This is a genomic window from Novosphingobium mangrovisedimenti (assembly GCF_025153475.1).
Classification (GTDB): Bacteria; Pseudomonadota; Alphaproteobacteria; order Sphingomonadales; family Sphingomonadaceae; genus Novosphingobium; species Novosphingobium mangrovi_A.
On record NZ_JANZXA010000004.1, the window covers coordinates 110,553 to 223,052 of the forward strand.

At 65.2% G+C, this 112,500-nt stretch carries 105 protein-coding genes, 1 tRNA gene and 1 pseudogene (2 of these 107 running past the window's edge); 63 read left to right on the forward strand and 44 right to left on the reverse strand.

Annotated features, from left to right (window positions below; translation table 11 throughout):
• Both atpA and NZK81_RS07750 read right to left on the reverse strand, forming a co-directional pair.
• Window positions 1-1,134: the 5' portion of a F0F1 ATP synthase subunit alpha gene (gene atpA, locus NZK81_RS07745; protein ID WP_260045544.1), read on the reverse strand. It extends 396 nt beyond the left edge of the window; only the first 1,134 of its 1,530 coding nucleotides appear in the window; its start codon is at window positions 1,132-1,134; its stop codon lies beyond the left edge, outside the window.
• A 14-nt stretch (window positions 1,135-1,148) separates the two neighbouring features.
• Window positions 1,149-1,703 carry a F0F1 ATP synthase subunit delta gene (locus tag NZK81_RS07750; protein WP_260045545.1) on the reverse strand — a complete coding sequence of 185 codons (555 nt, stop codon included), beginning with the start codon at window positions 1,701-1,703 and terminating at the stop codon, window positions 1,149-1,151.
• A gap of 228 nt (window positions 1,704-1,931) precedes the next feature.
• Here NZK81_RS07750 and NZK81_RS07755 point away from each other — a divergent pair, with 228 nt between their 5' ends.
• Both NZK81_RS07755 and ada read left to right on the forward strand, forming a co-directional pair.
• Complete coding sequence (locus tag NZK81_RS07755; protein WP_260045546.1) at window positions 1,932-2,417, forward strand: DUF1203 domain-containing protein; 486 nt, start codon at window positions 1,932-1,934, stop codon at window positions 2,415-2,417.
• The gene (ada, locus tag NZK81_RS07760; RefSeq protein ID WP_260045547.1) at window positions 2,417-3,457 is read left to right on the forward strand and encodes a bifunctional DNA-binding transcriptional regulator/O6-methylguanine-DNA methyltransferase Ada; all 1,041 of its coding nucleotides are present in this window, start codon (window positions 2,417-2,419) and stop codon (window positions 3,455-3,457) included. Before NZK81_RS07755 ends, ada begins: the two co-directional genes overlap by 1 nt.
• On the opposite strand, the gene NZK81_RS07765 is transcribed toward ada, so the two are convergent.
• Window positions 3,442-5,607 (reverse strand): primosomal protein N', encoded by a 2,166-nt coding sequence (locus NZK81_RS07765; protein ID WP_260045548.1) that lies wholly within the window; start codon window positions 5,605-5,607, stop codon window positions 3,442-3,444. The two genes, ada and NZK81_RS07765, sit on opposite strands and share 16 nt — an antisense overlap.
• 257 nt (window positions 5,608-5,864) lie before the next feature.
• On the opposite strand from NZK81_RS07765, the gene NZK81_RS07770 reads away from it, so the two are divergent.
• The 7 genes from NZK81_RS07770 to NZK81_RS07800 all read left to right on the forward strand — a co-directional run bounded on the left by NZK81_RS07770 (window position 5,865) and on the right by NZK81_RS07800 (window position 13,856).
• On the forward strand, window positions 5,865-6,491 hold the full coding sequence (locus tag NZK81_RS07770; protein ID WP_260045549.1) for a twin-arginine translocation pathway signal protein: 627 nt from the start codon (window positions 5,865-5,867) through the stop codon (window positions 6,489-6,491).
• Window positions 6,492-6,620: 129 nt separating this feature from the next.
• Window positions 6,621-7,271 (forward strand): fructose-6-phosphate aldolase, encoded by a 651-nt coding sequence (gene fsa / locus NZK81_RS07775; RefSeq protein WP_260045550.1) that lies wholly within the window; start codon window positions 6,621-6,623, stop codon window positions 7,269-7,271.
• 89 nt (window positions 7,272-7,360) lie between these two features.
• Entirely contained in the window at window positions 7,361-9,181 is a 1,821-nt protein-coding gene (gene cobT / locus NZK81_RS07780) for a cobaltochelatase subunit CobT (protein WP_260045551.1), read from the forward strand.
• Window positions 9,182-9,209: 28 nt separating this feature from the next.
• Entirely contained in the window at window positions 9,210-10,118 is a 909-nt protein-coding gene (locus NZK81_RS07785) for an EamA family transporter (RefSeq protein ID WP_260045552.1), read from the forward strand.
• Between the two features lie 33 nt (window positions 10,119-10,151).
• Window positions 10,152-11,603, forward strand: coding sequence for a cysteine--tRNA ligase (gene cysS / locus NZK81_RS07790; RefSeq protein ID WP_260045553.1), 1,452 nt, complete (start codon window positions 10,152-10,154; stop codon window positions 11,601-11,603).
• Window positions 11,600-12,061: an RES family NAD+ phosphorylase gene (locus NZK81_RS07795; protein ID WP_260045554.1), complete on the forward strand. Its 462-nt coding sequence runs from the start codon at window positions 11,600-11,602 to the stop codon at window positions 12,059-12,061. The genes cysS and NZK81_RS07795 overlap by 4 nt, the downstream gene beginning before the upstream one ends.
• A gap of 121 nt (window positions 12,062-12,182) precedes the next feature.
• Window positions 12,183-13,856 (forward strand): acetolactate synthase large subunit, encoded by a 1,674-nt coding sequence (locus NZK81_RS07800; protein WP_260045555.1) that lies wholly within the window; start codon window positions 12,183-12,185, stop codon window positions 13,854-13,856.
• Here NZK81_RS07800 and NZK81_RS07805 read toward each other — a convergent pair.
• Entirely contained in the window at window positions 13,853-14,224 is a 372-nt protein-coding gene (locus NZK81_RS07805) for a hypothetical protein (protein WP_260045556.1), read from the reverse strand. The genes NZK81_RS07800 and NZK81_RS07805 overlap by 4 nt on opposite strands.
• On the reverse strand, window positions 14,214-14,414 hold the full coding sequence (locus tag NZK81_RS07810; protein WP_260045557.1) for a hypothetical protein: 201 nt from the start codon (window positions 14,412-14,414) through the stop codon (window positions 14,214-14,216). The genes NZK81_RS07805 and NZK81_RS07810 overlap by 11 nt, the downstream gene beginning before the upstream one ends.
• A gap of 98 nt (window positions 14,415-14,512) precedes the next feature.
• Between NZK81_RS07810 and NZK81_RS07815 the strand changes: the two genes are divergently transcribed.
• Window positions 14,513-15,163 (forward strand): S24 family peptidase, encoded by a 651-nt coding sequence (locus tag NZK81_RS07815; RefSeq protein ID WP_260045558.1) that lies wholly within the window; start codon window positions 14,513-14,515, stop codon window positions 15,161-15,163.
• 74 nt (window positions 15,164-15,237) lie between these two features.
• Entirely contained in the window at window positions 15,238-15,915 is a 678-nt protein-coding gene (locus NZK81_RS07820; protein ID WP_311202074.1) for an MBL fold metallo-hydrolase, read from the forward strand.
• Here NZK81_RS07820 and NZK81_RS07825 read toward each other — a convergent pair.
• Window positions 15,912-16,304 (reverse strand): MAPEG family protein, encoded by a 393-nt coding sequence (locus NZK81_RS07825; RefSeq protein ID WP_260045559.1) that lies wholly within the window; start codon window positions 16,302-16,304, stop codon window positions 15,912-15,914. The genes NZK81_RS07820 and NZK81_RS07825 overlap by 4 nt on opposite strands.
• A gap of 161 nt (window positions 16,305-16,465) precedes the next feature.
• Between NZK81_RS07825 and rpmF the strand changes: the two genes are divergently transcribed.
• The 5 genes from rpmF (at window position 16,466) to NZK81_RS07850 (ending at window position 19,540) form a co-directional block, all read left to right on the forward strand.
• Window positions 16,466-16,645, forward strand: coding sequence for a 50S ribosomal protein L32 (gene rpmF / locus NZK81_RS07830; RefSeq protein WP_039284222.1), 180 nt, complete (start codon window positions 16,466-16,468; stop codon window positions 16,643-16,645).
• A gap of 42 nt (window positions 16,646-16,687) precedes the next feature.
• Window positions 16,688-17,749, forward strand: coding sequence for a phosphate acyltransferase PlsX (plsX, locus tag NZK81_RS07835; RefSeq protein WP_260045560.1), 1,062 nt, complete (start codon window positions 16,688-16,690; stop codon window positions 17,747-17,749).
• Complete coding sequence (locus tag NZK81_RS07840; protein WP_311202075.1) at window positions 17,749-18,717, forward strand: beta-ketoacyl-ACP synthase III; 969 nt, start codon at window positions 17,749-17,751, stop codon at window positions 18,715-18,717. The genes plsX and NZK81_RS07840 overlap by 1 nt, the downstream gene beginning before the upstream one ends.
• Window positions 18,718-18,827: 110 nt before the next feature.
• Window positions 18,828-19,124 carry an integration host factor subunit alpha gene (locus tag NZK81_RS07845; protein WP_260045561.1) on the forward strand — a complete coding sequence of 99 codons (297 nt, stop codon included), beginning with the start codon at window positions 18,828-18,830 and terminating at the stop codon, window positions 19,122-19,124.
• Window positions 19,125-19,138: 14 nt separating this feature from the next.
• A complete protein-coding gene (locus tag NZK81_RS07850) occupies window positions 19,139-19,540 on the forward strand; it encodes a MerR family transcriptional regulator (protein WP_260045562.1) in 402 nt (133 codons plus the stop codon).
• A gap of 20 nt (window positions 19,541-19,560) precedes the next feature.
• Here the strand turns inward: NZK81_RS07850 and NZK81_RS07855 are convergent, their stop codons facing one another.
• Both NZK81_RS07855 and NZK81_RS07860 read right to left on the reverse strand, forming a co-directional pair.
• Window positions 19,561-20,106, reverse strand: coding sequence for a SixA phosphatase family protein (locus NZK81_RS07855; RefSeq protein ID WP_260045563.1), 546 nt, complete (start codon window positions 20,104-20,106; stop codon window positions 19,561-19,563).
• A gap of 41 nt (window positions 20,107-20,147) precedes the next feature.
• Complete coding sequence (locus NZK81_RS07860; RefSeq protein WP_260045564.1) at window positions 20,148-22,865, reverse strand: ATP-dependent DNA helicase; 2,718 nt, start codon at window positions 22,863-22,865, stop codon at window positions 20,148-20,150.
• A gap of 146 nt (window positions 22,866-23,011) precedes the next feature.
• Between NZK81_RS07860 and NZK81_RS07865 the strand changes: the two genes are divergently transcribed.
• Window positions 23,012-23,716, forward strand: coding sequence for a PadR family transcriptional regulator (locus NZK81_RS07865; RefSeq protein ID WP_260045565.1), 705 nt, complete (start codon window positions 23,012-23,014; stop codon window positions 23,714-23,716).
• On the forward strand, window positions 23,713-24,009 hold the full coding sequence (locus tag NZK81_RS07870; RefSeq protein WP_260045566.1) for a DUF2218 domain-containing protein: 297 nt from the start codon (window positions 23,713-23,715) through the stop codon (window positions 24,007-24,009). Before NZK81_RS07865 ends, NZK81_RS07870 begins: the two co-directional genes overlap by 4 nt.
• Window positions 24,010-24,408: 399 nt before the next feature.
• Here NZK81_RS07870 and NZK81_RS07875 read toward each other — a convergent pair whose 3' ends face one another.
• Window positions 24,409-25,266, reverse strand: a complete 858-nt coding sequence (locus tag NZK81_RS07875; protein ID WP_260045567.1) for a mechanosensitive ion channel family protein — start codon at window positions 25,264-25,266, stop codon at window positions 24,409-24,411.
• A gap of 109 nt (window positions 25,267-25,375) precedes the next feature.
• On the opposite strand from NZK81_RS07875, the gene NZK81_RS07880 reads away from it, so the two are divergent.
• On the forward strand, window positions 25,376-26,974 hold the full coding sequence (locus NZK81_RS07880) for a lysine--tRNA ligase (protein ID WP_260045568.1): 1,599 nt from the start codon (window positions 25,376-25,378) through the stop codon (window positions 26,972-26,974).
• A 7-nt stretch (window positions 26,975-26,981) separates the two neighbouring features.
• On the opposite strand, the gene NZK81_RS07885 is transcribed toward NZK81_RS07880, so the two are convergent.
• From NZK81_RS07885 to ettA, 3 genes are all read right to left on the reverse strand, one after another.
• Window positions 26,982-27,617: a 2OG-Fe(II) oxygenase gene (locus tag NZK81_RS07885; RefSeq protein WP_260045569.1), complete on the reverse strand. Its 636-nt coding sequence runs from the start codon at window positions 27,615-27,617 to the stop codon at window positions 26,982-26,984.
• 162 nt (window positions 27,618-27,779) lie between these two features.
• A complete protein-coding gene (locus NZK81_RS07890; protein WP_260045570.1) occupies window positions 27,780-28,676 on the reverse strand; it encodes an RcnB family protein in 897 nt (298 codons plus the stop codon).
• A 235-nt stretch (window positions 28,677-28,911) separates the two neighbouring features.
• Entirely contained in the window at window positions 28,912-30,591 is a 1,680-nt protein-coding gene (gene ettA, locus NZK81_RS07895) for an energy-dependent translational throttle protein EttA (protein WP_260045571.1), read from the reverse strand.
• Between the two features lie 443 nt (window positions 30,592-31,034).
• On the opposite strand from ettA, the gene NZK81_RS07900 reads away from it, so the two are divergent.
• Window positions 31,035-31,601 carry a c-type cytochrome gene (locus NZK81_RS07900; protein WP_260045572.1) on the forward strand — a complete coding sequence of 189 codons (567 nt, stop codon included), beginning with the start codon at window positions 31,035-31,037 and terminating at the stop codon, window positions 31,599-31,601.
• 132 nt (window positions 31,602-31,733) lie between these two features.
• Window positions 31,734-33,113: a M28 family peptidase gene (locus tag NZK81_RS07905; protein ID WP_260045715.1), complete on the forward strand. Its 1,380-nt coding sequence runs from the start codon at window positions 31,734-31,736 to the stop codon at window positions 33,111-33,113.
• Window positions 33,114-33,186: 73 nt separating this feature from the next.
• Here NZK81_RS07905 and NZK81_RS07910 read toward each other — a convergent pair whose 3' ends face one another.
• The 4 genes from NZK81_RS07910 to NZK81_RS07925 form a co-directional block, all read right to left on the reverse strand.
• The gene (locus NZK81_RS07910) at window positions 33,187-34,062 is read right to left on the reverse strand and encodes an HpcH/HpaI aldolase/citrate lyase family protein (protein WP_260045573.1); all 876 of its coding nucleotides are present in this window, start codon (window positions 34,060-34,062) and stop codon (window positions 33,187-33,189) included.
• An 86-nt stretch (window positions 34,063-34,148) separates the two neighbouring features.
• Entirely contained in the window at window positions 34,149-35,033 is an 885-nt protein-coding gene (locus NZK81_RS07915; protein ID WP_260045574.1) for an SDR family NAD(P)-dependent oxidoreductase, read from the reverse strand.
• Between the two features lie 21 nt (window positions 35,034-35,054).
• On the reverse strand, window positions 35,055-36,317 hold the full coding sequence (locus tag NZK81_RS07920) for an MFS transporter (RefSeq protein ID WP_260045575.1): 1,263 nt from the start codon (window positions 36,315-36,317) through the stop codon (window positions 35,055-35,057).
• Window positions 36,318-36,368: 51 nt separating this feature from the next.
• Window positions 36,369-37,043 (reverse strand): TetR/AcrR family transcriptional regulator, encoded by a 675-nt coding sequence (locus NZK81_RS07925; protein WP_260045576.1) that lies wholly within the window; start codon window positions 37,041-37,043, stop codon window positions 36,369-36,371.
• 132 nt (window positions 37,044-37,175) lie between these two features.
• On the opposite strand from NZK81_RS07925, the gene NZK81_RS07930 reads away from it, so the two are divergent.
• The 7 genes from NZK81_RS07930 (at window position 37,176) to NZK81_RS07960 (ending at window position 44,478) form a co-directional block, all read left to right on the forward strand.
• On the forward strand, window positions 37,176-38,525 hold the full coding sequence (locus tag NZK81_RS07930) for a hypothetical protein (RefSeq protein ID WP_260045577.1): 1,350 nt from the start codon (window positions 37,176-37,178) through the stop codon (window positions 38,523-38,525).
• A complete protein-coding gene (locus NZK81_RS07935) occupies window positions 38,522-39,943 on the forward strand; it encodes an acyl-CoA reductase (RefSeq protein ID WP_260045578.1) in 1,422 nt (473 codons plus the stop codon). The genes NZK81_RS07930 and NZK81_RS07935 overlap by 4 nt, the downstream gene beginning before the upstream one ends.
• A gap of 173 nt (window positions 39,944-40,116) precedes the next feature.
• Window positions 40,117-40,347 (forward strand): lipoyl domain-containing protein, encoded by a 231-nt coding sequence (locus tag NZK81_RS07940; RefSeq protein WP_260045579.1) that lies wholly within the window; start codon window positions 40,117-40,119, stop codon window positions 40,345-40,347.
• 64 nt (window positions 40,348-40,411) lie between these two features.
• Window positions 40,412-40,957, forward strand: a complete 546-nt coding sequence (locus NZK81_RS07945) for a peroxiredoxin (RefSeq protein ID WP_260045716.1) — start codon at window positions 40,412-40,414, stop codon at window positions 40,955-40,957.
• A gap of 115 nt (window positions 40,958-41,072) precedes the next feature.
• A complete protein-coding gene (prfB, locus tag NZK81_RS07950; RefSeq protein WP_260045580.1) occupies window positions 41,073-42,200 on the forward strand; it encodes a peptide chain release factor 2 in 1,128 nt (375 codons plus the stop codon).
• An 82-nt stretch (window positions 42,201-42,282) separates the two neighbouring features.
• Entirely contained in the window at window positions 42,283-43,026 is a 744-nt protein-coding gene (locus NZK81_RS07955) for a class I SAM-dependent methyltransferase (RefSeq protein WP_260045581.1), read from the forward strand.
• Between the two features lie 45 nt (window positions 43,027-43,071).
• Window positions 43,072-44,478 (forward strand): NAD(P)H-dependent flavin oxidoreductase, encoded by a 1,407-nt coding sequence (locus NZK81_RS07960; RefSeq protein WP_260045582.1) that lies wholly within the window; start codon window positions 43,072-43,074, stop codon window positions 44,476-44,478.
• A 21-nt stretch (window positions 44,479-44,499) separates the two neighbouring features.
• Here NZK81_RS07960 and NZK81_RS07965 read toward each other — a convergent pair whose 3' ends face one another.
• The 3 genes from NZK81_RS07965 to NZK81_RS07975 form a co-directional block, all read right to left on the reverse strand.
• A complete protein-coding gene (locus NZK81_RS07965; protein ID WP_260045583.1) occupies window positions 44,500-45,015 on the reverse strand; it encodes a DUF805 domain-containing protein in 516 nt (171 codons plus the stop codon).
• A 31-nt stretch (window positions 45,016-45,046) separates the two neighbouring features.
• Window positions 45,047-46,351: an ammonium transporter gene (locus NZK81_RS07970; protein ID WP_260045584.1), complete on the reverse strand. Its 1,305-nt coding sequence runs from the start codon at window positions 46,349-46,351 to the stop codon at window positions 45,047-45,049.
• 133 nt (window positions 46,352-46,484) lie between these two features.
• Window positions 46,485-47,504, reverse strand: a complete 1,020-nt coding sequence (locus NZK81_RS07975; protein WP_260045585.1) for a 2-hydroxyacid dehydrogenase — start codon at window positions 47,502-47,504, stop codon at window positions 46,485-46,487.
• Between the two features lie 79 nt (window positions 47,505-47,583).
• Here NZK81_RS07975 and NZK81_RS07980 point away from each other — a divergent pair, with 79 nt between their 5' ends.
• Entirely contained in the window at window positions 47,584-48,057 is a 474-nt protein-coding gene (locus NZK81_RS07980) for an SH3 domain-containing protein (protein WP_260045586.1), read from the forward strand.
• Window positions 48,058-48,081: 24 nt separating this feature from the next.
• On the opposite strand, the gene NZK81_RS07985 is transcribed toward NZK81_RS07980, so the two are convergent.
• Complete coding sequence (locus tag NZK81_RS07985) at window positions 48,082-49,278, reverse strand: MFS transporter (protein ID WP_260045587.1); 1,197 nt, start codon at window positions 49,276-49,278, stop codon at window positions 48,082-48,084.
• 107 nt (window positions 49,279-49,385) lie between these two features.
• A complete protein-coding gene (locus NZK81_RS07990; protein WP_260045588.1) occupies window positions 49,386-50,579 on the reverse strand; it encodes an acetyl-CoA C-acyltransferase in 1,194 nt (397 codons plus the stop codon).
• 478 nt (window positions 50,580-51,057) lie between these two features.
• Between NZK81_RS07990 and NZK81_RS07995 the strand changes: the two genes are divergently transcribed.
• The 21 genes and pseudogenes from NZK81_RS07995 (at window position 51,058) to NZK81_RS08095 (ending at window position 70,400) form a co-directional block, all read left to right on the forward strand.
• Window positions 51,058-51,432, forward strand: coding sequence for an NADH-quinone oxidoreductase subunit A (locus NZK81_RS07995; protein ID WP_260045589.1), 375 nt, complete (start codon window positions 51,058-51,060; stop codon window positions 51,430-51,432).
• Window positions 51,429-51,986: a NuoB/complex I 20 kDa subunit family protein gene (locus tag NZK81_RS08000; RefSeq protein WP_260045590.1), complete on the forward strand. Its 558-nt coding sequence runs from the start codon at window positions 51,429-51,431 to the stop codon at window positions 51,984-51,986. Before NZK81_RS07995 ends, NZK81_RS08000 begins: the two co-directional genes overlap by 4 nt.
• Window positions 51,987-51,992: 6 nt before the next feature.
• Window positions 51,993-52,604 (forward strand): annotated as a pseudogene (locus tag NZK81_RS08005) (NADH-quinone oxidoreductase subunit C); the annotation flags it as partial.
• A 14-nt stretch (window positions 52,605-52,618) separates the two neighbouring features.
• Complete coding sequence (locus NZK81_RS08010; RefSeq protein WP_260045592.1) at window positions 52,619-53,830, forward strand: NADH-quinone oxidoreductase subunit D; 1,212 nt, start codon at window positions 52,619-52,621, stop codon at window positions 53,828-53,830.
• On the forward strand, window positions 53,827-54,177 hold the full coding sequence (locus NZK81_RS08015; RefSeq protein WP_260045593.1) for a nuclear transport factor 2 family protein: 351 nt from the start codon (window positions 53,827-53,829) through the stop codon (window positions 54,175-54,177). The genes NZK81_RS08010 and NZK81_RS08015 overlap by 4 nt, the downstream gene beginning before the upstream one ends.
• Entirely contained in the window at window positions 54,174-54,374 is a 201-nt protein-coding gene (locus tag NZK81_RS08020) for a hypothetical protein (RefSeq protein ID WP_260045594.1), read from the forward strand. The genes NZK81_RS08015 and NZK81_RS08020 overlap by 4 nt, the downstream gene beginning before the upstream one ends.
• Entirely contained in the window at window positions 54,367-55,035 is a 669-nt protein-coding gene (locus tag NZK81_RS08025; protein ID WP_260045595.1) for a complex I 24 kDa subunit family protein, read from the forward strand. Before NZK81_RS08020 ends, NZK81_RS08025 begins: the two co-directional genes overlap by 8 nt.
• A gap of 3 nt (window positions 55,036-55,038) precedes the next feature.
• Entirely contained in the window at window positions 55,039-56,346 is a 1,308-nt protein-coding gene (gene nuoF / locus NZK81_RS08030; protein ID WP_260045596.1) for an NADH-quinone oxidoreductase subunit NuoF, read from the forward strand.
• Window positions 56,346-58,364, forward strand: coding sequence for an NADH-quinone oxidoreductase subunit NuoG (nuoG, locus tag NZK81_RS08035; protein ID WP_260045597.1), 2,019 nt, complete (start codon window positions 56,346-56,348; stop codon window positions 58,362-58,364). The genes nuoF and nuoG overlap by 1 nt, the downstream gene beginning before the upstream one ends.
• Window positions 58,365-58,479: 115 nt before the next feature.
• Window positions 58,480-59,526: an NADH-quinone oxidoreductase subunit NuoH gene (nuoH, locus tag NZK81_RS08040; RefSeq protein ID WP_260045598.1), complete on the forward strand. Its 1,047-nt coding sequence runs from the start codon at window positions 58,480-58,482 to the stop codon at window positions 59,524-59,526.
• A complete protein-coding gene (gene nuoI, locus NZK81_RS08045; protein WP_214200645.1) occupies window positions 59,523-60,008 on the forward strand; it encodes an NADH-quinone oxidoreductase subunit NuoI in 486 nt (161 codons plus the stop codon). Before nuoH ends, nuoI begins: the two co-directional genes overlap by 4 nt.
• A gap of 15 nt (window positions 60,009-60,023) precedes the next feature.
• Window positions 60,024-60,641, forward strand: a complete 618-nt coding sequence (locus NZK81_RS08050; protein ID WP_260045599.1) for an NADH-quinone oxidoreductase subunit J — start codon at window positions 60,024-60,026, stop codon at window positions 60,639-60,641.
• 46 nt (window positions 60,642-60,687) lie between these two features.
• On the forward strand, window positions 60,688-60,993 hold the full coding sequence (gene nuoK, locus NZK81_RS08055; RefSeq protein WP_243918437.1) for an NADH-quinone oxidoreductase subunit NuoK: 306 nt from the start codon (window positions 60,688-60,690) through the stop codon (window positions 60,991-60,993).
• 4 nt (window positions 60,994-60,997) lie between these two features.
• Entirely contained in the window at window positions 60,998-63,046 is a 2,049-nt protein-coding gene (gene nuoL, locus NZK81_RS08060; protein ID WP_260045600.1) for an NADH-quinone oxidoreductase subunit L, read from the forward strand.
• A gap of 4 nt (window positions 63,047-63,050) precedes the next feature.
• Window positions 63,051-64,595, forward strand: coding sequence for an NADH-quinone oxidoreductase subunit M (locus NZK81_RS08065; protein ID WP_260045601.1), 1,545 nt, complete (start codon window positions 63,051-63,053; stop codon window positions 64,593-64,595).
• A complete protein-coding gene (nuoN, locus tag NZK81_RS08070) occupies window positions 64,595-66,058 on the forward strand; it encodes an NADH-quinone oxidoreductase subunit NuoN (RefSeq protein ID WP_260045602.1) in 1,464 nt (487 codons plus the stop codon). Before NZK81_RS08065 ends, nuoN begins: the two co-directional genes overlap by 1 nt.
• Window positions 66,055-66,777: a biotin--[acetyl-CoA-carboxylase] ligase gene (locus tag NZK81_RS08075; RefSeq protein WP_260045603.1), complete on the forward strand. Its 723-nt coding sequence runs from the start codon at window positions 66,055-66,057 to the stop codon at window positions 66,775-66,777. The genes nuoN and NZK81_RS08075 overlap by 4 nt, the downstream gene beginning before the upstream one ends.
• Before the next feature lie 15 nt (window positions 66,778-66,792).
• Window positions 66,793-67,572, forward strand: coding sequence for a type III pantothenate kinase (locus NZK81_RS08080; RefSeq protein ID WP_260045604.1), 780 nt, complete (start codon window positions 66,793-66,795; stop codon window positions 67,570-67,572).
• Window positions 67,569-69,194 carry a ribonuclease J gene (locus NZK81_RS08085; RefSeq protein WP_260045605.1) on the forward strand — a complete coding sequence of 542 codons (1,626 nt, stop codon included), beginning with the start codon at window positions 67,569-67,571 and terminating at the stop codon, window positions 69,192-69,194. Before NZK81_RS08080 ends, NZK81_RS08085 begins: the two co-directional genes overlap by 4 nt.
• 11 nt (window positions 69,195-69,205) lie before the next feature.
• Window positions 69,206-69,493, forward strand: a complete 288-nt coding sequence (locus NZK81_RS08090) for a DUF1467 family protein (protein WP_260045717.1) — start codon at window positions 69,206-69,208, stop codon at window positions 69,491-69,493.
• Window positions 69,494-69,596: 103 nt separating this feature from the next.
• Window positions 69,597-70,400 carry an SDR family oxidoreductase gene (locus NZK81_RS08095; protein ID WP_260045606.1) on the forward strand — a complete coding sequence of 268 codons (804 nt, stop codon included), beginning with the start codon at window positions 69,597-69,599 and terminating at the stop codon, window positions 70,398-70,400.
• Window position 70,401: 1 nt separating this feature from the next.
• On the opposite strand, the gene NZK81_RS08100 is transcribed toward NZK81_RS08095, so the two are convergent.
• Window positions 70,402-73,494: a coiled-coil domain-containing protein gene (locus tag NZK81_RS08100; RefSeq protein WP_260045607.1), complete on the reverse strand. Its 3,093-nt coding sequence runs from the start codon at window positions 73,492-73,494 to the stop codon at window positions 70,402-70,404.
• A gap of 69 nt (window positions 73,495-73,563) precedes the next feature.
• Here NZK81_RS08100 and NZK81_RS08105 point away from each other — a divergent pair, with 69 nt between their 5' ends.
• The 4 genes from NZK81_RS08105 to NZK81_RS08120 all read left to right on the forward strand — a co-directional run bounded on the left by NZK81_RS08105 (window position 73,564) and on the right by NZK81_RS08120 (window position 77,536).
• The gene (locus tag NZK81_RS08105) at window positions 73,564-73,866 is read left to right on the forward strand and encodes an Hpt domain-containing protein (RefSeq protein WP_260045608.1); all 303 of its coding nucleotides are present in this window, start codon (window positions 73,564-73,566) and stop codon (window positions 73,864-73,866) included.
• A gap of 90 nt (window positions 73,867-73,956) precedes the next feature.
• The gene (locus tag NZK81_RS08110; RefSeq protein WP_260045609.1) at window positions 73,957-75,135 is read left to right on the forward strand and encodes a hypothetical protein; all 1,179 of its coding nucleotides are present in this window, start codon (window positions 73,957-73,959) and stop codon (window positions 75,133-75,135) included.
• A gap of 47 nt (window positions 75,136-75,182) precedes the next feature.
• Window positions 75,183-76,160: a hypothetical protein gene (locus NZK81_RS08115; RefSeq protein ID WP_260045610.1), complete on the forward strand. Its 978-nt coding sequence runs from the start codon at window positions 75,183-75,185 to the stop codon at window positions 76,158-76,160.
• Window positions 76,160-77,536, forward strand: coding sequence for a sensor histidine kinase (locus NZK81_RS08120; RefSeq protein WP_260045611.1), 1,377 nt, complete (start codon window positions 76,160-76,162; stop codon window positions 77,534-77,536). Before NZK81_RS08115 ends, NZK81_RS08120 begins: the two co-directional genes overlap by 1 nt.
• Before the next feature lie 4 nt (window positions 77,537-77,540).
• Here NZK81_RS08120 and NZK81_RS08125 read toward each other — a convergent pair whose 3' ends face one another.
• Complete coding sequence (locus NZK81_RS08125) at window positions 77,541-77,750, reverse strand: hypothetical protein (protein ID WP_260045612.1); 210 nt, start codon at window positions 77,748-77,750, stop codon at window positions 77,541-77,543.
• A 170-nt stretch (window positions 77,751-77,920) separates the two neighbouring features.
• On the opposite strand from NZK81_RS08125, the gene NZK81_RS08130 reads away from it, so the two are divergent.
• Window positions 77,921-80,014: a transglycosylase domain-containing protein gene (locus tag NZK81_RS08130; RefSeq protein ID WP_260045613.1), complete on the forward strand. Its 2,094-nt coding sequence runs from the start codon at window positions 77,921-77,923 to the stop codon at window positions 80,012-80,014.
• 126 nt (window positions 80,015-80,140) lie between these two features.
• Here the strand turns inward: NZK81_RS08130 and NZK81_RS08135 are convergent, their stop codons facing one another.
• Both NZK81_RS08135 and gltX read right to left on the reverse strand, forming a co-directional pair.
• On the reverse strand, window positions 80,141-81,424 hold the full coding sequence (locus NZK81_RS08135) for a citrate synthase (RefSeq protein ID WP_260045614.1): 1,284 nt from the start codon (window positions 81,422-81,424) through the stop codon (window positions 80,141-80,143).
• Between the two features lie 12 nt (window positions 81,425-81,436).
• Entirely contained in the window at window positions 81,437-82,879 is a 1,443-nt protein-coding gene (gltX, locus tag NZK81_RS08140; protein ID WP_260045615.1) for a glutamate--tRNA ligase, read from the reverse strand.
• Window positions 82,880-82,908: 29 nt separating this feature from the next.
• Here gltX and NZK81_RS08145 point away from each other — a divergent pair, with 29 nt between their 5' ends.
• A complete protein-coding gene (locus NZK81_RS08145) occupies window positions 82,909-85,089 on the forward strand; it encodes a ComEC/Rec2 family competence protein (RefSeq protein WP_419181663.1) in 2,181 nt (726 codons plus the stop codon).
• Between the two features lie 24 nt (window positions 85,090-85,113).
• Here the strand turns inward: NZK81_RS08145 and lexA are convergent, their stop codons facing one another.
• From lexA to NZK81_RS08190, 9 genes are all read right to left on the reverse strand, one after another.
• Window positions 85,114-85,797, reverse strand: coding sequence for a transcriptional repressor LexA (lexA, locus tag NZK81_RS08150; protein ID WP_260045617.1), 684 nt, complete (start codon window positions 85,795-85,797; stop codon window positions 85,114-85,116).
• Between the two features lie 84 nt (window positions 85,798-85,881).
• The gene (locus NZK81_RS08155) at window positions 85,882-87,102 is read right to left on the reverse strand and encodes a molybdopterin molybdotransferase MoeA (RefSeq protein WP_260045618.1); all 1,221 of its coding nucleotides are present in this window, start codon (window positions 87,100-87,102) and stop codon (window positions 85,882-85,884) included.
• Window positions 87,102-87,581, reverse strand: a complete 480-nt coding sequence (gene moaC / locus NZK81_RS08160; RefSeq protein ID WP_260045619.1) for a cyclic pyranopterin monophosphate synthase MoaC — start codon at window positions 87,579-87,581, stop codon at window positions 87,102-87,104. The genes NZK81_RS08155 and moaC overlap by 1 nt, the downstream gene beginning before the upstream one ends.
• Window position 87,582: 1 nt before the next feature.
• Complete coding sequence (gene trpC, locus NZK81_RS08165; protein ID WP_260045620.1) at window positions 87,583-88,371, reverse strand: indole-3-glycerol phosphate synthase TrpC; 789 nt, start codon at window positions 88,369-88,371, stop codon at window positions 87,583-87,585.
• Window positions 88,372-88,417: 46 nt separating this feature from the next.
• The gene (trpD, locus tag NZK81_RS08170; RefSeq protein ID WP_260045621.1) at window positions 88,418-89,410 is read right to left on the reverse strand and encodes an anthranilate phosphoribosyltransferase; all 993 of its coding nucleotides are present in this window, start codon (window positions 89,408-89,410) and stop codon (window positions 88,418-88,420) included.
• Window positions 89,411-89,420: 10 nt separating this feature from the next.
• Window positions 89,421-90,017 (reverse strand): anthranilate synthase component II, encoded by a 597-nt coding sequence (locus NZK81_RS08175; RefSeq protein WP_260045622.1) that lies wholly within the window; start codon window positions 90,015-90,017, stop codon window positions 89,421-89,423.
• A complete protein-coding gene (locus tag NZK81_RS08180) occupies window positions 90,014-90,811 on the reverse strand; it encodes a phosphodiester glycosidase family protein (protein ID WP_260045623.1) in 798 nt (265 codons plus the stop codon). The genes NZK81_RS08175 and NZK81_RS08180 overlap by 4 nt, the downstream gene beginning before the upstream one ends.
• A complete protein-coding gene (trpE, locus tag NZK81_RS08185) occupies window positions 90,808-92,319 on the reverse strand; it encodes an anthranilate synthase component I (RefSeq protein ID WP_260045624.1) in 1,512 nt (503 codons plus the stop codon). The genes NZK81_RS08180 and trpE overlap by 4 nt, the downstream gene beginning before the upstream one ends.
• An 18-nt stretch (window positions 92,320-92,337) precedes the next feature.
• On the reverse strand, window positions 92,338-94,287 hold the full coding sequence (locus NZK81_RS08190) for a peptidylprolyl isomerase (protein WP_260045625.1): 1,950 nt from the start codon (window positions 94,285-94,287) through the stop codon (window positions 92,338-92,340).
• Between the two features lie 388 nt (window positions 94,288-94,675).
• Here NZK81_RS08190 and tpiA point away from each other — a divergent pair, with 388 nt between their 5' ends.
• The 3 genes from tpiA to NZK81_RS08205 all read left to right on the forward strand — a co-directional run bounded on the left by tpiA (window position 94,676) and on the right by NZK81_RS08205 (window position 97,705).
• Window positions 94,676-95,434 carry a triose-phosphate isomerase gene (tpiA, locus tag NZK81_RS08195; protein ID WP_260045626.1) on the forward strand — a complete coding sequence of 253 codons (759 nt, stop codon included), beginning with the start codon at window positions 94,676-94,678 and terminating at the stop codon, window positions 95,432-95,434.
• Between the two features lie 129 nt (window positions 95,435-95,563).
• Window positions 95,564-95,944: a preprotein translocase subunit SecG gene (secG, locus tag NZK81_RS08200; RefSeq protein ID WP_260045627.1), complete on the forward strand. Its 381-nt coding sequence runs from the start codon at window positions 95,564-95,566 to the stop codon at window positions 95,942-95,944.
• A 132-nt stretch (window positions 95,945-96,076) separates the two neighbouring features.
• Window positions 96,077-97,705, forward strand: coding sequence for a CTP synthase (locus tag NZK81_RS08205; RefSeq protein ID WP_260045628.1), 1,629 nt, complete (start codon window positions 96,077-96,079; stop codon window positions 97,703-97,705).
• Window positions 97,706-97,798: 93 nt separating this feature from the next.
• On the opposite strand, the gene NZK81_RS08210 is transcribed toward NZK81_RS08205, so the two are convergent.
• From NZK81_RS08210 to NZK81_RS08220, 3 genes are all read right to left on the reverse strand, one after another.
• Complete coding sequence (locus NZK81_RS08210) at window positions 97,799-98,137, reverse strand: energy transducer TonB family protein (RefSeq protein WP_260045629.1); 339 nt, start codon at window positions 98,135-98,137, stop codon at window positions 97,799-97,801.
• Between the two features lie 69 nt (window positions 98,138-98,206).
• The gene (locus NZK81_RS08215; protein ID WP_260045630.1) at window positions 98,207-100,090 is read right to left on the reverse strand and encodes a methyl-accepting chemotaxis protein; all 1,884 of its coding nucleotides are present in this window, start codon (window positions 100,088-100,090) and stop codon (window positions 98,207-98,209) included.
• 233 nt (window positions 100,091-100,323) lie between these two features.
• Window positions 100,324-100,794: an Hsp20 family protein gene (locus NZK81_RS08220; protein WP_260045631.1), complete on the reverse strand. Its 471-nt coding sequence runs from the start codon at window positions 100,792-100,794 to the stop codon at window positions 100,324-100,326.
• A 160-nt stretch (window positions 100,795-100,954) separates the two neighbouring features.
• Between NZK81_RS08220 and grxC the strand changes: the two genes are divergently transcribed.
• The 4 genes from grxC to NZK81_RS08240 all read left to right on the forward strand — a co-directional run bounded on the left by grxC (window position 100,955) and on the right by NZK81_RS08240 (window position 102,744).
• Window positions 100,955-101,218 (forward strand): glutaredoxin 3, encoded by a 264-nt coding sequence (gene grxC, locus NZK81_RS08225; RefSeq protein ID WP_260045632.1) that lies wholly within the window; start codon window positions 100,955-100,957, stop codon window positions 101,216-101,218.
• A gap of 33 nt (window positions 101,219-101,251) precedes the next feature.
• Window positions 101,252-102,067 carry a carbon-nitrogen hydrolase family protein gene (locus tag NZK81_RS08230; RefSeq protein ID WP_260045633.1) on the forward strand — a complete coding sequence of 272 codons (816 nt, stop codon included), beginning with the start codon at window positions 101,252-101,254 and terminating at the stop codon, window positions 102,065-102,067.
• 8 nt (window positions 102,068-102,075) lie between these two features.
• Window positions 102,076-102,606, forward strand: a complete 531-nt coding sequence (locus NZK81_RS08235; protein WP_260045634.1) for a DUF1178 family protein — start codon at window positions 102,076-102,078, stop codon at window positions 102,604-102,606.
• A 61-nt stretch (window positions 102,607-102,667) separates the two neighbouring features.
• Window positions 102,668-102,744, forward strand: a tRNA-Arg gene (locus NZK81_RS08240).
• 154 nt (window positions 102,745-102,898) lie between these two features.
• Here NZK81_RS08240 and NZK81_RS08245 read toward each other — a convergent pair.
• The 7 genes from NZK81_RS08245 to NZK81_RS08275 form a co-directional block, all read right to left on the reverse strand.
• Window positions 102,899-103,975, reverse strand: coding sequence for a cytochrome-c peroxidase (locus NZK81_RS08245; RefSeq protein ID WP_260045635.1), 1,077 nt, complete (start codon window positions 103,973-103,975; stop codon window positions 102,899-102,901).
• 319 nt (window positions 103,976-104,294) lie between these two features.
• Entirely contained in the window at window positions 104,295-105,233 is a 939-nt protein-coding gene (locus NZK81_RS08250; protein WP_419181664.1) for a Vgb family protein, read from the reverse strand.
• Window positions 105,234-105,281: 48 nt separating this feature from the next.
• Complete coding sequence (atzF, locus tag NZK81_RS08255; RefSeq protein ID WP_260045636.1) at window positions 105,282-107,051, reverse strand: allophanate hydrolase; 1,770 nt, start codon at window positions 107,049-107,051, stop codon at window positions 105,282-105,284.
• The gene (gene uca, locus NZK81_RS08260; protein WP_260045637.1) at window positions 107,048-110,644 is read right to left on the reverse strand and encodes an urea carboxylase; all 3,597 of its coding nucleotides are present in this window, start codon (window positions 110,642-110,644) and stop codon (window positions 107,048-107,050) included. Before uca ends, atzF begins: the two co-directional genes overlap by 4 nt.
• Complete coding sequence (locus NZK81_RS08265) at window positions 110,641-111,276, reverse strand: urea amidolyase associated protein UAAP2 (protein ID WP_260045638.1); 636 nt, start codon at window positions 111,274-111,276, stop codon at window positions 110,641-110,643. The genes uca and NZK81_RS08265 overlap by 4 nt, the downstream gene beginning before the upstream one ends.
• A gap of 16 nt (window positions 111,277-111,292) precedes the next feature.
• A complete protein-coding gene (locus tag NZK81_RS08270) occupies window positions 111,293-112,117 on the reverse strand; it encodes an urea amidolyase associated protein UAAP1 (RefSeq protein ID WP_260045639.1) in 825 nt (274 codons plus the stop codon).
• Window positions 112,114-112,500 carry the 3' portion of a CopG family ribbon-helix-helix protein gene (locus NZK81_RS08275; RefSeq protein ID WP_260045640.1) on the reverse strand. Its footprint extends 93 nt past the window's final position, so 387 of the gene's 480 nt are visible here — the last part of the coding sequence; its start codon lies off the right edge, out of view — the gene reads right to left on this strand; the stop codon is at window positions 112,114-112,116. The genes NZK81_RS08270 and NZK81_RS08275 overlap by 4 nt, the downstream gene beginning before the upstream one ends.

Sequence of the window (112,500 nt, forward strand, 5' to 3'; positions counted from 1 at the left end):
GGCCGAACCGCCGACGCGGCTGACCGACAGACCGACGTTGATGGCCGGACGCACGCCCTGGTAGAACAGGCCGGTTTCAAGGAAGATCTGGCCGTCGGTGATCGAGATCACGTTGGTCGGAATGTAGGCCGAGACGTCGCCCGCCTGGGTTTCGATGATCGGCAGAGCCGTCAGCGAGCCCGAGCCCATCTCGTCGTTCATCTTCGCGGCGCGCTCGAGCAGGCGGCTGTGGAGATAGAACACGTCGCCCGGGTAAGCTTCACGGCCCGGCGGGCGGCGAAGCAGCAGCGACATCTGACGGTAGGCGACGGCCTGCTTGGAAAGGTCGTCGTAGACGATCACGGCGTGCATGCCGTTGTCGCGGAAGAATTCACCCATCGCGGCGCCGGTGTAGGGCGCGAGGTACTGCAGCGGGGCGGGCTCCGAAGCGGTCGCGGCGATGATGATGGAGTATTCCATCGCGCCGTTTTCTTCGAGCTGACGCACGATCTGCGCGACGGTCGAGCGTTTCTGGCCGACGGCGACGTAGATGCAGTAGAGCTTCTTGCCTTCGTCGTCGCTCGAGTTCGGGCCCTTCTGGTTGATGAAGGTGTCGATGGCGACGGCGGTCTTGCCGGTCTGGCGGTCACCGATGATCAGCTCGCGCTGGCCGCGGCCGACGGGCACGAGCGCGTCGATGGCCTTGAGGCCGGTCTGCACGGGCTCGTGCACCGACTTGCGCGGGATGATGCCGGGCGCCTTGGCTTCGACGCGGGCGCGCTTGTCGGCGACGATCGGGCCCTTGCCGTCGATCGGGTTGCCGAGAGCGTCGACCACGCGGCCGAGCAGGCCCTTGCCGACGGGAACGTCGACGATGGTGCCGGTGCGCTTGACGCTGTCGCCTTCCTTGATCTCGGCGTCCGAGCCGAAGATCACGACGCCGACGTTGTCGGCTTCGAGGTTGAGGGCCATGCCCTGAACGCCATTGGCGAATTCGACCATTTCACCGGCCTGGACGTTGTCGAGGCCGTGGATGCGGGCGATGCCGTCACCCACCGAAAGCACGGAGCCGACTTCCGAGACCTGTGCTTCGGAGCCGAAGCTGGCAATCTGGTCCTTGATGACCTTCGAGATTTCTGCGGCGCGGATATCCATTGTTTTGCCTTTCTTCAGCCCTTCATGGCCTGGGCGAGCGAATTGAGACGAGTGCGGATCGAGCTGTCGATACGTTTCGAACCGATGGTGACGACAAGGCCGCCAAGCAGTTCGGGATCGACGCTCGTCTTGATCTTGACGTTGCGGCCTTCGCGCACTTCCAGCTTCTGGCGCAGCTGTTCGACCTGCTCGTCGGTCAGCGCGTGGGCGGAAGTGACTTCGGCGGTCGCTTCACCGCGCTGGGCGGCAGCAATGGCCGCGAAGGCGCGGATGATGTCGGGCAGGGCGGACAGGCGGCGGTTGGCGGCCAGTACACCCAGGAAGTTCTTCGTCAGCGGCGAAAGGGCCAGCACGTCGGCCACAGCTTCCACGGCCTTGCCGGCTGCGTCGCGGCTGACTTGCGGGTTGCGAATCAGAGCGGCGAAGTCGACGCTCTCCTTTACGGCTTCACCGATCTTCTCGAGGTCGCTTTCGACCGCCGAGACGGTGCCGTTTTCACTTGCAAGATCGAATAGCGCCGAAGCGTAGCGCCCTTGCAAGCTAGCCTTGATACCGCCGGAATTCTCCACGCGTGTCCTATCCTTACATCGGGTGGGCTGAGGCACTATGGGGCGCAACACAACAGCGTGCCCCCCGGCCCGCAGACGGGGCGCGCATAGCGACGATATTGTTGCGATGCAAGGCAGTGCTTGACGCCTTCCGACAAAGGTCGCGTGTGCGGTTTGAAAGCAACAGCCGGGATGCGGGCTTTACCGGGAAGCGTAATACCTTCGGACAGCACCGAAAAGGAACTGTCCGTGACCTATAGAATCGCCGGCCTGCCGCGTGAGGCCTTCGAACATTATTTTGCCCTGAATTCTCGGGAGCTGGAGGGTGCAGGCGCCAGGCGCGTGATCGCGGATGCCGACCGCGGCTTTCCGTGCCGGGTCAGTCTGGAGGATGCGCGGCAGGGAGAGAGCCTGATCCTGCTCAATTTCACCAGCCACGATGTCCCCAATCCCTTCCGTACCGCGTATGCGATATATGTCCGCGAGCAGGCGGTGCAGCCCCGGCCGTGGATAGATAGGTTGCCGCCGGTCCTTGCCGGGCGTTCGCTTTCCTTGCGTGGCTTCGATGTGCAGGGAATGTTGATCGACGCACGGCTGACGGCGCCGGGCGAAGCGGAAGAGGGCATTTTCGACCTCTTCGGCAATGCCCGGATTTCTTGCATTCACGCGCACAATGCCGCCTATGGCTGTTTCGCCGCGCGGATCGAGCGCGATGGAGACGGGATGTGGAACTGATGTACGAGTCAGTCGACGACGAGCGGGCCTGGCAGGCTGTGCTCGCGCGCGACCGTGCCTTCGACGGGCGTTTCGTCACCGGCGTGCTCACCACGGGGATCTACTGCCGGCCGTCCTGTTCGGCGCGCCATCCGCGACGCGAGAACGTGCGATTCTTCGAAGCGCCGGAAGCGGCGGAGGCAGAGGGCCTGCGTCCATGTATGCGCTGCCGGCCCAACGAGGCGGCCCGGGACGAGGAAGCGGTGTCGCGGGCGCTCGAATTGTTGGCCGACGCGGAGGAAATGCCGCCGCTGGCGCAGCTGGCCGGGCAAGTGGGCTACAGCCCGACGCATTTCCAGCGTGTGTTCAAGCGGGCCGTGGGGCTGTCGCCGGCCCAATATGCCCGGGCACGCCGGGTCGCGCGAGCGGGCGATGCGCTGAGTGCGGGGGCGAGCGTGACAGAGGCCATCTACGAGGCCGGCTTCGGCGCGTCCTCGCGATTCTACGAGGCAAGCGAAGGGAGAATGGGCATGGCGCCTTCTGCGTGGCGCGATGGCGGTCGCGGCGTGACGATCCACTGGGCAGTGGTGCCGACCACGCTCGGCCAGATGCTGGTGGCGGCGACCGACAAGGGCGTTTGCCGCCTGTCCTTCGCGGAAGGGCGTGACGAACTGGCCGGGCGTTTCCCGCATGCCGAGCTTGTCGAGGACGGCGGGGCATTCGCTGCGCTTCTTGAGCAGGTCGTCTCCGCGGTCGAACAGCCTGGTGACAGCCGGGCGATCCCGCTCGACGTCCAGGGCACGGCCTTTCAGGAAGCAGTCTGGCGCGAACTCCAGCGAATCCCGCCGGGAGAGACGCGCACCTACGCGCAGATCGCCGCCGCCATCGGCAGGCCCGGCGCCGTGCGGGCGGCAGGATCGGCCAACGGCGCCAACAATGTCGCGGTGCTGATTCCGTGCCATCGGGTGATCCGGTCGGACGGGTCGGTCGGCGGTTATGCCTATGGCGAGGCGATCAAGCGCGAACTGCTCCGGCGCGAAGAGGCTCAGACGAAAGAGTAGGGGTCGATGTCGATGTTCACGCGCACGCCGCGCGGGAACTCCAGCGGCTCCAGCCATTCGCGCAGCGTCTTCTGCAGTTCGGCCGAGCGCCGTGCGTTTATCAGCAGGCGGAAGCGGTGGCGGCCGCGCAGCAGCGCAAGCGGCGCCGGGGCAGGGCCGAGCACGAGCATGTCGGGAAGGTTGGGCGCGGTGCCGCCGATGGCCCGCGCGGCGGAGAGCGCCTCTGCCTGGTCTTCCGAACTGACGATGATCGCCGCCCAGCGCCCGAACGGCGGCGCGCCGGCATCGCGGCGGGATTCGGTTTCCGCCGCGTAGAAGGCGTCGCGGTCGCCATTGGCCAGAGCGGAGATGACGGCGGCTTCGGGATGGCGGGTCTGGATCAGCACTTCGCCCGGCTTCTCGCCGCGCCCGGCGCGCCCCGCGACCTGCGCGATCTGCTGATAGGTGCGTTCGGCCGCGCGCAGGTCGCCGCCTTCCAGCCCGAGATCGGCATCGACCACGCCCACCAGCGTCAGTTCAGGAAAGTGATAGCCCTTGGTCACGAGCTGCGTGCCGATGATGACGTCGATCGCGCCGGCTTCGGCCTTGGCGACGAATTCGCCGATGGCCTCCGGGTTGTTCATCGTGTCCGAGGTGACGAGCGCCGTGCGTGCTTCGGGCAGCACTTCGGCCACTTCGTCGGCGATGCGCTCGACGCCGGGGCCGCAGGCGACGAGGCAATCGGCGGTGCCGCATTCGGGGCAGGCATCGGGCACCGGCACTTCGTGGCCGCAGTGATGGCACGCCAACCGCCTGGAAAACCGGTGCTCCACCAGCCATGCGGTGCAGTTCGGGCACTGGAAGCGATAGCCGCAATGGCGGCACAGCGTCAGCGGGGCATAGCCGCGCCGGTTGAGGAACAGCAGCGATTGCTCGCCGCGTGCAAGGCGTTCCTTCATCTCCGCGACCAGCCGCGGGGCGAGCCAGTGGCCGCGTTCGGGCGGTTCCTTGCGCAAGTCGAGGATCTCGATGTCGGGCAGCATGGCGCCGCCGAAGCGGTCGGGCAGCTCGATCTTGCGATAGACGCCGGCCTCGGCGAGCTGCATCGATTCGAGCGCCGGGGTGGCGCTGGCGAGCACGACCGGAATGCGCTCGAACTTCGCGCGGATCACGGCCACGTCGCGCGCGTTGTAGCGCACCCCGTCGTCCTGCTTGAACGAGATTTCGTGCGCCTCGTCGACGACGATCAGGCCGAGGCGGGCGTAAGGCAGGAACAGCGCCGAGCGCGCGCCAACGACGACTTGCGCTTCGCCCTGGACAATCGCCCGCCAGGCGCGCCGCCGCTCGCTCGACTTGAGCGAGGAGTGCCACAGGATCGGCGGCACCCCGAAGCGCTGCTCGAAGCGGCGCAGGAAGTTCTCGGTCAGCGCGATCTCGGGCAGGAGGACGAGCACCTGCTTGCCCAGCCGCAGCGCTTCGGCGACGGCTTCGAAATAGCACTCGGTCTTGCCCGAGCCGGTTACGCCATCGAGCAGGAAGGGGGCGAAGGCATGCTCGCGCACGGCTGCCACGAAAGTATCTGCCGCTGCCTGTTGGGCCTCGCTGAGCTGCGGCACGGCGAAATCGGGCCGGGCAGGGGGATAGGGGCGGTCGAGATCGACCGTCACTGGCTCCAGCACGCCCGCGCCGACCATGCCGCGCAGCACGCCTTCTGAAACCGAGGCCAGCTCCGCCAGTTCGCGGATCGAGGCCTGTTCGCCCTGCAGCGCATCGAGCGCGGCGGCGCGCTGCGGCGTCATGCGCGTGGGCTCGACGCCGGTCAGGCGGTATTCGGTGGTCGTGCCTCCACCGCGCAGCGCGGCCATGCTGCCCAGCGCCATGCGCGCGACCGAGGAAAGCGAGGCGCAGTAATAGTCGGAGGTCCATTCGATCAGCCGCCGCAACTGCTCTGGCAGGGGTGGGACGGGGAGTACTTCGAGCAGCGGTCGCAGCTTCGATTCCGGCACGTCCTGCGCGTTCAGGCGTTCGGGTTCCCAGACAATGCCGAGCACCTGCCGCGGGCCCAGCGGAGCAATGACGACCGAACCGTATTCGATCGCCATTCCCTCGGGCACGCGGTAGTCGAGAACGCCGAGCGCGGCATTGAAGACGAGGAGTCGGACGCGTTTCATCTGCGCTGCATATAGGCACTGCCCGGCGCTTGCGTGAAGGCGATGCGGGCGGCGAGCTGGGGATTGGCGGGTTTGGCCCGAGACGTGGCGCGGCGTTCATCGTTCAAAATGAAGCCAGCCGGTTGTTGCGCTTGCGGCACCGCAAGTTCGCTGCCTACAACCCAACCCCGAACAGGGTCGCTCCTCCGTAATTCTGCGCCAAGCCGTTTCGACGACGGACAGGCGGACTCTGCCCTCGGTTTGATGGAGTAAGCATGATGAAGTTGAGGATCGCACGCGCAGGTCTGGCGTTGACGTTGTTGGCAATGGCCGGTGCTCCGGCATTTGCGGATGCATCTTCAGAGCCCGAAGCGAAGGCGGAATCGGCTTCGAAGCCATCATTTGTCGCGGCGGATTTCGACGTTCCGACACTGGTCGAGGCAGAGGGTTTCAAGATCGTGCCGCTCGGGCCCGATTTGGCCAGGATCGACTTCGATGCCTACATGTCGTCGATCGAGCACTTGCAGAAGACCTTCAGCCGCAGCCCCTCGTGGCCGCACGAGGGTATCTCGGATGCCGATGCCATGCTGGATATGCAGACCGAGCAGGCCCGGTTCAGCAAGCGCACGTCGTTTGCCTATGCGGTCCTCACGCCGGACGGCCTGCGTGAGCGTGGCTGCGTCTATGTCTATCCCAGTACCGTCGACGGTTACGATGCCGTGGTCAGGATGTGGGTGACCAAGGCCGAGTACGACGCGGGTTTCGAAGCCGCACTCTACAACTGGGTCACCGAATGGATCGAGGCCGATTGGCCGTTCGAAAACGTCGCCTATCCCGGACGTTCAGTAGATTGGCAGACCTGGGACGCTCTCGTTGCCCAGAACAAGGCGCGGGACGCCCAATAAACGACTGAAAGCCTGATTGCGGCTTGAGCCGCCATGGGGGGGCACGCGCCCCGCATTTGTCACGCGGCCTAGCCGCGCAGGGCGCGCTTGCCTATAGGGCTCCCAAGAATCGCCATTCAGGATCGCATCATGAAGTTCTTCGCTGACACCGCTGAAATCGCCGACATCAAGGAGCTGGCCGAGACCGGTCTGCTCGACGGCGTCACCACCAACCCCTCGCTGATTCACAAGTCCGGCCGTGACTTCATGGAAGTCACCAAGGAAATTTGCGGCATCGTCGATGGCCCGGTCAGCGCCGAAGTCGTCGCGCTCGACCACGAAGGCATGATGCGCGAGGCCGAAGTGCTGCGCAAGATCGCCGACAACGTGTGCATCAAGGTGCCGCTGACGATCGAGGGTCTCAAGACCTGCAAGAAGCTGACCGGCGACGGCACCATGGTGAACGTCACCCTGTGCTTCTCGCCCAATCAGGCGCTGCTGGCGGCCAAGGCCGGCGCGACCTTCGTTTCGCCCTTCGTCGGCCGCCACGACGACAACGGCTTCGACGGCATGGACCTGATCCGCGACATTCGCCTGATCTACGACAACTATGCCTTCGAGACCGAGATCCTCGTCGCCTCTATCCGTCACGGCATGCACGTGCTCGAAGCCGCCCGGATCGGTGCCGACGTGATGACCGCGCCGCCGGCCGTCATCAAGGGGCTGGTCAAGCACGTGCTGACGGACAAGGGCCTCGAAGGCTTCCTTGCCGACTGGGCCAAGACCGGGCAGAGCATTTGAACGAAACCGCGCTGACGACGGTGCCGCGTCCCGTGAAGGGGTGCGGCGCGCTTGTCGAAGCGCACTTGCAGGCGCTAGCCTAGGCCGACATGTCCGACGAATCTCCAGCAGACCGCTTCAAGTCCGTTCTCGCAGGCGCCAGCCGCGCCATTGCCCACGAGAAGGAGATTGAAGTCAACTGGACGGCCGACGCCCCCAGCGCGTCGGGCGGCACGTTCCGCGTGCCCATGCCGGGCCGCAGCCTGCCGCGCGGGGCCGCGATGCAGGCGCGCGGATATGCGGATAGCTTCGCGCTGCGCCTGCGCCACCACGACGATGCCCTGCACATGCGACAGGCTCCTTCGGAACCGTCGGCGCGGGCCTGCTACGACGCCGTCGAGACCGTGCGCTACGAAGCGCTGGGCGCGAATGCCTATCCGGGCATGCGCGAGAACCTCGATGCGGCGACGATGGCGCGCATGGGATCGGACCCGATCGTCCGCGCCGAGACGCCCGATGCCGTGCCCGTCCAGTCCGCGCTGGCGCTGTTGCTGCGCGAGAAGCTGACCGGCCAGCCGATCCCCGAGACGGCGCGCGCCGGTGTCGACATGGTCCGCTTGTGGATCGAGGACAAGGCGGCAGCCGATTTCGAGGCGCTGGCGCATTCGATCGAGGACCAGAAGGCCTTCCAGACGCTGTCGCTGGACATGCTCCAGCACCTCGAACTCACGCGTCCCGAGGACGTGCAGCAGCAGCCGGACGAATCCGACGACATGGACGGCGACGAGGAGACCGAGGAAGAGCAGGAAGGCGACGAGTCCGGGCAGGAACAGCAGCCCACGGAAATGGCCGCCGAACCCACGCAGGGCGAGGAACAGGGCGACAACGAGGCCGAGGGCGAAGCCTCCGACGACATGGAGGAAGGTCAGGAAGGCGACGAGGGCGAAGAGGGCATGATGCCGGTGCGCCCGAACCGTCCCTGGACCGATATTCCGGACAGTTTCGACTACCAGATCTTCACCGAGGCGTTCGACGAGGTCGTCGGTGCGTCCGAGCTGTGCGACGAGGAAGAGCTGACGCGGCTGCGCGCCTACCTCGATGCCCAGCTCAAGGGGTTGCAGGGCGTGGTCACGCGGCTGGCCAACCGCCTGCAGCGCCGGCTGATGGCGCAGCAGAACCGCTCCTGGGACTTCGATCAGGAAGAAGGCCTGCTCGATGCCGCGCGGCTCGCGCGTGTGGTCGTCTCGCCAGGGCAGTCGCTGTCCTACAAGGTGGAGCGCGACGTCGAGTTCAAGGACACCGTGGTGACCTTGCTGCTCGATAATTCCGGCTCGATGCGCGGGCGCCCGATCTCGATCGCGGCGATCAGCGCGGACGTGCTGGCCCGCACGCTCGAACGCTGCGGCGTCAAGGTCGAGATCCTCGGCTTCACGACGCGCGCCTGGAAGGGCGGCATGAGCCGCGAGGCCTGGCTTTCCAGCGGGAAGCCCCAGAATCCCGGCCGCCTCAACGACTTGCGTCACATCGTCTACAAGCAGGCCGACGAGCCCTGGCGCCGCGCGCGCAAGAACCTCGGTCTGATGATGCGCGAGGGGCTGCTCAAGGAAAACATCGACGGCGAGGCGCTGATGTGGGCGCATAGCCGCCTGCTGGCACGGCCGGAAGACCGGCGCATCCTGATGGTCATTTCGGACGGCGCGCCGGTCGACGATTCGACGCTATCGGTTAATTCGGCCGGGTATCTCGAAGCGCACTTGCGCAAGGTGATCCAATGGATCGAGGCCAAGAGCCCCGTGCAGCTCGTTGCCATCGGTATCGGCCACGACGTGACGCGCTATTACCGCCGTGCCGTGACGATCATGGATGCCGAGCAACTCGGCGGTACGATGATCGAGCAACTGGCAGGACTCTTCGAGGAAGAGCCGAAATGACCCCGGCTCCGGGCCCGGTTGGAGAGGCGTGAGTCACGGCCTGCTCTGGGTACCGTTCACGCTTGCGGCCGCGTTCGCGCAGGTCCTGCGCAATGCCGCCCAGTCGCGGCTGACAGGGCGGATCGGCACCGTCGGCGGGACGCAGGTGCGCTTCGTCTACGGGCTGCCTTTCGCGGCGATCCTGCTGGCGATCTACCTTGCCGTCACGTCCCAGCAGCTTCCGGCCATCCCGGCCGAGACGCTGGCTTGGGCGGTTGTCGGTTCGGTGACGCAGATCGTGGCGACGGCCCTGATGCTGGTGGTCATGACCAAGCGCGACTTCGGCGTGGCCTATGCATACATCAAGACCGAGCCAGTGACGGTGGCACTGCTCGGGCTCGTGCTGATCGGCGACCGGCTGTCCTGGCTGGGCTGGGTGGCGGTCGTCATCGTGACGATCGGCGTCGTGCTCGCCTCGCTGCGAGTCGGAGACAAGGCCGCCAAGCTCACCGAGTGGAAACCGCTCGTTGTCGGCGTCGCCAGCGGCGCGCTTTTCGGCCTTTCCGCGATCTGTTTCCGCGCCTCGATCGACCTTGTGCCACAGGGCGGCTTCATGCTGCGCAGCCTGACGATGCTGGTGGTGTCGCTGGCGATCCAGTCGGCCACGCTGGCCATATGGTTCGTGACGAAGGACGCCTCGGGCTTCTTCGGCTCGCTGCGCGAATGGCGGTTGAGCGTGGTGGCGGGCGCGCTCGGCGCGATCGCGTCGGCAGGGTGGTTCATTTCATTCTCGCTGACGCTGGCTGCCAACGTGCGCACGCTGGCGCTGATCGAAATGCCGGTGGTGGCCGTGCTCTCGCGCTATGTCTCCGGCCGATGGCTCACGGCGCGCGAATGGGTGGGCTTCGTGCTCATCACCGTGGGCGTGGCCCTGCTGATGTTGGCGCACGCCGCTTGACTGGAACCGCGCGCCGCCTAATGCCGCGTGCCCATGACTGATGCGCAATCGCTTACGCTGTTCAACAGCCTTACTCGCCAGCTCGAGCCGTTCCAGCCCGTTCACGAAGGCGAGGCGCGCGTTTATACCTGCGGGCCGACGGTCTACAATTACCCGCATATCGGCAACATGCGCGCTTACGTCTTCGCGGACGTGCTCGGGCGCACGCTGAGCCACAAGGGCTACAAGCTCACCCACGTCATCAACATCACCGATGTCGGCCACCTCACCGACGATGCCGACGCGGGCGAGGACAAGATGGAGAAGATGGCGCGCCAGCAGCACCAGTCCATCTGGGACATCGCGAAGCACTACACCGAGGCCTACTGGGCGGACATCAGGGCGCTCAACATCCGCCAGCCGGCCAAGTGGTCGATCGCCACCGACTACGTGCCGCAGATGATCGAGTTCGCGAAGTCGATCGCGGACAAGCACTGCTACGAACTCGACTCCGGTCTTTACTTCGACGTCTCGACCGTCGCGGACTATGGCCGTCTCGCGCGCGCCGTGACCGAAGAAGGCGAAGGGCGCATCGAAGCGGTCGAGGGCAAGCGCAACGGTGCCGACTTCGCGATATGGCGCAAGACCCCGCCAGGCGAGAAGCGGCAGATGGAATGGGATTCGCCTTGGGGCAAGGGCGCGCCGGGCTGGCACCTCGAATGCTCGGTGATGTCGGGCGACCTGCTCGGCTTCCCGTTCGACATCCACACCGGCGGCATCGACCACCGAGAGATCCACCACCCCAACGAGATCGCGCAGAACCAGGCGTTCTGCTGCACCAATGGCCTGGACGTGCCCGCCAATTCGGGCGCGCGGGTGTGGATGCACAACAACTTCCTGGTCGAGCGTTCGGGCAAGATGAGCAAGTCCTCGGGCGAGTTCCTGCGGCTGCAACTGCTGATCGACAAGGGCTACCATCCGCTGGCCTACCGGATGATGTGCCTGCAGGCGCATTACCGCAGCGAGCTGGAATTCAGCTGGGAAGGGCTGGGCGCCGCGCTCACCCGCCTCAAGCGCATGATCATGGCCGCCGAGCGCCTCAAGGACGTGGCGCCGGGCGCCGCAAGCCATCCCAAGCTGGCGCCGATGATCGAGACATTCGAAAAGGCGATCGGAGAGGATCTCAACACGCCCGTGGCGCTGACCGCGCTGGAAGACGTGCTGTCGGCCAAGAAGGTCGATCCCGCCGCCAAGCGCGCCGTGGTCGAATCGATGGACGAAGTGCTGGGGCTTGGCCTGTTCCAGATCGCCCGCGGCGACCTGCGTCTGCGTCCCAAGGCCGCCGAGATCACCGAATCCGAGATCGAGGACGTGATCGCGCGCCGCAAGCAGGCGCGCGCGGACAAGGACTTCGCGACGTCCGATGTGCTGCGCGATGAATTGGCGGCGCGCGGCGTGGAGGTGATGGACGGCGATCCGCTTGGTTGGGAATGGAAGCTGGGATGAAGCTCTGGCGTCTCGTCCGCGCGGGCCATGTGGCGCTCGACGGGGCGGGAACGCTGGAGCATGGAGGGCGCTATTCGCCGCCCGGCGTGCCGGTCGTCAATTTCGCGTCGGAGGCCGGGCTGGCGGTACTGATCGCGCAGCGCTACCTGCCGCGCGACCTTTCGGGCATTGCCGAGGACTACGTGCTGGGCTGGACGCAGATCGACGCCGTGCCCGAACGTCTTCCCCCGGCCATGGGCGAGGATGCGATTCCGGGCTTCGTCGGCGAATGGCTGGAAAACCGGCGCTCGCTGCTGATGGCCCTGCCGTCGCGCGTGCTGCCCGAGGCCGATGTGGTCATGATGAATCCCCGTCATCCGGATGCGGCACACGTTCCGCCGCTTACCACGCGGCCGTTCAGTTTTGCCCAGTGCCTGCACACGCCGCCCATGCTCGGGCGCTACGCCGGCCAGCAGTGAATATACATCGACGATGCTGGCAATTTTATCAGGCAGATAACTTTTCCTAGAAGACTATTTGCCATCGGGGGGAGCCGGGGTACCTGTTGCTCCGACAGAATTCGAAGATGGGAGGATCGACATGGCGGAATCGGGCAAGCACAAGGCATCGGATCTATTCGTCCAGTGTCTTGAGGCAGAGGGTGTTGAGTACGTTTTTGGCGTGCCGGGCGAAGAAAATCTGGATTTTCTCGATTCGCTTTCTCGGTCGGACAAGATCAAACTGATTCTCACCCGGCACGAACAGGGCGCGGGCTTCATGGCCGCCACTTACGGGCGTCACACCGGGAAGACGGGCGTGTGCCTTTCGACGCTCGGCCCCGGTGCCACCAACCTCGTGACGGCAGCGGCCTATGCGACGCTTGGCGGTATGCCGATGCTGATGATCACCGGCCAGAAGCCGATCAAGAAGTCCAAGCAGGGCCGCTTCCAGATCCTCGATGTCGTCGCGATGATGAATCCCATCACCAAGTATGCGCATCAGATGACGTCGGCCGACAACATTCCCAGCCGCGTGCGCGAGGCCTTCCGCATTGCCGAGGAGGAAAAGCCCGGCGGCACGCATGTCGAACTCCCCGAGGACATCGCCGACGAATATACCGATTCGCTCCCGATCGCCCGCTCCATCGTCCGTCGCCCGGCCGCGGATGTGAAGTCGATCGTCCAGGCCTGCGAGGCGCTTGAGAAGGCCAGGCGTCCGCTGCTCGTCATCGGCGCCGGCGCGAACCGCAAGATGACCAGCAAGATGCTGGGCGAGTTCGTCGAGAAGACCGGCATTCCCTTCGTGACCACGCAGCTGGGCAAGGGGGTGATCGACGAGCGGCATCCGCGCTTCCTCGGCTGCGCGGCGCTTTCGGCCGGCGATTTCGTCCATCGCGCGATCGAGGACTCGGACTGCATCGTCAACATCGGTCACGACGTGATCGAGAAGCCGCCGTTCTTCATGCACAACGACGGTTCGCGTGACGACCGGCGGGTGATCCACGTTTCGACCAAGACCGCCGAAGTCGATCCGGTCTACTTCCCGCACGTCGAGGTGATCGGCGACATCGCCAACGCGGTGTGGCAGATCAAGGAAGCGATCACGCCGTCGCCCGAATGGAACTTCGAGGTCATGCTGGGCTTCCGCAAGGCGGAACTCGAGCACACGGCGGGTCTTGCCGCGGACGAGCGCTTCCCGATCTTCCCGCCGCATCTCGTCGACCAGGTGCGCAGTGCACTTCCCGACGATGCGATCATCTGTCTCGACAACGGCGTCTACAAGATCTGGTTCGCGCGCGGCTATTGCGCCTGCAAGCCCAACACCGTGCTGCTCGACAACGCGCTGGCCACGATGGGTGCCGGGCTGCCATCGGCCATGGCGAGCGCGATGGTCTATCCCGACCGCAAGGTCTTTGCGATCTGCGGCGACGGCGGCTTCATGATGAACAGCCAGGAGCTGGAAACCGCGGTGCGCCTAGGCCTCAATCTCACGGTGCTGATCCTGAACGACAGCGCCTACGGCATGATTCGCTGGAAGCAGGCGAACATGGGTTTCGAGGACTTCGGGCTGACTTATTCGAACCCCGATTTCGTACAGTACGCGCAAAGCTACGGCGCCAACGGCTACCGCGTGGAGAGCGCCGCGCATCTTCGCGAACTGCTGGCGCAGTGCCGCGATACGCCCGGCGTCCACGTCATCGATTGCCCGGTCGACTATTCGGAGAACGACCGGATCCTCAATATCGAGATCAAGGAACTGTCCAGGGCGCTCTAGGCGTCTTCGAGAAGGAGGAATTCGGCCTCGATCGTCCTGCGCGGTCGGGGCCCGTTCGCGTGTTCGGCGGAGACGATCGCGGCATCCGCCACGATCTGGCCGGGTATCGAGAACTCATGGTCGGGTAGGGCGGCTGCATAGGCCTCGGCCTGTGTCATCGAGTCCTTGCCTTCGAACGCCACGACGATCGAATGGCGCGCGCCGCTGAACGTCGCGCTCGACCATGGGCGTTCGCTGTGGCGCAGGAAATCGGCCTGCGGCCCGGCAAGGTCCAGCACCTGCGACAGCAGGCGTAGCCAGGGGCCGCGAGCGCGCCTGTGGTCCTCTTCGCGCACCGTGGGGTGCAGGGCATGTGCGTCATTGTGCATGGCTGCTCTCCTGCTGTCCGGTCAGGTAGTCGTTCATGAATCGCTCGATGCGTGCGGCAGTGCGCGTGCGGGGGATTCGCCCGTTGCGCAGGTCGGTCACGAAGCGAGGGTCGTGCGCGGCGAGTCGGCCGAACTTGGTGCAGGGCATGTCCGTCTGGCGCAGGAAGCGCTCGATCTGGCGCAGGAGCATCTGTGCAGGTCCTCCGTGGTATTTCGGTTTATGTTCCTAATATGTTCCAGTCGAAATCCTACTTGTCTAGGAAATTTCTTTCGACTACGGATTACATTATGGAAAACACCGATGTCCGGCAGAAACTGCTCGAACTGGCTGGCGACCGGCGGGTCAGTCTGGCCGCGCTTTCGCGCATGATCGGCAAGAATGCGAGTTATCTCCAGCAATTCGTGCGCAAGGGAAGCCCGCGCAAGCTCGAAGAGGAAGACCGCGGCATGCTGGCGCGTTTCTTCGGTGTCGACGAGGTCGAACTGGGAAGATCAAAGGAAAATTCCTTCGGTGGTGCCGATGTTTCCTTCACGCCGGAATGGCTGGACGTTCCGCGTGTGACGGTTGGCGCGTCCGCCGGATCGGGGGCTTCGTCGGAAGGTGAGGACGTGTGCGGTACGATCCGCTTCGCGGCACGCTGGCTGCGCAGTATGGGGCTGCAGGCCGAAATGCTCTCTGCCATTGCCGTGAAGGGCGATTCGATGGAGCCCACCTTGCGCGACGGGGACGAAATCCTGGTCGACCGCACGCCCGGCCCCTTGCGCGACGGCATTCACGTCGTGCGCCTTGAGGACAACCTGCTGGTCAAGCGGATCGATGCCGGCCGTCCGGGGCTGGTCGTTCTGCTCAGCGACAATTCCGCCTATCGCCCCGTCGAGTGCCGTGCCGAGGATGTGCAGGTGATCGGGCGAGTCGTGTGGAAGGGTGGGCGCATCTGAGAGCGGCCGCCGGAAAAGGCCGGGACGCACCGCAGCGGTTGCATTCGCGCCGCCCGGCCGCCATTTCTCGAACCATGAATCAGCAAGCCCAGCCGATGAAGGTCGGCATCATCCCCGTCACGCCGCTTCAGCAGAACTGCTCGCTGCTATGGTGCACAAGGACCATGCGCGGCGCTCTGGTGGATCCCGGCGGCGACCTGCCGAAGCTCAGGCAGGCGCTCCAGCAGACCGGGGTGACGCTGGAGAAGATTCTCGTCACGCACGGGCATCTCGATCATTGCGGGCAGGCGGGCGTGCTGGCCAAGGAAATGGGCGTGCCGATCGAGGGGCCGCAGGAGGAAGACCGCTTCTGGATCGCGCAGCTCGACGACGACGGTCCGCGCTGGAACATGGAAGCGCATACTTTCGAGCCCGACCGCTGGCTGGAGGATGGCGACAAGGTCGCGGTCGGCGAACTCGAGATCGACGTCCTGCATTGCCCCGGACACACCCCGGGCCATGTCGTCTTCTACCACGCGCCCAGCCGCTTCGCGATTGTCGGGGACGTGTTGTTCCAGGGCGGGATCGGACGCTGGGATTTTCCGCGCGGCAATCTGGAAGACCTCGTCAATTCGATTACCGGGAAGCTGTGGCCGCTGGGCGATGATGTGACATTCGTTCCGGGGCACGGCCCGGTGAGCACTTTCGGAGACGAGCGCCGCACGAATCCTTTCGTCAGCGATGCGGCGCTCGCACGCGGCCTGCCGGCCTAGAACCGTCCGAGCGCGATCAGGACCGCCATTGCCGAGAGCCCGACCAGGGTCAGCGCGGTAACGAGAAAGCCCACCGCGCGGAACGGGTTGGGCCCTGCGTTGTCCATGCCGAAAGCATGGCTCACGCGTGCGAGCATGTAGACCGAGCCGACGACCGCAAGCCATGTTCCGCCCTTGCCGGTCATTTCGATCGCGGCGACGAGGATCAGCACGAAAGGGGTGTTCTCGACGAAATTGGCCTGCGCGCGCATGCGCTGCATGAGCATCGGGTTGCCACCGTCTCCGTGCAGGATCTTGGCGTTGTAGCGCAGCTTGCCGGCGCGAAAGGCCAACCAGACGTTGATGACGGCGGCCGCGGCGGCAAGGCTCAAGGTCGTCTGCAGAATCATGGAATTGATCTCCCCTTTGATGCTGGCGTACATGAGGCAGGGAGGAACGGGTTGCAACTCGTGAGAATTCGGGTATAGGCGCGCCTTCGCAAGCCGCCGTGTCCGCAACGGTCATCGGCGGCATTTTTGACAAGAACGCATGTCCAGGAACAGGTGCCGAAATGGCTGTCCCTAAGAGAAAAACGACCCCGTCCCGCCGGGGTATGCGCCGCAGCCATGATGCCCTCAAGGCTGAAGCGTTCCACGAGTGCCCGAACTGTGGCGAGCTCAAGCGCCCGCACAACCTCTGCAACGCTTGCGGCCACTACAACGGTCGTGAGATCGTCGCGGTCGAAATCTAAGACGCCAAAAGTCTTCAGAGTTTCGAGTTTCGGAGATAGCCCATGAGTTTGCCGCGTATCGCCGTTGACGCGATGGGCGGTGACGAGGGCGTGCGCGTCATGATCGAGGGCGCCGCGCTTGCGCGCCGTCGGCATGACCGTTTCAAGTTCCTGCTGGTCGGGGACGAGACGCGGATCAAGGCCGCGCTCGAAAAGCACCCCAACCTGCGGGCAAGCTCCGAAATCCTGCATACCGATGATGTCATCAGCGGCGAGGACAAGCCGAGCCAGGCTCTGCGGCGTGCCAAGGGCACGTCGATGGGGCGGGCAATCGCTGCTGTGAAAAGCGGCGATGCCGGCGCGGCTGTCAGCGCAGGCAATACCGGCGCGCTCATGGCGATCGCCAAGCTGACGCTGCGCACGATGCCCGGCATCGATCGCCCCGCTCTGGCCGCCTTGCTGCCGACGCTGGGCGACAACGATGTCATCATGCTCGACCTCGGCGCCAATACCGAGTGCGACAGTCGCAACCTCGTGCAGTTCGCGATCATGGGTTCGGCCTATGCGCGCGTGGCCACGGGGCGCGATCAGCCGCGTGTGCGGCTGCTCAACATCGGTACCGAGGAAATCAAGGGCACCGATCTGCTGCGCGATGCCGCTGCCACGCTCAAGGAGGCGGCGGGCGACCTGTCGATTTCCTTCGACGGCTTCACCGAAGCCGACAAGATGTGCCAGGGCAACGTCGATGTCGTCGTGACCGACGGCTTTTCCGGCAATATCGCGCTCAAGGCGGTCGAGGGAACGGCACGATTCGTCGGCGACCTGCTGCGCCGCAGCTTTTCCAGTTCGCTGCGCTCCAAGATCGGCTTTCTGATCTCGCGTCCCGCCACCGAACTGCTCAAGCATCATCTCGACCCCAACAACCACAATGGTGCGGTGTTTCTGGGGCTCAATGGCATAGTCGTGAAAAGCCATGGCGGCGCCAACGCCGCAGGTGTGGCCAATGCCGTGGCGGTTACCGCGCGGCTCCTGGAGGAAAACGTGACCGAGCGCATTACTGCCGACCTCGCCCGGGTGGGCGGGGAAACCTGGCGCATGCCGCGCACACAGGAAGAGCGGGCCTGATGCTGCATTCGGTTCTGATCGGTACCGGTTCGGCGCTTCCGCGCCGCGCAGTCAGCAATGCCGAACTCGCGGAGCGTGTCGATACCAGCGACGAGTGGATCGTCGAGCGCACCGGCATTTCCAACCGCCACATCGCCGCGCCTGACGAGACGACGTCCAGCCTTGCCACGGATGCGGCGAAGAAGGCGGTCGAGGCGGCCGGGATAGAGGCGGAATCGATCGATCTGATCGTCCTTGCCACTGCCACGCCCGACCAGACCTTTCCGGCCACCGCGACCATCGTCCAGAACAACCTGGGCTGCCGGGGCGGGATTGCCTTCGATGTCGCCGCCGTGTGCTCGGGCTTCCTCTATGCACTGGGCGTTGCCGATTCGATGTTGCGCACGGGCGCGGCCAAGCGTGCCCTGGTGATCGGTTCGGAAACCTTCAGCCGAATCCTCGACTGGGAAGATCGCACGACCTGCGTCCTGTTCGGCGATGGCGCCGGCGCTGTCGTGCTCGAGGCACGCGAGGAAACCGGCGAGAAGCCGCGCGGCATCCTTGCCACCCGGCTGCATGCCGACGGTGCGCACAACCATCTGCTCTTCGTGGACGGCGGGCCTTCGACCACGGGGACGGTCGGCAAGGTTCGCATGAAGGGGCGCGAGGTGTTTCGTCACGCCGTCGTGAACCTGGCTGAAGTTCTTAAGGAAGTTCTTGAAGAATCAGGACTTACTACTGCGGATATTGATTGGCTGGTCCCGCATCAGGCCAATGCGCGTATCCTCGATGCAACGGCCAAGAAGCTGGGACTACCCGCCGAGAAGGTCGTGATGACGGTAGGACAGCACGCCAATACCTCCGCAGCATCGGTGCCGCTGGCGCTCGATCAGGCCGTTCGCGACGGCCGGATTGTCGAAGGCGACCTTGTCATGCTCGAGGCGATGGGTGGCGGCTTTACCTGGGGGGCAAGCCTGATTCGCATGTGAACTGTCCCCGGATGGTTCAATTGCAAGTTATATTATGCATAGCATTGCTTTCTGCGCGCTTTTTCATATTATGATCCCAGGGGTCGGCGCACAGAGGGGAAGCGGGCTTGATGCGCTCCACAGATACATTGACACGGGCGGAGATCGCCGAGGCTATCCATAGAAAGCTGGGTCTTTCCAGGGCGGAGTCGCTGGCTATGGTGGAGGAGATCCTCCAGCATATGTCGACGGCTCTCAGCGATGGAGAGAACGTCAAGATTTCGGGATTCGGGACTTTTCTGTTGCGGGACAAGGGGGAGCGGGTCGGCCGCAATCCCAAGACCGGCGTGGAGGTTCCGATAACCCCGCGTCGCGTCATGACGTTCCGTGCCAGCCAGATGCTCAAGGATCGCATCACCGGAACCTGAATGCCGGAGGCACGATGAACGGATCGCGCAAAGCTGTCGTGTTCCATGACGGGAAGGATCCCGGGGCGCTTCGTACGATTGGCGAAGTGGCCCGGGCGCTCGGCATACGCCAGCATGTCCTGCGATACTGGGAAGAGCAGTTTCCTGCCTTGCAGCCGGTCAAGCGCAGTGGCGGGCGCCGGTACTATCGGCCGGAGGACGTTGCCCTGATCGCGGAGATCGACCGGCTTCTGCACCGGGAAGGCTATACGCTGCGGGGGGCCTGCAAGGCGCTCTCGGAACGATCGACGGGGCCGCACGGGGCGTCCGGCGCGGATGAACCTGGGTCCGGCGTCGGTGGCATCGCGGACGACGATGTCCGCCGCCAGCTTCTGGATATTCGAAAGCAACTGGCAGAGGCGCTCGCTGCGGCCTGACCCGGTTAGGTCGACCGGGCTCAGTCGACCGGGCTGGGGCCGAGTGCGGGGTCGAGGTCCCGCGGGCGCACCAGATGCGTCAGCCGTCCGCAATTGTCCTCGATGTTGGCCCAGTCATCGATGTCGAGTTCGAGTACGGCATAGGCCGCTGTCGGGAACTTTTCCTCCACGATGTCGCGAAGAGGGCTGCTGCCGTCGTCGGGCACGAGATCGAAGATCAGGTCTTCCAGCCCCGGGTTGTGCCCGACGAGGATGATCGAGGGCGGATCTCCGTCCTGATCGCGAAGGACCTCCATGAGCGTCGCGGAATTGGCAAGGTATATGCGCCGGTCCCAGGTGATCGGCGGCGTTTCGCGCGCGGCTTCGCAAGCCAGTTCGAGTGTCTGCGTGACGCGGACCGCTGGAGAGGCGAGCACGCGTTTCCAGCCGACCGCATGTTCGCGGATATGCTTGCCCATGACGGCCGCGCCTTTCCGCCCGCGCGCGTTCAGCGGACGGTCGAAGTCACGCAGGCGCGCGTCGTTCCAGTCCGATTTCGCGTGGCGGAAAATTCCCAGGGTCTTCATGCAGGCATGCAGCTTTCGATGCTTTGGTTCGGGAGGAGCAGTCAGAGAAATCGCGGGACGTCTTCGCCTTCTTGCATGGTTTCACCTGAAGCATGGCCGGACACGCGATGTAAAGCCTCCTCCAGCGAAATCCGCCGAATCGGCGTGCCTGCGGGAAAGGCGCTGAGCAGGCGGGAGGGGAATGCCGAGGACAGGACAACGAAATGTCCGTGGTCGTCGCGGCTGCGGATCAGGCGCCCGAAGGCCTGCGCGAGCCGGGCGCGAATGATCGAATCGTCGTATGCCGAGCCTCCGCCCGCGAGCCGTCTGGCGCGGTGCAGGATCGAAGGGCGCGGCCAGGGTACCTGTTCCATCACCACCAGTCGCAGCGAATGGCCGGGCACGTCGACGCCATCGCGCAGGGCATCGGTGCCGAGCAGCGAGGCAGCGGGGTCGTCGCGGAAAATGTCGACCAGCGTGCCGGTGTCGATCGGATCGACATGCTGCGCGTAGAGGGGCAGTCCTGCGCGGGCGAGACGGTCGGCGATGCGGCCATGGACGGCGCGCAGCCGCCGGATCGCCGTGAACAGTCCAAGCGCGCCGCCGCCCGATGCCTCGATCAGCCGGGCATAGGCGGCAGCCAGCGCGGGTATGTCGCCGCGCGGCACGTCGGTGACGATCAGGACTTCGGCCTGATTGGCATAGTCGAACGGACTCTCCTGTGCAGAGAGGCGAGGCGCGACCCCGATGTGCCCTGTGCCCGAACGCGCGATGGCCTTGTCCCAGTCCTCCCCATCGCGCAGCGTGGCCGAGGTCATGATCACACCGTGCGCGGGTTCGAGCACGACCTTGGCGAAAGGCTTCATCGGGTCCAGCCAGTGGCGGTGGATTCCGATGTCGAATTCACGCGCTTCGGAACGTTCTACGGCCAGCCAGTCCACGAACTCGGGATCGGCCGGCCCGCCGAGCCGTTCGAGCAGGGCTTCCCAGGCGGAGAGCAGGTCGATGCGCCACGAAAGCGAATGGCGCGCGCCTTCGATACGTGCCCGTCCGGGGCCGTCGAGCCAGTCGGGCGGATCCTCGATCAGTGCTTCCAGTCTTACGCCGAGGCGGATCAGTGGCTGCCGCAGGTCGGACAGGGCCGCGCGTGCGCCTTGCGCGATCTCGACGAAGGCCCCGTCGAGCCCGGCTGCTTCGGTTTCCAACCCGTAGCCTGCTTCCTGACCGCCGCTTTCGTCGCGCGCATAGACCGTGGCGCGTACGGCCGCGAGCAGCTCCTCGATCGGCCCCCACGGAGAGCCTTCCGCGATGCGCTGCATCCAGCCGTCGCCCGGCAGGGCCTCGGCCGCAGTGCGGGCGGCGGTGATGGCCTTGCTGCCGGCCTCGTCGTAGCTGACGATGTCGGCCAGGCGCGCGGACAGGCCCCGCCGCCGCCCGCGCGAGGCCTTCTCGGGGCCGATGACCCACCGGCGCAGCTCGATCGTTTCGGTGCCCGTGAGCGCGGCGGCAAAGGTCGAATCGGCGGCATCGAAGACATGGTGTCCTTCGTCGAACACGATGCGCGTCGGTCGCGCCGCAGCGTCGCGCCCGCGCGCGGCATTGACCATGACGAGGGCGTGGTTGGCGATCACCAGATCGGCGCCCGCGCTGGCACGCGACGCGCGCTCGATGAAGCATTTGCGGTAGTGCGGGCAGCCGGCATAGACGCACTCGCCGCGCCGGTCGGTCAGCGAGGTGATCCCGCGCTGGCGGAACAGCGTGCCGAGCCAGCCGGGCAGGTCGCCGCCGATCATATCGCCATCGCGCGAATACGCGGCCCAGCGCGCCACGAGCTGCGCCAGGATCGCGGCCCGTCCGGCAAAGCCGCCCTGCAGCGCGTCTTCCAGATTGAGCAGGCACAGGTAGTTCTCGCGCCCCTTGCGCACCACGACCGGCCGGCTGCCGTCGGCACGCCGTTCCGGCCAGGCGCGCCGGCTTTCCTGCCGGAGCTGGCGCTGCAGCGCCTTGGTGTAGGTCGAGACCCAGACGGTGCCGCCGGCAAGGTCGCTCCATAGCGAGGCGGGGGCAAGATAGCCCAGTGTCTTGCCGATGCCGGTGCCCGCCTGGGCCAGCAGGACGCGCGGTTGCCCGGAGGTTTCGCGCGGTTCGAAGGCATAGGCGGCGTCGGCGGCATAGGCGCGCTGGCCGGAGCGCTGTTCGGCGCCGGCCCCGGTCAGGTGTTCGAGCCGGCCGAGCACGTCGGTTTCGCCCAGCACGACCTGCCGTGGCTGGGCGTGCTCGGGCGTTTCCTCCCATTCGGGCAGGCGCGAGAACAGCCAGCGTTCGGCGCGCTGCGGCTTGGCGATGCGCCCGGTCAGCAGCGTCGCCCAGGGCCAGCGCATGCGGACGAGCGATTGCAGCGCGGTCCAGGCGCCTTCGCGCTCCTGCCATTCGGCGGATTCGCAGGTGTCGAGAAGGACGCCCGCGGCCTGTTGCAGCAAGTGCGGCACGTCCGCATCGCCGCCCGGCTCGTCCAGGTCGAGCGCATGGGCAAGGCCCTTTGGGGTGGGCACCACGAAACGGGCAGGGTGCACGAAGGAGAAGAGTTCGAGCAGGTCGAGCCCTGAAAGGTCGGGATAGCCCAGTCGGGTCGCGACCAGCGGCGCATTGAGGATCAGCAGCGGGGTATCGGCCGCCGCCATGACTGCCTCGCCCTTGGAGATGGTGCGTGTCGCGTCCCTTTCACGCAGCCAGCAGCCGCCATGGCTGGCGTGGAGGGCGGAGAGGGGCAGGGCGGCCATGAACCCGTCTTAGGGGGCGGCGGGTGTCTTTGGAACGTCGCAGCCGCGCTCACTCACCGGAAAATACGCGTTGATACAAATTCAGGCCTTGCTTTAGATTGTTCTAGATATATCTTAGAGCCATCATGAAACACAGGAATACTGAAATGAGAAACAGGATGTTCAACCGCGGACAGGGCCGTCATGGCTGTGGCAATGACGATGGCATGGCGTGTGACGAGGTCCGGTCGATGCGAAATGGCCGGGGTGGCCATGGCCATGGCGTTCGCAGCCCGTTTGGCGGTGGCTGGGGCGGCTTTGGCGACGATTTCCCGGGCAGGCGCGGTGGCGGCCGAGGCATGGGGCATGGCGGCGGTCGTGGACCGGGCATGCGCGGTGGACGCCGCAAGCGCCTGTTCGACCAGAGCGAGTTGCAGACCCTTCTGCTGGCCCTCATCGTCGAGGCGCCGCGCCATGGCTATGATTTGATCCGCGAGATCGAAACGCTTTCCGGTGGCGACTACGCGCCGAGCCCGGGCGTCGTCTATCCGGCGCTGACCTACATGGAGGAATCGGGCCTGATCGCGGTCGTTGCCGGCGAAAGCGCGCGCAAGTCCTACGAGGCGACCGAGGAAGGCCGCAAGCAGGCGGAAGTCGATGCCGAGCAGGCGGTCGCGCTCAAGGCACGACTGTCGGCGCTGGCCGAACAGCGCGACAAGGTCGATCCGGCTCCGGTGCGCCGGGCCATGCAGGCGCTCAAGACCTCGGTTTTCGATCGCCTTTCGCGCGACGGAGCCGATCGAGAGCTGGTCCTGCAGATTGCAGATGCGATCGACGAAGCGACACGCAAAATCGAAAGGATCGAGTCGTGAACACGATCGCATCCAAGGTGAAGACCGCGAACGGCGGGAAGTATGTCCGGCAGCTGTGCAAGCACTGGAGCCACAAGCTGCAGACCGAGGTCGAGGGTGATAGCGGCAAGGTCGTCTTCCCCAATGCCGTCGCCACGATGGACGTGGATGACGAGGGCATAGCCATTGCGATCACCGGCGAAGACCGCGCCGAACTGGAACAGCTGACGGACGTCGTCGCGCGTCACCTTGACCGCTTCGCCTTCCGCGAGGCGCCGCTCGGCTACGACTGGACCTGGCGCGAGGCCGCCTGATCGACCTCAGGAACCAAAGACCGAAGGCTCGAGCGGCATGCCCTGCGCCGCCATGCCTTCGGTCAGGTTCCTGATCGTGGGCTGGGCGTCCGGGCTTGCGGCGCTGGCATGCAGCGCGGCGAGTTCCTCCTGCAGCGACTGGCCGGGAGCGTTTGTTCCGTTGCGCGTGCGTGCCGGACATCGCCGCTGAAATCGACGAGACCGACATTGTGCAGGACGAAAGCCTGTGCCTCGGCCTCGGCTGTTATTGCCGGCTGCGCGAGCGTGGCCGCGCACAGCGGCGCCAGATACATGGCAATACAGCGGCGCGAGGTCGGCATGATCTATTCCCCTTCACGGCGCGCAATATGCTGCCCCTTGCCGCACGCACACCCCTCTGCGGCCGGGAGCCGCCGAAGGTCAGCCGGCCTTGTTCACCAGCAGGGGTTCCTTGAAGGTGTGGGTCACGTAAGGGAACGGGATCTCGATTTCCGCATCGTCGAGCGCGCGCTTGATCGCCTTGATCACGTCGCCCTTGGTCATGCGCAGGTCGCGCTGCAGGGAATCGGACCACCATTGAACGAGGAAATCGACCGAGCTTGAATTGAACTCCTGCGCGACGACCAGCACGGGCTTGTCCTTGCTGACGTGTTCGATGCTCTCCAGCGTATCGGTGATGATCTTTTCGGCCTGCTCCAGATCGGTGTCGTAGGAAACGCCGACGATGACCTCGTTGCGGCGCAGGGCCGCGTCGGTGATGATCTTCACCGGGTTCTTGAACAGCATGGAATTGGGCACGACGGTAAGCTCGTTCGAGAGTTGCCGGATGTGCGTTTCGCGCAGGGTGATCTGTTCGACCCGTCCCAGGATGCCGTTGCATTCGATCACGTCATCGATGTCCATCTTGTCGCGCAGCATGATCAGCACGCCGGCCAGGAAGTTCTCGAAGATGTCCTGAAAGGCGAAGCCGATGGCCAGCGCGCCGATGCCGAGGCCGGCGAAGGCACTGCCGGGCGTGAAGCTCGGAACGGCGACTGTCAGCGCGATGATGACCCCGCCGACCCAGATGCCCAGACGCACCAGGGTCTCCAGCAATTGCCTCAGGTCTCTGCGGATCTGCGCGTGCCGGGTAATCCGGTTCGTGATCTTCGTCGCAAAGCGGGTAACGACGAAAGTGACGAGCAGGATGGCAAGTGCGATGATCAGGGACGGGACGGCATGCACGAAGCTTTCGCTCATGCTTTGCAGCTGGTTTTGCAGGGTGGTGATATAATCCAATGAAAACGGGTCCTTTTGTTGCATTCATTTCCTAACTGACATCGAGGGGGAATGTTTCCAAGCAGCTTCGCACTTGCGAAACACGCACAATTCGCCAATGAGCGCGGCCATGACTGACAATGCCCTGATCGAAGCCGCCTGTGTGTCCAAGGCCTGGCCCTTCCAGGAGGCCCAGAAGCTGCTGAAGCGGTACCCGAACGGGAAACCGGGCGGCGAACCTGTGCTGTTCGAGACCGGCTATGGGCCCTCGGGCCTGCCGCACATCGGTACCTTTCAGGAAGTCCTGCGCACGACGCTGGTGCGCCGGGCCTACGAGACGCTGACCGGCGGTGCGCCGACGCGCCTCGTCGCGTTTTCCGATGACATGGACGGCCTGCGCAAGGTGCCCGACAACATTCCCAACGCGGACCTGCTCAGCGCCAACCTCGGCAAGCCCCTGACGCGGATACCGGACCCGTTCGGAAAGTTCGAAAGCTTCGCGCACCACAACAACGCCATGCTGCGTGAATTCCTCGATCGCTTCGGTTTCGAATACGAGTTCGTCTCGGCGAGCGACCGCTACAATTCGGGAGGCTTCAATGCTGCGCTGACCGAAGTGCTGGCGCATTACGATGCCATCATGGGCGTTATGCTGCCCACGCTGCGCGAAGAGCGGCGCAAGACCTATTCGCCGGTACTGCCGGTGTCGCCGACGAGCGGCGTCGTCCTGCAGGTTCCCGTCGAGGTGCTCGATCCCGCCACCGGCATGATCCGGTTTACCGATAGCGACGGCACGGTCGTCGAGCAGTCGGTCTTCGGCGGACAGGCCAAGCTGCAGTGGAAGGTCGACTGGGCGATGCGCTGGTATGCGCTCGGCGTCGACTACGAGATGTGCGGCAAGGACCTGACCGATTCGGTCACCCAGTCGGGCAAGATCGTGAACATACTGGGTGGCCGGAAGCCCGAAGGGCTGATCTACGAACTGTTCCTCGACGAGAACGGCGAGAAGATTTCCAAGTCCAAGGGCAACGGCCTTACCATCGACCAGTGGCTGACCTACGGTACGGAGGAGTCGCTTGGCTTCTACCTGTTCCGCGAGCCCAAGAGCGCCAAGCAGCTCCATGTCGGGGTGATCCCCAAGGCGGTCGACGAGTACTGGCAGTTCCGCGGCAACCTCGCGGGCCAGCCGCTCGAGAAGCAGCTCGGCAATCCGGTCTGGCACCTGCTGCGCGTGAACGGTTCGGGAGAAGGCGCGGGCGATACGCTTCCGGTCACGTTCTCGCTGCTGCTCAACCTTGTCGGCGTGCTGGGGGCGGATGCGACGGCGGAGCAGGTCTGGTCCTATCTTGGCAACTATGTGGCCGAGGCGACGCCCGAAGCGCATCCGGAGCTGGGCGAACTGGTGCGCGCGGCGCTGGCCACCAATCGCGATTTCATCGCGCCCACGCTGGTGCGCCGTGCGCCGACCGCGAATGAAGCCGCGGCGCTGAAGGCGCTCGACGCGGAACTGGCCAAGGCGGGGCCCCACACAAGTGCCGAGGAGCTGCAGAACACGGTCTACGAGATCGGCAAGGATGAAGCCTACGGGTTCGGGAACCTGCGCGACTGGTTCAAGGCGCTCTACGAGACGCTGCTCGGTTCGTCGCAGGGGCCGCGCATGGGCAGCTTCATCGCGCTCTACGGCGTGCCGGAAACGCGCAAGCTGATCGCTGAGGCTCTCGCGGCCTGACGGCGCGCTACTGCCAGCTGCGGACCCTGTACCACTTGGTCACGACGTATTTCACGCCGCGCACGACAGGGCGCGCGGCGTGCATCGTCCAGGGATTGGGCGTGCCGTCGGGCAGAGCGTTGTTCCAGAGCAGCAGGCATCCGGTGAGCGGCGGAACGCTGAGATGGACGCGGGTGAACTCGGTCGCGCCGCCTTCGTCCACGCAGTTCAGGTAGATCATCGCGGTCCAGCTGCGCTGTCCGCCGCAGCGCCGCTCGTGCTGCCAGTAACCTGCATTGGTGTCGAACCAGTCGCAGTGTTCGCGGAAGTACTGGCCGCAGCGGTAGCGCTGTCCCTGTGCGGACTCTCCGCAGGCCGGCGGGATGCCGGTAAGCGCGGCGAGGCGGTCTTCGAGCGTGCGTACCGTGGTATCGTGCACGTCGATGTCGCCGGAGTAGCTGGTGCGATAGTCGGGCCAATGCTCTTCATCGATGAGGCCGGACGGACAGGCCACGGCATCGATCTGGCCCACCAGCCGGGCGCATTCCTCGGCGCCGAGGAAGCCGTCGACGGCATAGACTTCGGCCCTGTCTTCCGGAAAGCGTTGCACCGCAGGATTGTCGGCCAGCCGCTCGCGCACGGCCGCGCCGATCCTGGCAAGCATCTTGCGATCCGGATGGGAAACGCCTGTCATCGAAACGACAGACTACGCACGTTGGCGGCGGGATCAATCGCCTCTGTAAAAAAGCAGTCGCGCCGGTGTCGTCGTCAGGAAAAAGCCCCCGGGGCCTGCGTGAGGTTCGGGGGCTCTTTCGTATTCTCGTGCTTACCAGAAGAAGTCGTAGATCACGTCGACCACTTCACCGGTGTAGATATTCACCAGAAGCACGTCGTCGTAGTAACGGACCCAGCGGTAAGGACCGTAGACTGGCGGCAGGCGGTAGTACCACGGATCGGTGATCCAGTAGCGGCTGCCATAGAACAGCGATCCCAGCGTGATGCCGATGCCGACACGGCGATACCTGTAGCCGTAATAGGGCGTGTAGTAGCGGCCGATGCGGTAGGTCGAGCGGTTGCGGGCACGATAGCTGCGCCAGTCGTAGCGGTTGTTGCGCCGCCACGAACGGTTGTCCCACCGCCGGACGTTGCGATTATCCAGGCGATTGTCGCGCCGGTCGTAGCGGTTGTCGCGCCTGTCATCGCGGCGGTCGGTGCGCTGGTCACGGCGGTCGTTCTGCCAGGCGTTGCGGTTGTCCCGCCTGTCGTCGCGCCGTTCGGTACGCTGGTCGCGACGGTTGTCCTGCCAGGCATTGCGGTTATCGCGTTGCTGGGTGCGCTGGTCGCGGTTGACCCTCGTGTTGTACGGTGTCGTGGCGCGATTGCGTGTCTCCGTCTGGACACGTTCCTGCGTGCGAACCTGGTTCTGCGTCGGGATCTGGCGTTGCGTCTGGACCTGGCGCTGCGTCTGGGCCTGGCGCTGCTCGTATCGGGGCTGCGGGTTTTGCGGGTTCCGCGTCGGCCTGGAGTCGCTGCGGGTGCCTTGCGGCCGGCTGGAACGCTCCGAGCGCTGCGTGCGTTGCTCATTGCGCTGTTCGAACCGGGTTTGCTGCGGCGCGGCGCTCGCAATGTCGGGCAGGATCATGCCGACGATGGCGACAGCCATTGTTCCCCAGGCACCGGCCGAAAGCAGTCCTTTCGTCTTCAGTGTTTTTCCGTTGGTCATCTTACCGGCTCCTAACCGGACTTGCCGCAGTAGTGCTGCGGCGCATCCTCAAGATGTTCATTTCATCACGCACATTCAATATTCCGACGGCGATGTCTCAAAGGTGAACCATGAGGTTGCTTCCTGTTAATGACAGGGGTCAACAAAATGAACGGGCCGCCGTTCCTTCGCGGAGCGGCGGCCCGTTCATTTCAACGGCTGGCTGCGAGCGCGCGCTGCGCCCGCAGGCTTTTCGTCAGCGCGTCAGCTTCTTGTAGGCAAGGCGCGTCGGACGGTCGGCCGCATCGCCCATGCGGCGGCGCTTGTCTTCTTCGTAGGCCTCGAAGTTGCCTTCGAACCATTCGACGTGGCTGTCGCCCTCGAAAGCGAGGATGTGCGTGGCCAGACGGTCGAGGAAGAAGCGGTCGTGCGAGATCACCACGGCGCAGCCCGCGAAGTTCTCGATAGCCTCTTCCAGCGCGCCCAGCGTCTCGACGTCGAGGTCGTTGGTCGGTTCGTCGAGCAGCAGCACGTTGCCGCCCTGCTTGAGCATCTTGGCGAGGTGCACGCGGTTGCGTTCACCGCCCGAGAGCTTGCCGACGTTCTTCTGCTGGTCCTGACCCTTGAAGTTGAAGGCGCCGACATAGGCGCGTGTCGACATGTCGTGGCCGTTGACCTTCATGTAATCCAGCCCGTCCGAGATTTCCTCCCAGACGTTGTGCTTGTCGTCCAGATGGTCGCGGTTCTGGTCGACGTAGCCCAGGTGCACTGTCTGGCCGATCTCGATCGTACCGGTGTCGGGCTTTTCCTGTCCGGTGATCATCTTGAACAGCGTGGACTTACCCGCGCCGTTGGGGCCGATCACGCCGACGATGCCGCCCGGCGGCAGGATGAACGAGAGATCCTCGAACAGCAGCTTGTCGCCGAAGGCCTTGGAGATGCCCTTGGCTTCGATGACCTTGCCGCCCAGACGCTCGGGCACCTGGATGACGATTTGCGCCTTGCCGGGGGTACGCTGGTCCTGTGCGTTCTGCAGTTCCTCGAACTTGCGGATACGGGCCTTCGACTTGGTCTGGCGTCCCTTGACGCCGGCTCGGATCCATTCGAGCTCGTCCTTGATCGCCTTCTGGCGGCCGCTTTCCTCGCGCTCTTCCTGCGAAAGGCGCTTGGCCTTCTTCTCCAGGTAGGTCGAGTAGTTGCCCTCGTAGGGGAAGTACTTTCCGCGGTCGAGTTCGAGGATCCAGCCCACCACGTTGTCGAGGAAGTAGCGGTCGTGGGTGATCATCAGCACGGCGCCGTGGTATTCGGCGAGGTGGTTTTCCAGCCAGTCGACGCTTTCGGCATCGAGGTGGTTGGTGGGTTCGTCCAGCAGCAGGATGTCGGGCTTCTGGATCAGCAGGCGGGTAAGCGCGATGCGGCGCTTTTCACCGCCCGAAAGGCTTCCGACTTCCCAGTCGCCCGGCGGGCAGCGCAGCGCTTCCATCGCGACTTCGAGCTGATTGTCGAGCGTCCAGCCGTCGACCGCGTCGATTTCGCCCTGCAGCGTGCCCATTTCCTCCATGAGCGCATCGAAATCGACGTCCTCGGGCGGGTCGCCCATGATCATCGAGATCTCGTTGAAGCGGTCCAGCTTGTCGGCGATGTCGCGCGCGCCGTCCTTGACGTTTTCCAGAACGGTCTTGGTCGGGTCGAGCTGCGGTTCCTGTGGCAGATAGCCGACGGAGATGTTCTCGCCCGGCCAGGCTTCGCCGGTGAAATCGGTGTCGATGCCTGCCATGATCTTCATCAGGGTCGACTTGCCGGCGCCGTTGGGGCCGACGATGCCGATCTTGGCACCCTGGTAGAACTGCAGGGAGATATTCGAAAGTACCGGCTTCTGGGCGCCGGGGAAGGTCTTGGTCATGCCCTTCATGACGAAGGCGTATTGAGCGGCCATCGGGTTCCTCTGGGATCGAGCAATTGCTGGAGATTTGCGCGCCGCTCTACAGGGCAGGGCGGGGATTGCCAAGGGCGCTGGCCCCGTGGCGTTCGGGTTTACGCGAAACGCGCGGAATGTGTTTTCCCGTCGAGGCGCAGCGCTGCCCCGGCATGGGCGAAAATCTGCGCTCTGGGGGCATGAGAGGCCTCGCCGGGATGTGACCTTTCCCCTGCGGCGAATGTTGCGCTGTCTGTCGGTGAGGCGACGCGTCATGCGGGCATTATCTTCGAAAACGGGGGCTGTAGGACAGCGAAATCGGTGTGCGGTGTCCCCATCGGAAGCGTGGACCCTCAGGGTGGCCGGAAAAGATCGCAAATCATGCGGGCAGAGCGGAACCCATCGCGTGACGAGGCGTTCCCGCTGTATCGGGACCTGCCACTTCATCTCGAAGGAGAAACGGCATGCGGACGCTTGCAGCGGGTGCAATTCTGGCGGCGGCGCTGGCTACCGGAGCAGTGGTTTACGCGCAATCGGTTCATCCGCCTGTTTCGACATCGGGCGCGGTTCACGCGGGCACGGTTCAGGACGGTCGGTTTGCCGATCAGATGGGGCCCATGGGGCCCATGGGACGAGGCGGTCGCGGAAGGGGGATGTTCCCACGACACCATTTTGCGATGATGCAGGGCATTCCCGCGCCCTACGATGCGATGACCAACCCCCTGAAGCCGACGCCGGCGACGCTCGAGCGTGGAGCTGCGGTCTATGCCCAGAACTGCGAAATGTGTCACGGCAAGCAAGGGCTGGGCGACGGGCCGGCGGCCGCCGGCCTTACGCCGGCTCCGGCCGATCTGGCCTGGCTGTCGAACATGCCGATCGGGCAGTGGGACGGCTTCATCTACTGGACCGTGGCCGAGGGCGGCGCACCGTTCGGGTCGGCGATGCCGGCCTACAAGAACAGTCTCTCGAAGGACCAGATCTGGGCGGTGACCACCTACGTCGAGGCGCATTTGCCGTCAGAGCCCAAATAGGTCCGTAACGCATTGAACAGCCGGACGAAGCTGCGCGGTCGCCATCATTTTCGACCGCGCGGCGATGTGCTTGTGGAGGCCGCGACACTGGCCGATTGGCAACTTCGGCGAAGCACGTTACCCATGTCGCCCATGCTTCGCACCTCCCCCCTTGCGGCGCTCCTTGCAGCGGCCGCCATCGCCCCGTTTTCTTCCACCACCGCCGGCGCAACGCCGACCGAAGGTTCAGGCGTCGCCTGGGACATCGTCGAAGGCCTGACGACCGAGATCGGGCCGCGTATGGCGGGAACCGAGGCGGAAGCCCGCGCGCGGGTCTGGGCCGAGGCCCGGCTCAAGGCTCTGGGCTTCAGCAATGTGAAGATCGAACCCTTCCGCACCCTGGCGTGGCAGCGTGGTCCCGAGAATGCCCAGCTGACCGCGCCGTACCAGCAGCCGTTGGCGATTACCGCGCTCGGCTTTTCGGTGCCCACGCCTGCCGGGGGGCTGAAGGCCGATATGGTCTATTTCCCGACACTGGCCGCTCTCGAGGCCGCGCCGGACGGGTCGCTGAAGGGCAAGGTGGCCTTCGTCGATCACGCCATGCGCCGCACGCAGGACGGTTCGGGCTACGGCCCTTATGGCAACGTGCGGCGCATGGGGCCGAGCATCGCCTCTGCCAAGGGCGCTGCCGCTATCGTCATCCGCTCGGCGGGAACCGACAGCCACCGCATGCCACACACCGGATCGACCGTCTGGCCCAAGGACGTGAAGCCGATCCCGGCGGGGGCGGTTTCCAATCCCGATGCCGACCTGATTGCCCGTATCGCCGGGCGGGGCAAGACCATGAGCATCGACCTCACGCTGATGGGCAAGCCTTTCCCCGATGCACCTTCTGGCAATGTCGTGGCCGAGCTGCCCGGGCGCGATCCCTCGCTGCCGATGATCCTGCTCGCCTGCCATCTCGATTCCTGGGACCTGGGGACCGGCGCGATCGACGATGCTTCGGGCTGCGGCATCGTAACCGCCGCCGCGCTGGCTGCGCAGAAGGACGGCAAGACCCTGCGCACGATCCGCGTGCTGTGGTCGGGCAATGAAGAGATGGGCATGAGGAACGGCGGTGGCGACCACTATGCCTTCCTGCATGGGGGCGAGAAGCACGCCATCGCCATGGAGAGCGATTTCGGCGCGGATCGCGTCTGGCAGCTCAAGATGTCGCTGAACGAGGACAACGCGGCGCTGGGCGAGAAGATCAAGGCCGCGCTCTGGCCGATGGGCGTCGTGTCCTATTCCGGGCGGGCGCATGGCGGCGCCGACGTGGGCAAGATCATCAGGGAGCAGAACCTTGCCGTGATCGATCTGGGTCAGGACGGCATGCACTATTTCGACCTGCATCACACGCCCGACGACACGATGGACAAGGTCGATCCGGTGGCGCTGCAGCAGAACGTCGATGCCTGGACTGCCGTGCTCAAGGTGATCGCGAACGAACCGGGCGACATCGGCAAGGTGGCCGCCGAAGAGGGCGGGGAATAAGTGCGGCCTGCCGCCGGACGCGCGGGGACTGAGGGAAAGACGAAAAGACGGTTCCCCAGCTTCGCGCGGCGGCTCAGCCCGCCGCGGCGATCCGCTCGGCGACCGAGACCAGCCGCTTCGCCTGCTCCAGGTGCAGCAGTTCGGTCATCTTGCCGTCCACGCGGATCGCGCCCTTGCCCTGGTTCTCCGGCTGCTTGAAAGCCTCGATCACGGCGCGGGCCCATGCCAGGTCCGCTTCGCCGGGGCTGAACACCGTGTTGCACGGATCGACCTGTGCGGGGTGGATCAGGCTCTTGCCGTCGAAGCCGAACATCAGGCCCTGCCGGGCCTCGGCCTCGAACACGTCGAGGTCGCGGAATTCGTTGCACACGCCGTCGAGAATGGCGAGGCCGTGCGCGCGTGCGGCGGCGACGGCCATCGAGAGGAACGGCAGGAAAGGGGTACGGCACGGCGTAAGCTGCGCGCGCATTTCCTTGGCGAGATCGTTGGTTCCCATGATCCACAGCGATAGCCGCGAGGACGGGGCCATTGCCGCAATGTCCTTGAGGTTGAACATTGCCTCGCAGGTTTCGATCATCGCCCACAGCTGCATGGACGAGGGCGCCTTTTCGAGCGCTTCCTCGTATCGGCCGATGTCCTGCGTGCAGCCGACCTTGGGAACCAGCACCGCATCTGCCTTCGAGGCGGCAATGGCGGCGATGTCTTCCGCGCCCCATTCGGTGTCGATGCCGTTGGCGCGGATCGCCACTTCGCGATGGCCGAAGCCGCCTTCCTCGACCGCGGCGACGGCGGCCGCGCGGGCCTCGGCCTTCAGTTCGGGGGCGACCGCGTCCTCCAGATCGAGCACGACGATGTCGCAGGGCAACGTGCGCGCCTTGGCGATCGCCTTGGCGTTCGAGGCGGGCAGGTAGAGCGCGCTGCGGCGCGGGCGGTCGGAAGCTGCAGTCATGACGGGGCATCCTTTCGGCTGGGCCGCCCTCTTGCGTTTGGCGTCGCCGCGGCGTCAAGAGGCGGCGCGTGGGGACAGGGCCGGAATTACCCGATGGTGTCGAGAATCCGTTCGCTCTCGCGCCACAGGCGCGCCGCGGCTTCGTCGTCGCGGGCCTGCGGGGCGGGCTCTTCCTCGGCGAGGTCGTGGAAATAGCGCCCGCCGTCGCGGCCCAGTTCGGGCGCAATGGCCATCCACACGATGGTCCGCGCGGGTGATTCGGGCGCGACGCATTCGTTGGCGGCCATGTAGGCCTTCATCGTATCGTCGCCATGGCTGGCGAAGTTCGAGCCCACGCGTCCCGGATGCATCGCCTGCGCAATGATGCCCTTGTCCGCCAGTCGCCGGTCGAGTTCGCGGGTGAACAGCAGGTTGGCGAGCTTGGCCTGGCAATAGGCCACGGCGGGGCCGAAGTTCTCGTCTCCGAACATCATCAGATCGTCCCAGCGCATGCCGGGGCAGCCCATGTGGCCGCTCGAGGAGACGGCGATGACGCGCACGGTTCCTTCAGGGCTTTCCGCGGCGGTCTTTTCGAGCAGCGGCAGCAATTCGCGCGTCAGCAGGAACGGGGCGAGGTGGTTCGCCGCAAAGGTCGCTTCCAGCCCCTCGGACGTGCGGTAGCGCGCATCGCGCACGCCGCCCGCGTTGTTGACCAGCACATCGAGGCGGTCGGTCAGCGAGGCGATTTCGCCGGCAACACGGCGTACGTCCGCCATCTCGGTGAAGTCTCCGCGCAGGAAATCTACCCGTGCGGCGGGGGCCGCAACGGCGCGAATGGCCTCTTCGGCATCGGCGCAACGCTGCGGATCGCGGCCGACGCCGATCACGTGCCAGCCCATGCGGGCGAAGGCTTCGGCGCTGGCCTTGCCGATGCCCGAACTGGCGCCGGTGATTACCACGGCTTGCGTCGAAGCGGTTTGCGGTTGGGTCATGGCTCTATCCTTGCGATGGTGTCAGATGGCCGGCGCGATGCGTTGCGCGTCCGGTTCGAGGCGCGGCGGCTGGTCGCCGCGTCCCGTCATGAAGAAGCAGAGCGCCCCGACGATGGTCAGGGCGGCGGCGATGATCAGGAACATGTCGAAGCGCGCCGTTGCGCCCAGCGTCATGCTCAGCACGATCGAGCCGAAGGCGGTGGCAAGGCCCATCGAGGCGATCAGGAAGCTGTAGATCAGGCTGAAATGCGTCAGGTCGAACGTGCGCGAGGTCAGGTAGGCGCCGATGTCGCCTTCCGCGCCCTGCGCCAGGCCGACAAGCAGCACGGCGGCGGCCAGCAGCCAGCCCTGTTCGGCCGGCGAAGCCAGGATCATGAAACCGATGGCGGGCAGGCCGAGTGCGGCGAGGGCCACGATCTGCGGCGATATGCGGTCGAGCGCGATGCCGCTGAGGAACCGGCCGACGACCACGCCCACCGCGTAGAGCGAAACGATCCAGGTCGCCAGCTGGCTTGCCGCGCCGCTTTCGATCAGCACCAGCTTGAGCTGCGAGGACACGATTACCTGGGGCACGTTGCAGAAGAACATGCCCGCCACGATCAGCAGAAACGAGGGGTGGCGCAGGATCGCGACGAATTCTGCGCGTCCGATCGCGCGTGCCTTGTGCTCCGCCGGTTCGTCGGTCGCACTGCCTGTCCGCGGTCGCCTTCCGACGAGCGTCACCGCGACGATACCGCCGATGGCGGAGAGCAGCGCCAGCAGGCGATAGGCCGCGCGCCATCCCTCGGCCTCGATCACTTCGCCCACCAGCGGGACGACGGCGGCGCCCACCAGCGGCGCGCCGCTCATCAGCACGGACAGTGCCATCCCGCGTGCGAGATCGAAACGCTGGACGATGACGCGGCTGAACACCAGCGTCGTCGTCAGCACGCCGAACAGGTGCTGGACGACGGTGATCGCGAAGAACTCGTAGATGTCGCCGCGCATCAGGCTGAAGGCGAAGAAGGTGAGCGGCACCACCGCGAAACCTGTGCCCGCCGCAATGCGCGCGCCGTAGCGGTCGGTGAACCGGCCCCAGAACGGGACGACGACCATGCTGGCAAGGCCGAGCGTTCCGACCAGCGCGAATTGCGCCTTGTCCCATCCGAACTCGGCGATCAGCGCCGGCGCGAAGAGGTTCGTCATGTAATGGTTGAGCGCCGAGCCCAGGGCGAGACCGAGCATGGCGCCGAGCAGCATGGGCCAATTGACCCTGAATTCGCGGAAATAAGCCACGTTGTGCATCTCTCTCCTGTTGCGCCCGCTGTTGCGGGTCGCGGGTATTGGCATTCGGCTTCAGCGCGGTTCGGCACCTTTCAGAAACAGGCGTATCGCGAAACGCACCCGCCGGTCGATGTCGGTGCGGCCAAGTTCATTGCCTGACAGGATGAACCGAACGGGACCGCTGACAACCATGCTCATGAAGACACTGGCCGCCAGCAGCGGATCGTCGATGGCAAGGCGGCCGGCCGCCGTCTCGCTTTCGAGGATCTCGGCCAGGAAGCGCACCGTGGGCAGGGCGGCGATGTCGTAATAGGTCTGGAAGATGTCCGGGAAGCGGTAGGATTCGGTGTTGATCAGCCGCTGGAGTTTGGCGCCGTCCGGCGTCGAGACGAGATCGATGCGCAGCATGGCGATGTTGACGAGCGTCTCGTCAAGGCTTTCGGCGCGCGTGCCCTCGATGACCTCCTGCGATACCGCACGCCGTTCGGTCCCGCGTCGGACCGAAGCGCGGAACAGCGCGGTCTTGTCCTCGTAGCGGGCATAGACGGTGCGCTTGGTCATGTTCACGTCGGCAGCGATCGCCTCGATCGTGGTCGCTTCGAAACCCTTATCGAGAAAATGGTCGAGCGCCCGCGCGAGCAGCATTTCGTGCCGCGCGCGGGCCTGTTCGCGCGTGGGGCGTCCGGCGCGCACGGGGGAGGCGGGCGCTGTTTGCGCGGTCGAATTTCCGGCGGTGTGATCGAGCATGGCCCGATTGGAACCGATTTCGCTTGCGCTGCCAAGTGAATCAGCAATAATGAAACGCATAAGATGCCATTAATCGAGTCGCCGTGGTCTGTCCAGAGCCAGTGCGTCTCGGAAGAAAAAGGAGAGAAGCCGATGGGTGTCGCAGCCGACAAACTCATGGCCCTGGTGGCCAGTCCCGACCGTTTCACGTTTTCCGCGGACGAACTGCGCGAAACGCAGATCGCCGCGCTCGACGAGCGGTTTCAGGATCGCAGGGACAGGATCAAGCTGCTGTCGCTGCGGGCGCGCGACGCGGGGATCGAGAAGATCGAGCGGATTGCCGACATCGTCCCTGTGCTGTTTCCGCACACGGCCTACAAGTCCTATCCCGAAGGCTATCTCATGGATGAGCGCTGGGACCGCCTGACCAAGTGGCTCGGCACCATTTCGCCCTATCCGATCGAGGGTGTTTCGCTGGAAGGGATCGAGGGCGTCGACGACTGGATCGAGCGTCTGGCCGCGAAGGGCTATTTCATCTCCTGTTCGAGCGGCACCACCGGCAAGTCTGCGATGCTGATAGCCTCGCAGAAGGACATGGACTGGTCGAAGATCGACACGGTCAACGTGTTCTCCTGGGGCTCGGGCGTGAAGCCCGCGCAGGACCGGCTGATCGTGGGCTGCGCGCCCGTGGCCGTGGTGCCCAAGAACGCCACTATCGCGCAGGCGCAGTACGAGGCATTCGCTAATCCCGAATGGCCGCGCTGGACCTATCCGGTGCCGCCGATCACCGTCGGCTCGCTGACTTCGATGGTGGTCATGCGCAAGAAGATCGCCGAGGGCACCGCCCGTCCGGATGAAATCGCGCAGTTCGAGGAAACTTCCGCCATGCGCGCCAAGGCCGTGGCAGACGCGGTGCCTGCCACCGCGCAGTTCATCATCGAGAATCGCGATAAGAAACTGCAGCTTTCGGGCCTGTGGAGCGGGCTGTGGCAGGTCGCCAAGGTAGTGCGCGATGCTGGTTACGGGCGCGAGGACTTCAACCCCGACAATTCGATCTACGTCGGCGGCGGGCTCAAGCGCGCGCAGCTTCCCGACGACTATCAGGAATATGTCTTCGAGACCTTCAACATTCCCGCAGACCGCCACTTCCAGAACTACTCGATGCAGGAACTCAACTCGGGCATGCCCAAGTGCCGCGAGGGCGGCCGCTATCACGTGCCGCCGTGGATCGTGCCGGTGCTGCTGGACAAGTCGGGCGATGCCGCGCTCGATCACACTTCTGGCGAGATGGAAGGCCGGGCGGCGTTCTTCGATCTCTCGCTCGACGGGCGCTGGGGCGGCGTGATTACCGGCGACAAGATCTCGCTCGATTTCAGCCCCTGCAAGTGCGGCAATCACGGTCCTTCGATCCGCGACAACATCGTGCGCTACGCCGATCTCGAAGGGGACGACAAGATCGGTTGCGCCGGCACGATCGACGCATACGTGCGAGGTGTATCATGAGCAACGTGACCGAAGTGCAACCGGCCGAGGATCTCGTCTCGGCCCCGTTCTTCCTGCGTGGCGAAGTGCTCCACGGGTCGGATGTGATCCAGAAGTCGCGAGACCTTGGCGTTACCTTCGCGACGCCGCGCATCCCGTTCGACAGGGCCGTGCCGTCGCGTACCGAAGTGCCGCCGCTGCTCAACGTGCCGCTGGCCGAGATCATCGACTTCCTCGTCGAGACCGGGCAGCGGCTGGTGGCCAGCGACAACGATCACATGCAGGAATGCATCGAGCGGATGTGCCGCACGCATATCCTGCCGCGCGCGGTGGTCGAGAATACCGCGCGCCATGCGGCGGCCTATCTGGACAAGCGCATCCTGATGGCGGAAGTCGGGCAGAACTTTCCCGATCCGCGCGCGCTCGACGAATGGGTGCCCAAGCAGGACTTCACCGGCCGCAAGAGCTTCGTGCGCGCCTTCGCGCCGCGCCTGATCCACGTGCTGCCGGGCAATTCGCCCGGCGTGGCGGTGAAGTCCGTGGCGCAGGGCTCTATGGTCAAGGCCGTGAACCTGTTCAAGATGAGCAGTGCCGACCCCTTCACCATGGTCGCGATCCTGCGCACCATGGCGGACATCGATCCGGAGCATCCCATCGTGAAGTCGATGTCGGCGGTCTACTGGCGCGGCGGCGACGATGCGACCGAGCGCGTGCTCTACCGCCCGCAGTACTTCGACAAGATCGTCGCCTGGGGCGGCGGCGATGCGATCAACAACGTCATCAAGTACCTCGGCCCGGGCTTCCAGCTCGTGTCTTTTGATCCCAAGACCTCGATCTCGATGGTGGGCCGGGAGGCCTTCGTCGATGACGCAACCATCGACCGGGTGGCGGACTTGTGTTCGACCGACGTCATGACGCTCAACCAGGAGGCCTGCGTCGCCAGTCGCTACCAGTTCGTGGAAGGGCCGCAGGAAAACGTCGACCGCTTCTGCGAGCGGCTGCATTTCCACATTGCCCGCCGCGCGGCCGAGAGCGGCGATGTGCGCAAGCTGGACCAGGACATGCGCGAGGCGGTCGAGATGATGATCATGATGGACGACGAGTTCGGCGTCTGGGGTCGCACCGATGGCAAGGGGCTGGTGGTCCGTTCCGACGAGCCGGTCGATTTCCACCCGATCAACAAGACCGCCAATGTCGTGCGGGTCGACAGTCTCGACGATGCGGTGAAGTGGATCAACGTGGCGACGCAGACGGTAGGCTTCTATCCCTTCGACCGCATGGCCGACTATCGTGACCGGCTGGCCGCCGGCGGCGCGCAGCGGATCGTCCATCTGGGCGAGGCAGGGCCGTCCACGATCGGCAATCCGCACGACGCAATGTATCCCCTGCATCGCTTCGTGCACTGGATGGTGCACGAGGACGGTGTGGCACCCGCCTGAATCGTTCTCTTGCGCGCTGGAAACCCATCGCCTGCGCGGAATAGTCTCGCCTGAAAGCATTTTCGCCCGGCTCGCCACTTGCCTGCCTGCGCGGTTGCGCTAGGCATCAAGGCCAATTGAGGTGGCGCGACGCGTTTAGGCGCCGACATACCCGATGGAGGATCAAGAATACCATGGCCGTTGAAATCCTGCTTCCGAAGATCGGCTTCTCGATGCAAGAGGGCCAGGTCGCCGAATGGCTCGCGAACGATGGCGATCAGGTGACCGAAGGCCAGCCGCTGTTCTCGCTTGAGGCCGACAAGTCGACCAACGAAGTCGAGGCACCGGCGTCCGGTACGCTCAAGATCGTCGCGCAGACCGGCGAGACTTACGAGGTCGGCACCATTCTCGGCTACATCGAGTAAAACCGCGCGGTGCAAGCGTCGGGGCCGGCTGGACAAAATGGTCAGGCCGGTCCAGACTGCCGCCATGCGCAAATTGCTTGTCCCGATCGCCGCGCTGATAGCGCTCTCGCTGCCGTCGGCTGCTTTTGCCGAATTGCCGGTCGGCAACAAGGCACCGATGTTCCGTACGTCGGTGGCGCTTGCGGGCAAGACGATGCGCTTCAGCCTGCGCACCAAGCTGCGACAGGGGCCGGTGGTGGTCTACTTCTACCCGAAGGCATTTACCCAGGGCTGTACCCTGGAAGCGCATGCCTTTGCCGAGGCGATCGACGAGTTCACCGCGCTCGGCGCGACGGTCGTTGGGCTTTCGGCGGACGATCTGCCCACGTTGCAGAAGTTCTCTACCGAGGCATGCCGCAACAAGTTCCCGGTCGGCGTGGCCTCGCCGCAGATCATCAAGGGCTACGATGTCGAGCTGGCCCGGCCCGGAACGGCCACCAGCATGACCAAGCGTACCAGCTATGTCATTGCGAAAGACGGCACGATCACAATGGTTCATTCGGACATGGACTATCGCGAGCACGTCAAACTCACGCTGGCTGCGGTGAAGAAGCTGGCCAGGCAGCCCTGACGGCGCGCCTGACGACAATCACGGCCTCTTGAAAGTAACCGGCCAAGCCGGGTAAGGGCGTCGCTTTCCGCACGGAACCCGTTTCGCGCGATCCTTTACAACTGGAGTAATCCTCATGCGTGCCGAAGGGCAGGCCCATATCGACCGTATCGAAAAGGCCCTCGCGCTGGTCCGCAAGTTCCTGGACTGGGATCGCGCGGTTCGCCGCCTCGACGAGCTGAACGCGCGCGTCGAGGACCCTACGCTGTGGGACAAGCCGAAGGAGGCCGAGGCCGTCATGCGCGAGCGGCGGCGGCTGGAAGCCTCGATCGGCGCGGTCAACGAGATCAGCCAGGAAATGACCGACGCCGTCGAGTTCGTCGAACTGGGCGAGATGGAGGACGACGAGGAGACGGTGAACGAAGGCCTGGCGACGCTGGCGACGCTGGCCGAGCGGGCCGACCGCGACAAGATCCAGGCGCTGCTCGCGGGCGAGGCGGACGCCAACGACACCTACCTCGAAGTGCATGCGGGGGCCGGCGGTACCGAAAGCCAGGACTGGGCCGAGATGCTCCAGCGCATGTACACGCGCTGGGCCGAGCGCAAGGGTTACAAGGTCGAGATGGTTGAATACCACGCCGGTGAAGCCGCCGGCATCAAGAGCTGCACGCTGCTGATCAAGGGCGAGAACGCCTATGGCTGGGCGAAGACCGAGAGCGGCGTCCACCGCCTCGTGCGCATCAGCCCCTACGACAGCTCGGCGCGCCGGCACACCAGCTTCTCGTCTGTCTGGGTCTATCCGGTGATCGACGATACCTTCGAGATCGACATCAATCCGGCGGACCTGAAGATCGATACCTATCGCGCTTCGGGTGCGGGCGGGCAGCACGTCAACACCACGGACTCGGCGGTGCGTATCACCCACCAGCCGTCCGGCATCGTGGTGGCCAGCCAGATCGACCGTTCGCAGCACAAGAACCGCGACATCGCGATGGGCATGCTCAAGTCGCGCCTGTTCGAAGAGGAAATGCGCAAGCGCGAGGAAGCCGCCAGCGCCGAGCACGCCAGCAAGAGCGATATCGGCTGGGGCCACCAGATCCGGTCCTACGTGCTGCAGCCCTATCAGCAGGTGAAGGACCTGCGCACCGGCGTCGTCTCGACCGCACCCGACGATGTGCTCGACGGCGAACTCGACCCTTTCATGGCCGCGGCGCTTTCGCAGCGTGTTACCGGCGAGAAGGTCGAGGTCGAGGACGTCGACTGATCCCCGGGTCCCGTTGCCCGTCTGTCGGGAACGGCGCTGTCGCGGATTTTGCCAAGTCGGTTGCAAGGCGCTAATGGGCCGCATGACCCGGCCCCGCCACCTCGTTTCTGTCGCCCTGACGCTACTGCTGTGCGCATGCCAGCAGCGGCCGGCGGATGATGGACGTCCCGAAACCGCGCGGGATTTCCCGGTGGCCGACAGGCCGGTTTCGGAAGCGGGCAAGAACAGTTTTGCCTCCGAGGCCCAGCGCGACAGCGTGAACGAGGCGAACGTGGTGATGGATCTCGCGCGTATCGAACCGGGCATGAGCGTTGCCGACATCGGCGCGGGCGAGGGCTACTACACCGCGCACCTTGCCGCGCGGGTCGGGCCGAAGGGCAGGGTGCTCGCCGAGGAGATCGATGCGGCCCTGACCGAGCAGCTCGGCACGCGCGTCATGCGCGAGGGGCTGGAGAACGTCTCGATCAAGCTCGGCAAGGAGGACGATCCGAGCCTTCCGCCCGACAGCTTCGATCGCATCTTCCTTGTCCACATGTACCATGAGGTGACCGAACCCTACGCCTTCCTGTGGCGGTTGCGTCCCGCGCTTCGCAAGGGCGGCAAGGTCATCGTGGTCGATATCGACCGGCCCACCGATGCGCACGGCACCCCGCCGGCGCTGCTGTTCTGCGAATTCGCCTCGGTGGGCTTTCGCTTGACGGAATTTGTTCGTAAGCCGGAACTGCAAGGGTATTATGCGCAGTTCGAAGCCGCGGGTGTGCGGCCATCGCCTGAGAACATTACGCCCTGCCGTGTGTCGCACGACGCGAAGGCGGATTTACATTGATGGGCAGTGACTGAGCGCAACGCCAGGGGAAAGACGAAAAAGACTATGAGTTTCAAGGGTCTAAAGCCGATTGTCTACGGTGGCCGTGAAGTCTGGCCGCTGGTCGAAGGCGGCAAGGGTGTGGCGGCGACCAACCACGCCAGCTCCGGCGCCTGGGCGGCGGCGGGCGGAATCGGCACCGTCAGTGCCGTCAATGCCGACAGCTACGACGCCGAAGGCAAGATCATTCCCCAGATCTATCATGCGCTTACCCGCAAGGAACGTCACGAGGAACTGATCCGCTACGCCATCGACGGCGCGGTCGAGCAGGTGCGCCGCGCTTACGACATCGCGGGCGGCAAGGGCGCTATCAACATCAACGTGCTGTGGGAAATGGGCGGTGCGCAGCAGGTGCTCGAAGGCGTGCTGGAAAAGACCAAGGGGCTCGTCACCGGTGTGACCTGCGGTGCGGGCATGCCCTACAAGCTGTCCGAGATCGCCGCGCGCTTCAACGTCAACTACCTGCCCATCGTCAGCTCGGGCCGCGCCTTCCGCGCCTTGTGGAAGCGCGCCTATCACAAGGTTTCCGACCTGATGGCGGCGGTGGTCTATGAAGACCCCTGGCTGGCCGGCGGCCATAACGGCCTTTCCAACGCCGAAGACCCGCTGAAGCCGGAAGATCCCTATCCGCGCGTCAAGGCTCTGCGCGATACCATGCGCAAGGAAGGCATTTCCGATTCGGTGCCGATCGTGATGGCCGGCGGCGTGTGGTACCTGCGCGACTGGAACGACTGGATCGACAACCCGGAACTCGGCACGATCGCCTTCCAGTACGGCACGCGCCCGCTGCTGACCCGGGAAAGCCCGATTCCGCAGCAGTGGAAGGACGCGCTGCGCACGCTCGAACCCGGCGATGTCCTGCTGCATCGCTTCTCGCCGACGGGCTTCTATTCCTCGGCCGTGCGCAATCCCTTCCTGCGCAATCTCGAGGCGCGCTCGGAACGGCAGATTCCCTATTCGAAGGTCGAGGCGGGTGAGCATACCGTGCGGCTCGACGTCGGCGTGAAGGGCAAGAATTTCTGGGTAGCGCCCAAGGACCTCGAACGCGCGCGCCTGTGGTCGTCGCAGGGCTTCACCGATGGCCTGCGCACGCCCGACGACACGATCATCTTCGTTTCTCCCGAAGAGCGCGATGCGATCCGGCAGGATCAGGCCGACTGCATGGGCTGCCTCTCGCACTGCGGCTTCTCCTCGTGGAAGGACCACGATGACTACACCACCGGTCGGCTCGCCGATCCGCGCAGCTTCTGCATCCAGAAGACGCTGCAGGACATCGCCCATGGCGGGCCGATCGACGAGAACCTGATGTTCGCCGGTCACGCGGCCTACAAGTTCAAGCAGGACCCGTTCTATTCCAACGGCTACACGCCCACGGTGAAGGAACTGGTCGATCGCATCCTGACGGGCGACTGATCGCCCGCCTAGCCACGCGGTTCAGACGGCCGGCTCGGGATTTTCCGGGCCGGCCGTTTTGCTGTCCGGCGCGTAGCGGGGGTCGGGACCGTGGCGATTGGCGCCCTTCTTGCCGGGAACGATCAGCAAGGTGATGTAAAGCCAGGCGAAGGGCAGGAAGAGCAGCCAGTCGACATAGGACAGCGGCGATTCGATCAGGGCGCGCGTGTCCGAGCCGCCAAGGCGCGCCGCCAGATCGAGGCCGATGCTGCGGACGACGACGAGCCAGAGCAGGACGGTCCATTTCCCGCTTTGCCCGAAATCGTGAAGGCGCCGCGCGGAAAGCGAGAAGAGCGGCACGATCGCCAGCGCAAAGACCGCGAAGCGAAGCCAGGCAAGCGCCTCGCCGGCCAGGAACAGGCGGGCCAGCAGCAACAGCACCACGCATAGTAACTGCGAGGCAACGACGTAGACGATCATCTCGGTGCGCCGGGCACGGCCCGCCGGAGTGAAGGTTCGCCGGATGGCCTGTCCGAAGAGCGGGAGGTCGCCTGTCATGGCGTGATCTCCCGCTGCAACGGCATGGTTGTCAATCGAATTCCCAGGCCCGCTCGCCGTGGCTGGTGATGTCGAGGCCCTCGCGCTCGGCATCCTCGGAAACGCGCATCGGGAAGATCAGCGAGGCCATGACGGCCAGGATGACGGTGCCGATCACCGACCACAGGGCGACGACGCCCACGCCGATCAGCTGCGCGGCTGTCTGCGTGACCGCGTTCATGCCCTCGCTGTAGCCGGTGCCGCCCAGTCCTTGCGCCATGAACAGGCCAAGCATGATCGAACCGAGCATGCCGCCCACGCCATGGACCGCGAAGACATCGAGCGAATCGTCTATGTGCAGCTTCTGCTTCACGAGCTGGATGGCAAGGAAGCATACCACCGCGCCGGTCGCTCCGAACAGGATCGCAGTGCCGGGCGAGATGAAGCCGGCCGCCGGGGTGACGGTCGCAAGCCCCGCGATCGCGCCGGTGGCGAAGCCGATGCCGGTGGGCTTGCCGACCACGATGCGTTCCACCAGCAGCCAGACCATCGCGGCGGTCGCCGCGGCAACGTGCGTGGCGATGATTGCGGCGGCGGCATCGTCGTTCGCCGCCAGCGCGGAACCGCCATTGAAACCGAACCAGCCGACCCAGAGCAGGCCCGCACCGGCCATCGTCAGGGCAGGGCTATGCGGCAGCATCAGCGTTTGCGGGAAGCCCTTGCGCTTGCCCAGCATGATCGCGACGACCAGCGCCGAAACGCCTGCCGTGGTGTGGATGACGATGCCGCCGGCCCAGTCGAGCGTGCCGATCGTCGATGCGAGCCAGCCGCCGCCCCAGATCCAGTGTGCCACGGGCGCATAGACCACCAGGCTCCACAAAGTGCAGAAGGCCACGACCCAGCCGAACCGGGCGCGGTCCACCCAGGCGCCGGCCATGAGCGCGGGCGTGATCGCCGCGAATGTCATCTGGAACAGGACGAAGGCGCTTTCGGGAACGGTGGTGTTCTCGCGCACGTTGCCCAGCGTGATCAGCATCCAGGCATTGCCGCTGCCGATCCAGCCACTGGTGACGTCGCCGAAGCTCACCGTGTAGCCGACCACCACCCATACGACCGAAGCCATCGCGGCGATCGCGCCGCACTGGATCAGCACCGACAGAAAATTCCTGGTGCGAACCAGACCGCCGTAGAACAGCGCGAGGCCCGGCATGGCCATGAGCAGGACCAGCGCGGAGCTGGCGAGCAGCCAGGCCGTGTCGCCGCTGTTGGCGACATCGATCCGTCCGTCCTGTGCGAACGCGGCATCCGGCAATAGCGCGAGAACGGCGGCAAGTGGCAGCAGGCGCTGCTTGGTCATTTGGTGGGCTCCCCCTTCAGGCCGCGCTTTGCGCTGGCGCTGTGTTCCTCGTGCGCACGGCCTTAGAGCAGGAAATCGACCCGAGACAAGGGCTTGCTGAAAGGTGTCCGGATCATCGCGGCAAGGGGCCGCGTCAGTCCAGATCGGGCAGGACCTGGTCGGGCGGTCGGTGGCCATCGACCCAGAAGCGGATGTTGGTGATGATCCGCTCGCCGGCGGCGCCGCGCCCTTCGTATGTGGCGCTGCCCAGATGGGGCATGGCGACCAGTCCGGGCAGGTCGAGCAGGCGCGGATCGACTTGCGGTTCACGGGCGAAGACGTCGAGTCCGGCCCCGGCGATGCGCCCTTCGGAAAGCGCGGCGATCAGCGCTTCTTCATCGATGAGCTGGCCGCGCCCGGTGTTTACGATGCAGGCCGTGGGCTTCATCAGCGAAAGGCGGCGGGTGTCGAACAGGTTCCTGGTGCCGGGCCCGCCCGGGCAGTGCAGTGTCAGGATGTCCGCGTCGGCCGTCAAGGTGTCGAGATCGGGCTCGTAGCGGGCGGAGAACATGTTCTCCAGCGCCGCGGGAACCCGGTGTCGGTTGTGGTAGCGGATTTCCATGCCGAAGGCCCGGGCGCGGTGTGCGACCGCCTGCCCGATGCGGCCCATGCCGACGATGCCCAGCGTCTTGCCCATCAGCGAATGGCCGAGCATCGCGGAGGGCGCCCATCCGGCCCACTTGCCCTCGCGCAGCACTCGCACGTTCTCGCTGAAGCGGCGCGACACAAGGATGATGAGCGCAAGCGTGAGGTCGGCGGTATCGTCTGTGAATACGCCCGGCGTATTGGTGACGATGATCTTTCGCGCGCGTGCCGCTACCACGTCTATGTGCTCGGTGCCTGCGCCGAAGCTGGCGATCAGCCCGAGTCGCTCCCCGGCCTGTGCGATCAGTTCCGCGTCGATCGAGTCGGTCACCGTCGGAACGAGCACGTCGCATTCGCGCATGGCGGCGGCCAGCTCTTCGCGCGTCATCGGCTTGTCGGCCGTGTTGAGCGTGACGTCGAACAGTTCGGACATGCGCGCTTCAACTTCCGGCAGCAGCTTTCGGGTAACCACCACGCGCGGGCGGGGAGGGTGCTGAACAGGAGAGGTGTCGCTTGCCGGTTCCGTCATGTCTTCCGGCTAGGCCGTCCACAGCGTCCCGGTCAAGGAGCCTTGATGCCTTTGCTCGCTGCGCGGTAAGGATCGCAGCATGATCAGTCGCCTTTCCCTGTTGCCCATGCTCGCCCTTTGCGTCCTTGCCGCGCCGGCCGTCGCGGCCGACGACGACAAGGTACCCTACTGGGCGTCGATCGATGCCGATGTTGCCAACATGCGCGTGGGGCCGGGGGGAAGCTACAAGATCGACTGGGTCTATCGGCGCCTGCATCTGCCGGTGAAGATCATCCGCCGCGAAGGGCCATGGCGGCAGATCGAGGACCCGGACGGCGACAAGGGCTGGATGCGCGACCTGCTGCTCTCGCGCCAGCGCACGGCCATCGTGATCGGCAAGGAGCTGATCGAGATGCATGCCGATGGCAACGACTCGTCGGCGATGCTGTGGCGGCTCGAACCCGGCGTGGTGGGGCTTCTGGGCGAATGCGCAGAAGGCTGGTGCACGTTCGACGTGGACGGGCACAAGGGGTTCGTGAACGAAGCGAATCTCTGGGGAGCGGGCGAACCCTGAAGACCGCACATTCGGCTTTCGTCGTCAGGCCGGTTCGGGCCTGCGAGGCAGGATTACCTGAGCCAGGACGATCGCGCTGGCGGCAAAGGCGCCACCGGCGATGAAGGTTGCCCGAGGGCCGATACTCTCCCAAAGGATGCCTGCGAGTGCACTCGCGATCAGCGTTGCAATGCCTAGGGTGAGATTGAACAACCCGAACGCCGATCCCGCCGCTTCTTCCGGTGCATGGTCCGCGACGAGCTTCGACAACAGCCCCTGAGTCATCGCCATGTGCCCGCCCCACAGCGCAATGCCGACAAAAGCCATGGGCACCCCGGTGGTGAAGGCCAGAACCGCGTCCGCCACGACGAGAAGCACGAGCCCGGCCTGAAGCAGCCAGCGGGCCGAATGATCGTCTGCCAGCGCACCGGCGGGATAGGCGCCCAGCGAATAGACCAGGTTCATCGCGACCAGCACCAGTGGTGCCGCCATGATCGGCAGTCCCGCTTGCGTGGCCTTGAGAATCAGGAAGGCCTCGCTGAACCGCGCGAGCGTGAAGATGCCGCCTAGCGCCACGACCTTCCAGAACCGGGCCGGCAGCCGTTTCAGGTCGGCCAGCGCGATCGGCGGACACGATGCGGTGTCCACTGCCTTGCCCGGCTTGTCCGAGACGGCGAAGACGATGATCAGGAAGGCGATGACTGCGGGCAGGGCGGCGATCCAGAACACGCGTCTGATGTCGTCGTGAAAGGCGATCATCAGGCCGATCGCCATGGCCGGGCCAAGGAACGCGCCGGTCGAATCCAGCGCCTGCCGCAGGCCGTAGGCACGCCCTCTGGCTTCGCGCGGCGTGACATCGGCGATCAGGGCATCGCGCGGCGCGCCGCGCATGCCTTTGCCGGAACGGTCGATGAAGCGGGCAAGGAGCACCGTGGCCGCACTGCCCGCCATGGGAAACAGCGGCTTCGACAGCGCTGCCAGTCCATAGCCCAGGAGGATCAGCGGTTTGCGCCGTCCCATGCGGTCCGAGACATAGCCCGAAACCACTTTCGCGATGGCGGCGGTGGCCTCGGCGATACCATCCACCAGCCCCACCATCATCACGCTGGCGCCCAGCGTGACGGTAAGGAATAGGGGAAGCAGCGCGTGGATGATCTCCGAAGAGACATCCATGAACAGGCTTACAAAACCCAGGGCCCAGACAGTGCGGGGAACGGGAGGTGTCGCGCGCGATCTGGCCATGGGCTCAGGACATGCGCCGGAGTCGCTGTGGAGGCAACGGGCTTTCCGCAAACAAAAACCCCCGCCGGGAAGGGCGGGGGTTCTCGTTCGGTAAGGCGTCAGCCGGATCAGATCATCTCGATCGCGACGGCCGTGGCTTCGCCGCCGCCGATGCACAGCGAGGCGACGCCCTTCTTCAGGCCCTTGTCCTTCATGGTGTTGATCAGGGTGACGATGATGCGGGTGCCCGAAGCGCCGATCGGGTGGCCGAGCGCGGTGGCGCCGCCGTGGACGTTGACCTTGTCGTGCGGGATGCCGAGGTCCTTCATCGCGAACATCGCGACGCAGGCGAAGGCTTCGTTCACTTCGAACAGGTCGACGTCGGCGAGGTTCCAGCCGGTCTTTTCCATCAGCTTGGTGATCGCGCCGACCGGGGCGGTGGTGAACTTCGCCGGTTCCTGCGCGTGGGCGGCAACGCCGACCACGGTGGCAATCGGGGCCAGACCCTTGGCTTCGGCGATGCTCTTGCGGGTCAGCACCATGGCGGCCGCGCCGTCCGAGATCGAACTGGAGCTGGCGGCGGTGATGGTGCCGTCCTTGGCAAAGGCCGGGCGCAGGGTGCGGATCTTTTCCGGGTTGCCCTTGGGCGGCTGCTCGTCGGTGTCGACGATCACTTCGCCCTTGCGGGTCTTGACGGTGACGGGAACGATCTCGCCCTTGAAGGCGCCGGTGTCGATCGCCTCGACCGCGCGGCGCAGCGACTCGATCGAATAGTCGTCCTGGTTCTCGCGGGTGAGCTGGTACTCATCCGCGCTGACCTGCGCGAAGGAGCCCATCGAGCCGCCTTCGTAGGCGTCCTCCAAGCCGTCGAGGAACATGTGATCGTAAAGCGTGTCGTGACCGGCGCGGGCGCCGCTGCGGTGCTTTTTCGAGAGGTAGGGCGCGTTGGTCATCGACTCCATGCCGCCGGCGATGACGACGTCGAGCGAACCGGCTGCCAGCGCCTCGGCGCCCATGATGACGGTCTGCATGCCCGAGCCGCAGACCTTGTTCACCGTGGTCGCCTGAACCGACTTGGGCAGGCCGGCCTTGATCGCGGCCTGACGGGCAGGGGCCTGGCCGAGGCCGGCGGGCAGCACGCAGCCCATGTAGATGCGCTCGATGTCTTCGCCGGCGACTCCGGCGCGTTCGACCGCCGCCTTGACCGCGGTGGCGCCGAGATCGGTCGCCGCGACTTCGGCGAGTGCGCCCTGCAGGCCGCCCATAGGGGTGCGGGCGTAGGAAAGAATGACGATCGGATCGGATGCCGAAATCTGGGCCATTAGCGTGCCTTTCGAGCTGGTTTGCATGACAGTTGTCGACCGGATAATGTTGCGATGCACCAAATGCAATGACTGTTAGGGCAGCCGCATAACAGTAGAATGAAACTGCTACTGCGATCGATCGATGCGGATGTCGGTTCTTGCAGAAAGGCCCGAACTGAACTTCGAAACGGGTATTCGAGGCCTTTCGGATGCCAAGATGGGGACGGGAGCGGGTGATTGCCAGACCCGAGTCGTCATCTGTGCGTCCGGTCGTGCCGGACCGGGGGCGGGAGCCGGCCGGGATGCGACAAGGCCCGACGGGTCAAAATTGCCGCATTCCCACCGGTCTCGTGTTGCAATGCAATGAATAAGGGCGGATTAATCGCGGCGGACACCTTGCGATGCCGGGAGGGCTGGCCTAAGAGCGCGCCCACGACCGGACGTGCACCGCTTGGGACAAGTCCGGCAGTCGCATCCGGTATGAAGGCCAGAACCATTGACTGATCTGTCACAATACCTGCCGATCCTGATATTCCTGGTGATCGCCCTGCTGCTCTCGGCGGTGATTGTTTTCCTGCCGATGGGCGTTGCTCACCTGACGGGAACGCACCAGCCCAACGCAGACAAGAACAGCGAGTACGAATGCGGCTTTCCCGCCTTCGAGGATCCGCGCAGCCAGTTCGACGTGCGGTTCTATCTGGTGGCGATCCTGTTTATCGTCTTCGATCTTGAAGCCGCGTTCCTGTTCCCCTGGGCCGTCTCGCTCGACATGACCGGCTGGGCCGGATGGACGACGATGATGGTGTTTCTCGGCGAACTGGCCATCGGCCTTGCCTATGCATGGAAGAAGGGAGCTCTGGACTGGGAATGAGCACTCTCGTGAACTCTGCCGGACAGCCTCTTGCTCAGGGTGGCGCGGTGACGCCGCCCGATCAGGCGTTTTTCAACGATCTCAACCAGGAAGTGTCCGACAAGGGCTTCCTCGTCACCTCGACCGAGGACCTGTTCCAGTGGGCCCGTACTGGCTCGCTGTGGTGGATGACCTTCGGCCTTGCCTGCTGCGCGGTCGAGATGATTCACGTGAACATGCCGCGCTACGACATGGAGCGCTTCGGTGCCGCTCCGCGCGCTTCGCCGCGCCAGTCGGACGTGATGATCGTGGCCGGCACGCTGTGCAACAAGATGGCCCCCGCGCTGCGCAAGGTCTACGACCAGATGTCGGAGCCGAAGTACGTCATTTCGATGGGCTCGTGCGCCAATGGCGGCGGTTACTACCACTACAGCTACTCCGTCGTGCGTGGCTGCGACCGCATCGTGCCGGTGGACATCTATGTGCCCGGCTGCCCTCCGACCGCGGAGGCGCTGCTCTACGGCGTGATGCAGCTCCAGCGGAAGATCCGCCGCGTCGGTACGGTGGAGAGGTAAGACCAGATGGCCGTTCTGCATTCCGCACCGAAGTTTGCGTCCAACGAGGGCGTGGTGGACGCGCTGTCCGCCGCGCTTGGTTCGATGCTGGTGTCCGCCAAGGAGGAGCACGGCGAAGTCGTGCTCACGATCGCGCGCGATCAGATCGAGAACGCGCTGCGCCTGCTGCGCGACGAGCATGAATATCAGGCGCTGATGGAAATGGCCGGGGTGGACTTCCCGTCGCGTCCCGAGCGTTTCGAAGTCGTCTACATGCTGCTCTCGCTGACGAAGAACCATCGCCTGCTGGTGAAGGTCAACGCCGCCGAGAACACGCCGGTGCCCACGGTGACCACGCTGTGGCCCAACGCGGGCTGGCTGGAGCGCGAAGTGTTCGACATGTACGGCGTGATCTTCGCCGGCAATCCGGACCTGCGCCGCATCCTGACCGACTACGGTTTCGAGGGGCATCCCTTCCGCAAGGACTTCCCGCTCACCGGCTATGTCGAGCTGCGCTACTCCGAAGAGGACAAGCGCGTGGTCTACGAGCCGGTCAAGCTCGCGCAGGACCTGCGCCAGTTCGACTTCATGAGCCCCTGGGAGGGCGCGGAATACGTGCTTCCCGGCGATGAGAAGGCGGAGGGAGACAAGGTATGAGCATGCAGCTCGAAGAGTCGCCCACCACCGAGGGCGAAGTCGTCAGCAACTACACGATCAACTTCGGTCCGCAGCATCCGGCCGCGCACGGCGTTCTGCGCATGGTCATGGAGCTGGACGGCGAAGTCATCGAACGCATCGACCCGCACGTCGGCCTGCTCCATCGCGGCACCGAAAAGCTGATCGAGCACAAGACCTACCTTCAGGCGTTGCCGTACTTCGACCGCCTGGACTACTGCTCGCCGCTCGGCATGGAGCACTCCTACGTGCTGGCGGTGGAAAAGCTGCTCAACGTCGAAGTGCCGCTGCGCGCCCAGTACCTGCGCGTGCTCTTCGCCGAGCTGACCCGTATCTGCAACCACATGCTCAACATGGGCTCGCACGTCATGGACGTGGGCGCCATGACCCCGAACTTGTGGCTGTTCGAAATCCGCGAGGACTGTCTCAACTTCTTCGAGCGCGCCTCGGGCGCCCGCATGCATTCGGCCTGGTTCCGTCCCGGCGGCGTGCATCAGGACGTGCCGCTCAAGCTGCTGACCGACATTGCCGACTGGCTCGACACGCGTCTGCCAGAGCTGTTCGAGGACGCGATGAGCCTCGTCGTCGACAACCGCATCTTCAAGCAGCGCAATGTCGACATCGCGCTGGTTTCCAAGGAAGACGCGGTGGCCTGGGGCTTTTCGGGCCCGATGATCCGCGCCGCCGGCATTCCGTGGGACATCCGCAAGAGCCAGCCCTACGACGTCTATGACCGCATGGACTTCGAGATTCCGGTCGGCACCAATTCCGACTGCTATGACCGGTTCATGGTCCGTGTCGAGGAAGTGCGCCAGTCGGCCCGCATCATGAAGCAGTGCCTGGCCGAGATGCCCGAAGGCCCGATCTGCTCGGACGACCGCAAGGTTTCCCCGCCCAAGCGCGGCGAGATGAAGAGCTCGATGGAATCGCTGATCCATCACTTCAAGCTCTACACTGAGGGCTTCCACGTTCCGGCGGGCGAAGTCTACGTCGCGACCGAAAGCCCGAAGGGCGAATTCGGCGTCTATCTGGTCTCGGACGGCTCCAACAAGCCCTACCGCTGCAAGATCCGCCCGACCGCGTTCAGCCACCTCCAGGCCATGGACTTCATGTGCAAGGGCCACATGCTGCCCGACGCGACCGCCATTCTGGGCGCCATCGACGTGGTGTTCGGGGAGTGCGACCGGTGAGCAATCTCGCTACCGCAGAGGCCATGATCGCTGCGTACAACGCGCAGGATGCAGACCTCTACGTGTCGTACATGACCGACGACGCCTGCGAAGCGAACTATCGCGGCGCGGTCGTGCGCGAGGGCAAGGAAGGCACGCGTTCGGGCCTTGCGGCGGCTTTCTCCAGGTGGCCGCAGAACAAGGCGGAGATCGTCTCGCGCGAAGTGACCGACAACTACGTCGTCTTCCGCGAGCACGTGACGCGCGGGCCGGCCAGTGATGGTTCGGACCTCGTGGAGCCGTTCGACGTTCTCGCTGTCTACAGCTTCGAGGGCGGCAAGTGCAGCCGCGTGGAGTTCATCCGGTGAGGCTGACGACGGTAGAGATGATCCGCGTGTGGGCAGCCATGACCGGGCTGTTCCTCGTCGCGCTCTATTTCGGAGTGCTCTCCACCGGATCGCAGCCTTCGCCGATGATCGCGATGCTCGCGGCCGCCATCGGCGGATTTGAGATTTTCTTTTTCGGCCAGGATCAGTGGCTGAAGCGCAGGGGTAAGCATGGCTGACCGCTATATCGAACCCGATACGCCCGAACTGCGGGCACGTTGGGGCAATTTTGCCTGGACCGAAGCCAACGCCGCCAAGGCGAAGGAGATCGTCGCGCGCTATCCGGAAGGGCGCCAGCGCTCGGCCGTGATGCCGCTGCTCGACCTTGCCCAGCGTCAGGTCGGTGCGGAAGAGAATACGCAAGGCTGGCTGCCGATCCCGGTGATGGAATATGTCGCGGCCCAGCTCGACATGCCGATCATCCGCGTGGTCGAGGTCGCGACCTTCTACACGATGTACAACATCGCCCCGATCGGCCGTTTCCACGTGCAGGTCTGCGGTACCACGCCGTGCATGCTGCGCGGGTCGGACGAGATCATGGCCCGCTGCAAGGCGCGCGGCATGAAGACGGGCCACATCACCGAGGACGGCCTGTGGTCGCTCACCGAGGTCGAGTGCATGGGCAACTGCTCCTCGGCACCGATGGTGCAGATCAACGACGACAACTACGAAGACCTGACCGCGGAACGCCTCGACGTCGTGCTCGATGCGCTGGCCAGGGGCGAGACGCCGAAGGCGGGAACCCAGGAGCCGGGCCGTCACACCGTCGAACCCGTCGGCGGGCCGACCACGCTGACGGCGATGGTCACCGAAAATCACGATTACCGGGGGGAGTGGTAAGTCATGGCTCTCGCCGACAAGGATCGCATCTTTACCAATGTCTACGGCTATCAGTCGTGGCACCTGAAGGATGCGCAGGCGCGCGGCGCCTGGGATAATACCAAGGACATTCTCGCCAAGGGCCGTGAGGCGATCATCGAGGAGATGAAGGCCTCGGGCCTGCGCGGGCGCGGCGGTGCGGGCTTCCCCACCGGCCTCAAGTGGTCCTTCATGCCGAAGGAACCGCCGAAGGATCACAACGGCAATCCCAAGCCCAGCTTCCTCGTCATCAATGCCGACGAATCCGAGCCGGGTTCGTGCAAGGACCGCGAGATCATCCGCCACGATCCGCACATCCTGCTCGAAGGCGCGCTGGTTGCCGGTTTCGCGATGGGTGCGCGCGCGGCCTACATCTACATTCGCGGTGAATATATCCGCGAGGCCGAGACGCTCTTCGCCGCGCGCGACGAGGCTTATGCGGCGGGCCTCTTGGGCAAGAACGCCTGCAGTTCGGGCTACGACTTCGATGTCTTCGTCCACCGCGGCGCGGGCGCCTACATCTGTGGTGAAGAAACCGCGATGATCGAGAGCCTTGAAGGCAAGAAGGGCCAGCCCCGCCTCAAGCCGCCGTTCCCGGCCGGCGCGGGCCTCTATGGCTGCCCGACCACGGTCAACAACGTCGAATCCATCGCTGTCGCGCCCACCATCATGCGGCGCGGCGCGGCGTGGTTCTCCAGCTTCGGGCGCGAGAACAACAAGGGTGTGAAGCTCTTCCAGATCAGCGGCCACGTGAACAAGCCGTGCGTCGTCGAAGAGGAAATGGGCATCCCTTTCAGCGAACTGATCGAAAAGCACTGCGGCGGCATTCGCGGCGGCAAGGACAACCTGCTGGCGGTGATCCCCGGCGGTTCCTCGGTTCCGCTCGTTCCGGCCGAGCAGATCTGGGATGCGCCGATGGACTTCGACGGTCTGCGCGCGCTCGGCTCGGGCCTCGGCACCGCGGCCGTGATCGTGATGGACAAGTCCACCGACATCGTGCGCGCCATTGCCCGCCTCTCGCACTTCTACAAGCACGAGAGCTGCGGCCAGTGCACGCCCTGCCGCGAAGGCACGGGCTGGATGTGGCGCGTGATGGAACGCCTGCGCACCGGCGATGCAGCGGTCGAGGAAATCGACATGCTGTTCCAGGTGACCAAGCAGGTCGAAGGCCACACCATCTGCGCTCTGGGTGACGCCGCTGCATGGCCGATCCAGGGCCTGATCCGCCACTTCCGCCCCGAGCTGGAACGGCGCATCGCTGAGGCTGGCAATGTTGCGGAGGCCGCTGAGTAATGCCTAAGGTAACCGTAGACGGCGTTGAACTCGAAGTCCCGGCAGGCGCTACCGTCCTGCAGGCTTGCGAGCTGGCTGGTAAGGAAATCCCGCGCTTCTGCTATCACGAGCGCCTGTCGATTGCCGGCAACTGCCGCATGTGTCTGGTCGAGGTGAAGCCCGGACCGCCCAAACCGCAGGCTTCGTGTGCGCTTCCCGCCGGTGAAGGCCAGGAAATCCGCACCGATTCCGAGATGGTCAAGAAGGCCCGCGAAGGGGTGATGGAGTTCCTCCTCATCAACCACCCGCTCGACTGCCCGATCTGCGATCAGGGCGGCGAATGCGACCTGCAGGACCAGTCGGTGGCTTATGGCCGCGGCGGTTCGCGCTATCATGAGCACAAGCGCGCCGTGACCGAAAAGAACATGGGCCCGCTCATCAAGACGACGATGACGCGCTGCATCCACTGCACCCGCTGCGTGCGCTTCTCGGAAGAGATCGCGGGCGTGGACGAGATCGGCGCGTTCTATCGCGGCGAGACCATGCAGATCTCGACCTATCTGGAACAGGCTGCCAAGCACGAGATGTCGGCCAACGTGATCGACCTCTGCCCGGTCGGCGCGCTGACCTCGCGTCCCTATGCTTTCGAGGCGCGGCCGTGGGAGCTCAAGAAGACGCTCGGCATCGACGTTTCCGACGCCATCGGCGCCAATATCCGCATCGACAGCCGTGGCCGCGAAGTCCTGCGCGTCCTTCCGCGCGTCAACGACGACGTGAACGAGGAGTGGATCAGCGACAAGGCGCGCTACATGGTCGACGGCCTTGTGAAGCGCCGCCTCGACAAGCCCTACCTGCGCCGTGACGGCAAGCTGGTGGCGGCGACCTGGAACGAGGCGTTCGAGGCCATCGCCACGCTCAAGCCAGGCAAGTCGATTGCCGCCGTAGCCGGCGACATGCTCGATTGCGAGACGATGTTCGCGGCGAAGAAGCTGGTCGGCGCACTGGGTTCGGACCTGCTCGAAGGCCGCCAGACCGGCATGGACTACGACACGTCGAGTCTTGCAGCGGTGAACTTCAACTCGACGCTCTCGGGCATCGAGACGGCAGACGCGATCCTAATCGTCGGCAGCAATGTGCGCGTCGAAGCGCCGCTGGTGAATGTCCGCCTGCGCAAGGCGGTGAAGCGCGGCGCCAAGGTCTTCCTGATCGGCCCCAAGTGGGAAACCACGTTCGGCGGCGAGTTCCTGGGCGACGACCTTTCGGTCCTCGGCAATCTGCCCGCGCACGTTTCCGAAGCGCTCAAGGGCGCTACGCGTCCGGCGATCATCGTCGGCGGGGCAGGGCTGGGCCGTGGCGGCCTCGAAGCCTCGCTCGCGCTCGCCAGCGAGTTCAAGCTGGTGCGCGATCTGGAAGACGGCACCAAGTGGAACGGCTTCAACGTGCTCCACATGGCGGCAAGCCGCATGGGTGGCCTGATGCTCGGCTACGCGCAGAAGGGCGGCATTGCCGACCTGGTCGCGGCCAAGCCCAAGGTTCTGCTTTCGCTCGGCGCCGACGAGGTGGACTACACCAGGTTCGCCGACTCGATGATCGTCTACATCGGCCATCACGGCGACAAGGGCGCCCATGCCGCCGACGTCATCCTGCCGGCCTCGGCCTACACCGAGAAGGCAGGCACTTACGTCAACACCGAAGGCCGCGTACAGTGGGCCGACAAGGCCGTGTTCGCACCGGGCGATGCCCGTGAGGACTGGACCATCCTGCGCGCTCTGGCCGATGCCTTCGGCGTCTCGGTGGGCTTCGACAGCTTCGAGGAATTGCGCGCCGCGATGATTTCCGAAGTTCCGGCCCTTGGCATCGAAGGCCTGGCGGACTACGGGAGCGACCTGCCTGCCGGTGGCGGTTCCGCAGCCGGCCAGATCGCCTACCCGGTCAAGGACTTCTACATGACCAACCCCATCGCCCGCGCCAGCGCGACCATGCAGCAATGTTCGGCTGAACTGCTGCACGGCGAGGAGATCGCGGAGGCCGCGGAATGAGCCACTACACCACACTCGTCATTGCGAGGGGCCAAGCCCCGCGGCAATCCAGTGTTGAGTGCGCTGCCCTGGATTGCTTCGCTTCGCTCGCAATGACGAAGGGAGGAAAGGGACAGTGACTGCTTTCTTTCAAACCCTTGGCATGTCCTACGAGTGGGCGTGGTTCGTCGCCACGATCTGCGGCATCCTGCTGATTGCGCTGCCGCTGCTGCTCGGCGTGGCCATGATCATCTATGCCGACCGCAAGATCTGGGCGGCCATGGCGCTGCGCCGGGGTCCGAACGTGGTCGGCCCGTTCGGTCTGCTCCAGTCCTTCGCGGACGGCCTCAAGGTCTTCCTGCAGGAAACCATCGTTCCCTCGGCCGCGAACAAGGGTATCTTCCTGATCGCGCCGGTCGTGACCTTCACGGTCGCGCTGATGGCCTGGGCGGTGATCCCGTTCAATTCGGGCGCGGTGCTGGCGGATATCAACGTCGGCCTGCTCTATGTGCTCGCGATCAGCTCGCTGGGTGTCTACGGCACGATCATGGCGGGCTGGGCTTCGAACTCGAAGTACCCGTTCTTCTCAGCCATGCGCGCCTCGGCGCAGATGATCTCGTACGAGGTCTCGATCGGCTTCATCCTGATCTGCGTGGTCCTGTGGGCCGGCACGTTCAACATGAATGACATCGTCAAGGCGCAGGAAGGGCACGTCCTCGGCATCTTCAACGGCTTCGTGTTCAACCCGCTGCTGTTCCCGATGTGGGTGATGTTCCTCATCTCCTCGCTGGCAGAAACGCAGCGCGCGCCGTTCGACCTTACCGAGGCGGAATCCGAGCTCGTCGCCGGCTATCAGACCGAATATTCGTCGATGGCCTTCGCTGCCTACTGGCTTGGCGAATATGCCAACGTGCTGCTGATGTGCGCGCTCAATGCTACCCTGTTCTGGGGTGGCTGGCTGCCGCCGCTCGACATCCCTGTTCTGTACCTCGTGCCTGGCTTCGTCTGGTTCCTGCTCAAGGTGCTGTTCTTCTTCTTCGTCTTCTCGTGGGTGAAGGCGACTGTCCCGCGCTACCGCTATGACCAGCTGATGCGTCTGGGCTGGAAAGTGTTCCTGCCCGTCTCGCTCGGCTTCGTCGTTGTGGTCTCGGGCTACCTGATGCTTACGAGGTATGCAGTATGAGCGTCGCTCAGCTCGTAAAATCCTTCACGCTCTACGAGTTCGTGAAGGCGCACGCCCTGACCTTGAAGTACTTCTTCAAGCCCAAGGCGACGATCAACTATCCGTTCGAGAAGAACCCGCTGTCGCCCCGCTTCCGCGGCGAGCACGCGCTGCGCCGTTATCCCAACGGCGAGGAACGCTGCATCGCCTGCAAGCTGTGCGAGGCGATCTGCCCGGCGCAGGCGATCACGATCGAGGCGGCGCCGCGTGAGGATGGTTCGCGCCGTACCACGCGCTACGACATCGACATGACGAAGTGCATCTACTGTGGCTTCTGCCAGGAAGCCTGCCCGGTCGATGCGATCGTCGAGGGGCCGAACTTTGAATACGCGACCGAAACGCGCGAAGAGCTGCTCTATGACAAGGCTAAGCTATTGGCGAACGGGGACAAGTGGGAGCGGGCAATCGCCGCGAACCTTGAAGCCGACGCGCCGTATCGCTAGGGGGCGCACGGGGTCATGATTCACGTTATCGCCTTCTATCTCTTCGCGGTCATGACGATCGCGTCCGGCGCCATCACCATCCTGTCGCGCAACCCGGTGCACTCGGTGCTCTGGCTTATCCTGGCGTTCTTCAACGCCGCGGGCCTGATGATCCTGGTCGGCGCCGAGTTCATCGCGATGCTGCTGGTCATCGTCTATGTCGGCGCCGTCGCGGTGCTCTTCCTGTTCGTCGTCATGATGCTCGACATCGACTTCGCCGAACTGCGGGCCGGGTTCGTAAAGAACTTCCCGCTGGGCATGCTGGTGGCGATCGTGCTGCTGGCCGAAATGGTGCTCGGCATCGGTGCCTACAAGACCGGCGCGCTGCAGCTCGGCGCGCCCGACGGTACCGCCGCGCAGCCTGCCGGTACCAGCAACATCGAGGCGATCGGTGCGCTGCTCTACAGCCGCTACCTGTTCCTCTTCGAAGCGGCCGGGCTCATCCTGCTGGTTGCCATGATCGGCGCCATCGTGCTGACCCACCGCCAGCGTGGCGATACGCGCGGCCAGAAGATCAGCAAGCAGATTTCCCGCCGCCCCGATGAGGCGACCGTCAACGTCAAGCCCGAAGTCGGCAAGGGGGTATCGCTGTGATCCTTCGACAAGCTCAGGATGAGCGGACCTTCTCGGAGATGCGCGCATGATAGGTATCGAACACTATGTCGTGGTGAGCTCGATCCTCTTCGTGCTCGGCGTCCTCGGCATCTTCCTCAACCGCAAGAACGTGATCGTGATCCTGATGGCGATCGAACTCATCCTGCTTGCGGTGAACATCAACCTCGTCGCTTTCAGCGCCTTCCTGCACGACCTGACCGGACAGATCTTCGCGATGTTCGTGTTGACGGTGGCGGCCGGCGAGGCCGCAGTGGGGCTTGCAATCCTCGTGATCTACTTCCGTGGCCGCGGCACCATCGCCGTCGACGACGTCAACCGGATGAAGGGATAAGGCCTTGCAGTCCATCCTGCTCATCGTCTTCCTGCCCCTGCTGGCAGCGATCATCGCCGGGCTCGGCAACAAGCAGCTCGGCAATGTTCCGGCCAAGGTCATCACGACCGGCGCGCTGTTCATTGCCTGCGGCCTGTCCTGGCCGATCTTCATTCAGTTCCTGAATGGCACCGCCGAGGCGACTGTCGTTCCGGTGCTGAAGTGGGTCGCCTCCGGCTCGCTGACGTTCGACTGGGCTTTGCGCGTCGACACGCTGACCGCGGTCATGCTCGTCGTCGTCACATCGGTCTCGGCGCTCGTGCACCTCTATTCGTGGGGCTACATGGACGAGGAGCCGGATCAGCCGCGCTTCTTCGCCTACCTCTCGCTGTTCACCTTCGCCATGCTCATGCTGGTGACGGCGGACAACCTGGTGCAGATGTTCTTCGGTTGGGAAGGCGTGGGCCTTGCCTCGTACCTCCTGATCGGCTTCTGGTTCCGCAAGCCGTCGGCCAGCGCCGCCGCGATCAAGGCCTTCGTGGTCAACCGCGTGGGCGACCTCGGCTTCATGCTCGGCATCTTCGGCACGTTCCTGGTGTTCGGCACGGTCTCGATCCCTGAGATCCTTGCCGCGGCGCCGGGCATGGCCGGTTCGACCATCGGCTTCCTCGGCTATCGTTTCGACACGATGACGGTGCTGTGCCTGCTGCTGTTCGTCGGCGCCATGGGCAAGTCGGCGCAGCTCGGCCTGCACACCTGGCTTCCCGACGCGATGGAAGGCCCGACCCCGGTCTCGGCCCTGATCCACGCCGCGACCATGGTTACCGCAGGCGTCTTCATGGTCTGCCGCCTCTCGCCGATGTTCGAGACGAGCCCGACGGCGATGGCCTTCATCACCTTCATCGGTGCCGCCACCTGCTTCTTCGCCGCGACGATCGGCTGCACGCAGTGGGACATCAAGCGCGTGATCGCGTACTCGACCTGCTCGCAGCTCGGCTACATGTTCTTCGCGGCGGGTGTGGGCGCGTTCGGTTCGGCCATGTTCCACCTCTTCACGCACGCCTTCTTCAAGGCGCTGCTGTTCCTCGGTGCCGGCTCGGTCATCCATGCGATGCACCACGAGCAGGACATGCGTTTCTACGGCAACCTGCGTAAGCACATTCCGATTACCTTCTGGGCGATGACTGCCGGCACGCTCGCCATCACCGGCGTCGGCGTGTTCGGCGTGGGCTTCGCGGGCTTCCACTCGAAGGACTCGATCCTCGAGGCGGCTTACGCGAGCGGCACCTCGATGGGCAGCTTCGCCTTCTGGATGGGCATCATCGCGGCGCTGATGACGAGCTTCTATTCCTGGCGTCTCGTGTTCCTGACCTTCTTCGGTCAGGCGCGCTGGGGCGGCTCGGAGCACATCCAGCACGCGGTGCATCACCATCATGAGGATCTGTCGGACGAGGACGGCGATGCGGACCACGTGCACGGCAGCCACGGTCATGACGCACATGGCGACGGTACCGCCGGCTATCACCCGCACGAGAGCCCGTGGGTCATGCTGGTCCCGCTGGTGGTCCTTTCGATGGGCGCCGTCTTCGCCGGTTACATTTTCCAGCACGCCTTCGTGTCCGACGGCATGGGCGAGTTCTGGAAGGGCGCGCTGGTGTTCCACGAGCACCTGATCCACGCGATGCACGGGATTCCCGAGTTGATGAAGTGGATGCCCTTCATCGTCATGAGCATCGGTCTGGTGATCGCCTGGTACGGCTACATCAAGAATACCAGCTTCCCGGCGGCCGTCGCCGAGCAGCTCGGGCCGGTCTACACCTTCGTTTACCGCAAGTGGATGTTCGACGAACTGTACCACTACATGTTCGTGGTCCCCGCTTTCTGGATCGGGAAGGTGTTCTGGAAGGTGCTCGACATCGGCGTCATCGACCGCTTCGGTCCCGACGGCGCCGCCTGGGCCGTGGCCAAGGGTTCGACTTACGCGCAGAGGGTCCAGTCGGGCTATCTGTACAGCTATGCTCTTATCATGCTGCTGGGCCTTGTCGGCGCCATCAGCTGGGTGATCGCGGGATAAGATGATGAGTGGTTTTCCGATCCTCAGCGTGATGATGCTGGTGCCGCTTGCGGCGGGACTGGCATGTCTCTTCCTCGACGCGAAAGCGGCACGCAATCTTGCCCTCGTGGCGACGCTGGTCGACTTCGCGCTGGGCGTGGTGCTCTGGCTGAACTTCGATGTCGGCGGTGCGCAGTGGCAGTTCACCGAACGCATGGAGCTGTTCTCGGGCTTTTCCTATGCGCTCGGCATCGACGGCATTGCCCTGCTGCTGATCGTCCTGACCGTCTTCCTCATGCCGATCTGCATCGGCGCGAGCTGGAAGTCGATCGACAAGCGCGTCGGCGAATACATGGGCGCGTTCCTGATCATGGAAACGCTGATGATCGGCGTGTTCTGCGCGCAGGACATCTTCCTGTTCTACATGTTCTTCGAAGCCGGCCTGATCCCGATGTACCTGATCATCGGCATCTGGGGCGGACAGGACCGTATCTACGCGGCTTACAAGTTTTTCCTCTACACGCTGCTCGGCTCGGTGCTGATGCTGGTGGCGATGCTCTACATGGTCAACGTCGCCGGCACGACCGACGTGCCGACGCTGATGGCCTATGACTTCGATCCCTCGGTCCAGACCTGGCTGTGGCTTGCCTTCTTCGCCAGCTTCGCGGTGAAGATGCCGATGTGGCCGGTCCACACCTGGCTTCCGGCCGCCCACGTTCAGGCGCCGACCGCCGGCTCGGTCATTCTGGCGGGCGTGCTGCTGAAGATGGGTGGTTACGGCTTCATCCGCTTCTCGCTGCCGATGTTCCCCGAAGCCTCGGCCGAGTTCGCGCCGCTGATCTGGGGCCTGTCGATGGCGGCCGTCGTGATCACCTCGCTGATCGCGCTGGTCCAGGAAGACATGAAGAAGCTGATCGCCTATTCCTCGGTCGCCCATATGGGCATCGTGACGATCGGCCTGTTCGCCTTCAACATCCAGGGCCTCGAAGGCTCGATGATGGTCATGCTGAGCCATGGTCTGGTGGCCGGCGCGCTGTTCCTGTGCGTGGGCATAATCTACGACCGCCTGCATACCCGTGAGATCGACCGTTACGGCGGCCTTGCGATCAACATGCCGCGTTACGCACTGTTCTTCCTGCTCTTCACGATGGCCTCGATCGGCCTTCCGGGCACCAGCGGTTTCGTCGGCGAGTTCCTGAGCCTCGCGGGCATCTATGAGGTCTCGACGTGGACCGCGCTAATCTGCGCCACCGGCATCATCCTGGGCGCGGCCTACATGCTCTATCTCTACCGCCGGGTCGCCTTCGGTGACCAGAAGAACGCTGATGCCGCGGCCATGGCCGACCTCGACGCCCGTGAATACCTGATGGTCATTCCGCTGGCGCTCGCGGTGCTGTGGATGGGTGTCTATCCCGAAAGCTTCCTTGCACCGATGCGCTCCGACATCGCCGCGCTGGAGGCCCGGATCGCCCGTGCGGCGCCGGAAGGGGACAGCAAGGTGGCCATGGGGGCCGCCACGAGCAAAGAACAGCCTGCGCACGAAGAAGCTGCGCATGAGGGGGCACACTGATGGACTGGTCGCAGTCGCTGCGCCTGATCGCGCCGGAAGAAACGCTGAGCATCGCAGGCCTCGTCCTGCTCCTCGTGGCCGCCTGGGGCGGTGACAAGGCGAGCCGGCTGATCTCGATTCTCTCCGTAGCCGCACTGGTGGCCGCCAGTGCTCTCGTCGCGCCCGCGCTGTGCAGCGGGGCCATGGGACCGGATACCTCGGCGTTCTTCGGGCAGTTCTATGCCGATGCCTTCGCCAGCTACGCCAAGATCCTGATCTATCTCTCGGCGGCCGTGACGCTGGTGATAGCGCCCGCGTTCTTCGACCGCTTCAACGCGATGCGCGCGGAATTTCCCATTCTGGTGGTTCTGGCCGCGCTCGGCATGGGTATCATGGTCTCCGCCGGCGATCTGCTGACACTCTACATCGGCCTCGAGATGAACTCGCTCGCCGCCTACGTGCTTGCCGCATTCCTGCGCAACGACGGCCGTTCGGCGGAAGCGGGCCTCAAGTACTTCGTGCTGGGCGCGCTGGCCTCGGGCATCCTGCTGTTCGGCATGAGCCTGACTTACGGCTTTGCCGGGACCACCTCGTTCGCCGGCATCAACGCCGCCGTCAGCGGCGGCCTCTCGAACGGCGCGCTGTTCGGCATCGTGTTCATGCTGGCGGGCCTTGCCTTCAAGATCAGCGCCGTGCCGTTCCACATGTGGACGCCCGACGTCTACGAGGGTGCGCCCACCCCGGTGACGACCTTCTTCGCCACCGCGCCCAAGGTCGCCGCGATGGGGCTCACCATGCGTGTCATGCTCGATGCCTTCGGGGATCAGGCCGCGGCGTGGCAGCAGATCGTGCTGTTCGTTTCGCTTGCCTCGATCGTCGTCGGTGCGCTTGGCGCCATCGGCCAGACCAACATCAAGCGACTGATGGCCTATTCGTCGATCAACAACGTCGGCTTCATCCTCGTCGGTCTGGCAGTGGCCACGCCCGAAGGCGCCTCGGCCATGCTGTTCTACCTCGCGATCTACATCGCGATGTCGCTCGGCGGCTTTGCCGCGATCCTCATGCTCAAGGACGAGGATGGCAACTACGTCGAGGAAATCGCCAAGCTCGCTGGGCTTTCACGCACGCGTCCGGCGCTCGCGCTGGGCTTGGCGATGGTGATGTTCAGCCTTGCCGGTATTCCGCCGCTGTTCGGTTTCTGGGGCAAGTTCCTGGTCTTCAAGGCTGCGGTCGACGGCGGCATGATCGCGCTGGCGGCGCTGGGCTTCGCGGCCTCGGTGATCGGCGCGTTCTACTACCTCAAGGTCGTGAAGATCATCTATTTCGACGAACCCGCCGACGTGGTGAAGGGTGAGAGCGACATCTGGCACAAGCTGATCCTCGTGGTCTGCTGTGTGTTCATCTCGCCGCTCGGCTTCCTGCTCACGAAGTGGCTCGGCGGCCTTACCGACACGGCCGTCGCCGCGCTGTTCCACGCGCTTTGATCCGGATCGTCGAAGAGACCGGTTCCACAAACGCGGACTTGGCGGCCCGGCTTTCGGGCAGGGAATACCTGCCCGAGGGCGAGTGGCTTGTCGCTGACCGGCAGACCGCGGGCAGGGGGCGCCTCGGGCGCGTCTGGAACGACGGTGCCGGAAATTTCATGGGCTCTACCGTCGTGCGCCCAGGCCCGGGCGATCCGCCAGCGTCCACGCTCGCGCTCATGGCCGGGCTGGCTGTGCACGAGGCCGTGGCGAAATTCCTGCCCTACAGCGCGCAGCTCTGGCTCAAGTGGCCGAACGACCTGCTGCTCGATGGCGCCAAGGTCGCGGGCATTCTGCTGGAAATGACCGGCGGCGTGGTGATCGTCGGGATCGGCGTGAACCTCGTCGCCGCGCCCGAGGTGCCCGGACGGAAGATTGCCGCGCTGGCCGACTACGCGCCGCCGCCCGGCCGCGATGTCTTCGCCGAGACGCTGGCGGCTGAATTCGCTGTCGAGCGGCAACGCTGGCGCACAGCCGGCCTTGCCCCGCTCCTGCGGCGCTGGCAGAGTGCCGCACATCCCATGGGAACCCGGTTGACCGTGCTCCCTCCGGGAGAGGAAGCGCTTGAAGGCAGCTATGCCGGGCTTTCGGAGGATGGCAATCTCCTGCTCGGCCTGGCGGACGGAACGCTGCGCACGATCCATGCTGGTGACGTCCTGCTCGCAAGTGCCCCGCATTGAGGAAACCGAAGATCCATGCTGCTCGCCATTGACGCCGGCAATACCAATGTCGTTTTCGCCCTGCTCGACGGACGCGCGATCAAGGGGCGCTGGCGCATTGCCACCGATCCTCGCAGAACCGGCGACGAATACGCCGTCTGGCTGATGCAGCTGCTGTCGATACGGGGCGTGGAAGCCAAGGTGATCGACCAGATCATCATCTCCACGGTGGTGCCGCGCGCTCTGCACAACCTGGAGGTCCTGTGCCGGCACTATTTCCATGTCGAGCCGCTGGTGGCCGGGGTAGGCAAGGCGGACTACGCGATCGACATCGACGTCGATGAACCGCGCTCGCTCGGCGCGGACCGCGCGGTCAACGCCATCGCGGCACACGCCAAGCACGGCGGCGATGTCATTGTCGTCGATTTCGGCACGGCGACGACGTTCGATGTGGTCGACTTCCACGGCGCCTACAAGGGCGGCATCATCGCGCCGGGCATCAACCTCTCGCTCGATGCCCTGGTGGGCAACACCGCGAAGTTGCCGCGCATCGCCGTGGAGATTCCCAAGACCACCAGCGTCGTCGGCCGCAATACCGAAGACCAGATGCTGATCGGCGTGTTCTGGGGCTATGTGGCGATGATGGAAGGGCTGATCGCCCGCATCCGTGCCGAAATCGGACGTCCGGCCAAGGTGATCGCGACCGGCGGGCTCGCCGTGCTGTTCGATGAGGCGACCGATATTTTCGACGCGGTCGATGCCGACCTCACGATCGAAGGTCTGGCAATTCTGGCCGAAAGGGCTGCTTCCAAGTGATTCCGGGTAAAGAACTGGTTTTTTGCGCGCTCGGCGGTTCGGGCGAGATCGGCATGAACGTCAATCTCTACGGCTGTCAGGGCAAGTGGCTGATGGTCGACCTGGGCATGACCTTCGGCATGAACGAGTACCCGGGCATCGATCTGGTCTTCGCCGATCTCGAATTCATCGAGAACGAGCGCGAGAACCTGCTGGGCATCGTCCTTACCCATGCGCATGAGGATCATATCGGCGCGGTGCCCTATTTTGCCGAGGATCTCGACGTTCCGATCTATGCTACCCCGTTCACGGCCAGGCTGGTGGCGGCCAAGCTTGAGGAGGCGGGGATTCTCGACGAAGTCGAACTGATCGTGGTAGAGGATCTCGAACAGTTCCAGATCGGCCCTTTCGGCGTGCGCTACGTGCCGCTTGCCCACTCGATCGCCGAGGGCAATGCGCTGGTGATCGAAACGCCCTATGGCCGCATCTTCCACACCGGCGACTGGAAGCTGGACGATGCGCCGCAGATCGGCACGCCCGCCACGGCCGAGGAACTGACCGCCATCGGTGACGAGGGCGTGCTGGCGTTGGTCTGCGATTCCACGAATGTCTTCAACGACAAGGCTTCGGGCTCCGAAGGCGAGGTCTATGAAGGCCTGCTGGCCGAAGTGCAGCGCCACAAGGGCAAGCGCGTCCTGGTGACGACGTTTGCCTCCAATGTCGCCCGCCTGCAGACGCTGGGCGATGTGGCCCGCAAGACCGGGCGCAGGCTTTGCGTGGCGGGCCGTTCGCTGGACCGCATCATCCGCACCGGGCAGGCCTGCGGCTACCTCAGAAACCTGCCCGAACCGATCGACGTGGAAGAGGCGATGGACCTGCCGCGCGACGAAGTGCTGATCGTCGCGACCGGCGGTCAGGGCGAGCCGCGTGCGGCACTGGCGCGAATTTCCGAAGGCAGTCACCCGATCAAGCTGGAAAAGGGCGATGTCGTGTTGTTCTCCAGCCGCCAGATCCCGGGCAACGAGATTTCCATCGGGCGCATCCAGAACCGGCTTGCCGACGCGGGCGTGGAAATCGTGACCGACCGGCAGAGCATGATCCACGTCTCGGGGCACCCGGGGCGTCCCGAACTGGAAGCGCTCTATGGCTGGATCCGCCCGCAAATCCTGATGCCGGTCCACGGCGAGATCCGGCACATGAAGGAACAGGTCCGCCTTGGCCTGTCCTGTGGCATCCCCAGGGCCGTGTTCCAGAAGAACGGCGACCTCGTCCGGCTTGCGCCCGATCACCCGGGCAAGTTCGGCGAAGTGCGGGCAGGGCGCCTCGTGCTCGACGGTGACATCATTGCCCCGTCCGACGGCGAGGCGATGGTGATGCGCCGCCGCATTGCCTATAACGGCGTGGTTTCGGTCGCGGCCGACCGCAAGGGCCACGTCCAGGTCGCCGCCATGGGGCTGCCGCTCGACGAGGACTACGCGGATTTTGTCGAGGAAGCCCGCCGCGACGTCGCCGCTGCGCTGGGCAAGGCGAAGAAGGCCGACCACGAAGTCCGCGTCGAGGCAGCCCGCCTTGCCGCCCGTCGGGCCGCGACGCGCTGGTCGGGCAAGAAGCCGCAGGTCCAGGTCCTGTTGCTGGAGGATTGACGGGCATGCAGATGCAATGGTTCTCGATCCTGGCGATCTACGGTCTGTTCTGGGTGCTGAGCGCCTTCCTCGTCATGCCGTTCGGTTTGCGCACGCCCGACGAATCCGGCGACAAGGTCCAGGAGGGGCATGCCGACAGCGCGCCGGTGAACTTCCGCCCGCGCAAGATCCTGCTGCGGGCGACCCTGCTCGCGGCGGTGCTGTTCGTTGTCTACTACGAGAACTACGTGAACGGGTGGATCACGCTGCATGATCTCAACTTCTTCGGAGACCCGCCGGTGAAGGATCTGGGCTACTGACTGCCCGGCGGCGCGGGGGAATTTCCCTCGGGCCGCCCGCTTCCCTTTCCATCCCGATCTCATTATACAACATAACTGTCGAAAAAATGACAGGAGAGGTTGCGTGGACGTTTCGGGCAAGGTCGTGCTGGTCACTGGTGGTGGCGGCGGGATTGGTGCGGGAATAGCGGAGGCCTTTGCCGAAAAGGGCGCCAAAGTCGCTGTGACGGACATCAGCCTCGATTACGCGCAGGCCGAGGCTACGCGGATCGGCACGGGCGTGATCGCGCTGCAGCAGGATGTCACGTCCCCCGAAAGCTGGGCGCAGGTGAAAACGGCGGTCGAGGAGCGGCTCGGTCCGGTCGATGTCGTGTGCAACAACGCGGGAATCTCCCTTCCGTTCAAGCCGATGGAGGAAGTCTCGCTTGAGGAATTCGACCGGGTGATGGCGGTCAACGTCCGGGGTGTCTTCCTGGGATGCAACACCTTCATCCCGGACATGAAGGCGCGCGGCAGCGGACATATCGTCAACACCTCATCCGTGAACGGGCAGCTGCCGCACCAGACCTTCGCCATCTATTCGGCGAGCAAGTTCGCCGTTTCCGCACTGTCCGAGGCGATCCGCGACGAGCTGGCGCCGTTCGGTGTCGGCGTATCCATCCTCTACCCGGGCCTGACGCGCAGCCGCATGTCGGAAGGGCAGATACCGGGCTTGCCGGAAGAGGCGCGCAAGGCGCTTTCGGCGATGATGATGGAGCCGGTGTGGCTTGGCCGCGCCGTCGTGCGCGCGGTGGAAGGCAACCAGCTCCACATCGTCTCGCACCCGGATCACCTGCCGGCGCTCAAGGTACGGATGGACGCTCTCTACGCGGCCTTCGGCGAGCCGGCCCAGCCGGGCTACGTCGCCGCGCGCATGCCGACAGCCTAGATCACCCCCGCAGGCGTTCGATGCCCTGCGCCAGCGCCACGTAGAGCTTGCCGATATCGGAGGAGAGCAGCGTTACGCCCAGTGCATTGCCGTCGCGGGTGGAGAGAATCTGGCGCAGCACCGCTTCGAAATCGTGGATGTAGCGGCTCACGTGCTCGCGGAAGGCGTCGTCGCGTTCGAAGAGCTGCTGGATGGCCTTGGTTTCGCTGCTGTCCAGCAGACTGACGGCGCGGCGCGTGAAGATGCCGCGGTCGCCACGCAGGTAGGCGGCCCATGCCGTGTCGGATACGTCGGTCGACAGAGCGCCGGCGATGTCGATGGAATTGGAATTGAGCGATTCCGTGAGCAGCGCGACGCGGCGGGTGAAGTCGTTGTCGACCTGTTCCTCGGCGCGTTCGCGGGCTTGGGCGATCCTGTTTTCGAGGTTGCCGACCAGTTCGTCGATCCTGGCGAGCTGGTCGCGCATCTGCACGCCCGCCTCGCGGGTCACGCCGGTCGCGTGGGAGACCGCCTGTTCGAGCTGGCCCGATACTTCGGCGACCTTGCCGCGCATGGCCTTTTCGATGGCTTGGCCGCTTTCGTCGCTCAGGCTCTGCGCGACCGCGGCGATGCGTGCGGCGCTGTCTGTTTCGATGGCCTCGACGGTCTCCACCAGCGTCGTGCGCAGGGCGCCGATCGCGGCGGTGAGCTCGTCGCGGGCCTTGCCGGTCAGGCGCTGGGTGGTTTCGTCGATTTCGGCGAGGGTCGCTTGCAGTCCGGCAAGCTGGGCTGCATGGGTCTCGCCGCCGCTGGCGACGGTCGACTGGGCATCGGCGAGCCTTGTTACCAGCGCTTCGAGACTGGCGCCCGACCGCTCGATGCCCGAGGCAATGTTATCACCGCTCTCGGCTGATTGCTGCAGGAGTGTGAGCAGGGCGGAAACGGCACTTTCGAGGCGGTGCACGCGATCTTCCGAGATCGACAACGCCTCTGGGAGCGCGCTGTGCGTGTTCTTCGCGCTCGCCTGGATCAGTTCGAGCAGGCGGACCGAATCGTCGGTGAGCTTCTCGACATCCCCGTCGGTTGCGGCAAGCGTGGCGCGGGCCGCCGTCAGGCGTTCGGTCAGCGCTTCAAGCCTGCTGGTGAGGTAGGCTTCGGCCTCGCCGCTTTGCGCCGCAATCTCGGTCAGGCGGGCTTCGAATTCGCCCAGTTCCGCCGTAACCGCGCTGGCATGCTCGCTCAGCGCCGTGGCCTGCTGGCGATGGCGTTCGAGCCGTTCGGCGATCGTTCCGTCGAGTTCGCCCAGCATGTGCTCGATGCGGGCAATGGCGTGGCGTTCGTGTTCGACCTGCCGGGCGTTACGCTCTTCGGCCTCGATTGCCAGCCTTTCCCCCCGTTCGGACAGTGCCTCGTCCATGCGCAGCGCCTCGGCGTCCAGCGTGGCGAGGCGTCCGGCAAGCGCGTCGAGTGCGGTCTGCTGGGCCGTGGAGATGCTCTCGGCGGCTGCCGACTGCTCATTGCGCAAGGTCGCCAGCGAGGCCCTGAGGGTATCGACGATACCTTGCTGGTTTTCGGTCAGGCTCGCGGCGGTGGCGGATTGCTCTTCGCGCAGGGCATCCAGCGAGGCGCCGAGTGCATCGACCACGCGCTGCTGGGCCTGGGTGACGACTTCGGCGGCGGAGGATTGCTCGGCGCGCAGGGTTTCGAGCGACGCCTTGAGAGAGTCGACCACACCCCGCTGCGTCTGCGCCAGGTTGTGAGCCGCAGAGGATTGCTCGGTACGCAGCGTTTCCAGCGCGCCCCTGAGGGTATCGACGACGCCCTGCTGGGTCTGTGCCAGATTGTCGGCGGCGGAGGACTGCTCGTCGCGCAACACTTCGAGCGACGCCTTGAGCGCATCGAACACGCCCCGCTGCGCCTCGACGATGCGTGCCGTGGTGGCTTCCTGTTCCGCGTTCAGGGTTTCCAGCGATTCCCGGAGCGCTTCGCCGGCGCGGACTTCCGCATCGCGCAGGGCCCTCGAGACCACGTCGCTCTCGTCGCGCAGCGAACCAAGGCGCGCGCGCAGCGAGGTGAGGCTTTCCGCCTCATGCTGGTCGAGCTGCTTGCGCGTTGAATCGATTTCGTCGGCGAGCGCGGCGGCGCGGGTCCGGATCGCGGCCAGGGCGTCGACTTCGTGCTTGTCGAGCTGGGTGCGGAATTCCTCGCCGCGCTCGGCCAGGGCCGCGAAACGCTCGTCGGCGACGGTATCGAACCGTTCGCTTTCGGCACGGAATTCTGTGAGCGTGACGGCAACGAGGTTACGCAGCGTTTCGACCTGCCGCTCGCTGGCGACGCCAAATTCGTTGAGCTTGTTGAAGCCCTGGATCATGTCTTCGAGCTGGACATGCGCGGTGCGACCGGCATTGGCGATGTTGTTGGTGACGTCCTTCGCCGAGCTTGCGATCACCGGAAGCTGACTGCGCAGCTTTTCCATGTTCTCCAGCGCCGCGGTGCTGACAGTGCTGATCGAATCGACGCGCGCACCGTTGTCGCGCACGAGATCCTGAAGCTGTTGTGCGTTTTTCGACAGGCGCTCGGCGGCAAGGCGCCCCAGCGTTTCCAGATCGCGCGACTGGGCGGCGATGAATTCGCGGGCGAGGCTGAGTTCGCGGTTCACCGTCGTCAGGCGCTGTTCGAGGAGGGCGGACTCGGTCGAAAGCGTGCGCGCGACGTCGCCGAAGCGCTTGCCCTCGCGCGCGCTGTGGCGCAGCGCCAGAAGCCAGACGAGGCCGATCAGCAGCACCGGTACGCACCACTGCATGACGAGCCCCGGCACTTCGGCCAGCGGCACGCCAGCCGTCAGGCCGGGCAGGTTGGCGAAGACGAACAGCGCGCTCCAGCCGGCCACGGCGAGCCCGGCAATGGCCGGGGCGATCCATGCCCGCGAACGCGAGAGGTCCTCGCCTTCTTCGCCGACCGCCCAGGCGTCATCCCAGCTCTCGTGCGACTCGGTGTCGGCGGTTTCGGTACCGGCGCCTGGCGCCTCTGCAGTCAGTGCCGCGGCTTCGTGTTCGCCGTCTGACCCATCGCCTCCATTCGCGCCGAACGCGATGATCCTGTTTTCCCCAGCCATTCCGGCAGAATACCACGTGAGGGTCGGCAATAAACCCCGGATTAACGCTTTACGCAGTATCCTGGGGATATGGCGTATGAAGCAGGTGCACTCGAAGAAACCATTGCGGCGGCGGCAGGCGGCGACAGCAACCTGTTCGCGGAACTGCGGGCGTCCTACATCGAAAGCGTGGGTAAGCAGGTCGACCTGCTCGAACGCTCGCGGTGCGACGGCAATTGGCATCTTGCCGCGATGCGCCTGAAAGGGCTCGCGGCCAGCTTCCATTCGGCGCCGCTGCTGGTGCTTGCGGAGCAGGCGCTGGACACCGCACCGGGCGACCCGGCGGTCGTGCGCCAGTTGAAAGCCTATGTCGCGGAGTTTTCCGCCGTCTGAATTGTTCCTCCCGCTTGGCACTTTGGGCCGGGCAGCCTACATCAGGCGCTGCGGGGCTGGAGGAATGACTTGCGCATAGCACTGTTGGCCATGTCGGAACCTGCTGGTGCGGGGCATCCGTCTCCGCGCGCGTTCCTGAAAGTGGCCGGCGCGAGCCTGGCGCAACACCAGCTTGGACTGGTGCTGGCGCTCGATTGCCAGCGCGTTATCTGCATGGCGCGTGGCACCGCTCCCGAAATCATCGCGCTCCAGCATGCGGCCGAAGATGCCGGGCTGCAGTTCGCGATCGTGACCAGCCCCCGCCAGCTTGCCGGCCTCGTCACCGCGACCGACGAGGTCATCGTCGTGAGCGAGGGGCTGTTCGTCGAGGCCGCGAATGCGGTTCCACTGCTGGAAGGCCGCAGGCCGGTGGTTCTGGTGCAGCCGGTCGAGGGCGCACTGGCGGCGGGGTACGAACGGATCGACATCAATCGTGCGAGCGCCGGCATCATGCGTATTCCGGGCCAGCTCGTGGAGCGGCTGCACGAGTTGCCGGGGGACTGCGATATCGCGTCGGCACTGACGCGCATCGCCCTGCAGTCGGGCGCCGAGATGCGCGAGGTTCCGGCAACGGCGCGCACCGGCGCGGACTGGAGCATGGTTCGGACCGAAAGCGAGGCCTTCGCGCTGGAAAACGACTGGCTGCGTGCGCGCTTTGCCGATGGGCCCACGTCGCCGGGGCGGGCGGCGGCGCGGTTCAGCGTCGTGCATTTCGGATCGTCGCTGCTTCACGCCGGCAATGCCAGCAATGCGCTTTCGGCCGGGGTCCTGGGTATGCTTGTGATCGCCGCCGGTCTGGGCTGGTTCGGCGTTGCATGGGGCGGCTTCCTTTTCGTGGCCCTGGCCTGGGTCTTGGCAGAGGCGAGCCGGCGCCTGCGGTCGGCAGAGCGCCACGCGCTGGGGCAATTGCCGCCGGCGATTCCCCGTGCGGACGTTCTGGTGTGGCTGATCGATACCGCGCTGGGCATACTGATACTGGCCAATACGCCGAGATTTCCGGGGCAGCTTATGCTCTCGTGGCTGTCCGTGCCGGCGATCCTGCTGATGCTGCTGGCGCTGGTGCCGCGTGTTGTCAGGGGGCTGGCCGCCAGCTGGCTCGGCGATCGCATGGTGTTGGCTTTCGTTCTTGCAGTCGCGGCCGCTGCAGGGCAGCTTCTGCCGGCCGTGCAAGTCGTTTCGATGGCCCTGATCGTGTCCGGGTTGCTGTTCCATGTGCGGCTGCGCAACTAGATAATGGCCTAACCCGGATTTAACCAAACGCGGAATATACGAGGCGGATGATCGACAGAACTGTCCATCCGGCAAGCGGAGATAACGTCGAAGCGGTGCTGCGCGAGGAACTCGCGCGGGGTGACGCCATGGCGGAAACCGTGCTGCCGATCCTGCGTCATCTGATCGCGGCCGAGGACAGCTCGGTTTTCAGCGAAGAGATCCTTGCGCGGGTGCGCGGCATGCTTGCCGATCTGGCCGGGGGCATGCTCGATGCCATGGCGAACGCGGCCGGGCCGGATGAAGCTTTCGCGCGCGATGACGGCATCGCGGAGCAGCTGACACGGGCCTTCATGGACAATCCGGCGCTGATTTCCCACCTGCACGCGCTGGCGCTCGAGTGGCAGCTGACCGAACGGATGCAGGCGCGCCTGGCGCTCGATCCGGTGGTCTCGCCGATGCTGCAGGAGCTTATCTCCTCACCGGATGAGGGCACGCAAGGGCTGGCGATGACGTTTCTCGCCGCACAGGCCCGCTGGTGCCAGACCCAGCGCCGGATGACGCTGCCCTTCCGGGACCTGCCCGGAGACTTGCTTCACGGCGTTCTGGCAAGCCTGCGTTCGCTGGGCGAGCAAAGGCCGGATCTGGCGGAACGCACCGGGCGCGCCGAAACCGCGATCCGCGAAGCCTACGACGAGGGGGCGAGCCGGCTCGGGCTGGCCTGGCGGCTCGTCATGACTCTGGGCGACGGCAACCGGTCCGCGCTTTCGCTTACCCATGGCGGTGTCGCGCTGTTCCTGACGGCGCTGGCGCTGGGGTCGGGGCAGGCGCGCGACGTGGTGGTGCTCTCCACCCATGAAGCGCAGCTTGCCCGTCTGGCACTGGCGCTGCGTACCGCCGGACTCGAGCCCTCGGGCATCGAGGAGCAGTTTCTCGCGCTTCATCCCGATGTTACGCTGCCCGAAGGTTTCGACCGCTTGGGAACGGACAGCGCCGCCTCGATCCTGGCATCGGGCCACCAGCAGGCAGGGCACTACGGCGGGTGATGAGCGAGGACGCAAGCATACTGGCCCGCGGGGTAAGCGACGCCGAGGACCGCCTGCTTACGGCGGCCGAGCCGCTTGCCGGGCTGCAACTGCGTTGCGGTGGCGAACTGCCCGGCACGATTGCGGTCCCCGAACTGCTTGAACTCGTCCGCAAGACGCGCCGCTACGGCTTCCGTCTGGCGCGCGCCATCTGCGCCCAGGACGGTGGAGAAAAGGTTACGGCCTGGGTCGAAGTCGAACCGTGCGTTGGCGGCGAGGGGTGCGAAATCCGGGTGCGCAGCTGGCACTCGGCGCCGATTCCTTCGGAAGACGCCGGGGCTGTCGAATACAGGCGAACATTGACCGAGCGCCATCTTGCCGAACTCTCGGTCCAGCTCGATGCCGGGCAGCGCGTGCTGGCGGTGGTTTGCGAAACGCCCGAACTTGCCGAAGTCGCTGCGGCCATGGAGGCGGGGCTGGGCCGGCTCTGGACCGAGTTCCTGCCGCTTGAGGACGTCACGCACCATCAGCCGTTGCACTGGCGCCTGCTCGACGGCGCGCGCGTGCGCGTTGCCGGGTCCGAGCGCAACTGGCGCGTCGCACTGATCCCGCACATGCAGCCCGGGCTCGATCCCGCGGGCTTCGAACTGCTGCTGCTGTCTGACGAACCGGCGCCGCAGCCGCTGCCCGAGCCCGCCGTGCCTGTCGCGCAGACGCGGCGCAGCCTTGTCGGACAGGATCTTGCGCCCGTGCTCAAGCAGCCGATTTCGCGTATCATCGCCAATGCCGAGACGATCCGTACGCGCCTTGCCGGGCCGCTGCCCGATGCCTATTCCGACTATGCCGGAGAGATCGCCAGCGCCGGCAAGCTGCTGCTGGAACTGCTGGAAGACATGGCTGACCTCGAAGTGGTCGAATCCGAAGGCTTCAGCACCGCGCCCGATCGCATAGACCTGTGCGAAGTCGCCCGTCAGGCGGCCGGCATCCTCGGCGTGCGGGCGCGCGAGAAGGGCATCGTCATCGAGCCGCCGCAGCAAGGCGAAAGTCTTCCCGCCATTGCCGAGTTCCGCCGCGTGCTGCAGGTCCTGCTCAACCTGATCGGCAATGCCGTTCGCTATTCACCGGAAAACTCGCGCATCTGGATCAGGCTGGAGGACGTGGGCGATCGTGCCCGGGTGATCGTCGCCGATCAGGGACCGGGGGTCTCGGAGGAACAGCAGGCCCGCATGTTCGAGAAATTCGAGCGTCTGGGGCGCAGCGGTGATGGAGGCACGGGCCTCGGCCTCTATATCTCGCGCAGCCTTGCCCATGCGATGGGCGGTGACCTGACCGTCGACAGCGCGCCGGGGCAGGGTGCACGCTTCACCCTTGAAGTACCGGCCGATCCCGACGTCTGACGTGTCAGCGCCGGCCGTTCCCGCGCCGGGCAAGCCAGATCACGATGCAGCCCACGGCGGCCAGTACGGCGCCGCGCACGGCCCAGGCGCGTTCCGCCAGCATGAAGCTTTCCGCCGGCCACATCACCACGCCGGTTCCCTGCCCGACCCAGAGCAGGCCCATGGCGACGGCGAGTACGCCGAAAATGAAGGCAATGATCCTCAGAAACACCATGGTTGTCGCGCCCCCCAGTTATCCAAAGGCAGGATGATAGTCCGATGCGGCGAGATTGTGGCCATGAATATATGCGGATCGTGGCATCGTTCCGCTTCAGGAAAGGTTCGTGCCGTTACGATCCGGTGCTATGGAGCCCCGGTTGAATAGCGGATGACCCGGCGTTGACGATGGATGATTTGCGAAACCTCCCTTCCACCGAACCGGATGAGGAGGAGTTTGCCCAATCGGATGACGCGTTCGCGCCGGACGAGGGGATCGCGCCGAAGAAACGGCATTCGCGCGCGTGGTATCTTTCTCGGCTCCTCGCGGTGTTGCTGCTGGGTTTCCTTGTGCTCCTGGGATGGCTGGCGGTCACGGCTCCCCTGTCCAAGTCGCTGCAACCGCTTTCGCCGCCGCAGATCACGCTGCTGGCCGCCGACGGCACGCCGATTGCCCGCAACGGCGCTCTGGTCGAGGCGCCGGTCGAGGTCGCCAGGCTGCCCGCGCACGTCAGCCAGGCCTTCCTCGCCATCGAGGACCGGCGGTTCCACGATCACTGGGGCATCGACCCGCGAGGCATGGCACGGGCCTTGTGGACCAACATGACCACCGGCCGCACCGAAGGCGGCAGCACAATCACCCAGCAGCTTGCCAAGTTCACGTTCCTGTCCGCCGACCGAACCCTGGGGCGCAAGGCCCGCGAGGCCCTGATCGCGTTCTGGCTGGAAGCATGGCTGAGCAAGGACGAGATCCTGCAGCGGTACCTCTCGAACGCCTACTTCGGCGACAACACGTATGGCTTGCGGGCGGCCTCGCTCCACTATTTCCATCGCCAGCCCGAGAAGCTGACGCTGGGCCAGAGCGCGATGCTGGCGGGGCTGATGAAGGCCCCCTCCAGCCTTGCGCCGAGCCGCCATTATGACCGGGCCGAAAAGCGCATGCGGGTCGTCCTGCATGCGATGGTCGAGGCCGGTTACCTGAAGCCGGATGAGGTCGCCGCCGTGCGGGCGCCGCGGCTCGACGTGCGCACCAAGACCGACCTGCCGACCGGCACCTATTTCGCGGACTGGGCCCTGCCGCAGGCCCGCGGTCTCAACACGGAAAGCTATTCCCGGCAGACCTACACGACCACGCTCGATGCGCGGCTTCAGGCCGCTGCCCGCAGGGCGATTGCCGGCGCGCCGCTGGGCTCTGCGCAAGTGGCGTTGGTGGCGATGCATCCCAACGGCGAGGTCGTGGCCATGGTGGGCGGCAGGGACTACGCCAAGACGCCCTTCAACCGGGCGACCCAGGCCCATCGCCAGCCCGGATCGACGTTCAAGCTGTTCGTTTATCTGGCCGCGCTCAAGAATGGCTGGAAGCCGACTGACTCGATCGAGAACACGCCGATCGAAACGGGCGGTTACCGGCCGGAAAACGCGGGCAACCGGTATTCTGCCACGATCACGCTCGAAGATGGCTTCGCCCACTCCAGCAATGTCGCGGCGGTGCGCTTGCTCGGCAAGGTGGGAGACAAGGCCGTGATCGGCATGGCCCGTTCGCTGGGCCTGACATCGCCCTTGCCGGAAGGCGATCCCAGCATCGCGCTGGGAACGGCGACTACGACACTGCTCGAACTGACTTCCGCCTATGCCGGTGTGGCCGGCAACCGCTTTCCCGTAGAGCCGACGGCCTTTCCCGCGGGGAAGGAAGGCTGGTTCGACGGTATTCTGGGGCGCAAGCGCAGCCTGTCGGAGAAGAACCACGCCGCCATCGAGAAGATGCTGCGCGCGGCGATCAATCGCGGGACGGGCAGGACGGCCATGCTGCGTGCTCCCAACTTCGGCAAGACCGGCACGAGCCAGGAGAACCGCGATGCGCTCTTCGTCGGTTATGCCCGAGACCTTGTCGTCGGCGTATGGGTCGGCAACGATGACAATTCGCCGCTGAACGGGGTGTCGGGCGGGAGCATCCCAGCCCGCATCTGGCGCGACTTCATGCGCGAAGCCCTGGGTGAACATTCCGCGCCGGCCGCGCATCCCGATCCCGGCGGCCCGGTCCAGCCTCTCGACCTGCCCGACCTTGGCACCATTCCGCTCGGAGAGGTCGGCAACCTGCGTTTCGAGAATGGTCAGGCGATCATCAGCGGGCAGATCAACGGCAATCCCATCGACCTGCGCATAGATAACGATGGCCTGCAGGTCGACGGCAGCAGGATCGTCGATGAAATCTCGCAGGGCGTCCGGCAAGGTCTGGATGAGAAGAAGGTCGGGCAAGGGCAGCAGGCACCGCCGGGGCAGTAATCCTAGATCACGCCCGCTCGTGCGGGCAACCTGCAGGCCCGCGAAAACCGCAGCGATCGACCAGAAATGAAAAAGCCCCCGCTTTCGCGAGGGCCTTTCCATTCATGCGATGACTCGCGTTTGTGTTCAGCGCTTGCCGACCGGCACGTAGTCGCGCTGTGTCGGACCGGTGTAGAGCTGGCGCGGGCGGCCGATCTTCTGGCCGGGATCCGAGATCATTTCGTTCCACTGCGCGACCCAGCCGACGGTGCGGGCGAGGGCGAAGAGCACGGTGAACATCGTGGTCGGGAAGCCAATCGCATTGAGGATGATGCCCGAATAGAAGTCGACGTTCGGGAACAGCTTCTTCTCGATGAAGTAGGGATCATTGAGCGCGATTTCCTCGAGACGCAGCGCGGTCTCGAACAGCGGGTCGTCGACCTTGAGCGCTTCGAACACTTCGCGAACGGTGGTCTGCATGACCGTCGCGCGCGGGTCGTAGTTCTTGTAGACGCGGTGGCCGAAGCCCATCAGGCGGAACGGATCGTTCTTGTCCTTGGCGCGCTCGATGTAGTGCGGGATCTTGTCGGGCGTGCCGATTTCCTTGAGCATGTTGAGCGCGGCTTCGTTCGCGCCGCCATGCGCCGGGCCCCACAGGCAGGCAATGCCGGCCGCGATGCACGCGAAGGGATTGGCGCCCGAGGAACCGGCGAGACGCACGGTCGAGGTCGAGGCATTCTGCTCGTGGTCGGCGTGGAGGATGAAGATGCGGTCCATCGCCCTTTCGACGGCGGGAATCACTTCATATTCCTCGGCTGGAACGCCGAAGGTCATGCGCAGGAAGTTGCCCGTGTAGGACAGGCTGTTGTCCGGGTAGAGGAAGGGCTGACCGACCGCGTACTTGTAGGCCATGGCCGCAATCGTCGGCATCTTGGCGATCAGGCGGTGGCTGGCGATCTTGCGCTGCATCGGATCGGAGATGTCGGTGGAATCGTGGTAGAACGCCGAAAGCGCGCCGACTACGCCGCACATGATCGCCATCGGGTGCGCGTCGCGGCGGAAACCCTGATAGAACGTGCGCAGCTGCTCGTGCAGCATGGTGTGGCGGCTGATGGTGAACTCGAAGGTTTCCAGCTCATCCTTGCTCGGCAGTTCACCATTCAGAAGCAGGTAGCTGACTTCCATGAACGAGGAGTTCTCTGCCAGCTGACCGATCGGGTAGCCGCGGTGGAGCAGCACGCCCTCGTCGCCGTCGATGTAGGTCAACGCACTTTCGCAGCTCGCGGTCGACGTGAAGCCCGGGTCGAACGTGAACATGCCCGTTTGCCCGTAGAGCTTGCGGATGTCGACGACATCCGGACCGACGCTGCCCTTCAGGACAGGGTAGTCGTATTCTGCGCCACCAGCGCTCAGTTTGACCTGATCACCCACAAGTTATTCTCCTTATACCTGCGACCCGGCGGGAACGTCTGCCTGCGCTGCGATGCGCGCAAGGCTCTCTTCCCTACCGAGCAGTACCAATACGTCGAAAATTCCCGGCGAAGTCGTCTGACCCGTCAGGGCTGCCCGCAAGGGTTGTGCGAGCTTGCCGAGACCCAGTTCGAGTTCCTCGGCCATTGCCTTCAGGTTGGCTTCCAGGCCTTCCAGATTCCATTCGGATTCCCCGGACAGGCGCTCGTGAATCGCGGCAAGGCGCCCCCGCGCCTCGTCGGTCAGGAGCCCTTGCGCCTTCTCGGTCATCGCGAGGGGGCGCTTGGCGAACAGGAAGGCGGCACCTTCTGCAAGATCGTTGAGGTCCTTGGCCCGGACCTTGAGCACGGGCATGGCGCGTGTCAGCAGGTCGGGATCAGCATCGCCTTCAAGGCGGTGCATGACCAGACCCGCGAGGCGCGCATCGTCGGCCTCGCGCAGGTAATGTCCGTTGAGATTCTGAAGCTTGGCAAGATCGAAGCGCGACGGCGATTTGCCGACGTCCGCGATGTCGAACCACGTTACCGCCTGGTCGCGGTCGATGATTTCTTCGTCGCCATGGCCCCAGCCCAGGCGCAGCAGGTAATTGAACAGCGCTTCGGGGAGGATGCCGAGCTCGTCGCGATAAGTGTCGACGCCCAGTGCGCCGTGGCGTTTGGACATCTTGGCACCGTCGGCGCCATGGATCAGCGGAACATGGGCATATTCCGGAATGTCCCAGTCCATCCCGCGCAGTATCACGAGCTGGCGGAAGGCGTTGTTGAGGTGATCGTCGCCGCGGATCACGTGGGTCACGCCCATGTCGTTATCGTCGACGACGACGGCGAGCATGTAGGTCGGCGTGCCGTCGCTGCGCAGGATCACGAAATCGTCGATCTCGCTGTTCTGGACCGTCACGGTGCCCTGAACGAGGTCCTCGATGACGGACTCGCCCTCGCGCGGGGCCTTCATGCGTACCACGTAGGGCTTGTCTTCGGGCCAGGTCGAGGGATCGGCATCGCGCCATTCGCTCTCGATACGGAACGGGCGGCGCTCTTCCTGAGCCTTCTGGCGGCGTTCGGCGAGTTCCTCTGTCGTCAGGTAGCAGCGATAGGCGTGCCCGTGCCGGAGAAGTTCGGCTGCGACTTCGGCATGACGCTGCGAGCGCGCGAACTGGAATACCGGCGGCTCGTCGCCTTCGAGACCCAGCCAGGACAGACCGTCGAAGATCGCATCGATCGCTTCCACCGTGGAGCGGACCCGGTCGGTGTCCTCCACACGCAGGAGGTACTTGCCGCCGTGGTGACGGGCGTAGAGCCAGTTGAACAGCGCGGTGCGCGCGCCGCCGATGTGCAGGAAACCGGTCGGCGAGGGGGCAAAGCGCGTTACGACGGGCTTTTTGCCGGTCGATCCGCCCGATGCACTACCGCTTGCCATTGTCCGTACCTTCCTGTCCTATACCGGCCATGGCGAGCCAGGCCGCACCGTCTGAAATTCAGCCTTCGGACGGTTTCCGAAGCGCTGCACTGCAACATCGGCCATGGAACAGCAATCGCCTCTTGTCGAGGGGGTTGGGCCGAATTGAGCGATTTCTTTCGCGTGCCCAGTTCAATCGCGCGCCATGGCTGGCGGTGGCGTTCGGCGGGGGCATTTGCGCATGGTTCGCGCTGCCGTCCGCGCCCTGGTGGCTGGCGTGGTGTGGCCTGTGCCTCGGCGTGGCTGGCGCCGCGATGGCATTGCGTCCCTTAAGTGGGCACTATCCCTATGTTTTTCGTGCGTTCTGGAGTGTTGCTCTGCTGTTGATGGCGGGTTGCCTGACGGTCTGGGCGCGGTCCGCGACCGTGGGGGAGGTGCCCCTTGCGCGGCCTATCGCCGGAACGTTCACGGGCCGCGTGCTGGAACGCGAGGAACAGCCGGCGCACGGGCGCGACCGGCTGTTCCTCGCGATGCGCGAGCCGGGCAGCGACCGGCCGATCAGGATTCGCGTGAATCTGCCCCATGACGTGGACTCGCTCCGGCCCGGCATCGGGGCTGTTATTCGCTTCAAGGCGCGGTTGATGCCGCCGGCGCCGCCGATGCTGCCCGGTGCCTACAATTTCGCGCGTGCGGCCTGGTTTTCGGGCATCGTAGCGACCGGGACGGTGCTGAAGCCTATCGAGATCGTCGAACCGGGACCGGGCGAAGGGGGAATAGCGGTCCTCAGGGCCCGCCTCGCGCGCCATGTGCTGGGGCGAATCGCGCCCGGCGAAGCGGGAATTGCCGCAGCGCTCGCCACGGGCGATCGCGGGGGCATCGCCGAAGAGGATGCGCAGGCCATGCGCGACGCGGGCCTTGCACACTTGCTCTCGATCAGCGGCCTGCATGTGAGCGCCGTGATCGGGGCCGTCTATCTGCTCGCCCTGCGCCTGCTGGCACTGTCTCCCTGGCTGGCCTTGCGCCTGCGCTTGCCGGTCGTCGCGGCAGGGACGGGCGCGCTGGCCGGAATCGGCTATACGTTGCTGACCGGCGCCGAGGTTCCGACCGTGCGTTCCTGCATCGCCGCCCTGCTGGTGCTGGCGGCGCTGGCGCTGGGGCGCGAGGCCTTGTCGTTGCGGATGCTGGCGGTGGCCGCGTTCTGCGTGCTTCTGCTCTGGCCCGAGGCGGTGACGGGACCGAGCTTCCAGATGAGCTTCGCGGCGGTTCTGGCGATCGTCGCGTTGGGGACTTCCGACCCCTTCCGTCGCTTCCTCGGGCCGCGGGAGGAAGGCTTCGCCATGCGCGTGCTGCGGCATCTGGCCATGCTCCTGCTGACGGGGCTGGTGATCGAACTCGCGCTGATGCCGATCGGGCTTTACCACTTCCACCGCGCCGGGGTTTACGGAGCGCTGGCCAATGTGGCGGCGATCCCGTTGACGACTTTCGTGGTCATGCCGCTGATCGCTATTGCGCTCGCGCTGGACCTGCTCGGGGCCGGTGCTCCGGCATGGTGGCTGGCGGGGCATGCGATCGACCTGCTCATGGGGCTGGCTCACTGGATCGCCACGCGGCCCGGGGCCGTTTCGCTGATGCCGGCCATGGGGAACGGGGCCTTCCTGCTTTTCGTGGCCGGTGGACTGTGGCTGGGGTTGTGGAACGGGCCGGTGCGGCTGCTCGGGCTTTTTCCCGCGGCCGTCGGAACGCTCATGCTGGCATTGATGACGCCGCCCGATATGCTGGTGACCGGCGACGGCCGACATGTCGGACTGGTGGGTGACGGCGGCGAGCGCCTGTTCGTTCTGCGGGACAGCCGCAGCGGCTATGTGCGCGACAACTTCAGCGAACTCGCCGGTTTGACGGGGGAAGTCGTGCCCCTGAGGCAATGGCCCGGAGCCCAGTGCAACCGCGACTTCTGCACGGTGCCGGTACGCCGCGATGGGCGCATCTGGAACGTGCTGATCGCTCGGGGACGCGACAGAGTGCCGGAACGGGCTCTGGCGGCAGCGTGCGACAAGGCCGACATCGTGATCGCGGACCGCTGGCTACCGTACAGTTGCCGTCCGAAATGGCTCAAGGCGGACCGGGCCATGCTGAGCCGCACGGGCGGCATGGCCATCGATCTGGCGCAAGGCAGGATTACCACCGTCGCTCAGGGCCAAGGTGCCCATGGCTGGTGGCGACCCGGCACTTAGCGCGGATACGACGCCCCCTGTTCCTCAGTGGTAGCGGCGCAGCAGTCCTGCCAGCTTGCCCTGAACCTCGACTTCGGCGGGCGTATAGATCTGCGGTTCGTAGGCGGCATTGGCCGGGTCGAGCCGGACCATGCCGTTCTCGCGGCGCAGGTACTTGAGCGTCGCTTCCTCGCCATGGACCAGCGCAACCACGATTTCGCCGTCGCGGGCGGTGTTGGTGCGTTTCACCAGGGCGAAGTCGCCGTCGAGAATGCCGGCATCGATCATCGAATCGCCGGATACTTCCAGCGCATAGTGTTCGCCCGAGCCGAGCAGGGCGGCCGGCACCGGCAGCGTCGACTGCCCTTCCAGCGCCTCGATGGGCACGCCGGCGGCAATGCGGCCATGCAGGGGGATTTCGATGACGTCGTTCGCGGGCTCGGGAATGGAGCGCGGCGGCGCGGCCTCGTTGCTGTTGGCGGGGGCAGGCCGGGCCGCGGGCTTGCTGGTCGCGTCCTCGGGCTGGCGCAACACTTCGAGCGCGCGGGCGCGGTTGGGCAGGCGGCGGATGAACCCGCGTTCCTCCAGCGCGGAAATCAGGCGATGGACGCCAGACTTCGACTTGAGGTCCAGCGCTTCCTTCATTTCCTCGAAACTGGGAGAGATGCCGCTTTCTTCAAGCCGGGCCTGAATGAACCGGAGCAATTCGTGCTGCTTGCGCGTCAACATGGTCGCTGCCTCTTCCTTGACGTTCCGCGGGAATGTTCCGCTGGCGAACATTGGGAGAACAATTAAGCAACGAAATTCTCAACGTCAAGCAATACCGCCATTTTCGATCAGGAATACGCGCGCTTCCTCGCCGGGCTCGCCCTGCGGCGCATGGGCCTGTCGGTCGATCAGCACGTTGCTCGCTGCCAGAGCCGACAGGGCGCCGCTGTCCTGGATCGAATGAGGCACGACGCATTGCCCATCCCAGGACCCGCGGACGAATTCACGCCGGCCGCCGTTGGCGCGCATCGGGGCGCCGAGCCTGGTGACGATCGACATCGGCAGGGCATGGCGCGCGCCCAGCAACCTGCGCAGTACCGGCAGGAGGAAATGATAGGCGGTGACGAAGCTCGACACCGGGTTGCCGGGCAGGCCGATCACGATCTGCGTTCCCTCGGGCCGTTCGCGCCGGGCGACCAGGATGGGCTTGCCGGGCTTGATCGCCACGCGCCAGAAATCGAGCGTCGCGCCCCAGGCTTCGAGCGCGGGGCGGACGAGGTCATGCTCGCCCACCGAGGCGCCGCCGCTGGTGACGATGACATCGGCCCGGTGGGCGGCATCGAAGGCCGAGATCAGAGCATCGAGCGTGTCGGGAATAGGCCCTGACCGTTCAGCGGTGACAGGCAGCGTGCGGGCCATGGACAACAGCATCGTGCCATTGCTGGCCGGGATCTGGTGCGGCTCGCAGGTCTCGGGATCGGTGGCGAGTTCGTCGCCGCTGTCGATCACCGTGATGCGTGGCTTGCGGCAGACCGGCATGTGCTTGTGCCCGGCGGCAAGTGCCAGCGCGGCCTGCGCGGGGCCGATCAGCGTGCCCGCCGCGAGCAGTTCGCGCCCTGCCACGAAGTCGAGGCCGCTGCGGCGAATATGCTTGTGCTTCGGCTCCGGTGGCTCGCCCGTAAGCGTTATCCGGCCGTCGTCGCGGGCCAGGTCTTCCTGAAGGATGACGGCTTCCGCGCCGACGGGAAGGACCGCGCCGGTGGAAATCCGGATGGCCTGCCCGCTGGCGACCTCGCCCGGGTAGGGGTGGCCGGCAGCGCTCTCGCCAACGACCGACCACGGGCCGGCCATGTCGTCCCCGGTCACGGCATAGCCATCCATGGCGGAGAGGTCCGCCGCAGGCTGCGTGCGCCGCGCGACGAGACCTTCGGCAAGATAGCGCCCGATCGAGCCTTCTATGTCGACATGCTGCATCGGCAGCGGTTCGACGAGCGCGAGCAGACGTTCCTGCGCCTCTTCCAGCGGCATCGGCGGGACATTGGCCATCAGGCGAGGTCCGCCTTCCAGTGGCCGGACTTGCCGCCGCGCTTCTCGATCAGGCGGACGTCGCCGATGACCATGCCCTTATCGAGCGCCTTGGCCATGTCGTATATCGTCAGCAGGGCGATGGAGGTTGCCGTGATCGCTTCCATTTCCACGCCGGTCTTGCCGGTGAGGGAGGCCGTGGCGGTCGCGCGCACGGCGTTTTCCTCGAAGGTGAAGTCCACGTTCACCGCATCGATTATCAGCGGATGGCACATGGGGATGAGGTCGCCGGTCTTCTTCGCCGCCATGATGCCGGCCACGCGCGCGGTGCCGAGCACGTCTCCCTTCGGGGCATTGCCGGCGCGGATCGCGGCAAGCGCCTCTGCGGACATGACGATGCGGCCGGAAGCGATGGCGAGGCGCTGCGTTTCCGCCTTCGCGCCCACGTCGACCATGCGGGCCGAGCCTTCCGAGTCGATATGCGTCAGCGATTTGGCCATGTCAGCCCTCCAGCAGCGTGCGCGTCGCGGCCTCGACATCGGCCTGCCGCATCAGGCTTTCGCCGACGAGGAACGTGCGCGCGCCGCACCGGGCAAGGCGTTCGAGGTCGGCGTGGGTATTGATGCCGCTTTCGCTGACCAGCAGCGTGCCTTCGGGGGCCAGCGGCGCCAGGCGTTCGGTTGCGCCGACATCGGTGACGAAGCGCTTGAGGTCGCGGTTGTTCACGCCGATCAGGCGAGACCTGAGGCGCGCGGCGCGCTCCATTTCCGCTTCGTTGTGGACTTCGACGAGGCAGTCCATGCCGCGTTCGAGCGCGGCAGCTTCGATTTCCGCCATCAGCGTATCGTCCAGCGCGGCCACGATGATCAGGATCGCATCCGCTCCGATCGCACGGGCTTCCGCGACCTGCCAGGGATCGATCATGAAGTCCTTGCGAATGACCGGCAGCGAGACGGCGGCGCGGGCATCCATCAGGTAGTCCTCGTGCCCCTGGAAATAGGGCGCGTCGGTCAGCACCGAGAGGCAGGCGGCGCCACCGCGTTCATAGGCCACGGCATGCTCCGCGGGACGGAAGTCTGGGCGGATCAGGCCCTTGGACGGACTGGCCTTCTTGATCTCGGCGATCAGGGCGAAGCCGTCGGCGGCTTTCCGGCGCAGGGCGGCCTCGAAGCCGCGGGGAGCGCTCTGGTGCGCGGCGTGGGCATCGAGGTCCCCGATCGTGGCGACGCCCTTGCGTTCTGCCACTTCCTCGCGCTTGGTATCGCAGATTTCGGTGAGTTTGTCGGACATAGCTGCGCCTTATGCGGGACCGGTCGCCAAGTCGAGAGCCATGGCCTCAGGCCCTGGTCGCGTCGATCCAGCAGTTGAGGAGGGCATTGGCCAGGCCCTTGTCGATGGCCTCGGCGGCTTCTTCCACGCCCTGGTGCCAGTTTGCGGCCTCGCCCGCGACGATCAGCGCGCCGGCGGCGTTGAACAGCACGGCCTCGCGATAGGGGCCGGGTTCGCCCTGGAGAAGCGCCCGCAGCGCGGCCGCGTTGTAAGCGGCATCGCCGCCACGGATTGCTTCCACGGGAGACACGGGCAGCCCGGCATCCTGCGGTGTCACCCGGCGCATGGATACCTCGGTTCCCTTCACCTCGGCCAGTTCGTTACCGCCTGCCAGGCTGAGTTCGTCGAGCCCTTCGTCGCCCGAGACGACCATCGAATGATCGGTGCCGAGGCGGGCAAGGGCTTCGGCGTAGATCGGGACGTAGGCGGGGCGGGCAATGCCCACGAGCTGGCGGCGCACGCCTGCCGGATTGGCGAGTGGCCCCATCAGATTGAAGATTGTGCGCCGGCCGATCGCCTTGCGGATCGGCATGATGCGGCCCATCGCTGGATGGTGCTTGGCTGCGAAGAGGAAGCAGATGCCGATGTCGTTCAGCGTCGTTTCGGCGGTTTCGGCGGCACGGTCCAGATTGAGGCCCAGCGCTTCGAGCGTATCGGCAGCGCCGGCCTTGGAGCTGGCGGCACGGTTGCCATGCTTGGCCACGGGCACGTCGCACGCGGCCACGACCAGCGAGACGGCAGTCGAGACATTGAGCGTGTGGTGCCCGTCTCCGCCGGTGCCGCACACGTCGATCGCATTGTCCGGTGCCGAGACGGGGATCATCCGTGCGCGCATGGCTCGCGCCGCGCCGGCGATCTCGCTGGCGGTCTCGCCCCGGTCGGACAGCGCTATGAGGAACGCGGAGATCTTGCTGTCGGGCACTTGCCCGTCGAGGATCGCGCCGAACGCGGTTTCGGCTTCGACTTCCTCAAGCGGGTAGAGCGGATCGGGCAGGGTCATGCGGGCTTCCTCACGCGGAAAGCCGTTCGGGCAGCTTCGCGTCGATGCCGCACAGCTTCAGGAAGTTGGCCAGCATGGCATGGCCGTGCTCGGTGGCGATGCTTTCCGGGTGGAACTGCACGCCGTGGATCGGCAGGCTCTCGTGGCGGAAGCCCATCACGTGGCCGTCGTCCGAGCGGGCGTTGACCTTGAGCACGTCGGGAATGTCCTCGACAATCAGCGAGTGGTAGCGCGTGGCCATGAAGGGCGAGGGCAGGCCTGCGAAGACCCCGGTGTTGTCATGCGTGACCGGCGAGGTCTTGCCGTGCATCAACCCGCCGCGCACGACCTTGCCGCCGAAGTACTGGCCGATCGACTGGTGGCCCAGGCACACGCCGAGCAGGGGCTTGCCGGCATCGGCCGCTGCTCCCACGAGGTCGAGGCTGATGCCCGCTTCGTTGGGCGTGCAGGGGCCGGGCGAAATCAGGAAGCCCTGTGCGCCGCTGGAAATCGCCTGTCCGGCCGAGAGCGCATCGTTGCGCACCACTTCGACCTCGGCACCCAGTTCCATCACGTAATGGACCAGGTTCCAGGTGAAGCTGTCGTAGTTGTCGATGACGAGGATCATGGGTTCGCCTTTGTTTCCCCGCCCATCGCTGTTTTCTCGACGACGATCAAGGGGCCGAGCGGGGGCCCTCCGTCGACGCGGCCGTGTTCCGGGTCCCACAGCGAGGAGACGCTGCCGTCGAGGTACAGGGCGTTGGGGCAGCGAAGATCATCGCGGAAGTAGCGCGCGAGCTTGCCGAAGGAGATCGGCTCGTCGGAAATGACGAAGTGCGCGCGCCCCCTGGCGTCGACGCCCACACCGTTGCGCTGCTTGAGCGATGTGCCATCGCGATCGATTCGGGGATGGAGCTTGCCGTCGATGACCAGCATCGGGCCGGATTGCGTGCCGAAGTCGGGGCGGTTGGTGACTTTCGCGGCGAAATCGCTGCTGCTGCGCACGGCCCAGTGGCCATCCGTATCGCCGTAGAACACGCCGTTGGGCAGCAGGTGGAAATTGCCCGGGCCCTCGTTGCGGTTGAGCTTGTGCAGCCGCTCGCCGTCCTCGACGTAGTAGCCTATCGGTTGTCCGTCCGCATCGAACATGCCCCCGTTCATGGCGAAAGCGACCGGAGGGCTCTTGTCGGGCCGGTTCACGGCAAGCTGCGACAGGCTGCGATAGGGCTCCCCGGCCTTGGAGCCGAGGACCATGTGGATCGTGTGGTGCCCCGGTGTCGCGGTGCAATGGGTGAGGGCGGCGCCTTCGAAGGTAGCGCTTTCACAAGGCGGCGGAGGCGCGGCTTCGGCCTGCTTTTCGGTTTCGCCGGAAGAACAGGCGGCGAGTAACAGGAGGCTGAGCGCGGCGCCCTTGCGGATCACTGCCCGAAGCCCGGCTCTCCGGCCACGCGCACCGCTTCCCGCGCCGCCGCGAACAGGGCGCCGCTCTTGGCCTGGCATTCGCGTTGTTCGTAGTCCGGATCGCTGTCGGCAACGATGCCCGCGCCCGCCTGCACATGGAGCACGCCGTCCTTGAGCACGCCGGTACGCAGGACGATGCACGAATCCACCGACCCGTCCGGGGCGAAGTAGCCGACGCCGCCGGCATAGGCGCCGCGCGTTTCGGGTTCGAGCTCCGCGATGATCTCGCAGGCACGAACTTTCGGCGCACCCGATACGGTGCCGGCGGGAAAGCCCGCGAAAACCGCGTCGATGGCATCGTGCCTGGCCGTGTCGAGCTGGCCGACGACGTTCGAGACGATGTGCATCACGTGGCTGTAGCGCTCGATGGTGTAGCTGTCGGTCACTTCGACAGTGCCCGCGGCCGCCACGCGGCCGACGTCGTTGCGGCCGAGGTCGAGCAACATGAGGTGCTCGGCGCGTTCCTTGGGATCGGCGAGCAGGCTTTCCTCGTTCGCCTTGTCCTCGGCCGGGGTCTTGCCGCGGGGGCGGGTTCCGGCGATCGGGCGGATGGTGACTTCGCCATCGCGCACGCGCACGAGGATTTCCGGGCTCGACCCCACCAGCGCGAAACCGGGCATGTCGAGGAAATAGAGGAAAGGCGAGGGGTTCACGCGGCGCAGGGCGCGGTAGAGCGCCAGCGGCGGCAGCGTGAATTCGCAGGTGAAGCGCTGGGCCAGCACAACCTGGAAGATGTCGCCTGCCTCGATGTAGTCCTTCGCCTTGAGGACCATGGCCTTGTAGTCCTCGGCGGCCATGACCGGAGTGGCCTGCGGTTCGGGCAGATCGGTGAGTACCGGAGCGACCGGCACCGGCGCGGCAAGGCGGCGCAGCGCTTCGTCGATGCGTTCCGATGCGGTTTCGATCGCGTGCTGCGTCGCACCTGCTTCGGGCCAGAGCGGTGCGACGCAGAACAGTTCGTCGCCGAGCCGGTCGAACACGAGGATCAGCGAAGGGCGCACGAACAGCATGTCGGGCACGTCGAGCGCACTTTGCGCCGCGCGCGGGAGCTTTTCGACAAGGCCGATCGTCTCGTAGCCGAAATAGCCAACGAGGCAGGCCAGCGCCTTGGGCAACTCGGCGGGCACGTCGATGCGGCAGGTCTGGACGAGGTTGCGCAGTTCCGAGAGGCTTTCTCCGGGCAGGGCGGTGAAAGCCTCGCGATCGACCTGCCATTTGCGGTTGATCTCGCATGCCGGGCCGCTCGCGCGGAACACCAGGTCGGGGTCGAGGCCGATCAGGCTGTAGCGCCCGCGCGTCTCGCCGCCCTCCACCGATTCGAGCAGGAAATCGCCGCGTCCCTCCTCGAACAGCTTGAGCGCGGCGGCGACCGGTGTTTCGGTATCGGCCACGAGCTTGCGCCACAGCAGCGCGGGCTTGCCTTGGGAGAGGAGTTCAAGCGCCGCCGATTGGTCCGATTCTCTTTGCATGCCGCTGCTGCCTGAAAATCAGTTCGCGCTGCCGGTGCCGGCAAGCTGGTTGCGCACGGCGGAGATTTCCGCCTGATGCTCGGTGACCCCGACATCCTTGCGGATCGCCTTGGCGAGGGCGCTGCCGTAGGACATGCCCAGCTGCTTGCCGAGTTCCTGGCGGGCGCTGGTGATCAGCGCGTCGGATTCAACTTCGCCCGGTTCGATCTTTTCGAGCTGGACGACGAACCAGGCGCGACCCTGCGGGGCGGACTGCACTTTGACCGTGTCCTGCGCCATGTGGAACATCAGCGAAACCGGCGGCGGAACCGCCTTGCCCGAGCGCAGCGCGGCCGCAAGCGTCGGGCGCGACATCGAGACCTGCTCGATCGGAGGCAGGCGCTTGCCGACGCCGGACAGCGCCTTGGCCATCGATTCGCCCTTGTCCATCTTCTTTTGCATCGCGATCGCGGCAGCCTTGGCCGCCTTCGAGCCTTCGTCGAGCTTCCAGGCTTCCTTAACGTCGGCCTCGATTTCCTTCAGAGGGGCCGGCGCGGAAGCGGTGATGTCGGTGACGTCGTAGAGCACGAAGGTCTTGCCGCGCTCCACTTCGGCGACCTGCGGTTCTTCCTGCTCCATCTGGAACGCGGTATCGAGGACCGGTTTGATCACGTCCGGGGCACTCTCGCCCTGTTTCATGTAAACCTGGCCGTCTGCGGTGAGCGGCGCGGTCTTCTTGACCTCGGCGCCGATGCTCTTGGCGACTTCGGTCAGGCTGGAGCCTTCCGCGAACTGATCTTCGATGTTGGCGAGCGTGTCGGTGAAGGCCTTGCGACGCTTTTCCTTGGCGATCTGGGCCGAAATCTCATCCTTCACCTCGGTGAGCGGACGTGCCGGCTTCTTCTGTTCCTCGTCGACGCGGATGACATGCCAGCCCAGCGCGCTCTTTTCCGGCGCTGCCAGCTTGCCCATCGGAGCGGCGAAGACAGCGTCGGCGACGGCGGGCGAGAACTGGCCCGAGAGGTCTTCCTTGCTGAAGTATTCAAGGTTTGCCGCAGTCAGACCCTTTTCCCTGGCGGCGGCTTCAAGCGATTTGCCACCATCGACTTCAGAGACAACCGCCTTGGCGGCAGCTTCGGTGGGCACGATCAGCTGGGTGATCTTGCGCCGGTCCTGGGCGGCATAGACCGCCTTGTTCTCCTCGTAACGCGCGGCGATCTCGGCGTCGGTCGGCGCGGGCGGGGCCTTGATCGTATCCTCGCCGAGCGCGGCATAGCGGATCACGCGGCGTTCCGGACGGATGAACTCGTCGGTATTGTCCTTGTAGAAGGCGGCGAGCTGCTTTTCGGTCGGGTCCTTGTCCGGCGCGAATAGCATCGACGGCAGGATGGCGACCTCACCCGAACGGGTCTCGTTGAGCAGCGAAGCGTAACGCTTGGCCGCATATTCGGGCATCGTGGTGCCGATCTGGGCCGGAGCCGACAGCTGCTGCGCGGTAAGATTGTGCGCGATGTCGTCGCGCAGCGACTTCTCGGAAATGCCCTGCTGCGCCAGTGCCTGGCGGTAGGCCTTCTGGTCGAACTTGCCGTCCACGCCCTGGAAAGCCTGGATCTGGGTGATCTCGCTGTCGATCAGACGGTCGCTGACGGCGATCTTGTTGTCCTTGCCGAACACGTAGAACGCAGTGCGGTCGATCAGGTCGCTCAGTACCTGTTCGACGCCGCCTTGCGCGACCAGCAACTTCATCGTGGCGGTCGGCTGCTGTTGCTTGACGCGATCGAGCGCGCGCGTCGCGCCGAGCGAAAGTTCCGCCGCGTCGACATTGTCGTTGCCGACGGTGGCGACGGAACTGGTAGGGCTGGTGCCGTCCGACCCGCGCATTCCCGCGATGTCGCCGCTCGCGAAAGCGATGGCGATGACGAGCAGGACGGCGAGAGCGATGAAGCCGCCAATCTTGGATGTGAAGAAGGATCTGAAAATAGAGATCATGGACCGTGCCGATCAGCGATTGCCTGGGCGAAACCTGCCGGCTTCGCAGTAAACGGGCGCAGGCTTTAGGGGGCCTTGCGGCATCCTGCAATGCCGACTCGCATGGATGGGGACAAATCCTGGCAAAGCGGATGTCCCGATACGCCGGATCGAGGCGGCTGCGACTTCCCTTCGTATATCCGGTCACGTATCCGTCAGAGCGTTACCGTTGTCCATCGGATGCTGGCGCCGCGGCGATATTGCCGAAATCGATTACCATAGGGATTAATGGCTGATGAATTTTGACAGGCGGGCGGGGCTGGCCTAGCAGCGCCCGCGACAGCGACGAGGCCGATTCCCGAGACGACGAGAATCGGCGGTGTCCGCCCGAATTTGATAAAGGTATGAAATGGCTGGTTTGCCTTACATCGTCGGAAACTGGAAAATGAACGGCACGCGCGCAATGCTCAACGAGGTGCGCGCGATCGACCGGGCAGCAGCACGCTTTCCCAAGGTGCAGGTTGCGGTCGCGCCGCCTGCCACGCTGATCTACCGCACGCGCGATGCCGCGGATATCATCGGCGTGGGCGGACAGGATTGTCACGCTAGGGAAAGCGGCGCTTTCACGGGTGACATCGCGGCTCCGATGCTGAAGGACGCGGGTGCGGACTTCACCATCGTCGGCCATTCCGAGCGTCGTACGCTTCACGGCGAAAGCGATGCGGACGTGCAGGCCAAGGCAGAGGCTGCGTTCGGGGCCGGGCTGGCGGTGATCGTGTGTGTCGGCGAGACCGAGGCGGAGCGCGATGCCGGACGGGCCGAAGCAGTCGTGGCTGCGCAGCTCGAAGGGTCGTGCCCGAAAGTGGAAGGCGCGCCGGAGAAGCTTTCGGTCGCCTACGAGCCGGTCTGGGCGATCGGGACGGGCCGCGTGCCGTCGGTCGAGGACGTCGCGGCAATGCACAAGTCCATTCGCGAGAAGCTCGTTGCCATCTACGGCGAGGGCGGCGCGGACGTGCGCATCCTCTACGGCGGTTCGGTGAAGGCGGACAATGCAGCCGAACTGCTGTCCGTTCCGGAGGTCGGCGGCGCGCTGGTCGGCGGCGCCAGCCTCAATGCCGAGAGCTTTCTTGCCATTGTCGGCGCTGCGGCATCGCTGAGCGCCGACTGATCGGATCTGCTCCGGGAGAAGGGCCGGTCGGCCCTCCCGGTTACTACCCGGGTTGCGCGGCGGCGGTCTTATGCCTATCTGCGCGCCTAACGACGTGGGCATTGTGCCTGCCAGAAGGCTGAGACGAAAATGTTCCTTTTTCTGACCGTGGTTCAGGCGTTGATTGCAGCAGCGCTGGTCGGCGTGATCCTGATGCAGCAGTCGGAAGGCGGCGGTCTCGGAGTCGGCGGCAGCCCGTCGGGACTCATGTCGGCACGCGGTGCGGCCAACTTCCTGACTCGCGCCACGGCGATCCTCGCGGTCCTCTTCGTCGCTCTCAGCATTGTCCTGGCCGCGCTGGCGGTGGACCAGACCACCGGGCGGGACATCGATACGTCCCTGCAGCGCAATACGGCGCCGGCCGATCCGCTTGCGGGTTCGGCCGACAAGGGCGCCGCAGCGGCCGATAATGCGGCTCCCGCTGCACCGGCACCGGCCGACGACCCGCTTTCGGGAGCTGCCAAGCAGTAACCCGCTTCGCGTTTTTATCGTAATCGGATTGCCGTCTGGCGGTGCCAGACGGTGAATCCTTGTGTTTGACCTGTGGATTCAGGCTCTGGGCGCTTGCCCAAGGGCCCCCATGCAATTTAAGGCCCGACTCCCATGGCGCGGCATATATTCATCACCGGCGGCGTGGTCTCCTCGCTGGGCAAGGGTCTCATGGCGGCAAGCCTTGCAGCACTGCTGCAGGCACGCGGCTACAAGGTGCGGATTCGCAAGTTCGATCCCTACCTGAACGTCGATCCGGGCACGATGAGTCCCTATCAGCATGGCGAAGTCTTCGTGACCGACGACGGCGCCGAAACGGACCTCGATCTGGGACACTACGAGCGCTTTACCGGCGTGTCTGCGCGCCAGGCAGATAATATCACCTCGGGCCGCATCTACCGCGACATCATCGCCAAGGAACGGCGCGGCGACTATCTCGGCGCTACCGTGCAGGTGATCCCGCACGTGACCGACGCGATCAAGGACTTCGCGCTGGCCGAGACCGAAGACCTCGATTTCGTCCTGTGCGAAATCGGCGGCACGGTCGGCGACATCGAGGGCCTGCCTTTCGTCGAGGCGATGCGCCAGCTGCGCAACGAGCTTGGCCGCGAGCAGACCTGCTTCGTGCACGTCACGCTCGTGCCCTACATCGCGGCTGCCGGCGAACTGAAGACAAAGCCCACCCAGCACTCGGTGCGCGAACTGACCGGACTGGGCATTCAGCCCGACATCCTGCTGTGCCGCTGCGAACGGCCGCTGCCCGAGGGCGAACGTGCCAAGATCGCGCTGTTCTGCAACGTGCGCCGCGAAGCCGTGATCCCGGCGCTCGATGCGCCCAACATCTACGCGGTTCCGCTGCAGTACCACCACGAAGGACTCGACGCCGAGGTCCTGCACCACTTCGGGATGACCTCGCGCGATCCGGAACTGGCCCGCTGGAACGACATTACCGACCGCTACGAACACCCCGAGGGCGAGGTCACGATCGGCGTCGTGGGCAAGTACGTCGGCCTGCAGGACGCCTACAAGTCGCTCAACGAGGCGCTTGTCCACGGCGGCATGGCCAATCGCGTGAAGGTCAACATCCGCTGGATCGACGCGGAGATTTTCGAGCAGGGCGATTCCGAGATCGCCGCCGCGCTCGAGCCGATGCACGGGATCCTGGTTCCCGGCGGCTTCGGCGAACGCGGCACCGAGGGCAAGATCGCCGCGGTGCGTTTCGCCCGCGAGCGCGGGGTGCCGTTCTTCGGCATTTGCCTCGGCATGCAGATGGCGTGCATCGAGGGTGCGCGCGCGGCCGGAATAGCGGATGCCGGCTCGACCGAATTCGGTCCGACCAAAGAACCGGTCGTGGGCATAATTACCGAGTGGATGAGCAAGGACGGGCTGCAGAAGCGCGCCGAAGGCGGAGACCTTGGCGGCACCATGCGTCTGGGCGCCTACCCCGCGACGCTTTCGGCCAACAGCCATGTCGCCGCGATCTACGGGACCGAGAACATCAGCGAGCGCCACCGCCACCGCTACGAAGTCAACGCGGCCTATCGCGACGCGCTTGAAGGTAATGGCCTGATCTTCTCGGGCATGTCGCCCGACGGCCTGCTGCCCGAGATCGTCGAGCGGCCGGAGCATCCCTGGTTCGTGGGCGTGCAGTTCCATCCGGAGCTGAAGTCCCGCCCGTTCGATCCGCACCCGCTCTTCGCCGGCTTCGTCGCTGCCGCGCTGCGGCAGGCGCGCCTGGTCTGACCCTTTCCATTCGCACATGAAAAAGGACCGGCCTTTTGGACCGGTCCCCTTCGCGTGCCCGTACCGCGCGCCCGAAGACGCGCGGGAATCGGATCAGATCAGTTTCCAGGTGAGCGGAAGGACCACCGAGCTGGTTCCGGCCGGCGGTGCGGGCAGGGTGCCCACGCGCGACATCACGGAAACGGCTTCCTGGTCGAGGGCGCGCGATCCCGAAGAGTCCACCAGTTCGGCGCGTTCGACCTTGCCCGCTGCCGAGATGTAGATCTTGACCTTGGCAGTGCCTTCCTCGCCGCGCATCTGCGCCGTACGGGGATAGGTCTGCTTGGAGGCGACCTTGTTCTTCACGTTGTCGAGCCAGGCATCGGCGAAGCTCGGGCTGGCCGTCAGGGCCAGAGCCGAAAGCGCGGCTGCGATCTTCAGAATCATCTTCATTTTTCGGTCTCCATTTCCGGTTGGACGGCGGATTGAGGCCGCGCGTCCTGTGGGCACATCATTCACGGTCTAGAATTCGCTCCAGTCATCGAGGGCCAGCGCATTGGCACCCGAAACGGCTGCGACCGGGGCGAACTTGCGTTCCTTCTCCATCGGTTCGCTCGACGCCGACGGGCCGCTTTCTATGGTCACGTCGGAGAACTCGACCCGCAGGGCGTCGCCCTCCGCGCCGTCGAGCCTGAAGCTGGACATCTGTGCCATCAGGCGCTGTGTCTCGTGCGAGAGGTTGCGGCTGCCGGCCGAGCTTTCTTCCACCATCGCGGCGTTCTGCTGCGTGAAGGTGTCCATGCCGGCGACCATGGTCGAGATTTCGGTGATGCCTTCGGCCTGCTTTTCGGCGGCGCCGGCGATCTCCTCGACCAGCGTCGAGACCGTTGCGACTTCGCCGACGATCTGGCGCAGGGCATCGCCGCTGCTTTCGACCAGCGAGACGCCGTCGCCCACCTGCTTCGTGCTGCGGTCGATGAGCTTGCGGATGTCGTTGGCGGCATCCGCGGAGCGCTGGGCGAGCGCACGCACTTCGGTGGCGACGACCGCGAAGCCCTTGCCGGCTTCACCGGCGCGGGCAGCTTCGACGCCCGCGTTGAGGGCAAGCAGGTTGGTCTGGAAGGCAATGCCGTCGATGACGTTGATGATCGCGGCCATTTCGCGCGAGGTTGTTTCGATCCCGCGCATGGCATCGACAGCCTCGTGGGCGATCGATTCGACCTTGTTGGCCGTGTCGCGTGCCACGATCAGGCGGGTGCTGGTCTGGCGGGCGTTGTCCGCTGTGACCTGGACCACGTTCGTGAACTCGCTGAGCGTGCGCGAGGTGTCGGCCAGCGAACTGGCCTGCTGTTCGGTACGGCCGGCGAGGTCGGACGTGGCCGCCGCGATCTCGTTGGTGCCCACGCGGATCGAATTGCAGCCGTCGACGAGCTGGCGCATGGTGTCGGAAAGCCGCGCGAGGGCAAGGTTGTAGTCGACGGGAAGACGGGCGAGGGCGCCTTCGCCGGTTTCATCGAGGCGATTGGCCAGGTTGCCGTCGGCCAGCGCCTTGAGGCCATTGCCGATCGCTTCCACGGTGCGCTGAAGGTCCCGGGCGCGTTCCTGTTCCTCGAGCGCGCGCTCCTGATCGGCCTGGGCCAGGCCCTTGAAGCGTTCGAGCGCCTGGGCGAGGCTGCCCAGTTCATCCTGGCGTTCGACGCCGGGAATTTCCACGTTGGTGTCGCCGTCGATCAGGCAGCGCACGGCGCTGTCCAGCCGTTTCACCGGGCGGGCAATCGAGCGCATCATCACGAACAGAAGGATGATCGCGCAAACCAGTCCGCCAAGAGCGGCTGCGATCATGACGTCGCGCGCCTTGCCGTAGATCGCTCCGCCGCGCTTGTCGGCATCGGCCGCGGCCTTGGTGTTCAGGTCGACGAGCGTGAGCAGATGATCTTCGAGCGTGTAGAAGCTGTCGAGCCCGTCGGTGTCGAACTGATCGCGCGCGGCGGCGGGATCGGACTGGGCCAGCTCGAGAATCGAATTGTTCTGCGTGACATAGGCCATCCAGTCGGCGCGGACTTCATCGAGGGCCTTGACCTGCGCCGGTGCGCTGATGTGCTTGCCGTAGTCGGAAAGGACGCCGTCGATCACGGAGCCGGCATTGCGCAGCACCTTGTTCTGACGCTCCCAGGCCGGCGTACCGGCAGCCTTCAGGGTATCGTCCTGATGAATCCGGTATTGCGACGCATAGGCGTGAAGGTCGCCCAGTGCTTGCGAAGCGGGAAGGGCGTTTGTGGTCAGTTCGCTGGTGAGCGCATTCACGTCCGCGATCTGGCGAACGGCGAACACGCCCATGCCCGCCATGATGGCGAGCAGAAGGCTGAAGGCGAAAACCAACCGATGGGCGATCTTCAAACGTTTCATGGCTTGCGGAACTCCTGAGGGTTGCAGGAGCCCGTCTAGCCAGAACGAGTTTGATCGGATTTAAGCGACCGAGGGCAATAGCCCTGAGGGACCCTGATGAAAACGCTTAGGGATTTTTACCAGATCCCATCGATCCTTGGTTTATGGCACGGTAACCTTTACAAGCAGAAGGCGGCCCGGATTGCCGGGCCGCCTTTCATCAAGACTATGATATTGTTGATTTATATAGCCATTCAGGCGGCGGCCGTGCTTTCGTCGGAGCCGTTTTCAACCACGGTCAGCTGGTTGCCGCCGATAGCGATCTTCTTGGGCTTCATCGCCTCGGGCACTTCGCGCACGAGGTCGATTACGAGCAGGCCATCGGCCAGATCGGCGCTATCCACGCGCACGTAATCGGCCAGTTCGAAGCGGCGTTCGAAGCCGCGCTGGGCGATGCCGACGTGAAGATATTCGCCTTCAGCGCTATATTCGGGCTTGTTGCCCTTGACGATCAGCAGGTTGGCTTGCGCGGTAATGTCGATGTCGCCCGGCTTGAAACCGGCAACGGCAAGCGTGATGCGATAGGCATCGTCGCCGCGGCGCTCGATGTTGAAAGGGGGGTACTTGTCGCCCGAGTTCACGCGGCCCTGGTTTTCGATCATGTCGAACAGGCGGTCGAAGCCGACCATGGTGCGGCGATAGGGCGAAAAATCGATACGGTTCATGACAAAAATCCTCCAATGAGCAATCTTCGTAAAAGCGAGGCCCGGATCTCCGGCACCTCATGACAAGCCATCCCCATGGCGGGCCATGACTCGCTACCCTAGATATGATAGCGGCGCACCGTTTCAAGGGTGCCGCAGACAGGCAAGCAAGGAGCCCCGAATGAGCCAGCCCAAGGTCGAAATCTACACGAAGTGGGCCTGCCCCTATTGCGTCGCCGCCAAGGCGCTGCTCGACCGCAAGGGCGTGTCCTATGAAGAGTACGACATCACGATGGGCGGGCCCAGGCGTAAGGAAATGCAGGACCGGGTGCCTGGCGCCCGCACGGTTCCGCAGGTTCTGGTCGACGACACGCCTTACGGCGGTTTCGACGACATCGCCGAACTCGACCGGCAGGGCAGGCTCGACGCCGTTCTCGGGCTGTGATGCGGCTTCATTCGATCGGGGGATTTTGACGCGATGGTGCGTGCCGCACTTCTGCAGATGACGACGGGCATAGACCCGGCGGCCAATGCCGCAACGATCGTCTCGGCCGTGGCGGAAGCCAGGGCGGGGGGCGCAGCTATGATGTTCACGCCGGAGATGAGCGGAATGCTCGACCGCATGCGGTCGCGGGCGAAGGATTCGATCCGGACCGAAGGCGAGGATACCGTGCTGGCCGCCGTGCGCGAGGCCGCGGCCAGGGAAGGGCTGTGGGTTCATCTCGGCTCGCTGGCCATTGAACGCGAGGACGGTCTCTGGGCCAACCGCGCCTTCGTGATCGACGATACCGGCGCGATCCGTGCCCGCTACGACAAGATCCACATGTTCGACGTGGACCTTGCGACGGGCGAATCCTGGCGCGAATCCAACGCCTACGCGGCGGGCGATCGTGTCGTGACGGTGGAAACGCCGGTTGGGCGGCTCGGCCTTGCGATCTGCTACGACATCCGTTTTCCGGTGCTGTTCGAGGCGCTCGGCAATGCTCGGTGCGACGTGATCGCGATTCCCGCTGCCTTCACGGTTCCCACCGGCAAGGCGCACTGGCACCTGATGCAGCGCGCACGCGCGGTCGAGGCGAGCGCCTATGTCCTGTGCCCGGCGCAGGTCGGCAGCCACGAGGACGGGCGCGAGACCTATGGCCATTCGTTGGCCGTGGACCCGTGGGGCGAGGTCCTGCTCGACATGGGCGGGGAGGCGCCGGGGCTGGGTTACGCCGAGATCGATCCGGCGCGCATCGCCGAAGTGCGTGCGCAACTGCCCAGTCTTGCCAACCGGCGCGCGATTGCCACATAGGCAAGTACATGATTGTCTACGATCTGGAATGCCGCGGCGGCTCGCATCGCTTCGAGGGATGGTTCAAGTCCTCGGAGGATTTCGCGCGCCAGAAGGAGATGGGGCTGGTTTCGTGCCCGCATTGCGGTTCCGCCGACGTCGACAAGGCCGTCCAGGCACCGCGTCTCGCGCGCAAGGGCAACCAGTTGCCTGAACCGGCCATGCCTCGCCACGAGCCGCGCATGCCCGCGCAGCCCGCAGTCGCCGAAGCTCCGGCAGCGGCACCGGCCGCTGCTGCGCCGGTCGCCAACGCGCCGCTGCCGCCCGAAGCGGTGGAAATGATGCACAAGCTCGTGAAGATGCAGGCAGAGGCGCTCAAGTCCTCGCGCTACGTCGGAGAATCCTTCGCCGAAGACGCGCGCGCGATGCACTACGGCGAGCAGGAGGTCGAAACGATCCACGGCCATGCCACGCTCGCCGAAGCCGAAGAGCTTCTGGAGGAAGGTATCGCCGTCGTGCCCCTGCCGTTCCCGGCGCTTCCTCCCGATCAGGCGAACTGATCGCCGCCGGCACTTGGCCGATTGCCAAGTCCCGCCGCGCAAGTTAGGACGCCCCCCGAGTGCGCCCGTAGCTCAGCAGGATAGAGCATCAGATTCCTAATCTGGGGGCCACAGGTTCGAATCCTGTCGGGCGCACCATTCGATCTTCGATCGAACCGCTGCACCCTGAGTCGGACGGATGGTTCGAACCATGTTCGAACAGGCGCACCAACACCCAAAATGATGAAGCCGGACCCCGTCGACGAATCGGCGGGGCCGGGCGCGCATTTCAGGCTGGAAGACCCGGCCCGGTTCAGTCGAGCGGCTGCTTGGACGATCCGTCGACCGGGGGCAGGGCCGGAATGACAGTCTTGGGCTGATCGCCGGTAAGGGCCTGGAGGAAGGCCACGATGTCCGACACGTCCTGTGGCGCCAGCGCTTCGCCGAGCTGGCTCTTGGCCATGACGGTCACGGCCTCATCGAGGCTCCAGACCTTGCCCGTGTGGAAGTAGGGCGCGGTAAGAGCGATATTGCGAAGCGTCGGGACCTTGAAGGAATAGCTGTCGGCATCGTCCTTGGTGATGGCGAAGCGGCCAAGGTCGTCGGGCGGCAGCAGATCGGCGGACGGTGCCGAAACGGCGCCGAACTTGGCGTACATGGAACCGCCCATGTTGACGCCGTTGTGGCAGGCCGAACAGCCGTTGTCCATGAAGGCCTGGAGACCGCGCCGCTGCGTTTCGTTCAGCGCCTTGCCGTCTCCTTTGAGGAAGCGATCGAAGGGGGCATTGGGCGTTACCAGCGTGGCTTCGTATGCCGCGATCGCGGCCTGGACGTTCTCCATGCGGATCGGGTCCTGGTCGCCGGGAAAGGCACTGGTGAACATCCCGGCATAACCGGGAATGCTCTTGAGCGTCGGGACGACCTGATCGGCCGCCATGGCCATTTCGACCGGGTTGGTGATCGGCCCGCCGGCCTGCTCGGCCAGGTCCTTGGCGCGCCCGTCCCAGAACTGGGCCATGTTGTAGGCGGCGTTGAGCACGGTCGGCGCGTTGCGGCTGCCGTGCTGCCAGCGATGGCCCAGCGACGTCGGCCGCGCATCCGCGCCGCCTAACCCCATGTTGTGGCATCCCGCGCAGGACTGCGAGTGGCTCGCGGACAGGCGCGGGTCGAAATAGAGCGCCGTGCCGAGTGCAATGATTTCGGGCGTCGACTTGACGCCCGCGATTTTGGCCGGCCCGTCGGGCAGGGGCTCGAACTGTTCGCGTGCGGCCAGGATCAGCGGATCGCTGGTCGCGGCTACTGCATCTTCCTTCTGCTCGGGGCTGGAGGACTGGCAGGCTGCGAGCGAGAGGGCTGCCACGGATACGAGGATAGAAGTGATCTTGGTCATCGTGCTTCCCACTAGTTTGCGGAAAGCCCTAGATTTCTTACCTGACCACTCCCTGACGCCAACGCTCCGGAAGGCTGATAAATGAGGCCTGCACGACCCGCATAAGCGCAACAGCCAAGCTGCCGAGGCGGCGTATCGGCCAGTATTCAACTATGCAGGTTCATGAAGCCGGGGCCTAGGGCGGATCGACATTCAACCCTGACGGCCTGCAAATGGCGCTTTTCCGCGCTTCCGGTGCTCACGTACTAAAAGTACGCTGCGCTCCGGATCCCGTAAAAACACCATTTTCGGCTCGCCATCTTCTGAATGTCGATCCGTCCTAGTCGTCCGACTTGCCGGCAAATCCTGATGCGGGCCACCAGGTAAGGGTGTGCACGTCGTGAGCCGTGGTCCATACGCCGGCGGCGGTATAGCGCAATGCGCCGCTTCCCGCTGCCGCGCCGATGCGTGCCTCGATGGCCTGCGTCGCCCCGTCTATCACGACAAAGGTCTGGTCGTCGGTGGTGCGCAGCCAGACCTTGCCGTCACCCGTATCGATGTCGCCCCACTTCAGGTTGTCGCCAACCTTGATGCGGCCGGTCACCTTGCCGCTGCAGCTATCGATCCGCGCAACCGTGCCGTCGCCCTGTTCCTGAACCCAGACCGCGCCCGAGCCGGCGGCGAGAAAGCCGGGTTCCTTGCCCAGCGGCGTCTTTACGGTCACGGCATTGGTCTCGGGGTCGATGCGTTGCAGCGACTGCTCCGTGGCGCTGACCGCCCAGACCGATCCGTATCCGAAGGCGAGGTACCAGGTGCCCGGATCGACGGTGACCGTTGCGACGACGGTATTGGTGTCGGGATCGATGCGCGAGACGACGCCCTTGTTGTCGCTGGCGACCCAGACCGAGCCGGCACCGGCGACGACATTGAGTTCGCCCTTGGGATTGGCGATCCCGGTGGGGATCGTAGCGGTGATCTTGGCTGTCTCCAGATCGATCCGCTTGAGCGTGCCTTCGCTGCAGTCGGCGGCCCAGAGGGCACCCTGGGTGATGGCCATGGTGCCGCAGGGGCGGGCCATGGGAACTTCGGCCAGCTTGCCTTCGCGCGACCAGCGCTCGATCCGCCCGCGGTTGGTGGCCCAGACGGTTTCTCCGTCGACCGCCAGGAAGTCGGCAAAGCCGGGAACGGTAATGACCTGCTCGCCCTCGGCGTGCGCAGGCGGCGAGATGGCAGCAAGGCCTGCGGTGGCCGTCAGAAACATGCGCTTGAGCTTGTTCATCGTCTTTTCCTTCGGTCTTGCTGCTATCCGGTTGCCGGTTTGGTGCCCTCAGGCGAGCTGCGCGATGTAGGCGCGCCATCCTCCCAGGCTCGTGATGTCCTGTGCGCCCTTGGTGGCGCGGGGCTCGGAGACGAAGCCCTTGACGCTGGTGCCGTCGGCAAGCGTCACCGTTCCGATGGCGAGCGGCGGCGGCACTTCCGCGACGAAGCTGCCGAACTCGGCAACGCCCAGCTCATAGACCTCGACGGGGATCCCGGCGCCGTCTTCGCTGTACACGAGTGCCGGCTTGGGCGGGGTGCTGTCCGCCATGGCGTAGAGCCGGTAAGTGGGGGCGGTATCGAAGGCGCCGACGAACTTCGCGTCGCGCGAGGTGAGCTGCCAATGGAGGGGCATGTCCTTAAGGTGCGCGCCGACGACGGCGAGTTTCACGGTCTGCATTTTTCCCTCCAGGTCGAGTGGTGGTGGCGATGGAAGATCTGCGGCGGAGAGATATGCGTCCGCCGCTTCGAAAAGAGCCTGGTCGGTATCGGCCGGACCTATCAGCGTAATGCCGAAGCCCGTGCCGTTCCCGCGTATCCCGGCCGGTACGGCGAGCGCGGCCATGTCGAGCAGGTTCACGAAGTTGGTGTAGGCGCCCAGGTTGCTGTTGAGCGCGACCGGCGCGGCAAGCATTTCCGCGACGCGGTAGGTCGTGCCCGTCGTGGGGAAGACGAACATGTCGATGCTCGTCCACAGCGTGTCCGCGTAGCGCTTGAGTTCGGCGAGGCGATAGATGCCGTTGAACAGGTCGACCGCGGTCATCGGCAGGCCGGCTTCGACCACCTCGCGAACCGTCTTGTCGATCGCATCGGGGTTGTTCGCAAGGATGTCGGCCATGGCGGCGGTGCGCTCCGCCACCCAGGGGCCGCCATAGAGCAGCAGCGCCGCCTCCTGCAGCGGAGCGTAGTCGATCTCGACCAGCTCGGCCGTCTCGGCGAGCTTTTCCAGCGCGCGATCATAGAGGTATTCGGACTCGATATCGCCGAAGAAGTTGCGTTGGTCGCGGCGCGGAACGCCGATGACCTTCGGCGACAGCGGCCTGTTCGCCAAGGGCTTGGAGAACGGATCGGCGGGGTCGAATGCCGCCAGCACTTCGTCGACCAGGCGGGCGTCGGCCGTGTCGTCGGTGAAGACGGTGATGCAGTCGAGCGTGCGGCAGGCAGGTACGAGGCCGCGCGTGCTCCAACGCCCCTTGCTGGGCTTGAACCCGATCAGGTGGTTGAAGGCAGCGGGGACACGGCCCGAGCCGGCAGTATCGGTTCCCAGCGCAAAGGGCACCAGTCCCGCCGCCACGGCGACGGACGAACCGGAACTCGATCCGCCGCTGACATAGTCCAGATTGTAGGCGTTGCGGGGGATGCCATAAGGGCTGCGCGAGCCGTTCAGGCCGGTAGCGAACTGGTCGAGATTGGTCTTGCCCAGGCACAGGGCGCCCGCAGCCGTCAGGCGCTCGATGACTCCGGCGGAGGCTTCGGGGCGGTAGGCGAAGGCAGGGCAGGCGGCGGTCGTCTCGAAGCACGCGACGTCGATGTTGTCCTTCGCGGCGAAGGGCACGCCGGCCAGCGGCAATGTCTCTCCGGCGGCGATGCGCGCATCGACGGCGCGTGCCGCGGCGAGGAAGTTCTCGCGTGCGGCCCGGCTGATCCAGATCTGCGGCTGGACCGCGTCATAGGCAACGGCGCGGGCCAGGGTTTCCTCGGCCACCGCGACGGCGCTCGTCTCTCCGGCATTGACGGCGGCCGCGATCGCGGCCGCGCTGCGACGGTTCAGGTCCATCATGCAGGCCTCTTGAGCGCCAGCATCGGTGATCCAGGTTGCAAGGGCTTCCCTTCCTGCATGTAGAGGGCGGCGACCGTTCCCGCACCGGGGCTCTCGACCGAAGATTCCATCTTCATGGCCTCGATGACGGCAATCCTGTCGCCCGCTTTCACTTCGTCTCCCGCCGAAACGAGCAGCTTGGAAACAACGCCGCCGTAAGGCGCTTCGACGAGATGGGCGCCGTCCGGGATGTCGATGGCACCGGCCTGGGTGTCCTCGCGTTCTTCGGCCTCGGTAATCCGGTCGAATTCGCCTCGACGCTGCCATTCGGCGCGTTCCTCGTCGAATGCGGTCTGGCGCCGGGCCTCGAATTCCCCGATCGATTCCGCATTATCCGCAAGGAAAGCGCGATAGTCGGCAAGACGGAATTCCGATGGTTCGATACGCAGCGAGCGCCTTCCGCTCGGGAAATCGCGGCGCCACTCGGCAAGCTCCTCGGCGCTCACCGGATAGAAGCGGATCTGGTCGAAGAAGCGCAGCAACCAGGGCCGTCCCTCGATGAAGGCGTCGGTCTGGCGATAGGTGTTCCACACCTGGACGGTGCGGCCGAACAGCTGGTAACCGCCCGGCCCCTCCATGCCGTAGATGCACATGTAGGCGCCACCGATGCCCACGACGTTGGGTGGCGTCCACGTGCGCGCGGGATTGTACTTGGTCGTGACAAGCCGGTGCCGGGGATCGACGGGGGTCGCCACCGGCGCGCCCAGATAGACGTCGCCAAGACCGAGAACGAGATAGTTCGCGTCGAAGATGAGGTTCTCGACGGCCGCGGTGTCGGGAAGGCCGTTGATGCGCCGGATGAACTCGATGTTGTCCGGGCACCAGGGCGCATCGTCGCGTACGGCGCTCATGTACTTCTGGATCGTCTCGATCGTCGCAGGATCGCGCCAGCTGATGGGCAGGTGGACGATGCGGGAGGGGATCGAGAAATCCTCGAGGTCGCCCAGCCGTTCCTCTGCCGCGATCAGCGTGTTCAGCACGGCCTGCTGATCCATCACTTCGCCGTCGAAGTGCACCTGAAGCGAACGGATGCCGGGGACGATGTCGATGATGCCGGGCAACGCGAGGCGTTCCAGCTCGGTCATCAAGGCATGCACGCGGATGCGCAATTCGATGTCGAGCACGATAGGGCCGTATTCGACGAGAATGTTCCGGTCGCCCTGCTGACGATAGACGGTCTGCGGCCGGCCCTGGCTTTCGGGGAGCCTCGCGAGGATGGGCGAGAGCGTCTCCACGGCCCGTGTCGGGCCGGGAATGTAGGGCGTTCCCGTTGCGACCAGTTGCCGCTGGAGCACGTCCGCCGTGGCGGCGTCGTCAATGTTGACCGGCGCGAAGCGGAGCTTGTCGCCGGGGGCGAGCTGGCCGATCTTCCACTGGTCCGCGGCGATCACGACGAAGGGACAGACGAAACCGCCGAGCGAAGGGCCGTCCGGGCCGAGGATGATCGGCATGTCGCCGGTAAAGTCGACCGCGCCGATGGCATAAGCGTTGTCGTGGATGTTGGACGGGTGCAGGCCCGCCTCGCCACCGTCCGTGCGGGCCCAGCGCGGCTTGGGGCCGATAAGGCGGACGCCCGTGCGGTTGCTGTTGTAGTGGACTTGCCACTCGGCGGACACGATCGTGTCGATGTCCTCGTCGGTGAAGAAGTCGGGCGCGCCGTGCGGGCCATAGAGCACGCGCAGCGTCCATTCGGTTGAAATCTCGGGCAGGTCGACCGTGGGCAGGGGCTCGTCGGTTTTTTCGGCGCCCAGATGCAGGGTATCGCCCGCGAGCAGGCGGCGGGCGGCATGACCACCGAACTGGCCCAGCTCGAACGTGCTGCAGCTTCCGAGGTAGGGCGCGATGTCGAGGCCGCCCGCGAACAGCAGGTAGCCGCGAATGCCGCCGCCCGTGGCGCGACCCAAGGCCAGGGTCTGGCCGGCGGCCACGTCGATCGCCACGCCGCGCTGGAGCGGGACGCCATCGAGGGTCGCGCCGAAATCGGCACCCATGAGACAGATGCGCGCCGGAGAGACGAACGAGAGCGTCGGCCCGGTGGCGGTGATTTCCAGCCCCGGAGTTCCTTCCGCATTTCCGAGCAGTCTGTTGCCCAGGCGGAAGGACTGGTCGTCCATCGGGCCCGAAGGAGGAACACCGACGGCCCAGTACCTTTGGCGGCCCGGCCAGTCCTGCACGGTGGTTGCCGTCCCGCCGCTGATCACGCGGACACAGCGGGGATCGTAGGCGATGTCATCCAGTACGCGGGTCGAAACCGTGCCTTCGACGAAGGCGGGTGACTGCACCACCTCGCGCAGCCAGCGCAGGTTCGTCTCGATGCCGTCCACCCGGCTTTGCGCCATGGCCGCCTGTGCGGCCTTCACGGCCTCGGCGCGGTTGGGAGCGTGCACGATCAGCTTTGCCAGCATCGGGTCGTACCAGGCGCTGACCGAACTGCCGGCTTCGCACCAGGTCTCGACGCGGATGTCGGAGGGGAACTCCACGGCGGTCAGCGTGCCGGACGTGGGGCGATAATCGAGCGAAGGGTCCTCGGCGTAGAGACGCATCTGGATCGAATGGCCCTGCGGCATAGACGGCGCCTCGTCGAGGAAGCTGAAGTCGCCGGCCCCGCCGCGCACCATCCATTCCACGAGGTCGAGGCCCATGACCTCCTCGGTCACGCCGTGCTCGACCTGCAGGCGGGTGTTCATCTCCAGGAAGAAGAAGTGCTGCCGGTCTGCGTCGTAGAGGAACTCGACCGTTCCTGCCGAACGGTATTGCGCGGCCTCGCCAAGCCGCACGGCAGCGGCCATAAGCTCGGAGCGGACCGCTTCCGGCAGCAGCGGCGCGGGCGCTTCCTCGACCACCTTCTGGTTGCGGCGCTGAAGCGAACAGTCGCGCTCGCCGAGCGCCACGACGCGGCCCTTGCCATCGCCGAAAAGCTGCACCTCGATGTGCCGGGCCCGTCGGATATAGCTTTCGAGGAAGACCCCGGCATCGCCGAAGTTGCTCAGGCCCTGCCGCGCCACGGCGGCGAAGCCTTCGCGCAGGTCGTCTTCGTTCTCGCAGACGCGCATGCCGATGCCGCCGCCGCCTGCCGTGGCCTTCAGCATCACCGGAAAGCCGATGTCGTGCGCGGCGCTGACGGCTTCGGCTTCGCTGGTGAGGAGTTCGGTTCCCGGAGCCAGCGGAACGTCGTGCGCGGCGGCCAGCGCACGGGCACTGTGTTTGAGGCCGAAGGTGCGGATATTGTCCGTGGTGGGGCCGATGAAGACGATGCCGGAGGCCGCGCAGGCCTCTGCGAAGTCGACGTTCTCGGCCAGGAAGCCGTATCCGGGATGAATGGCGCCGGCGCCGGTGCGGCGGGCAGCCTCCAGGATCGCCTCTACGTTGAGGTAGCTTTCGGACGCGCGCGCGCCGCCGATGCATACGGCCTCGTCAGCCTCCGAGACGTGCATCGAACCTTCGTCCGCTTCCGAATAGACGGCGACGGAGCGCAGGCCCATGTGGCGGAGCGTGCGGATGATGCGGGTGGCGATCGCACCGCGGTTTGCGATCAGGACAGTATCGAAGCTCATGCAGCGACAATCATCCGCACGGGCGTCGGGTTGAAGCCGTTACAGGGATTGTTGATCTGCGGGCAGTTGGAGACGACCACGATGACATCCATTTCGGCATGCAGGTCCACGGAAAGACCCGGTGCGGAGATCCCGTCGACGATGCCGAGCGACCCGTCCTGTTCGACCGGCACGTTCATGAAGAAGTTGATGTTGGAGACGATGTCGCGCTTGCCGCGTCCCTCGGTCAGGTTCGCTTCGAGGAAGTTCTCCACGCAGGCGTGCTGGGCCTTCGTGTGGTGGCCGTAGCGAAGGGTGTTGGACTCGCAGGAGCAGGCGCCCCCGATGGTGTCGTGATAGGCGACCGAGGTTGCCGCGATGGTCATCATCGGCCGGCCTTCGTTCGAGCGCAGGATCGTGCCACTGCGAAGGAACAGGTTGCCCTGCGCGGAGACGGTATCCTGCGCGCTGTAGCGCTCGGCGTCGTCTTCTGCGGAGTAGAGCAGGAAGTCGACGGCCTGATTGCCCTCGAGATCGATGATGCGGAGCGTCTGGCCGGCGGCGATGTGGTGCAGCCAGGGTGCCCGCGCGGGCACGATCTCGTCATGGATCACAGCGCCCGGGAGGTCTGCCAGATGGGGATCGGCGTTCATTGTTGCCTGTCCTTGTTCAGCGACGGAAGTAGTCTTCGACATTCAGGAAGGCGCGGAGGCCTTCCGGCGTAGCGGTGCGGACCGGATCGTCCTCTGGCGTCACCGGGCCGCGCCAGGCGGTGGCGCGCAGCGGCGTGACCGTCCAGTCGGTGCGGGGATCGAGAACGTGCGGGCAGTTGGCGATCACGACGATCACGTCCATCTCCGCGCGCAACACCAAGCTCCGGCCCGGATCGAAAGGGCCGATCAGCGGCACGATCGTGCCGTCGTCCTCGATCCGCGTGCCCTTGAACAGGTTCACGCAGGGGTGCACGTCCCGGCGCCCGAGCCCGTGCTTGGCGGCACCTAGGAGGAAACGGTCGCGGCCATTGGGGTAGGGGCCGCTGTTGCGCCCTTCGCCATACTTGGCGGCGTTGGTATCGGCGTTGGAAGTCCCGCAGAAGCAGTCATGCGTGTCCGCATCGTCTTCCAGGATGCTCAGAAGGACGCGGCCCATGTCCGACAGGAGCAGCTTGCCTTCACCGAGATAGGCGTTCCACTGCACCTTCACGGTGTCCGCGACGTTGAGGCGCTCTGTCGGCATGTCCGCGTTGAAGACGAGGAGCGAGGCGGAGGCATCGCCCTTGAGGTCGACGAGACGCAGGCGCGTGCCTCGTGAAAGCCGCCGCGTGGCATAGCCGCCGGCCGCGATCGTCTCTTCCCACAGAAGGTCCCCGGCGGACACGCCGGGCGGCAGGTCGTCCGCGGCCGGGGGCAGCACCGGCATGCTTTCGGTCACAGTCCCTGCCATGCTGCGGGCATGATCGCGGGCAGCAAGAGGATTCGCCAAAGTCTCGGTCATGCATTGGCTCCGATCGGTTTGGAGTTGTCGCCATCCTGTTTGTAGAGTGGCGGCAGGAGGGAGGTCGTGGTGACGAGCTCCAGTTGTTGCACCCCGCGGATGCGCCGAATGGAATCGCACAGTTCCTTCAGCCGTACTGCGGGTCCCTGCACGAGGAGGACTTCGAGGGACTGGTCATCCTCGAGAAACACGTGCTGGGAAGAGATGACTTCCTTGAGGTAATTGGCCTGCGTCTGGGAAAGCAGGTGCCGCACGCGACCGCGTTCGCCGCGGTACACGAGGGTGACGGTACCGGCGAGCATCTCGTCGGGATGGAAAAGCGATTCATGCTCGACGAGAGCGTGCCGGATCAGTTCCGCGATCAACTGCGAACGCGACGGCAA

Bases quoted from the DNA above. Each gene is read 5' to 3' on its own strand.
- NZK81_RS07800 (WP_260045555.1), top strand. From the start codon at position 12,183: ATGGCGGAATCGGGCAAGCACAAGGCATCGGATCTATTCGTCCAGTGT.
- NZK81_RS07980 (WP_260045586.1), top strand. From the start codon at position 47,584: ATGATCAGTCGCCTTTCCCTGTTGCCCATGCTCGCCCTTTGCGTCCTT.
- NZK81_RS07985 (WP_260045587.1), bottom strand. From the start codon at position 49,278: ATGGCCAGATCGCGCGCGACACCTCCCGTTCCCCGCACTGTCTGGGCC.
- NZK81_RS07855 (WP_260045563.1), bottom strand. From the start codon at position 20,106: ATGAAGACCCTGGGAATTTTCCGCCACGCGAAATCGGACTGGAACGAC.
- NZK81_RS08205 (WP_260045628.1), top strand. From the start codon at position 96,077: ATGGCGCGGCATATATTCATCACCGGCGGCGTGGTCTCCTCGCTGGGC.
- NZK81_RS08120 (WP_260045611.1), top strand. From the start codon at position 76,160: ATGAGCGAGGACGCAAGCATACTGGCCCGCGGGGTAAGCGACGCCGAG.
- fsa (WP_260045550.1), top strand. From the start codon at position 6,621: ATGAAGTTCTTCGCTGACACCGCTGAAATCGCCGACATCAAGGAGCTG.
- trpE (WP_260045624.1), bottom strand. From the start codon at position 92,319: ATGCAAAGAGAATCGGACCAATCGGCGGCGCTTGAACTCCTCTCCCAA.
- NZK81_RS07935 (WP_260045578.1), top strand. From the start codon at position 38,522: ATGAGCAACGTGACCGAAGTGCAACCGGCCGAGGATCTCGTCTCGGCC.
- NZK81_RS08080 (WP_260045604.1), top strand. From the start codon at position 66,793: ATGCTGCTCGCCATTGACGCCGGCAATACCAATGTCGTTTTCGCCCTG.
- grxC (WP_260045632.1), top strand. From the start codon at position 100,955: ATGAGCCAGCCCAAGGTCGAAATCTACACGAAGTGGGCCTGCCCCTAT.
- NZK81_RS07890 (WP_260045570.1), bottom strand. From the start codon at position 28,676: ATGACCAACGGAAAAACACTGAAGACGAAAGGACTGCTTTCGGCCGGT.
- NZK81_RS08230 (WP_260045633.1), top strand. From the start codon at position 101,252: ATGGTGCGTGCCGCACTTCTGCAGATGACGACGGGCATAGACCCGGCG.
- NZK81_RS08025 (WP_260045595.1), top strand. From the start codon at position 54,367: ATGGCTGACCGCTATATCGAACCCGATACGCCCGAACTGCGGGCACGT.
- NZK81_RS08250 (WP_419181664.1), bottom strand. From the start codon at position 105,233: ATGAACAAGCTCAAGCGCATGTTTCTGACGGCCACCGCAGGCCTTGCT.
- NZK81_RS07765 (WP_260045548.1), bottom strand. From the start codon at position 5,607: ATGAAACGCGTCCGACTCCTCGTCTTCAATGCCGCGCTCGGCGTTCTC.
- NZK81_RS07915 (WP_260045574.1), bottom strand. From the start codon at position 35,033: ATGACCCAACCGCAAACCGCTTCGACGCAAGCCGTGGTAATCACCGGC.
- NZK81_RS08090 (WP_260045717.1), top strand. From the start codon at position 69,206: ATGCAATGGTTCTCGATCCTGGCGATCTACGGTCTGTTCTGGGTGCTG.
- nuoN (WP_260045602.1), top strand. From the start codon at position 64,595: ATGGACTGGTCGCAGTCGCTGCGCCTGATCGCGCCGGAAGAAACGCTG.
- NZK81_RS07815 (WP_260045558.1), top strand. From the start codon at position 14,513: ATGGAAAACACCGATGTCCGGCAGAAACTGCTCGAACTGGCTGGCGAC.
- NZK81_RS08235 (WP_260045634.1), top strand. From the start codon at position 102,076: ATGATTGTCTACGATCTGGAATGCCGCGGCGGCTCGCATCGCTTCGAG.
- NZK81_RS07945 (WP_260045716.1), top strand. From the start codon at position 40,412: ATGCGCAAATTGCTTGTCCCGATCGCCGCGCTGATAGCGCTCTCGCTG.
- NZK81_RS07850 (WP_260045562.1), top strand. From the start codon at position 19,139: ATGAACGGATCGCGCAAAGCTGTCGTGTTCCATGACGGGAAGGATCCC.
- ada (WP_260045547.1), top strand. From the start codon at position 2,417: ATGTACGAGTCAGTCGACGACGAGCGGGCCTGGCAGGCTGTGCTCGCG.
- NZK81_RS07910 (WP_260045573.1), bottom strand. From the start codon at position 34,062: ATGACTGCAGCTTCCGACCGCCCGCGCCGCAGCGCGCTCTACCTGCCC.
- NZK81_RS07990 (WP_260045588.1), bottom strand. From the start codon at position 50,579: ATGGCCCAGATTTCGGCATCCGATCCGATCGTCATTCTTTCCTACGCC.
- NZK81_RS07810 (WP_260045557.1), bottom strand. From the start codon at position 14,414: ATGCTCCTGCGCCAGATCGAGCGCTTCCTGCGCCAGACGGACATGCCC.
- NZK81_RS08190 (WP_260045625.1), bottom strand. From the start codon at position 94,287: ATGATCTCTATTTTCAGATCCTTCTTCACATCCAAGATTGGCGGCTTC.
- NZK81_RS08265 (WP_260045638.1), bottom strand. From the start codon at position 111,276: ATGAACGCCGATCCCCATCTGGCAGACCTCCCGGGCGCTGTGATCCAT.
- NZK81_RS08125 (WP_260045612.1), bottom strand. From the start codon at position 77,750: ATGGTGTTTCTGAGGATCATTGCCTTCATTTTCGGCGTACTCGCCGTC.
- NZK81_RS08065 (WP_260045601.1), top strand. From the start codon at position 63,051: ATGAGTGGTTTTCCGATCCTCAGCGTGATGATGCTGGTGCCGCTTGCG.
- NZK81_RS08215 (WP_260045630.1), bottom strand. From the start codon at position 100,090: ATGAAACGTTTGAAGATCGCCCATCGGTTGGTTTTCGCCTTCAGCCTT.
- NZK81_RS08115 (WP_260045610.1), top strand. From the start codon at position 75,183: ATGATCGACAGAACTGTCCATCCGGCAAGCGGAGATAACGTCGAAGCG.
- NZK81_RS07905 (WP_260045715.1), top strand. From the start codon at position 31,734: ATGCTTCGCACCTCCCCCCTTGCGGCGCTCCTTGCAGCGGCCGCCATC.
- NZK81_RS07930 (WP_260045577.1), top strand. From the start codon at position 37,176: ATGGGTGTCGCAGCCGACAAACTCATGGCCCTGGTGGCCAGTCCCGAC.
- trpD (WP_260045621.1), bottom strand. From the start codon at position 89,410: ATGACCCTGCCCGATCCGCTCTACCCGCTTGAGGAAGTCGAAGCCGAA.
- NZK81_RS07925 (WP_260045576.1), bottom strand. From the start codon at position 37,043: ATGCTCGATCACACCGCCGGAAATTCGACCGCGCAAACAGCGCCCGCC.
- prfB (WP_260045580.1), top strand. From the start codon at position 41,073: ATGCGTGCCGAAGGGCAGGCCCATATCGACCGTATCGAAAAGGCCCTC.
- trpC (WP_260045620.1), bottom strand. From the start codon at position 88,371: ATGTCCGACAAACTCACCGAAATCTGCGATACCAAGCGCGAGGAAGTG.
- tpiA (WP_260045626.1), top strand. From the start codon at position 94,676: ATGGCTGGTTTGCCTTACATCGTCGGAAACTGGAAAATGAACGGCACG.
- NZK81_RS08220 (WP_260045631.1), bottom strand. From the start codon at position 100,794: ATGAACCGTATCGATTTTTCGCCCTATCGCCGCACCATGGTCGGCTTC.
- NZK81_RS08000 (WP_260045590.1), top strand. From the start codon at position 51,429: ATGAGCACTCTCGTGAACTCTGCCGGACAGCCTCTTGCTCAGGGTGGC.
- nuoG (WP_260045597.1), top strand. From the start codon at position 56,346: ATGCCTAAGGTAACCGTAGACGGCGTTGAACTCGAAGTCCCGGCAGGC.
- NZK81_RS08110 (WP_260045609.1), top strand. From the start codon at position 73,957: ATGTCGGAACCTGCTGGTGCGGGGCATCCGTCTCCGCGCGCGTTCCTG.
- NZK81_RS08155 (WP_260045618.1), bottom strand. From the start codon at position 87,102: ATGGCCAATGTCCCGCCGATGCCGCTGGAAGAGGCGCAGGAACGTCTG.
- nuoI (WP_214200645.1), top strand. From the start codon at position 59,523: ATGAGCGTCGCTCAGCTCGTAAAATCCTTCACGCTCTACGAGTTCGTG.
- nuoK (WP_243918437.1), top strand. From the start codon at position 60,688: ATGATAGGTATCGAACACTATGTCGTGGTGAGCTCGATCCTCTTCGTG.
- lexA (WP_260045617.1), bottom strand. From the start codon at position 85,797: ATGTTGACGCGCAAGCAGCACGAATTGCTCCGGTTCATTCAGGCCCGG.
- nuoF (WP_260045596.1), top strand. From the start codon at position 55,039: ATGGCTCTCGCCGACAAGGATCGCATCTTTACCAATGTCTACGGCTAT.
- NZK81_RS07865 (WP_260045565.1), top strand. From the start codon at position 23,012: ATGAGAAACAGGATGTTCAACCGCGGACAGGGCCGTCATGGCTGTGGC.
- NZK81_RS07970 (WP_260045584.1), bottom strand. From the start codon at position 46,351: ATGACCAAGCAGCGCCTGCTGCCACTTGCCGCCGTTCTCGCGCTATTG.
- plsX (WP_260045560.1), top strand. From the start codon at position 16,688: ATGAGTTTGCCGCGTATCGCCGTTGACGCGATGGGCGGTGACGAGGGC.
- uca (WP_260045637.1), bottom strand. From the start codon at position 110,644: ATGAGCTTCGATACTGTCCTGATCGCAAACCGCGGTGCGATCGCCACC.
- NZK81_RS07820 (WP_311202074.1), top strand. From the start codon at position 15,238: ATGAATCAGCAAGCCCAGCCGATGAAGGTCGGCATCATCCCCGTCACG.
- NZK81_RS07805 (WP_260045556.1), bottom strand. From the start codon at position 14,224: ATGCACAATGACGCACATGCCCTGCACCCCACGGTGCGCGAAGAGGAC.
- NZK81_RS08130 (WP_260045613.1), top strand. From the start codon at position 77,921: ATGGATGATTTGCGAAACCTCCCTTCCACCGAACCGGATGAGGAGGAG.
- NZK81_RS08100 (WP_260045607.1), bottom strand. From the start codon at position 73,494: ATGGCTGGGGAAAACAGGATCATCGCGTTCGGCGCGAATGGAGGCGAT.
- secG (WP_260045627.1), top strand. From the start codon at position 95,564: ATGTTCCTTTTTCTGACCGTGGTTCAGGCGTTGATTGCAGCAGCGCTG.
- NZK81_RS07885 (WP_260045569.1), bottom strand. From the start codon at position 27,617: ATGCTTGCCAGGATCGGCGCGGCCGTGCGCGAGCGGCTGGCCGACAAT.
- cobT (WP_260045551.1), top strand. From the start codon at position 7,361: ATGTCCGACGAATCTCCAGCAGACCGCTTCAAGTCCGTTCTCGCAGGC.
- NZK81_RS08245 (WP_260045635.1), bottom strand. From the start codon at position 103,975: ATGACCAAGATCACTTCTATCCTCGTATCCGTGGCAGCCCTCTCGCTC.
- NZK81_RS07965 (WP_260045583.1), bottom strand. From the start codon at position 45,015: ATGACAGGCGACCTCCCGCTCTTCGGACAGGCCATCCGGCGAACCTTC.
- gltX (WP_260045615.1), bottom strand. From the start codon at position 82,879: ATGGCAAGCGGTAGTGCATCGGGCGGATCGACCGGCAAAAAGCCCGTC.
- NZK81_RS07860 (WP_260045564.1), bottom strand. From the start codon at position 22,865: ATGGCCGCCCTGCCCCTCTCCGCCCTCCACGCCAGCCATGGCGGCTGC.
- NZK81_RS08010 (WP_260045592.1), top strand. From the start codon at position 52,619: ATGAGCATGCAGCTCGAAGAGTCGCCCACCACCGAGGGCGAAGTCGTC.
- ettA (WP_260045571.1), bottom strand. From the start codon at position 30,591: ATGGCCGCTCAATACGCCTTCGTCATGAAGGGCATGACCAAGACCTTC.
- NZK81_RS07825 (WP_260045559.1), bottom strand. From the start codon at position 16,304: ATGATTCTGCAGACGACCTTGAGCCTTGCCGCCGCGGCCGCCGTCATC.
- NZK81_RS08210 (WP_260045629.1), bottom strand. From the start codon at position 98,137: ATGAAGATGATTCTGAAGATCGCAGCCGCGCTTTCGGCTCTGGCCCTG.
- NZK81_RS07770 (WP_260045549.1), top strand. From the start codon at position 5,865: ATGAAGTTGAGGATCGCACGCGCAGGTCTGGCGTTGACGTTGTTGGCA.
- NZK81_RS07955 (WP_260045581.1), top strand. From the start codon at position 42,283: ATGACCCGGCCCCGCCACCTCGTTTCTGTCGCCCTGACGCTACTGCTG.
- NZK81_RS07845 (WP_260045561.1), top strand. From the start codon at position 18,828: ATGCGCTCCACAGATACATTGACACGGGCGGAGATCGCCGAGGCTATC.
- rpmF (WP_039284222.1), top strand. From the start codon at position 16,466: ATGGCTGTCCCTAAGAGAAAAACGACCCCGTCCCGCCGGGGTATGCGC.
- NZK81_RS07900 (WP_260045572.1), top strand. From the start codon at position 31,035: ATGCGGACGCTTGCAGCGGGTGCAATTCTGGCGGCGGCGCTGGCTACC.
- NZK81_RS07960 (WP_260045582.1), top strand. From the start codon at position 43,072: ATGAGTTTCAAGGGTCTAAAGCCGATTGTCTACGGTGGCCGTGAAGTC.
- NZK81_RS07880 (WP_260045568.1), top strand. From the start codon at position 25,376: ATGACTGACAATGCCCTGATCGAAGCCGCCTGTGTGTCCAAGGCCTGG.
- NZK81_RS07920 (WP_260045575.1), bottom strand. From the start codon at position 36,317: ATGCACAACGTGGCTTATTTCCGCGAATTCAGGGTCAATTGGCCCATG.
- NZK81_RS08175 (WP_260045622.1), bottom strand. From the start codon at position 90,017: ATGATCCTCGTCATCGACAACTACGACAGCTTCACCTGGAACCTGGTC.
- moaC (WP_260045619.1), bottom strand. From the start codon at position 87,581: ATGGCCAAATCGCTGACGCATATCGACTCGGAAGGCTCGGCCCGCATG.
- NZK81_RS07795 (WP_260045554.1), top strand. From the start codon at position 11,600: ATGAAGCTCTGGCGTCTCGTCCGCGCGGGCCATGTGGCGCTCGACGGG.
- NZK81_RS07940 (WP_260045579.1), top strand. From the start codon at position 40,117: ATGGCCGTTGAAATCCTGCTTCCGAAGATCGGCTTCTCGATGCAAGAG.
- cysS (WP_260045553.1), top strand. From the start codon at position 10,152: ATGACTGATGCGCAATCGCTTACGCTGTTCAACAGCCTTACTCGCCAG.
- NZK81_RS08105 (WP_260045608.1), top strand. From the start codon at position 73,564: ATGGCGTATGAAGCAGGTGCACTCGAAGAAACCATTGCGGCGGCGGCA.
- atzF (WP_260045636.1), bottom strand. From the start codon at position 107,051: ATGATGGACCTGAACCGTCGCAGCGCGGCCGCGATCGCGGCCGCCGTC.
- NZK81_RS08270 (WP_260045639.1), bottom strand. From the start codon at position 112,117: ATGACCGAGACTTTGGCGAATCCTCTTGCTGCCCGCGATCATGCCCGC.
- NZK81_RS07840 (WP_311202075.1), top strand. From the start codon at position 17,749: ATGCTGCATTCGGTTCTGATCGGTACCGGTTCGGCGCTTCCGCGCCGC.
- NZK81_RS07975 (WP_260045585.1), bottom strand. From the start codon at position 47,504: ATGACGGAACCGGCAAGCGACACCTCTCCTGTTCAGCACCCTCCCCGC.
- NZK81_RS08145 (WP_419181663.1), top strand. From the start codon at position 82,909: ATGGCGAGCCAGGCCGCACCGTCTGAAATTCAGCCTTCGGACGGTTTC.
- NZK81_RS08050 (WP_260045599.1), top strand. From the start codon at position 60,024: ATGATTCACGTTATCGCCTTCTATCTCTTCGCGGTCATGACGATCGCG.